Source organism: Patulibacter defluvii (assembly GCF_034096925.1).
GTDB lineage: Bacteria > Actinomycetota > Thermoleophilia > Solirubrobacterales > Solirubrobacteraceae > Patulibacter > Patulibacter defluvii.
On sequence record NZ_JAWZSQ010000011.1, the window covers coordinates 1 to 113,748 of the forward strand.

101 protein-coding genes, 2 tRNA genes and 3 pseudogenes (1 of these 106 only partly in view) are annotated in these 113,748 nt (G+C 73.6%); 68 read left to right on the top strand and 38 right to left on the bottom strand.

The features are described 5' to 3' along the window. The 12 genes and pseudogenes from SH587_RS12690 to SH587_RS12745 form a co-directional block, all read left to right on the top strand. Positions 1-190: pseudogene (locus SH587_RS12690) on the top strand (hypothetical protein); the annotation flags it as partial. After that, positions 190-393 (top strand): type II toxin-antitoxin system HicA family toxin, encoded by a 204-nt coding sequence (locus SH587_RS12695; RefSeq protein ID WP_320670992.1) that lies wholly within the window; start codon positions 190-192, stop codon positions 391-393. The pseudogene SH587_RS12690 and the gene SH587_RS12695, both read left to right, overlap by 1 nt. Further along, positions 390-677: a type II toxin-antitoxin system HicB family antitoxin gene (locus tag SH587_RS12700; RefSeq protein ID WP_320670993.1), complete on the top strand. Its 288-nt coding sequence runs from the start codon at positions 390-392 to the stop codon at positions 675-677. Before SH587_RS12695 ends, SH587_RS12700 begins: the two co-directional genes overlap by 4 nt. Positions 678-752: 75 nt before the next feature. Further along, a complete protein-coding gene (locus SH587_RS12705) occupies positions 753-2,267 on the top strand; it encodes a class I tRNA ligase family protein (protein WP_320670994.1) in 1,515 nt (504 codons plus the stop codon). A 41-nt stretch (positions 2,268-2,308) separates the two neighbouring features. Then, on the top strand, positions 2,309-3,064 hold the full coding sequence (locus SH587_RS12710) for a TatD family hydrolase (RefSeq protein WP_320670995.1): 756 nt from the start codon (positions 2,309-2,311) through the stop codon (positions 3,062-3,064). Positions 3,065-3,099: 35 nt separating this feature from the next. Further along, positions 3,100-3,957 carry a 16S rRNA (adenine(1518)-N(6)/adenine(1519)-N(6))-dimethyltransferase RsmA gene (gene rsmA, locus SH587_RS12715; protein WP_320670996.1) on the top strand — a complete coding sequence of 286 codons (858 nt, stop codon included), beginning with the start codon at positions 3,100-3,102 and terminating at the stop codon, positions 3,955-3,957. Beyond that, on the top strand, positions 3,954-4,901 hold the full coding sequence (locus SH587_RS12720) for a 4-(cytidine 5'-diphospho)-2-C-methyl-D-erythritol kinase (RefSeq protein ID WP_320670997.1): 948 nt from the start codon (positions 3,954-3,956) through the stop codon (positions 4,899-4,901). The genes rsmA and SH587_RS12720 overlap by 4 nt, the downstream gene beginning before the upstream one ends. Continuing rightward, on the top strand, positions 4,898-6,472 hold the full coding sequence (locus tag SH587_RS12725; protein ID WP_320670998.1) for a DedA family protein: 1,575 nt from the start codon (positions 4,898-4,900) through the stop codon (positions 6,470-6,472). The genes SH587_RS12720 and SH587_RS12725 overlap by 4 nt, the downstream gene beginning before the upstream one ends. After that, positions 6,469-6,684 carry a hypothetical protein gene (locus tag SH587_RS12730; protein ID WP_320670999.1) on the top strand — a complete coding sequence of 72 codons (216 nt, stop codon included), beginning with the start codon at positions 6,469-6,471 and terminating at the stop codon, positions 6,682-6,684. The genes SH587_RS12725 and SH587_RS12730 overlap by 4 nt, the downstream gene beginning before the upstream one ends. Before the next feature lie 57 nt (positions 6,685-6,741). Further along, positions 6,742-8,001, top strand: coding sequence for a PucR family transcriptional regulator (locus tag SH587_RS12735; RefSeq protein WP_320671000.1), 1,260 nt, complete (start codon positions 6,742-6,744; stop codon positions 7,999-8,001). 43 nt (positions 8,002-8,044) lie between these two features. Then, positions 8,045-8,836, top strand: coding sequence for an MTAP family purine nucleoside phosphorylase (locus tag SH587_RS12740; RefSeq protein ID WP_320671001.1), 792 nt, complete (start codon positions 8,045-8,047; stop codon positions 8,834-8,836). A 75-nt stretch (positions 8,837-8,911) separates the two neighbouring features. Further along, positions 8,912-10,363 (top strand): hypothetical protein, encoded by a 1,452-nt coding sequence (locus tag SH587_RS12745; protein WP_320671002.1) that lies wholly within the window; start codon positions 8,912-8,914, stop codon positions 10,361-10,363. 1 nt (position 10,364) lies between these two features. On the opposite strand, the gene SH587_RS12750 is transcribed toward SH587_RS12745, so the two are convergent. Further along, a tRNA-Gln gene (locus tag SH587_RS12750) sits at positions 10,365-10,437 on the bottom strand. A gap of 134 nt (positions 10,438-10,571) precedes the next feature. On the opposite strand from SH587_RS12750, the gene SH587_RS12755 reads away from it, so the two are divergent. From SH587_RS12755 to SH587_RS12775, 5 genes are all read left to right on the top strand, one after another. After that, positions 10,572-11,468, top strand: a complete 897-nt coding sequence (locus tag SH587_RS12755; RefSeq protein ID WP_320671003.1) for a hypothetical protein — start codon at positions 10,572-10,574, stop codon at positions 11,466-11,468. A 31-nt stretch (positions 11,469-11,499) separates the two neighbouring features. Further along, entirely contained in the window at positions 11,500-12,918 is a 1,419-nt protein-coding gene (gene glmU / locus SH587_RS12760) for a bifunctional UDP-N-acetylglucosamine diphosphorylase/glucosamine-1-phosphate N-acetyltransferase GlmU (protein WP_320671004.1), read from the top strand. A gap of 195 nt (positions 12,919-13,113) precedes the next feature. After that, complete coding sequence (locus SH587_RS12765; RefSeq protein WP_375341765.1) at positions 13,114-14,094, top strand: ribose-phosphate diphosphokinase; 981 nt, start codon at positions 13,114-13,116, stop codon at positions 14,092-14,094. A gap of 11 nt (positions 14,095-14,105) precedes the next feature. Then, the gene (locus SH587_RS12770; RefSeq protein ID WP_320671006.1) at positions 14,106-14,420 is read left to right on the top strand and encodes a rhodanese-like domain-containing protein; all 315 of its coding nucleotides are present in this window, start codon (positions 14,106-14,108) and stop codon (positions 14,418-14,420) included. A gap of 156 nt (positions 14,421-14,576) precedes the next feature. After that, positions 14,577-15,659, top strand: a complete 1,083-nt coding sequence (locus SH587_RS12775; protein ID WP_320671007.1) for a cellulase family glycosylhydrolase — start codon at positions 14,577-14,579, stop codon at positions 15,657-15,659. A 47-nt stretch (positions 15,660-15,706) separates the two neighbouring features. On the opposite strand, the gene SH587_RS12780 is transcribed toward SH587_RS12775, so the two are convergent. Then, positions 15,707-15,991 (bottom strand): DUF4235 domain-containing protein, encoded by a 285-nt coding sequence (locus tag SH587_RS12780; protein WP_320671008.1) that lies wholly within the window; start codon positions 15,989-15,991, stop codon positions 15,707-15,709. A gap of 85 nt (positions 15,992-16,076) precedes the next feature. On the opposite strand from SH587_RS12780, the gene SH587_RS12785 reads away from it, so the two are divergent. From SH587_RS12785 to pth, 3 genes are read left to right on the top strand one after another with little or no spacing between them, the layout of a single operon-like run. Then, positions 16,077-18,131, top strand: coding sequence for a glycoside hydrolase family 2 protein (locus tag SH587_RS12785; protein ID WP_320671009.1), 2,055 nt, complete (start codon positions 16,077-16,079; stop codon positions 18,129-18,131). Between the two features lie 25 nt (positions 18,132-18,156). Further along, positions 18,157-18,819, top strand: coding sequence for a 50S ribosomal protein L25 (locus tag SH587_RS12790; protein ID WP_320671010.1), 663 nt, complete (start codon positions 18,157-18,159; stop codon positions 18,817-18,819). A 42-nt stretch (positions 18,820-18,861) separates the two neighbouring features. Continuing rightward, complete coding sequence (gene pth, locus SH587_RS12795) at positions 18,862-19,440, top strand: aminoacyl-tRNA hydrolase (RefSeq protein WP_320671011.1); 579 nt, start codon at positions 18,862-18,864, stop codon at positions 19,438-19,440. 17 nt (positions 19,441-19,457) lie between these two features. Here pth and SH587_RS12800 read toward each other — a convergent pair whose 3' ends face one another. Further along, complete coding sequence (locus SH587_RS12800) at positions 19,458-20,294, bottom strand: alpha/beta fold hydrolase (protein ID WP_320671012.1); 837 nt, start codon at positions 20,292-20,294, stop codon at positions 19,458-19,460. A 231-nt stretch (positions 20,295-20,525) separates the two neighbouring features. Here SH587_RS12800 and SH587_RS12805 point away from each other — a divergent pair, with 231 nt between their 5' ends. Further along, on the top strand, positions 20,526-22,226 hold the full coding sequence (locus SH587_RS12805; RefSeq protein ID WP_320671013.1) for an alpha/beta hydrolase: 1,701 nt from the start codon (positions 20,526-20,528) through the stop codon (positions 22,224-22,226). A 54-nt stretch (positions 22,227-22,280) separates the two neighbouring features. Here the strand turns inward: SH587_RS12805 and SH587_RS12810 are convergent, their stop codons facing one another. The 4 genes from SH587_RS12810 to SH587_RS12825 form a co-directional block, all read right to left on the bottom strand. Next, positions 22,281-22,493 (bottom strand): hypothetical protein, encoded by a 213-nt coding sequence (locus tag SH587_RS12810; protein ID WP_320671014.1) that lies wholly within the window; start codon positions 22,491-22,493, stop codon positions 22,281-22,283. Further along, entirely contained in the window at positions 22,490-22,951 is a 462-nt protein-coding gene (locus SH587_RS12815) for a hypothetical protein (protein WP_320671015.1), read from the bottom strand. The genes SH587_RS12810 and SH587_RS12815 overlap by 4 nt, the downstream gene beginning before the upstream one ends. Positions 22,952-23,060: 109 nt before the next feature. Beyond that, positions 23,061-24,602 carry an IMP dehydrogenase gene (gene guaB / locus SH587_RS12820; RefSeq protein ID WP_320671016.1) on the bottom strand — a complete coding sequence of 514 codons (1,542 nt, stop codon included), beginning with the start codon at positions 24,600-24,602 and terminating at the stop codon, positions 23,061-23,063. A gap of 150 nt (positions 24,603-24,752) precedes the next feature. Further along, positions 24,753-27,392, bottom strand: a complete 2,640-nt coding sequence (locus SH587_RS12825; RefSeq protein ID WP_320671017.1) for a helix-turn-helix transcriptional regulator — start codon at positions 27,390-27,392, stop codon at positions 24,753-24,755. Between the two features lie 183 nt (positions 27,393-27,575). On the opposite strand from SH587_RS12825, the gene mfd reads away from it, so the two are divergent. The 3 genes from mfd to mazG all read left to right on the top strand — a co-directional run bounded on the left by mfd (position 27,576) and on the right by mazG (position 33,169). Continuing rightward, positions 27,576-30,995 carry a transcription-repair coupling factor gene (mfd, locus tag SH587_RS12830; RefSeq protein WP_320671018.1) on the top strand — a complete coding sequence of 1,140 codons (3,420 nt, stop codon included), beginning with the start codon at positions 27,576-27,578 and terminating at the stop codon, positions 30,993-30,995. 110 nt (positions 30,996-31,105) lie between these two features. Then, a complete protein-coding gene (locus SH587_RS12835) occupies positions 31,106-32,302 on the top strand; it encodes a peptidyl-prolyl cis-trans isomerase (RefSeq protein WP_320671019.1) in 1,197 nt (398 codons plus the stop codon). 60 nt (positions 32,303-32,362) lie between these two features. Beyond that, positions 32,363-33,169, top strand: a complete 807-nt coding sequence (gene mazG, locus SH587_RS12840; protein WP_320671020.1) for a nucleoside triphosphate pyrophosphohydrolase — start codon at positions 32,363-32,365, stop codon at positions 33,167-33,169. Positions 33,170-33,209: 40 nt separating this feature from the next. Here mazG and SH587_RS12845 read toward each other — a convergent pair whose 3' ends face one another. Next, on the bottom strand, positions 33,210-33,581 hold the full coding sequence (locus tag SH587_RS12845) for a peptidoglycan-binding domain-containing protein (RefSeq protein WP_320671021.1): 372 nt from the start codon (positions 33,579-33,581) through the stop codon (positions 33,210-33,212). 153 nt (positions 33,582-33,734) lie between these two features. Here SH587_RS12845 and eno point away from each other — a divergent pair, with 153 nt between their 5' ends. The 4 genes from eno (at position 33,735) to SH587_RS12865 (ending at position 36,856) form a co-directional block, all read left to right on the top strand. After that, the gene (eno, locus tag SH587_RS12850) at positions 33,735-35,021 is read left to right on the top strand and encodes a phosphopyruvate hydratase (protein ID WP_320671022.1); all 1,287 of its coding nucleotides are present in this window, start codon (positions 33,735-33,737) and stop codon (positions 35,019-35,021) included. 70 nt (positions 35,022-35,091) lie between these two features. Continuing rightward, positions 35,092-35,844, top strand: coding sequence for a DUF1707 SHOCT-like domain-containing protein (locus SH587_RS12855; protein WP_320671023.1), 753 nt, complete (start codon positions 35,092-35,094; stop codon positions 35,842-35,844). A gap of 135 nt (positions 35,845-35,979) precedes the next feature. After that, positions 35,980-36,366: a septum formation initiator family protein gene (locus SH587_RS12860; protein WP_320671024.1), complete on the top strand. Its 387-nt coding sequence runs from the start codon at positions 35,980-35,982 to the stop codon at positions 36,364-36,366. Positions 36,367-36,526: 160 nt separating this feature from the next. Continuing rightward, positions 36,527-36,856, top strand: coding sequence for a hypothetical protein (locus tag SH587_RS12865; protein WP_320671025.1), 330 nt, complete (start codon positions 36,527-36,529; stop codon positions 36,854-36,856). 108 nt (positions 36,857-36,964) lie between these two features. Here SH587_RS12865 and SH587_RS12870 read toward each other — a convergent pair whose 3' ends face one another. From SH587_RS12870 to SH587_RS24655, 3 genes and pseudogenes are all read right to left on the bottom strand, one after another. Then, entirely contained in the window at positions 36,965-37,555 is a 591-nt protein-coding gene (locus SH587_RS12870; RefSeq protein ID WP_320671026.1) for a hypothetical protein, read from the bottom strand. 185 nt (positions 37,556-37,740) lie between these two features. Further along, positions 37,741-37,995, bottom strand: a complete 255-nt coding sequence (locus tag SH587_RS12875) for a hypothetical protein (RefSeq protein ID WP_320671027.1) — start codon at positions 37,993-37,995, stop codon at positions 37,741-37,743. Between the two features lie 178 nt (positions 37,996-38,173). Continuing rightward, a pseudogene (locus tag SH587_RS24655) lies at positions 38,174-38,776 on the bottom strand (thermonuclease family protein); the annotation flags it as partial. Between the two features lie 321 nt (positions 38,777-39,097). Between SH587_RS24655 and SH587_RS12880 the strand changes: the two are divergent. The 6 genes from SH587_RS12880 (at position 39,098) to SH587_RS12905 (ending at position 43,636) form a co-directional block, all read left to right on the top strand. Then, the gene (locus tag SH587_RS12880; protein WP_320671028.1) at positions 39,098-40,180 is read left to right on the top strand and encodes a class I fructose-bisphosphate aldolase; all 1,083 of its coding nucleotides are present in this window, start codon (positions 39,098-39,100) and stop codon (positions 40,178-40,180) included. Positions 40,181-40,304: 124 nt separating this feature from the next. Further along, positions 40,305-41,204: a rhomboid family intramembrane serine protease gene (locus tag SH587_RS12885; protein ID WP_320671029.1), complete on the top strand. Its 900-nt coding sequence runs from the start codon at positions 40,305-40,307 to the stop codon at positions 41,202-41,204. A 311-nt stretch (positions 41,205-41,515) separates the two neighbouring features. Next, positions 41,516-41,881 (top strand): hypothetical protein, encoded by a 366-nt coding sequence (locus tag SH587_RS12890; RefSeq protein WP_320671030.1) that lies wholly within the window; start codon positions 41,516-41,518, stop codon positions 41,879-41,881. Then, complete coding sequence (locus SH587_RS12895) at positions 41,878-42,555, top strand: metal-dependent hydrolase (protein WP_320671031.1); 678 nt, start codon at positions 41,878-41,880, stop codon at positions 42,553-42,555. Before SH587_RS12890 ends, SH587_RS12895 begins: the two co-directional genes overlap by 4 nt. A 9-nt stretch (positions 42,556-42,564) precedes the next feature. Next, positions 42,565-42,846, top strand: a complete 282-nt coding sequence (locus SH587_RS12900) for an Lrp/AsnC ligand binding domain-containing protein (protein WP_320671032.1) — start codon at positions 42,565-42,567, stop codon at positions 42,844-42,846. A 67-nt stretch (positions 42,847-42,913) separates the two neighbouring features. Next, on the top strand, positions 42,914-43,636 hold the full coding sequence (locus SH587_RS12905) for a hypothetical protein (protein ID WP_320671033.1): 723 nt from the start codon (positions 42,914-42,916) through the stop codon (positions 43,634-43,636). Positions 43,637-43,669: 33 nt separating this feature from the next. Here the strand turns inward: SH587_RS12905 and SH587_RS12910 are convergent, their stop codons facing one another. Beyond that, positions 43,670-45,280: an RNA polymerase sigma factor gene (locus tag SH587_RS12910; protein ID WP_320671034.1), complete on the bottom strand. Its 1,611-nt coding sequence runs from the start codon at positions 45,278-45,280 to the stop codon at positions 43,670-43,672. A 141-nt stretch (positions 45,281-45,421) separates the two neighbouring features. Here SH587_RS12910 and SH587_RS12915 point away from each other — a divergent pair, with 141 nt between their 5' ends. Then, positions 45,422-45,700, top strand: a complete 279-nt coding sequence (locus tag SH587_RS12915; RefSeq protein WP_320671035.1) for a DUF167 domain-containing protein — start codon at positions 45,422-45,424, stop codon at positions 45,698-45,700. Positions 45,701-45,709: 9 nt separating this feature from the next. Here the strand turns inward: SH587_RS12915 and SH587_RS12920 are convergent, their stop codons facing one another. Then, the gene (locus SH587_RS12920) at positions 45,710-46,375 is read right to left on the bottom strand and encodes an SRPBCC domain-containing protein (protein ID WP_320671036.1); all 666 of its coding nucleotides are present in this window, start codon (positions 46,373-46,375) and stop codon (positions 45,710-45,712) included. Positions 46,376-46,377: 2 nt separating this feature from the next. Continuing rightward, positions 46,378-46,755, bottom strand: a complete 378-nt coding sequence (locus tag SH587_RS12925) for an ArsR/SmtB family transcription factor (protein ID WP_320671037.1) — start codon at positions 46,753-46,755, stop codon at positions 46,378-46,380. A 110-nt stretch (positions 46,756-46,865) separates the two neighbouring features. Between SH587_RS12925 and SH587_RS12930 the strand changes: the two genes are divergently transcribed. Together SH587_RS12930 and SH587_RS12935 are read left to right on the top strand one after the other, a co-directional pair. Then, positions 46,866-48,455, top strand: coding sequence for an adenylate/guanylate cyclase domain-containing protein (locus SH587_RS12930; protein WP_320671038.1), 1,590 nt, complete (start codon positions 46,866-46,868; stop codon positions 48,453-48,455). A gap of 47 nt (positions 48,456-48,502) precedes the next feature. Beyond that, positions 48,503-50,203, top strand: a complete 1,701-nt coding sequence (locus tag SH587_RS12935) for an acetolactate synthase (RefSeq protein ID WP_320671039.1) — start codon at positions 48,503-48,505, stop codon at positions 50,201-50,203. Between the two features lie 23 nt (positions 50,204-50,226). Here SH587_RS12935 and SH587_RS12940 read toward each other — a convergent pair whose 3' ends face one another. Beyond that, complete coding sequence (locus tag SH587_RS12940; protein WP_320671040.1) at positions 50,227-51,153, bottom strand: Ppx/GppA phosphatase family protein; 927 nt, start codon at positions 51,151-51,153, stop codon at positions 50,227-50,229. Between the two features lie 203 nt (positions 51,154-51,356). Here SH587_RS12940 and SH587_RS12945 point away from each other — a divergent pair, with 203 nt between their 5' ends. The 3 genes from SH587_RS12945 (at position 51,357) to SH587_RS12955 (ending at position 52,845) form a co-directional block, all read left to right on the top strand. Next, a complete protein-coding gene (locus tag SH587_RS12945; RefSeq protein ID WP_320671041.1) occupies positions 51,357-52,094 on the top strand; it encodes a TetR/AcrR family transcriptional regulator in 738 nt (245 codons plus the stop codon). A gap of 64 nt (positions 52,095-52,158) precedes the next feature. Beyond that, positions 52,159-52,232 (top strand) — tRNA-Met (locus tag SH587_RS12950). Positions 52,233-52,485: 253 nt separating this feature from the next. Further along, complete coding sequence (locus SH587_RS12955) at positions 52,486-52,845, top strand: hypothetical protein (protein ID WP_320671042.1); 360 nt, start codon at positions 52,486-52,488, stop codon at positions 52,843-52,845. A gap of 186 nt (positions 52,846-53,031) precedes the next feature. Here the strand turns inward: SH587_RS12955 and SH587_RS24660 are convergent. Beyond that, positions 53,032-53,883: pseudogene (locus SH587_RS24660) on the bottom strand (recombinase family protein); the annotation flags it as partial. Between the two features lie 244 nt (positions 53,884-54,127). Continuing rightward, on the bottom strand, positions 54,128-55,342 hold the full coding sequence (locus SH587_RS12965) for a DUF3631 domain-containing protein (protein ID WP_320671044.1): 1,215 nt from the start codon (positions 55,340-55,342) through the stop codon (positions 54,128-54,130). Between the two features lie 219 nt (positions 55,343-55,561). On the opposite strand from SH587_RS12965, the gene SH587_RS12970 reads away from it, so the two are divergent. Further along, positions 55,562-56,707 (top strand): hypothetical protein, encoded by a 1,146-nt coding sequence (locus tag SH587_RS12970; protein WP_320671045.1) that lies wholly within the window; start codon positions 55,562-55,564, stop codon positions 56,705-56,707. Between the two features lie 322 nt (positions 56,708-57,029). On the opposite strand, the gene SH587_RS12975 is transcribed toward SH587_RS12970, so the two are convergent. Together SH587_RS12975 and SH587_RS12980 are read right to left on the bottom strand one after the other, a co-directional pair. Then, complete coding sequence (locus SH587_RS12975; protein ID WP_320671046.1) at positions 57,030-57,464, bottom strand: hypothetical protein; 435 nt, start codon at positions 57,462-57,464, stop codon at positions 57,030-57,032. Further along, the gene (locus tag SH587_RS12980) at positions 57,461-57,742 is read right to left on the bottom strand and encodes a helix-turn-helix domain-containing protein (RefSeq protein WP_320671047.1); all 282 of its coding nucleotides are present in this window, start codon (positions 57,740-57,742) and stop codon (positions 57,461-57,463) included. Before SH587_RS12980 ends, SH587_RS12975 begins: the two co-directional genes overlap by 4 nt. Before the next feature lie 52 nt (positions 57,743-57,794). Here SH587_RS12980 and SH587_RS12985 point away from each other — a divergent pair, with 52 nt between their 5' ends. From SH587_RS12985 to SH587_RS12995, 3 genes are all read left to right on the top strand, one after another. Next, positions 57,795-58,613, top strand: coding sequence for a DUF429 domain-containing protein (locus SH587_RS12985; protein WP_320671048.1), 819 nt, complete (start codon positions 57,795-57,797; stop codon positions 58,611-58,613). Between the two features lie 104 nt (positions 58,614-58,717). Continuing rightward, positions 58,718-61,582 carry a hypothetical protein gene (locus SH587_RS12990; protein ID WP_320671049.1) on the top strand — a complete coding sequence of 955 codons (2,865 nt, stop codon included), beginning with the start codon at positions 58,718-58,720 and terminating at the stop codon, positions 61,580-61,582. Between the two features lie 35 nt (positions 61,583-61,617). After that, positions 61,618-62,097 carry a hypothetical protein gene (locus SH587_RS12995; RefSeq protein ID WP_320671050.1) on the top strand — a complete coding sequence of 160 codons (480 nt, stop codon included), beginning with the start codon at positions 61,618-61,620 and terminating at the stop codon, positions 62,095-62,097. 405 nt (positions 62,098-62,502) lie between these two features. On the opposite strand, the gene SH587_RS13000 is transcribed toward SH587_RS12995, so the two are convergent. After that, positions 62,503-62,976 (bottom strand): hypothetical protein, encoded by a 474-nt coding sequence (locus SH587_RS13000; protein ID WP_320671051.1) that lies wholly within the window; start codon positions 62,974-62,976, stop codon positions 62,503-62,505. Positions 62,977-63,580: 604 nt separating this feature from the next. Between SH587_RS13000 and SH587_RS13005 the strand changes: the two genes are divergently transcribed. Next, on the top strand, positions 63,581-63,868 hold the full coding sequence (locus tag SH587_RS13005) for a hypothetical protein (protein ID WP_320671052.1): 288 nt from the start codon (positions 63,581-63,583) through the stop codon (positions 63,866-63,868). Between the two features lie 289 nt (positions 63,869-64,157). On the opposite strand, the gene SH587_RS13010 is transcribed toward SH587_RS13005, so the two are convergent. Beyond that, on the bottom strand, positions 64,158-64,514 hold the full coding sequence (locus SH587_RS13010; RefSeq protein ID WP_320671116.1) for a hypothetical protein: 357 nt from the start codon (positions 64,512-64,514) through the stop codon (positions 64,158-64,160). Between SH587_RS13010 and SH587_RS13015 the strand changes: the two genes are divergently transcribed. Continuing rightward, positions 64,420-65,016 (top strand): P27 family phage terminase small subunit, encoded by a 597-nt coding sequence (locus SH587_RS13015; RefSeq protein WP_320671115.1) that lies wholly within the window; start codon positions 64,420-64,422, stop codon positions 65,014-65,016. The genes SH587_RS13010 and SH587_RS13015 overlap by 95 nt on opposite strands. Here SH587_RS13015 and SH587_RS13020 read toward each other — a convergent pair. Next, complete coding sequence (locus SH587_RS13020) at positions 65,013-65,864, bottom strand: hypothetical protein (RefSeq protein WP_320671053.1); 852 nt, start codon at positions 65,862-65,864, stop codon at positions 65,013-65,015. The genes SH587_RS13015 and SH587_RS13020 overlap by 4 nt on opposite strands. A 66-nt stretch (positions 65,865-65,930) precedes the next feature. Between SH587_RS13020 and SH587_RS13025 the strand changes: the two genes are divergently transcribed. Then, positions 65,931-66,404 (top strand): hypothetical protein, encoded by a 474-nt coding sequence (locus SH587_RS13025; protein ID WP_320671054.1) that lies wholly within the window; start codon positions 65,931-65,933, stop codon positions 66,402-66,404. 129 nt (positions 66,405-66,533) lie between these two features. On the opposite strand, the gene SH587_RS13030 is transcribed toward SH587_RS13025, so the two are convergent. The 4 genes from SH587_RS13030 to SH587_RS13045 are packed head-to-tail and all read right to left on the bottom strand — an operon-like array spanning position 66,534 to position 71,753. Further along, a complete protein-coding gene (locus tag SH587_RS13030) occupies positions 66,534-67,541 on the bottom strand; it encodes a ComEC/Rec2 family competence protein (RefSeq protein WP_320671055.1) in 1,008 nt (335 codons plus the stop codon). A gap of 13 nt (positions 67,542-67,554) precedes the next feature. Next, complete coding sequence (locus SH587_RS13035) at positions 67,555-68,268, bottom strand: hypothetical protein (protein ID WP_320671056.1); 714 nt, start codon at positions 68,266-68,268, stop codon at positions 67,555-67,557. Further along, complete coding sequence (locus SH587_RS13040; protein WP_320671057.1) at positions 68,265-70,421, bottom strand: ATP-binding protein; 2,157 nt, start codon at positions 70,419-70,421, stop codon at positions 68,265-68,267. Before SH587_RS13040 ends, SH587_RS13035 begins: the two co-directional genes overlap by 4 nt. 9 nt (positions 70,422-70,430) lie before the next feature. Continuing rightward, the gene (locus tag SH587_RS13045; protein WP_320671058.1) at positions 70,431-71,753 is read right to left on the bottom strand and encodes a DNA methyltransferase family protein; all 1,323 of its coding nucleotides are present in this window, start codon (positions 71,751-71,753) and stop codon (positions 70,431-70,433) included. A gap of 514 nt (positions 71,754-72,267) precedes the next feature. On the opposite strand from SH587_RS13045, the gene SH587_RS13050 reads away from it, so the two are divergent. Both SH587_RS13050 and SH587_RS13055 read left to right on the top strand, forming a co-directional pair. Beyond that, positions 72,268-72,924 carry a TetR/AcrR family transcriptional regulator gene (locus SH587_RS13050; RefSeq protein WP_320671059.1) on the top strand — a complete coding sequence of 219 codons (657 nt, stop codon included), beginning with the start codon at positions 72,268-72,270 and terminating at the stop codon, positions 72,922-72,924. 5 nt (positions 72,925-72,929) lie between these two features. Further along, positions 72,930-73,331, top strand: a complete 402-nt coding sequence (locus SH587_RS13055) for a RidA family protein (RefSeq protein ID WP_320671060.1) — start codon at positions 72,930-72,932, stop codon at positions 73,329-73,331. Here SH587_RS13055 and SH587_RS13060 read toward each other — a convergent pair. Continuing rightward, positions 73,328-74,182: an alpha/beta fold hydrolase gene (locus SH587_RS13060; RefSeq protein WP_320671061.1), complete on the bottom strand. Its 855-nt coding sequence runs from the start codon at positions 74,180-74,182 to the stop codon at positions 73,328-73,330. The two genes, SH587_RS13055 and SH587_RS13060, sit on opposite strands and share 4 nt — an antisense overlap. Further along, entirely contained in the window at positions 74,179-74,799 is a 621-nt protein-coding gene (locus SH587_RS13065; protein ID WP_320671062.1) for a dihydrofolate reductase family protein, read from the bottom strand. The genes SH587_RS13060 and SH587_RS13065 overlap by 4 nt, the downstream gene beginning before the upstream one ends. A 113-nt stretch (positions 74,800-74,912) precedes the next feature. Between SH587_RS13065 and SH587_RS13070 the strand changes: the two genes are divergently transcribed. After that, entirely contained in the window at positions 74,913-76,292 is a 1,380-nt protein-coding gene (locus tag SH587_RS13070) for a hypothetical protein (protein ID WP_320671063.1), read from the top strand. An 11-nt stretch (positions 76,293-76,303) separates the two neighbouring features. On the opposite strand, the gene SH587_RS13075 is transcribed toward SH587_RS13070, so the two are convergent. Beyond that, positions 76,304-76,696: a hypothetical protein gene (locus tag SH587_RS13075; RefSeq protein WP_320671064.1), complete on the bottom strand. Its 393-nt coding sequence runs from the start codon at positions 76,694-76,696 to the stop codon at positions 76,304-76,306. A gap of 149 nt (positions 76,697-76,845) precedes the next feature. On the opposite strand from SH587_RS13075, the gene SH587_RS13080 reads away from it, so the two are divergent. Then, entirely contained in the window at positions 76,846-77,676 is an 831-nt protein-coding gene (locus tag SH587_RS13080) for a cupin domain-containing protein (RefSeq protein WP_320671065.1), read from the top strand. Positions 77,677-77,758: 82 nt separating this feature from the next. On the opposite strand, the gene SH587_RS13085 is transcribed toward SH587_RS13080, so the two are convergent. The 3 genes from SH587_RS13085 to SH587_RS13095 are packed head-to-tail and all read right to left on the bottom strand — an operon-like array spanning position 77,759 to position 79,995. Continuing rightward, the gene (locus tag SH587_RS13085) at positions 77,759-78,316 is read right to left on the bottom strand and encodes a GNAT family N-acetyltransferase (RefSeq protein ID WP_320671066.1); all 558 of its coding nucleotides are present in this window, start codon (positions 78,314-78,316) and stop codon (positions 77,759-77,761) included. Then, complete coding sequence (locus SH587_RS13090; RefSeq protein ID WP_320671067.1) at positions 78,309-78,590, bottom strand: type II toxin-antitoxin system TacA family antitoxin; 282 nt, start codon at positions 78,588-78,590, stop codon at positions 78,309-78,311. The genes SH587_RS13085 and SH587_RS13090 overlap by 8 nt, the downstream gene beginning before the upstream one ends. Positions 78,591-78,642: 52 nt before the next feature. After that, a complete protein-coding gene (locus tag SH587_RS13095; RefSeq protein ID WP_320671068.1) occupies positions 78,643-79,995 on the bottom strand; it encodes a calcium-binding protein in 1,353 nt (450 codons plus the stop codon). Between the two features lie 192 nt (positions 79,996-80,187). Between SH587_RS13095 and SH587_RS13100 the strand changes: the two genes are divergently transcribed. Both SH587_RS13100 and SH587_RS13105 read left to right on the top strand, forming a co-directional pair. Continuing rightward, positions 80,188-81,189, top strand: a complete 1,002-nt coding sequence (locus tag SH587_RS13100; RefSeq protein WP_320671069.1) for an ATP-binding cassette domain-containing protein — start codon at positions 80,188-80,190, stop codon at positions 81,187-81,189. After that, positions 81,186-82,049, top strand: a complete 864-nt coding sequence (locus SH587_RS13105) for an ABC transporter permease (protein WP_320671070.1) — start codon at positions 81,186-81,188, stop codon at positions 82,047-82,049. Before SH587_RS13100 ends, SH587_RS13105 begins: the two co-directional genes overlap by 4 nt. An 87-nt stretch (positions 82,050-82,136) precedes the next feature. On the opposite strand, the gene SH587_RS13110 is transcribed toward SH587_RS13105, so the two are convergent. Then, positions 82,137-85,298 (bottom strand): ATP-binding protein, encoded by a 3,162-nt coding sequence (locus SH587_RS13110; RefSeq protein WP_320671071.1) that lies wholly within the window; start codon positions 85,296-85,298, stop codon positions 82,137-82,139. Between the two features lie 198 nt (positions 85,299-85,496). On the opposite strand from SH587_RS13110, the gene SH587_RS13115 reads away from it, so the two are divergent. From SH587_RS13115 to SH587_RS13125, 3 genes are all read left to right on the top strand, one after another. Next, positions 85,497-87,863 (top strand): penicillin acylase family protein, encoded by a 2,367-nt coding sequence (locus SH587_RS13115; RefSeq protein WP_320671072.1) that lies wholly within the window; start codon positions 85,497-85,499, stop codon positions 87,861-87,863. Positions 87,864-88,062: 199 nt separating this feature from the next. Further along, positions 88,063-88,587 (top strand): hypothetical protein, encoded by a 525-nt coding sequence (locus SH587_RS13120; RefSeq protein ID WP_320671073.1) that lies wholly within the window; start codon positions 88,063-88,065, stop codon positions 88,585-88,587. A gap of 150 nt (positions 88,588-88,737) precedes the next feature. Continuing rightward, on the top strand, positions 88,738-89,826 hold the full coding sequence (locus SH587_RS13125) for an SDR family oxidoreductase (protein ID WP_320671074.1): 1,089 nt from the start codon (positions 88,738-88,740) through the stop codon (positions 89,824-89,826). Positions 89,827-89,875: 49 nt separating this feature from the next. Here the strand turns inward: SH587_RS13125 and SH587_RS13130 are convergent, their stop codons facing one another. Further along, entirely contained in the window at positions 89,876-90,775 is a 900-nt protein-coding gene (locus tag SH587_RS13130; protein WP_320671075.1) for a LysR family transcriptional regulator, read from the bottom strand. 104 nt (positions 90,776-90,879) lie between these two features. Between SH587_RS13130 and SH587_RS13135 the strand changes: the two genes are divergently transcribed. From SH587_RS13135 to SH587_RS13170, 8 genes are read left to right on the top strand one after another with little or no spacing between them, the layout of a single operon-like run. Beyond that, positions 90,880-91,383, top strand: a complete 504-nt coding sequence (locus tag SH587_RS13135; RefSeq protein WP_320671076.1) for a VOC family protein — start codon at positions 90,880-90,882, stop codon at positions 91,381-91,383. After that, positions 91,380-92,918, top strand: a complete 1,539-nt coding sequence (locus SH587_RS13140; protein WP_320671077.1) for a sugar ABC transporter ATP-binding protein — start codon at positions 91,380-91,382, stop codon at positions 92,916-92,918. The genes SH587_RS13135 and SH587_RS13140 overlap by 4 nt, the downstream gene beginning before the upstream one ends. Next, the gene (locus tag SH587_RS13145) at positions 92,918-94,069 is read left to right on the top strand and encodes an ABC transporter permease (protein WP_320671078.1); all 1,152 of its coding nucleotides are present in this window, start codon (positions 92,918-92,920) and stop codon (positions 94,067-94,069) included. Before SH587_RS13140 ends, SH587_RS13145 begins: the two co-directional genes overlap by 1 nt. Before the next feature lie 23 nt (positions 94,070-94,092). Further along, positions 94,093-95,238 carry a sugar ABC transporter substrate-binding protein gene (locus SH587_RS13150; RefSeq protein ID WP_320671079.1) on the top strand — a complete coding sequence of 382 codons (1,146 nt, stop codon included), beginning with the start codon at positions 94,093-94,095 and terminating at the stop codon, positions 95,236-95,238. Between the two features lie 10 nt (positions 95,239-95,248). Next, positions 95,249-96,037: an SDR family NAD(P)-dependent oxidoreductase gene (locus SH587_RS13155; RefSeq protein ID WP_320671080.1), complete on the top strand. Its 789-nt coding sequence runs from the start codon at positions 95,249-95,251 to the stop codon at positions 96,035-96,037. Further along, positions 96,037-97,083: a zinc-dependent alcohol dehydrogenase gene (locus SH587_RS13160; protein ID WP_320671081.1), complete on the top strand. Its 1,047-nt coding sequence runs from the start codon at positions 96,037-96,039 to the stop codon at positions 97,081-97,083. The genes SH587_RS13155 and SH587_RS13160 overlap by 1 nt, the downstream gene beginning before the upstream one ends. Before the next feature lie 37 nt (positions 97,084-97,120). Then, complete coding sequence (locus SH587_RS13165) at positions 97,121-97,903, top strand: SDR family NAD(P)-dependent oxidoreductase (protein ID WP_320671082.1); 783 nt, start codon at positions 97,121-97,123, stop codon at positions 97,901-97,903. Continuing rightward, a complete protein-coding gene (locus SH587_RS13170) occupies positions 97,900-98,682 on the top strand; it encodes an SDR family NAD(P)-dependent oxidoreductase (RefSeq protein WP_320671083.1) in 783 nt (260 codons plus the stop codon). Before SH587_RS13165 ends, SH587_RS13170 begins: the two co-directional genes overlap by 4 nt. Before the next feature lie 105 nt (positions 98,683-98,787). On the opposite strand, the gene SH587_RS13175 is transcribed toward SH587_RS13170, so the two are convergent. Continuing rightward, positions 98,788-102,669, bottom strand: a complete 3,882-nt coding sequence (locus tag SH587_RS13175; protein ID WP_320671084.1) for a hypothetical protein — start codon at positions 102,667-102,669, stop codon at positions 98,788-98,790. 255 nt (positions 102,670-102,924) lie between these two features. Here SH587_RS13175 and SH587_RS13180 point away from each other — a divergent pair, with 255 nt between their 5' ends. Next, positions 102,925-105,558 carry a penicillin acylase family protein gene (locus SH587_RS13180; protein ID WP_320671085.1) on the top strand — a complete coding sequence of 878 codons (2,634 nt, stop codon included), beginning with the start codon at positions 102,925-102,927 and terminating at the stop codon, positions 105,556-105,558. A gap of 61 nt (positions 105,559-105,619) precedes the next feature. Here the strand turns inward: SH587_RS13180 and SH587_RS13185 are convergent, their stop codons facing one another. Genes SH587_RS13185 through SH587_RS13195 form a run of 3 tightly spaced genes read right to left on the bottom strand, consistent with a single transcriptional unit; the run spans position 105,620 to position 110,057 of the window. After that, entirely contained in the window at positions 105,620-107,143 is a 1,524-nt protein-coding gene (locus tag SH587_RS13185; RefSeq protein ID WP_320671086.1) for a purine-cytosine permease family protein, read from the bottom strand. Between the two features lie 31 nt (positions 107,144-107,174). Continuing rightward, the gene (locus SH587_RS13190; RefSeq protein ID WP_320671087.1) at positions 107,175-108,602 is read right to left on the bottom strand and encodes an NAD(P)/FAD-dependent oxidoreductase; all 1,428 of its coding nucleotides are present in this window, start codon (positions 108,600-108,602) and stop codon (positions 107,175-107,177) included. Positions 108,603-108,605: 3 nt separating this feature from the next. Next, positions 108,606-110,057 carry an aldehyde dehydrogenase family protein gene (locus SH587_RS13195; protein ID WP_320671088.1) on the bottom strand — a complete coding sequence of 484 codons (1,452 nt, stop codon included), beginning with the start codon at positions 110,055-110,057 and terminating at the stop codon, positions 108,606-108,608. A 178-nt stretch (positions 110,058-110,235) separates the two neighbouring features. On the opposite strand from SH587_RS13195, the gene SH587_RS13200 reads away from it, so the two are divergent. The 3 genes in view from SH587_RS13200 to SH587_RS13210 are tightly spaced (at most 55 nt apart) and all read left to right on the top strand, a layout consistent with a single transcriptional unit that may run on beyond the window. Continuing rightward, positions 110,236-111,744, top strand: a complete 1,509-nt coding sequence (locus SH587_RS13200) for a PucR family transcriptional regulator (RefSeq protein WP_320671089.1) — start codon at positions 110,236-110,238, stop codon at positions 111,742-111,744. A gap of 55 nt (positions 111,745-111,799) precedes the next feature. Next, complete coding sequence (locus SH587_RS13205) at positions 111,800-113,578, top strand: DEAD/DEAH box helicase (protein WP_320671090.1); 1,779 nt, start codon at positions 111,800-111,802, stop codon at positions 113,576-113,578. A 47-nt stretch (positions 113,579-113,625) separates the two neighbouring features. Continuing rightward, positions 113,626-113,748: the 5' end (the start) of a lipoate--protein ligase family protein gene (locus SH587_RS13210; RefSeq protein ID WP_320671091.1), read on the top strand. Its footprint extends 609 nt past the window's final position; 123 of the gene's 732 nt are visible here — the first part of the coding sequence; its start codon is at positions 113,626-113,628; the stop codon falls past the right edge of the window.

Here is a 113,748-nt window from a genome sequence, read left to right on the forward strand (position 1 = left end):
GCTGCCGCGGCCGGCGCCCGCGCTGCGGACGCCGCCGGCGGTGCCCGTCGCCGATCCCGCGGGCACGCCGGCCGCGGGCTGGATCGGTCTCGCGGTGCTGGCGCTGGGGCTGCCGTCGGGACTGGCGGTGGGCCGCCGCGGCCGCGGGCGTCGGGCCGGGGCGATGGCCCGCGCCGGGGGTGCGCGCTGATGGCCAAGAAATACCGTGACGTGCGGCGAATCCTGCGCCAGAATGGCTGGACGATGGTGCGCGTGACCGGCTCGCACGAGCGCTGGCGCGGGCCCGACGGCCGTTCGACGTCGGTCCCCGCCGGCGGCCACGGCAATCAGGACATGACTCCCGGCACGCTGAGCGCGATCCGCCGCGACACCGGGATCGAGGAGCTGCGATGAGCATGATCGAGACGACGCCGAAGACCACCGTGGGGACCGTGCCGGTGCTCGTGCTGCTGCACCAGGCCGACGACGGCGGCTGGTGGGCCTACTCGCCGCACGTGCCGGGCGTCTTCGCCCACGGCGGATCGGTCGAGGCGGCGGTCGAGGACTGGCACTCGGCGGTCCGGTTCACCCGCGAGGAGCCGGGCGAGCTGCGGATCGTCGACGTCGACGTGATCGACGACGCCCACGACGCCGTCGCCTTCACCCGGATCCCGGCGATCGGGCCCGACGGGCGCTAGCGGCGGGCGGGGCCGATCGCCGGTCGCGAGCCGGCCGCGGGCCCCGCGGCCGCCGCCGGTAGCCTTGCTCCAGGCATGGGCTACGAGATCACGACGCCGATCTTCTACGTGAACGCGGCGCCGCACCTGGGGCACGCGTACTCGACGATCGTCGCCGACGTGCTGGCCCGCCACCACCGGCAGCGGGGAGAGGACGTCTTCTTCCTGACCGGCACCGACGAGCACGGCGAGCCGGTGGCCAACGTGGCCGCCGACCGGGGCATCACGCCGCAGCAGCTGGTCGACGAGAACGCGCCCAAGTTCCAGGCGATGGGCGGCCCGCTGGAGGCGTCGAACGACTTCTTCATCCGCACGTCGGACGAGCGCCACAAGGCCGCGGTGCAGGAGTTCCTGACCCTGGTCAAGGACAACGGCTACGTCTACGAAGGCGACTACGAGGGCTGGTACTGCCCCAAGTGCGCGGACTTCAAGACCGAGTCCGAGATCGCCGAGGGCAACACCTGCCCGATCCACGGGATCCCGCTCACGCGCGAGAAGGAGCGCAACTGGTTCTTCCGGCTCTCCGCCTTCCAGCAGCAGCTCGAGCAGCTCTACGCCGACCGGCCCGACTGGGTGGTGCCCGCCGTCCGCCGCAACGAGGCGCTGGCCTTCATCAAGAACGGGCTCCAGGACGTCTCGCTCAGCCGCAACGCGATCAGCTGGGGCGTGACCGTCCCCTGGGACCCGGAGCACGTCTTCTACGTCTGGTGGGACGCGCTCCTCAACTACTACACCGCGCTCCGCTTCGGCCGCCCCGGCCAGGACCTGACCGCCACCCACTGGCCGCCGGTCCACGTGATCGGCAAGGACATCCTCAAGTTCCACACGATCTACTGGCCGGCGCTGCTGATGGCGGCCGGGGTCGAGCTGCCCGAAAGGGTCCTGGTCGGCGGCTTCCTGCTCGTCGACGGGGCGAAGATGAGCAAGTCGCGCGGCAACGTGCTCGACCCGTTCGAGGCGGTCGAGACCTTCGGCGCCGACGCGGTCCGCTTCTACCTGCTGCGCGAGGTCACCTTCGGCAACGACGGGTCGGTCTCGCTCGACGGCCTCCGCGCTCGCTACGAGAGCGAGCTGGCCAACGACTTCGGCAACCTCGCCTCGCGCAGCCTGGCGATGGTCCGCCGCTACCGCGACGGCCAGGTGCCCGACGTCGCCGTCGACGCCGAGATCGAGACCGAGTTCGAGGGCCTGCCGGCCGAGGTCGCGCGGCTGCTCGACGAGGGCCAGATCAGCCAGGCGCTCGACGCGGTCTGGCAGCGGGTCCGGCGGCTCAACCGCTACGTCGAGGAGCGGGCTCCGTGGACGCTCGCCAAGGCGGAGAAGGACGGCGCCGAGCCGGCCGCGCTCGACGCCGTGCTGCGGACGCTGGTCGAGGGCGTGCGCTCGACCGCGGTGCTGCTGCACCCGTGGCTGCCGGCCTCGACCGAGAAGCTGCTGGCCGCGATCGGCTGCCCCGACCTCGACTGGTCGGGCGCGGCGCTCGGCGCCGGCCAGGCGCGGAGCGTCGGCGAGCTGGAGCCGCTCTTCCCGAAGGACGTCGGCGGGGCCTGATCCCGCCGACCCGAGCCCGCCCCGCCCCGTCGCCGCCGTCGATGATCGACAGCCACACCCACCTCTCCTCGTGCGCGCCGGACGACGCCGAGCTGGTCGCCGCCGCCCGCGAGGCCGGCGTCCAGCGGCTGCTGACCGTCGGCATGGACGGCGAGACCGGCCGCCTGGCGCTGGCCGCCAGCGAGCGCTTCCCCGAGGTCTTCGCGGCGATCGGCCGCCACCCGAACGCCGCCAGCGGCTACGACGCCGCCGCCGGCGAGGAGCTGCGGGCGCTGGCCGCCCACCCGCGCTGCCGGGCGATCGGCGAGACCGGCCTCGACTACTACCGCGACAGCACCCCGCCCGACGACCAGCGGGCCGCCTTCCGCGACCAGATCGAGATCGCCCGCGAGCTGGCCAAGCCGCTGGTGATCCATACCCGCGCGGCCGACGACGAGACGATCGCCACGCTCCGCGACCACGCTGGCGGCGTGACCGTGATCCTGCACTGCTTCTCGATGCCCGACCGGCTCCACGAGTGCCTCGAGCAGGGCTGGTACATCAGCTTCGCGGGCAACGTCACCTACCCCCGCAACGGCGACCTGGCGCTGGCCGCGGCGACCGTCCCCGACGACCGGATCCTGGTCGAGACCGACGCGCCCTACCTGACCCCGCAGGTCCGGCGCAAGGAGCGCAACCAGCCCGCCTACGTGGTCGAGACCGCGCGCTTCGTCGCCGCCCAGCGCGACCAGAGCTACGAGCAGCTGGACGCGGCGGTCAGCGCCAATGCCGCGCGGCTGTTCGGGTGGGGTCCGTGAGCGAGGAGGGGCCGACGCAGCCGAGCCTGCGTCGGATGCGCGCCCACGGCGTCCGCCCCAAGCGCGACCTCGGCCAGAACTTCCTGGTCGACGACAACATCCTCGGCGTGATCGCGCGGCTGGCCGAGCTGCGCGAGGACGACGTCGCGCTCGAGGTCGGCGGCGGCCTCGGCGTCCTCAGCGAGCACCTGGCGCCGCGGGTCGCGGCGCTGCACGTGGTCGAGCTCGACCGCAGCCTGGAGCAGCCGCTGCGCGAGGCGCTGGCCCCCTGGAGCGACGGCGACCGGGCCCAGCTGCACCTCGGCGACGCGATGCGGATCGACCTGACCACGCTGCGCCCGCCGCCGACGGTCTGCGTCTCGAACCTGCCCTACTCGGTCGCCGCCGGCGTGATCCTGCGGACCGTCGTCGAGCTGCCGTCGGTCGACCGCTGGGTGGCGATGGTCCAGAAGGAGGTCGGCCGGCGGTTCGCCGCCGGGCCCGGCACCGCCGCCTACGGGGTCCCCTCGGCGCTCGCCCAGTTGAGCTGCGACGTGCGCGTGCTGCGCGGCGTTTCCCGTACGGTGTTCGCTCCCGTGCCGAACGTCGACAGCGTCCTGGTGGGTCTGCGGCGGGTCCGGCCGCCCGCGCCGGCATCCGTCCGGACGCTGATCGGCGCGGCCTTCGCCCACCGCCGGAAGGCGCTGGCGCGGTCGGTCGCGCTGGCCGGCGGCGGCAACGCCCGCCGCGACCACCTGCGCACGGCGCTGGAGCGGATCGGCCTGCCGGTCGACGTCCGCGCCGAGCGGCTGGCCGCGACCGAGTTCGTCGACCTGGCCGCCGCGCTGGCCGCCGAGGAGCAGGACGCCGCCGCCGCGGCCGAGATCGCCGCCTGGCGGGAGGCGTCGGCGTGACCGGCGAGCCGCCCGCGATCGCCACCGCGGCCCCGGCGAAGGTCAACGCGACGCTCGTCGTCGGGCCGGTCCGGGACGAGGACGGCCGCCACGAGCTGGTGACGGTGATGCAGTCGCTGACGCTCGCCGACCAGGTGGTGCTGCGCCCGCGCCGCGACGGCGACGACCCGCCGCCGGCGGGCGCGGTCGACGCGATCCGCTGCCCCGGCGTCGAGGGCGACAACCTCGCCCTGCGGGCCCTGACTCGCTTCCGCGCCGCGACCGGCTGGGACGGGCCGCCGCAGACGGTCGAGATCGTCAAGCGGATCCCGGTCGCCGCTGGGATGGCCGGCGGATCGGCCGACGCCGGCGCCGTCCTGCGGCTGGCCGCCCACCGCAGCGGCCTCGGCGACCCGGCGCTGCTCCAGCAGCTGGCCGCCGGGCTCGGCTCCGACGTGCCGCACCAGCTGCAGCCCGGGCTGGCGATCGGCCACGGCGCCGGCGAGCGGGTCGTCCGCTGCGCCGGGGTGCTGCCGGGCGCGGTGGTGGTGGTGCGGGCCGACGCCCAGCTCGCGACCCCCGCCGTCTACCGCCGCCACGACGAGCTGGACGCCGGCGGCGGTCAGCGCAGCTCGCTGGCGCTGGCCGGCTGGCTGGAGCGGATCACCCGCGCGCTGGCCGGCCCGGCGCCGCCCTCGCTGCCCGACGCTCTCTGCGTCAACGACCTCGAGCCGGCCGCCGTCGACCTCTGCCCGCTGGTCGGGGCCAACGTCGAGCGGCTGCGCACGGCCGGCGCCCAGCGGGCGATGGTCTGCGGCTCGGGCCCGACCACGATCGGCTGGTTCGACGACGCCGAGCGGGCCCGCGCCGCGGCGCTGCGGCTGCGCGAGGAGGGCGCCGACGCGCTCGTCGCCACCCCGACCGGCGGCGCCGCCGTCAGCTCGATCATCGAGGTCCCCGCGTGACCGACGCCGTCCTGCCGCTGGCCAAGATCCACCCGATGTGGGCGGCGCTGGCCGTGCTCGCCCCGATCGTCCTGTTGCTCGTCCGCCGCCGCCGGCCGCTGCCCCGCTGGGCGCTGCCGGCGACGGTCGTCGCGGTCGTCGTCGGCGCGGTCCTCGGCAGCGGCGTGGTCGAGCTGCCGACGCTCGAGGACCTGCCGCTGCAGGAGATCGTCGAGGACATCGGCGACGCGGTCGGGGCCTGGGCCTACCTGATCGTCGGCGTCCTCGCCTTCCTCGAGACCGGCGCCTTCGTCGGCCTGCTCGCGCCGGGCGAGACCTTCGTGATCCTCGCCGGCGTGCTGGCGGGGGAGGGGACCCTCGGCTACGTCGAGCTGCTGACCGTGGTCTGGATCTGCGCCTTCTCCGGCGACATGGCCAGCTTCTTCCTCGGCCGCAAGCTCGGCCGCTCGTTCCTGGAGCAGCACGGTCCGCGCTTCAAGATCACCGCCGACCGGCTCTCCCAGGTCGAGGGCTTCTTCGACAAGCACGGCGGCAAGGCGGTGGTGATCGGCCGCTTCCTCGGCTTCGTGCGGGCGGTGGCGCCGTTCGTGCTCGGCTCCAGCGGGGTCGCGGCGCGCCGCTTCGTGCCCTACTCGGTGATCGGCAGCGGCCTCTGGTCGGCGCTCTTCGTGACCCTCGGCTACGTCTTCTGGCAGAGCCTCGACCAGCTGCTGAAGTGGGCCAAGCAGGGCGCTTTCGTCTTCGGCACGATCGTCACCGTCGTGGTGGCGGCGTTCGTGATCGCCCACTGGCTGCAGGAGCCGGAGAACCGCGAGCGCGCCCGCCAGTGGCTGCACGACGCGGGCCAGACCCGCGCCGGCCGGATGGCGCGCGCCGCCTGGCGGCCCTTCGACGGCCCGGCACGGTTCGTCTGGGCCCGGATCACCCCCGGCGACCTGGGGCTGGAGGTGACGACGCTGCTGGCGATCGTCGCCGTCGGCGCCTTCGCCTTCTTCGGGCTCCACGACGTGCTCGAGGGACGGCCGACGACCCGCGGCGACGACCAGCTGCTGCGCTGGCTCGACGACGTCCGGATCGGGGTCGCGGAGGACATCGCCCGCGTCGGGCTGGTGCTCGGCGAGCCGTGGGTGGTCGGCGGGCTGACGCTGCTGGCCGCGCTCTTCCTCGCCTGGAAGCGGCGGCTGTGGGTGGCCGTGACGCTGATGCTGGCGGTCGGGCTGGGGCTGCTGGTGACGGCGCTGGTCCGCGACGGCGAGCACCGTGCGCAGCCGCCCGGCGCGCTCGAGGTGCTCGACGGATCGAGCTTCCCCTCGGCGGTCGCCGCCGGCGCCGTCGGCTGGGTGGCGGTCGCCGTGGCGCTGGCCCCGGTGCTGCGGCGGGTGCCGGGCCGGATCGGCCTGACCGGGCTCGCCGCGATCCTGGCGGTGGCGATCAGCTGCGCCCCGCTGGTGCTGCGCGCGGCCTACCTGTCCGACGTCTTCGCGGGGGCCGGGTTGGCGGCCGCGGTGATGGCGCTGGTCGGCCTCGTGGGGCTGTTCGTCGCCCACCTGCGTCAGAATCCCGTCCGATGAGCCACGAGTTCGTCACCTACCTGGTGCTGGTCGTCGGCGGCCTGGTCGCGCTCGCCGCGGTCGTGTCGCTGGTGCTCGTGCCCGTGGCGCGGATCTACTCCAGCTGGTGGGAGCGGACGGCGGCGCTGGTGCTGGCGGCGTTCGTGGTCGCGGTCTTCGCCACCGGCGGCGTCTACGTCGGCCTGGCGTTCGTCGACAAGTACCTGAGCTGATCCGGTCATCACCGTGACGGCCGGGCGTCAGGTCTCCCTGCCGGTACGATTCGCGGCGTGAACCCGCCGCCCGAGCCGCTGCCCGAGTCTCCGGTGGCCAGCGACGCGGGCCCGCTGGGCGCGATCGCCGAGGCCGTCGAGGCCGGGGCCGGTCTGCCGGCGCTGACCCGGGCGTCGGCGCGCGCGCTCGACGCGGGGATCGTCGTCGCCGACCGCGGCGGGGCCGTGCTGGCGGTCGCGGCCCGCTCGCGCGACGAGGAGCGGCGGCTGCTGGCGGGCCGCGGCGAGCTGCCGTCGCTGCCGCTGACCGTCGCCGGCGAGCCGACCGGCAGCGTCGTGCTCCAGCACCGCGGCGATCCCGATCCGGGCGTCGTCGCGCTGGTGCTGACGGTGATCGGGCTCGAGGTCGAGCGCGTCCGCGCCCCGGCCCGCGCCAGCCAGGAGGAGGCGTCGGCCTTCTGCAGCGAGCTGCTGAACGGCGAGCTGACCGAGGTCGACGCGATCGTCGCCCGCGGGACCGAGCTGGGCCTCGACCTGGCCGACGCGACCGGCGCGGTGGTGGTCCGCGTCCACCCGCACGTCTCCGGCGACGAGGGCTGGCGGGCCCGCGCGCTGGCCGCCGTCGAGCGCGGGGCGCGCGCGGTCGGCCCGTCGGCGCTGGTCGGGGCGGTCGAGCGTGGCGGGTCGGCCTGCGAGATCGCCGCGCTGGTGCCGACCGCGGCCGAGGACGCGATCGTCCGCGCCGCCGGCGCCGTCTTCACCGAGCTGGACGGGGTGCTGCCGGGCCACGCGGTCTCGGTCGGCCACGGCCGCCCGACCTCCGGTCCCGGTGACCTGCCGCGGGCGCTGCAGGAGGCGCTGCTGGCCTGCAACGTCGGCGAGGGCGACCCCGACGCGACCGTGCTCGGCTTCGAGCAGACCGGGGCCTACCGGCTGCTGCTGTCGGCGATGAGCGAGAACCCCGACGAGCTGCGGCGGTTCTACGCCGAGACGATCGAGCCGCTGGCCGCCTACGACGCCCAGTACGAGACCGACCTGGTCGGGACGGTGACCGCCTACCTCGACGCCGACGGGTCGGTGGCCGCGGCCGCCCAGCGGCTCTTCACCCACCGCCACACCGTCCGCTACCGGCTGGAGCGGGTCCGCGAGCTGTGCGGGCTCGACGTGACCTCGAGCGACGGCCGCGAGCGGCTGAGCCTGGGGCTGAAGGCGATGCGCGTGCTCGGCCTCGGGCAGCACGACGGCCCGCCGCTGGGCGAGCGCGAGTCGCGCTCGCGGCGCGGGACCGGGGGCGGTCGTCGCCCGCCGCGTCCGTGAGCGGCCCCCGGCGACGGTCGCGGCCGAAGTAGCATCGCCCGCCATGCGGATCGCCGTCATCACCGGCTCGGGGACCTACGCGCTGCCGGGGCTGGCCGACGGCGAGCGGCGGACGGTCGCGACCGCCCACGGCGCGGTCCCGGTGACCGTCGGCCGCCAGGGCGAGCACGAGGTCGTCCACCTGGCCCGCCACCGCGACGGCCACGAGCTGGTCAGCCACCAGGTGACCCACCGCGCCAACGTCCACGCGCTCCGCGAGCTGGGGGTCGAGGCGGTGCTGGCGGTGACCGTCTGCGGCGCCTGCGACTCGGACGCGACGCTCGGCGGGCTGGTGGTCTTCGACGACCTCCACTTCCTGGCCAACCGGCTGCCCGACGGCAGCCCCTGCACGCTCCACGACCAGCCCGGCGCGCCCGGCCGCGGCCACTGGGTGTTCGAGGGGCCGTTCAGCCCGGCGCTGCGGCGGGCGCTGCTCGACGCGGCGGCCGAGGCCGGTCTGGCGGCGACCGACGGCGGCGTCTACGGCCACGTCGACGGCCCGCGCTTCAACACCCGCGCCGAGATCCGCTCGCTGGTCGCGGCCGGCGTGACCGCGGTCAGCCAGACCGCCGGGCCGGAGACGGTCCTCTGCGGCGAGGCCGGGATCCCCTACGCGCTGCTCGGCTTCCAGACCGACTACGCCAACGGCGTCCGCGACGAGGCGACCCCGGTGGCGACGCTGGTCGAGCTGATCGCCCGCAGCACCAGCAGCTTCGCGGCCGTGCTGGGGGCCGCGATCCCACGCGTCGCGGCGGCCCCGCCAGGCCCGGTCGGCACCAGCCTGACCTGGGACTGACGCCACGGCGGGGCGCTTCCGACTTGCGGTAGCGTCGCCCTCATGGAGAGGCAGGGGCGAGGCGGCCGGGCGGCCGTGGGACTGCTCGCGGCGCTGATCGCCGGGCTGGTGGGCGCGGCGCCGGCGGCCGCGGCGGACGGCCCGGCGGGCGGCGAGCGCTGCGGCGCGCCGCTCAGCGCCCGCGGCGAGCCGGCGGTGGCCTTCGTCGTCCTCGACGGCAACCACAGCGAGGAGCCGGAGACGGGCGCGGTCCACCCGCTGCCGGTGACGCGGCCGGAGCGCGGCGTGCCGGTGGTCGGCAACTACTGCCCGGTCGGGCCGGACGGTCGCGCGCGCCGGTTCCCGCCCGGGATGCAGGCCGGCCTGCGACGGCTGACGATCGACGACAGCCGCGTCTGCCGGGTCGACGGCGGGCTCCGCAGCGACGCCTGCATGCTGGCGCGGCTGGCCGACGCCGGGGCGGTGGTGCTGCCCTTCAGCTACGCCGGCGCGACGCTCGACGCCGGGCCGCGCGGGGCGGTCTTCCGCTTCACCGGCTACCGCAACCGCGACTCGATCCAGGATCCGGCGGTCTCGGTCGCGCGGCTGGAGGCGATGGTGGCGTCGATCGAGCGGACCTGGCCGGCGACGGCGATCGTGGTCGGCGCCCACAGCCTCGGCGGGACGATCGCCGAGGGGATGTGGGAGCAGCGGGCGGCGGCCGGCCGGCTCGGCAACCTGTTCCGGGTCTACACCTGGGACTCGCCGATCAACGGGATCCAGAACTGCGTGCTCGGCGGCGCGCTGCTCGGCGATCTGCTGGGGGAGACGATCGGCTCCAGCCGCGCCGTCGCCAGCGAGTGGTGCCGCCGCTGGGCCGATCGCGACGCCCGCAACGCGCGGATCATCGAGCTCAGCCGCGACGGCTCGTTCGTGGCCGCCGGGGTGCCGAACGACGCCACCTACGCCAACACCCCGCTGAGCGGCGGCGGCGAGCTGCGGACCCAGCTGGTCTACCGCTGCCCCGACGACGGCTCGCGGGCCGACTCGCCCTGCATCGCCTCGCCGCCGAGCCTGGTCGGCCGGGCCCCGCTCTGCGACGCGGCCGGCCCCGGCGTCTTCGGCGTCAGCGGCCACGACCTGGTCCGGGTCTGCCCGATGATCGTCCGCCACCAGCTGGCGACGGTGCGGGCGGCGACCGACGACCGGGTCGCGGTGGTGACCGGCTGCGGCGGCCCCCCGCGGCCGCGGACCCGGCCCGACGAGCTGGCCCTCGACTGCCGACCCGACGGCGCGATCGTCCGCGAGCTGCGCTGGACGAGCTGGGGCTTCCGCGGGGCGGTGGCGACCGGCCGGCTCGACTGCCGCCGGGCGGCCCGCAGCCGCTGCGCCTTCCGCCACCCGCGGCGGGTGCGGCTGGCGCTGTCGACGCCGACGCCCTGCCGCGCGACCCGCCGCTTCCAGTTCGCGGTCGCCGAGGTGCCGCGGGTGCGGACCGCCCGCCGCCACCGGACGACCCTGCGGACGGCGCTGGGCTGCGCGCGTTGAGCTGAGGAGCGAGGACTCGAACCCCGGTTTGCGGGACCAAAACCCGCCGACTTAGCCTGTTAGTCGACTCCTCAGGGCCATCGGGGATTCAAGCAGTCCGCGCCCCGGGGACGCCGGCTGGTGAATGGGCTCCCACCGTCGGGGGATGGTGCGCGACGACCGCGGGGTGGAGGATGCCGCGGTCGGTCGTCGTCCTCGAGGAGTCCCCGTGTCACCCACCCGCACCACCGTCGTCCTGCTCGCCGCCGGCCTCGCGCTGCCCGCGACCGCCGGCGCGGCGCCGAAGTCGATCACCCGCACCGTCACCAGCGGGGCGGTCGCCGCCACCGCCACCAGCGTCGGCGGCAGCTTCGACGGCAGCGGCGCCGGCGTCCAGCTGAAGATCGCCCGCAACGGCGCCACGCTCTTCGACGGCGTCCCCGCCGGCCGCGGCTGCGTCTACGAGGGCAAGAGCAGCTGCACCCTGCTCGGCTGGGAGGAGGACAGCTCCGCGGTCGTCGTCCGCGACCTCGACGGCGACGCCGAGCCCGAGGTGGTCGTCGACCAGTACACAGGCGGCGCCCACTGCTGCGTGGTGACGACGGTCCTGAGCCTGAAGCCCGACGCCAGCGGCTACCGGCAGTCGCCGAAGGAGTTCCGCGACGAGGGCTACCGGCTGGTCCAGCGGCCGAACCCGGACGGCGGCGCCGCGGTCCCCGTCTTCGCCAGCGGCGACATCCGCTTCATCGACCTCTACACCTCGCACGCCGCCTCGTCGGCCCCGGTCCAGCTCTGGCGCTGGACCGGCCAGGCGGGCTGGATCGACGTCACCGACAGCTACCCGGCCGACGTCCGCGCCGACCAGAAGCGCCAGCGCAAGCTGCTCGACCGGATCGTCCGCGGCCGCGAGTACGAGTCCCGCGGCGTCGCCGCCGCCTGGGCCGCCGACGGCTACCGGCTGGGTCAGCGCCGCAGCGTCCGGCGGACCCTCGACCGAATGGCCGCCCGCGGCCAGCTCGCCGCCTCGTTCTCCCAGCAGCGGAGCGCCGCCGTCCGCCGCAGCCAGAGCCGCGCGTTCGTCCGCGGCCTCGACCACCGGTTGACTCGCTGGGGCTACAAGCGGTAGCCCCAGCACGGCGGTGGCATACCCTGCGCCCGTGAGCGCGAACCCCGCCCCGACCGTGATCGTCCTCGCCGCCGGCCGCGGCACCCGGATGCGGTCGGCGACGCCGAAGGTCCTGCACCCCGTCTGCGGCGTCCCGCTGATCGGCTGGGTGCTGGCCTCGGCCGCCGGCGTCGGGGCCGAGCGGATCGTCGTCGTCGACCAGCCCCAGCGCCCGCTCGACGGCCACCTGCCCGCGGGCGTCGAGACCGTCGTCCAGGACGTCGCCGAGCACGGCGACGGCACCGGCGGCGCCGTCACCGCGGCGCTCGCCCACGTCGCCCGCGACCGGCCGGTGGTCGTCCTCACCGGCGACGCTCCGCTGGTCACCGCCGACGTCGTCCAGGCCCTGCTCGAGACCCACGCCGCCGAGGGCAACGCGGCCACGATCCTCTCGGCCGAGCTCGACGACCCCGGCCAGCTGGGACGGGTCGTCCGCGACGCCGACGGCGCCGTCGCCAAGGTGGTCGAGACGAAGGCGGAGGGCGACGCCACCCCCGAGCAGCGGCTGATCCGCGAGGTCAACGCCGGCGTCTACTGCTTCGACGGCGGCCGGCTGGCCGACGCCCTGCCGCGGGTCGGCAGCGAGAACGCCCAGAACGAGCGCTACCTGCCCGACGTGCTCGGCCTGCTGCGGGCCGACGGCGACCGGATCGGCGCCCACGTCGCCGCCAGCCCCGAGGTCGTGCTCGGCGTCAACGACCGCTACGAGCTGGACGTCGTCCGCCGGATCGCCCAGGCCCGGATCCACGAGCGGCACCTGCGGGCCGGGGTGACGATCGTCAACCCGGCCTCGACCGTGATCGAGCGCGACGTCACGATCGCCCCCGACGCGACGATCGAGCCCGGCTGCGTGCTGCGCGGGCGGACCACGATCGGGGCCGGCGCGACCGTCGGCCCGCACACGACGGCGATCGACGCGACCCTCGGCGAGGGGACGACCGCGATCCACAGCCACCTGCTCGGGGCCGAGGCCGAGGCCGGCGTCTCGATCGGGCCGTTCGCCTACCTGCGGCCGGGCACCGTGCTGCGGAAGGGCGCCAAGGCCGGCACCTTCGTCGAGATCAAGAACAGCGACATCGGCCCCGGCTCGAAGGTCCCGCACCTCTCCTACATCGGCGACGCCGACGTCGGCGCCGGCAGCAACCTCGGCGCGGCCACCATCACCGCCAACTACGACGGCCACCACAAGCACCGGACGACCGTCGGCGACCGGGTGCGGGTCAGCGTCGACACCACGCTGGTGGCCCCGGTGACGGTCGGCGACGACGCCTACACCGGCGCCGGCAGCGTGATCACGAAGGACGTCCCGCCCGGCGCGCTGGGGATCGCCCGCGAGCGCCAGCGCAACCTCGAGGGCTACGCCGAGCAGGCCGCCGCCCGCGCCCGCGAGCAGGGCGACCGTCCGGCGTAAGGCCCCGGCCCGCTCGGACGTCGGTCCAGTGGCCGGGCGTCGCCCGTCCGCATTCGATCGTCCGCTCCGGTTACCCTCCCGGTTGCGGCGGCCACCACGGTGCGTCCGGCCGAGCCCTCGTCCATATCTCGCAATCCTGGACCCCGACCCGTGAGCGCGATCCTGCCGTCCGCCGACACCGCGACCAGCCTGCCGCTGGGCTACGACAAGCGGCTGATGCTGTTCAGCGGCCGAGCCAACCCCGCCCTGGCCGACGCGATCGGCCAGCGCCTGGGGGTCGGTCCCGGCCCGGTGACCCTCAAGACCTTCTCCAACGGCGAGGTCTACTGCCGCTTCGACGAGTCGATCCGCGGCGCCGACGTCTTCCTCGTCCAGCCGACCTGCGGCAACCCGACCACCGGCATCAGCGCCAACGACGCGCTGATGGAGCTGCTGGTGATGATCGACGCCGCCGTCGGGGCCAGCGCCCACCGCGTGATCGCCGTCACCCCCTGGTACGGCTACTCGCGGCAGGACAAGAAGAGCGCCCCGCGCGAGCCGATCTCCGCCCGGCTGGTGGCGCGGATGCTCGAGTCGGCCGGCGCCGACCGGGTCCTGACGATGGACCTCCACGCCGGTCAGGTCCAGGGCTTCTTCCAGATCCCCGTCGACCACATGACGGCGATGATGATGCTCACGCAGTACTTCCTCGACCTCAACCTCGACGACGAGCTGGTCGTGGTCGCGCCGGACGCCGGCCGCGTGAAGCTGAACAAGAAGTTCGCCAACCGGATGGGCGCCGACCTGGCGATCCTCGACAAGGAGCGGCCGCAGCAGCAGGTCGCCGAGATCGGCCACGTGATCGGCGACGTCGCCGGCAAGACGGCGATCATCGTCGACGACATGATCGACACCGCCGGCACCCTGCGGGCCGCCGGCGAGGTCGTGAAGGCGGCCGGCGCCTCGCGGGTCTACGCCGCCGCGACCCACGCCGTCTTCAGCGGCCGCGCGTTCGAGAACCTGGCCGCGGCGCCGTTCGAGCAGATCGTCGTCACCGACACGATCCCGCTCCGCGAGGGCGCGCCGGACAACGTCCACGTCGTCTCCTGCGCCAACCTGCTCACCGACTCGATCCGCCGGATCTTCACCGACGACTCGGTGAGCGAGGTCTTCGAGGGCGAGAACCAGCTCTTCTGAGGTCCGCGCCCGTGTCCACCACCGCCGTCCAGCTGCTGTCGGAACGGCTGGGCCTCAGCGACGAGGAGGTCCTGGCGGTGCTGGACGCCGATCCGCTGGCCGTGATCGGCGGCGAGCTGGAGCACAAGCCGCAGCTGCGGCTGCTGCTGGCCCTGACCGAGGAGCCGGCCGAGCAGGTCGGGGTGCCGACGCTGCGCCGCTGGCTGCGGACCGCCGGCCCCGACGGGCGCCCGATCGACCTGCTGACCGCCCGCCGCTTCGGCGCCTTCGAGGACGCGCTGGCGACGCTCCAGGCCCGTGGCCTGGTGATCCGGCGCGCCGACTGACGGGACCCTGCCATCATGGCGGCGTCACGACGCTGCGCGCGGTCGGCCCGGTCGGCCGGCTCCGGTCCGGCGTCCGGCGCGGTCCGTCCCAGGAACGGCCCGCTGGGTCGGCCGACTGCTCGCGCTCCGAAGTCCCGAACCGGAGGTTCCCCACCGATGACGTCCCCCACCACGAAGAGGCTCTCGGCCGGTGCGCTGCTGGCCGCCACCCTGCTCGCCGTCCCCGCGGCCGCCGACGCGGCGCCGCTCAAGGGTCTGCAGGACGACCCGATGGTCCTGTCCGACAACCCCGCGCTGCGGCAGGCGTTCTGGAACGACGCCAAGGCGGCGAAGGTCCGCACCGTCCGCGTGCTGGCCAAGTGGGACGGCAGCTCGACCGCCGTCGACGCGGCCCAGCTGGAGCGCCTGCGGCGGGCCGCCACCGAGGGCCGCGGCGTCGGCGCCAAGCTGCTGGTCGGCTCCTACGTCACCCTCGGCCGCGGCAAGAAGTCGGGCTACAAGGTGCCGGCGAAGACCCAGACCGCCTACGTCAGCTTCATGCAGTCGGTGGCCAAGGGCCTGGCCGACATCCCCGTCTCGGGCTACCTGAGCTTCAACGAGCCGAACTACAAGACGGCCTGGCCGACCGGCAGCAGCAACGCCCGCGCCTGGGTCGCGCTCAGCAACCGGGTCTACAAGGCGATCAAGCGCGTCGACCGCGACGGCAAGGTGCTCGTCGGCGAGCCGTCGCCGAACGTCCGCTCGTCGTTCGGCTCGGTCAACCCGGGCTCGTTCTTCCGCACGGCGCTCTGCCTGAAGAGCAACTACAAGCCGTCGTCGAACTCGAAGTCGTGCCGCACGAAGCTGCTCGGCGACGGCTTCACGATCCACACCTACGACTTCTCGCGCTCGCCGACCAAGGCGGTGGCGAACAAGGACCAGTGGGTGCACGGCAACCTGAAGACGACCGTCGACCAGATCAAGAAGCTGGCGCGCTCGGGCCGGCTGTCGAGCACGGCCGCGCGCAACATCCACATCTCGGAGTTCGCCTACCGCACGGAGGGCAAGTTCAAGACCTCCGACTCGCGCGCGGCGAGCTACCTGAAGGCGGCCTGGAAGACGGCCAAGAAGTACAAGATCAAGTCGTTCGTCTGGTACCAGCTGCGCGATCCCGCGGGCACCAGCGACTGGAAGTCCGGGCTGCAGACCTCCGACGGCGGGCTGCGCAAGACCTGGACGGCGTTCCGCGGCCTCAAGTAGGACCGCGGTCCCGGGGGCGGCGCCCGCGCGGCGCCGCCCGCTCGCCGCTACGCCTCGTCGGCCTGGTCGGCCCGCCGCTGACCGGGCCAGCGACCGAAGAGGTGCTCGAAGACGTGCATCCCGTAGCGGCCGACGGCGGCGCTGACGCCGGCGAAGACGCCGGCCTGGAGCGCGGTCGCGGCGACCGCGCGCGGACCGGAGTCCTCGCGGACCTTCGGATCGGGCGGCGGGTCGCCGTCGAGCGCCTGCCAGAGGCGATCGAAGAGGCCACCGGCCAGGCGCGACGCGATCACGCCGAGGAGCAGTGCGAACGGCTTGAAGAGCAGGCCCATCGCCCGCCAGCGTATCCGTCCCGGCGGCGGGCGCCCAGCGGGGAGCTGCCGCGCCGACCGCCGGCGGCCTGATAGAGAACGCGCGGTGCGCTCACGCCTGCTCGCGGCCCTGCTCCCCGTCCTGCTTTCGCTGGTGGCGCTGCCCTCGGCGGCCGGCGCCGCCGACCGGCCACGCGGATCGGCGGCGACGGCGCCGAGCAGCCAGCTGCGGGTCTTCGCCGGCCAGGACGACCGCTGGACCGTCGGCGGCCGCTGGCTGTTCCGCCGCGACCCGGGCGACGTCGGCCTGGCCCAGCACTGGGAGCGGCCCGGCAGCGCCGACGGCTGGACGGCGGGCACCGTCCCCAGCGTCTGGACCGCGCGCGACGACAGCAACGCCTCGCAGGTCGGCGGGGTCGCCTGGTACCGGCGCGAGCTGCGGCTGCCGCGGATCGCCTCGACCCGTGCGGGCGGCCGCTGGATCCTGCGCTTCGAGCGGACCTCGGTCGGCGCCACGGTCTGGGTCGGGGGACGGCTGGCCGGCCGCCACCGCGGCGCCTACGAGCCGTTCGAGGTCGACGTCCCCGAGCGTGCGATCCGCCGCGACGGGACCGTCACGGTGGTGGTCCGGACCGACAGCCGCCGGACGCCCTCCGACTTCCCGCCCGGCACGACCCTGAAGGACGGCACCGCCGGCGGCGGCTGGTGGAACGACGGCGGGATCCCGCGCGAGGTGGTGCTCCGCTACGTCGACCAGGTCGACCTGCGGGTCCAGGCCACGCCCGACCTGGCCTGCGCCAGCTGCTCCGGCACGGTCGAGGTGCGGGCCGCGCTGCGCAACGTCTCGCGGGTCACGCGGACCGTCGACGTGACCGCCCGGATCGCCGGCCGCGAGACGCCGATCGGGCGGATCAAGCTGCGCAAGGGCGGCCGCGGCGCGCTCCGCGCCACGGTCCGGGTGCCGAAGCCGATCGTCTGGTCGCCGACCCGCCCGCACCTGTACCGGATCGACGTCGACGCGACCCTCCGCGGGCGTCGCGGCAAGCCGCGGGTCGGCGACCGCCTGGCCCACTGGCGGGCCCGGACCGGGATCCGTTCGGTGCGGGTCAAGGGCGGCCGGTTGGAGCTGAACTTCCGGCCCGTCAACCTGCGCGGGGTCGGGCTGCACGAGGAGGACGCCAGCCGCAGCTCGGCGCTGACCGATCGCGGCCAGGACCTGCTGCTGGCCCAGGCTCGGGCGCTCGGCGGGTTGGTGATCCGCGGCCACTACCCGCTGCACCCGCGGATGCTGGAGGAGGCCGACCGGCTGGGGCTGCTGGTCTGGACCGAGATCCCCGTCTACCAGGTGCGGGCGAGCGAGCTCAAGAAGCGGGCGGTGCGGCTGGCCGCGCTCGACCTGCTGCGGACGACGATCGAGACCAACGCCCACCACCCGTCGGTCTTCACCTGGTCGATCGGCAACGAGTTGACGACCAACCCCGGCCCCTCGATCGTCCGCTACATCAAGACCGCCCGCGACGTCCGCGACGAGCTGGACCGGACCCGGCCGCTCGCCTACGCCCGCCAGGCCGGGGTCTCGCGCGGCTGCGTCGGCGCGTACGGGCGGCTCGACCTGCTGGGGCTGAACGACTACTTCGGCTGGTACGGCGGCCCGACCGACGCGCTCGCCGACCCGGCCAACCTCGGCCCGTTCCTCGACATGCTCCGCGCCTGCAACCCGAACGAGGCGTGGATGATCACCGAGACCGGCGCCGAGGCCAATCGCGACGGTCCGCTGGAGGAGCACGGCACCTACGCCTTCCAGAGCGCCTTCGCGGCCTACCACTTCGCCGTCTACCGCTCGCGACCGTGGCTCTCGGGGGCGATCTGGTGGGGACTGCGCGAGTTCCGGGTGCGGCCGAACTGGGCCGGCGGCAACCCGAAGCCGACGCCGCCGTGGCACGGCAAGGGCCTGCTCGGCAAGTTCGGCGACCGCAAGCCGGCCTGGCAGCTGCTGCACGACGAGTTCGCCGCGGTCGACCAGCTGGCCCCGGCGCCGACCGGTCCGGTGGCGATCCCGCCCTCGCCGCCCGGCGGCATCGCGCCGCCCGGGCCGGGGGAGGAGGGCGACGTGCCGACCGACCCGGCGGCCGACCCCGACCCGCCCGGCCCCACGGGCTGATCTTCGCTACCATCTCTCGCCGCTCATGGCAACGAACTCCTCTTCGCTCGCAGTCGAGTCCCGCGAGCCCCAGCACTCGCGCGACGCCCGTCGTACGCGCCGTGCCGGCCGCGTTCCCGGCGTGATCTACGGTGGCGATCAGGAGCCGCAGTCGATCGTCGTCGACGCGCGCTCGCTGCGCCACACGCTGGCCGCCGCCGGCGCCGTGATCGACCTCTCGATCGACGGCGGGTCGAGCCAGCCGGTCGTGCTGAAGGAGGCCCAGCGCCACCCGGTGCGGGGCGAGATCCTGCACGTCGACCTGCTCCGGGTCGACCTCAAGCAGGCGATCCAGCAGCCGGTCCCGCTCGAGCTGACCGACGTCGACGACGCGGTCGGCGTCCGCGAGGGCGGCGTCGTCGAGCACCTCGTCCGCGAGGTCACCGTCGAGGCGCTGCCGAACGAGATCCCCGAGTCGATCTCGCTCTCGATCCTCGAGCTGGGCATCGGCCACAACCTGACGCTGGCCGACGCGGACGTCCCGCAGGGCGTGACGCTGATCGACGACGCCGAGACGGTCGCCGTCAGCATCAGCGCGCCGCGCGTGATCGCCGCCGCCGGTGACGAGGGCGAGGACGGCGAGGCCGCGGGTGAGGAGTCCCCGGCCGAGGCCGGCGGCGACGCCGCCGACGAGTCCGCCGGCGAGTAGTCGCCGGCGCGACGCTCCGCTCTTCCGACGGCACCGCTCGCGATGGCCCTGCGCGGTGTCACGCCCGCCGACTGGCTGGTCGTCGGGCTCGGCAACCCCGGCGTGCGCTACGAGCGCACGCCGCACAACGTCGGCTTCCTGGTCGCCCGCGAGCTGGCCGACCGCTGGAGCCTGGGCCGCGCCCGGTCGCGCTTCCGCGGCCAGCTGCACGAGGGCCGCGCCGGCGTCGGCGGCCCGCGGGTGGCGGTGCTGCTGCCCCAGACCTTCATGAACGAGTCCGGCGAGTCGGCCGGTCCCGCCCGCGGCCAGCTGAAGGTGCCGCTGGAGCGGGTGCTCGTGCTCCACGACGAGATCGACCTGCCGTTCGGCGAGATCCGCACCCGCCTCGGCGGCGGGCTGGCGGGCCACAACGGCCTCAAGTCGCTCAAGCGCAGCCTCGGCGACCCCGGCTTCGCGCGGGTCCGGATCGGCGTCGGACGGCCCGCCTCGACCGACCCGGAGATCGTCTCCGCCCACGTCCTCGGCGCCTGGCGGCAGTCGGCCGACGAGGTCGGTGCGCTGGTCGACGACGCCGCCCGCGCGGCCGAGGCGATCATCCTCGGCGAGCGCGACCTGGCCTGAGCGCGGATCCCGGCGGGTCAGCCGGGGTGGGCGGCCAGGTGCTCCAGCAGCAGGCCGTTGAGCTGCTCCGGCGCCTGCTCGGGCACCCAGTGGGTGATCCCGTCGAGCACCGCCAGCCGGTAGGGGCCGGTCACCTGCTCGGCCACCGCCTCGGCGGCCGCCCGCCCGAAGGCCAGGTCCTCGCTGCCCCAGACGAACAGCGTCGGCGTGGTGACGGGGCCGGAGGGCCCGCCGAGCGGCAGCGCCCGGTACCAGCGCAGCGCGGCCTCCATCGCCCCCGGCGCGGCCAGCCGCGCGACGTGGGCGTCGGCCTGGTCGTGGGGGACCACGCCCTGGAACATCGCCCGCTGGCGGCGGCCGTCGTGCTCGCGCAGCAGCGCCGCGGCGTCGTCGCGGGCCATGAAGGCCATGTAGCCCAGCCGCTCGCGCTGGCCGGGGTCGCGCTCGACGGCCAGCGCCCAGACGTCGGGGTGGGGGACGGAGATCGCCGTCAGCGTCCGCAGCCGGTCGGGAGCGGTGATCGCCACGTCCCAGGCGGCGACCGCGCCCCAGTCGTGGCCGACCAGGTCGGCCCGCTCCCAGCCGAGCGCGTCGAGCACCGCGACCACGTCGGCCGCCACCACCGGCCGCGCGTACTGCTCGACCGGGTCCGGCCGCAAGCCCGGCGAGTAGCCGCGCTGGTCGACGGCGACGGCGCGGTAGCCGAACGCGGCCAGCGCCTCGAGCTGCCGGTCCCACTCGCGCGAGCACTGCGGGAAGCCGTGCAGCAGCAGCACGCGGCGGCCGTCGGCAGGCCCGGCGGCGAGCGCGTCGAGGGTCCCGGCGGGGGTGGCGATCGTCAGCGGCTCGGCCATCCCCGCCATCCTCGCGGGTCGCCCGGACCGGCGCCGCAGCCAGCCCCGGCGGGCGGCCGCGCAATCGCTCCCACGGCGGGGCGCGCCGCTGGTACGTTCGCCTTACCAAGGGCCGTCGCGTGGCGGTCCTGCCCCCAGTCCCATCCCGGTGGCTCCGTCGCCGCCGCTGCGCCCGCCGCTCGCCGGAGGACGCCGTGCGGCCGCGTCCGCCTCGATCAGGAGATCCCCCAGATGTCCCCTTCCCGTCGCGGGCGACCGCGATCGTTCGCGCCCGTCCGCCGGGCGCTGCTGCTGCTGGCCGCCGTCCTGCTGCTGGCACCGGCCGCGGCCGACGCCCGTCCCGGACGCCCCGGTCCGCCCGAGCTGCAGGTGCCGCAGCGCTACCTGACCCAGTCGATCGGCTGGGTCGCCTGTTCCAGCGCCGTCCCCGACCTGCGCTGCGCGCGGGTCACCGTGCCCCGCGACTGGGCCCGTCCCGACGGCGGGTCCGACATCCAGATCGCGATCTCGCTGCTGCCGACCACCGGCGCCGGCGCCAAGCGCGGGATGGTCACCTTCAACCCCGGCGGCCCCGGCGCGGCCGGGCTCGGGATGCCGATCGGCACCGGCCTCGTCCACCCCGAGCTGCGCGACCGCTACGACCTGGTCGGCTTCGACCCGCGCGGGATGGGGTCGTCGCGGCCGACCGTCGCCTGCCAGACCGAGGACGAGTACCGGGCCTTCTTCGGCCTCGACGGCCGCGACCGCTCGCCGGCGAACATCGCCCGCACGCTGCGGCTCTCGGACGAGACGGCGGCCAACTGCGCGGCCCGGACCGGCGCCCTCCAGCCCTACGTCACCACCTGGCAGACGGTCCGCGACATGGAGTTCATGCGCCAGCTGCTCGACGAGCCGCGGATGAGCTACATCGGCTACTCGGCCGGGACCTGGCTCGGCGCCCACTACGTGCAGACGTTCCCGCAGCACGCCGACCGCTTCGTGCTCGACTCGAACGTCGACTTCACCCGTCCGTGGTCGGAGAACGGCAACCTCCAGCCGCTCGGCTTCGAGCGCCGCTTCCGCGAGGACTTCCTGCCCTGGGTGGCCCGCTACGACGACCGCTACCACCTCGGCACCAGCGCCGAGGCCGCCCGCCAGCGCTACGAGGCTCGCCGCCGCGCGCTCCAGCAGGCGCCGCTCGAGATCGCCGGCGTGACGATCGGTCCGGCCGACTACGACAACGGGATCGTCGGGGTGATGTACAGCAAGAGCGGGTTCCCGATCCTGGCCCAGGCGCTGGCCGCGATCGAGCATCCGGACGACCTGACCGCCGACGACGAGGCGGCCGTGCAGGCGGTCTTCGGGGCGTTCTTCGACGCCACCCTCTACGCCGGCTACTTCACGATCACCTGCGGCGACACGCCGTGGTCGCGCGACCCGTCCGACCTGGTGCGGCTGTCTGAGCGGCTCGGCCGCCGCTACCCGCTGCTCGGCTACACCTGGGCGGCCAACCCGTGCCCGTTCTGGCGCCAGCCCTACGGGCGGATGCAGCGGCTCGACGGCCGCGGCGTCCCGCCGACGCTGATGGTCAACTCGACCCACGACCCGGCGACGCCGTACGAGGGCGCGGTCGCCGCCCACCGGCGGTTCCGCGGCTCGCGGTTCGTGACCGTCGCCGACGAGGGCGACCACGGGATCTACGGCGACAACCCGTGCGTCGACGCGATCGCGCTGCGGTTCCTGCTCGACGGGACGCTGCCGCGGCGCGACGTGGTCTGCCCGGGCCAGCCGCTGCCCGACCCGGAGCCGGAGGCGGTCGCCCCGCAGGCGAAGCGGGCGCCGGAGTCGGTGGCCGCCGTCGCCGAGCGGCTGCGTGAGCGGACCGAGTCGCCGACCGCCCGCGAGGACCGGCTGGGTCGCGAGGTCGGGCGTCAGCTCGACGCGACCCGCTGACGGGGGAGGGGCCGGCCGCGGCGCGCGTCCGCGGCCGGCCCCGGTGCCCGCCGGTCAGCGGCGGCGCGCCGCCCGCCGCTTGACGACCAGGGCGGCGATCGCGATCGCGGTCAGGTAGGCGATCGGCCGCCAGGGACGGACCTCCAGCTGGCCGTCGCCGGTCAGCAGCACATAGGCGACCGCCGCCAGCCCGAGCAGGGCGAGCACGAAGCCGACGTAGTACCCGCCGTAGCCGCCGCCGATCCGGCGCTGACGGTGGATCGTCATGCCGCCACCGCCGCCCGCGCCGCCGCGACGACCCGCTCGCCGAGCCGGCCGTCGGGCAGCTGGATCTGGACGTGCTCGCCCTCGGCCGGCGCGTCGATCGTCAGCTTGATCCCGTGGAAGACCGGCTCGGTCGCCAGCGCGATCTCGGACAGCCGCCAGACGGCCAGCTCCTTGACCGCCTTCGGGGCCTTCACGTTCCAGTTCATCTTCGGCATCGCCAGCACGTGCAGCGTCTCGTCGGTGACCGCGACCAGGAAGATCTGCGGCAGCCCGGCGGCGCGGCGCTTGCCGCGGTAGGCCTGGACCATCCCGGCGGCGCCGCTCAGCTGGCCGAGCGCCAGCGACGACCAGCCCATCGTCCGCGTGCCCTGCGCGCAGGCGGTCACCGGCCGGCCCAGGAAGTCGGCCGCGGCCCGGTCCCAGCGCTCGGCCCAGGTCTGCTCGTCGCCCATGATCATCGTGCTCGTCCCCTTCGGATGGTCGCCTCGTTCGAGGGGACAACGACGAGCGGGGCCGCGACTTACGCGTCCCCGTGAATCAGTCTCGGGCGGCCCGGCCGCCCGCGGCTCAGCGCGGGCGGGTGGTGTAGTTCGGCGCCTCGACCGTCATCTGGATGTCGTGGGCGTGGCTCTCCTTCAGCCCCGCCGTGGTGATCCGGACGAACTGGCCGTGCTGCTGGAGGTCGGCGACCGTCGCCGACCCGGTGTAGCCCATCGAGGCCCGCAGGCCGCCGATCAGCTGGTGGGCGACGGCCTGCAGCGGCCCGCGGTAGGGCACCTGGCCCTCGACGCCCTCCGGCACCAGCTTGTCGTCGCCGGAGACGGTGTCCTGGAAGTAGCGGTCCTTCGAGAACGACTGGCGGCCCTGCATCGCGCCGAGCGAGCCCATCCCGCGGTAGCTCTTGAACTGCTTGCCGTTGATGAAGACCAGCTCGCCGGGCGACTCCTCGCAACCGGCCAGCAGCGAGCCGAGCATCACCGACGAGGCGCCGGCGGCCAGCGCCTTGGCGATGTCGCCGGAGAACTGGAGGCCGCCGTCGCCGATCACCGGGACGCCGGCCGGGCGGGCCGCCTTGGCCGCCTCGAAGATCGCCGAGACCTGGGGTACGCCGACGCCGGCGACGATCCGGGTGGTGCAGATCGAGCCCGGCCCGACGCCGACCTTGACCGCGTCGGCCCCGGCGTCGATCAGCGCCTGGGCGCCGCCCTGGGTGGCGACGTTGCCGCCGATCACGTCGACCGAGGTCTCGCGCTTGACCCGGGCGACCGTGTCGAGCACGCCGCGCTGGTGGCCGTGGGCGGTGTCGACGATCAGCACGTCGACCCCGGCGTCGACCAGCGCGTGGGCCCGCTCGCGGCTGTCGGCGCCGACCCCGACCGCGGCCCCGACCAGCAGCCGGCCCGCGGCGTCCTTCGAGGCGTCGGGGTACTTCTCGGTCTTGGTGAAGTCCTTGAGCGTGATCAGGCCGGCCAGCCGCCCGTCGCCGTCGACCAGCGGCAGCTTCTCGATCTTGTGCTCGCGCAGGATCCGCATCGCCTCGTCGGGCGAGATCCCCGGCGCGGCGGTCACCAGCGGCATCGGGGTCATCACCGACCGCAGCGGCGCGTCGTGGTCGGACTCGAAGCGGATGTCGCGGTTGGTGACGATCCCGAGCAGCCGGCCGTCCTCGTCGCAGACCGGCAGGCCGCCGATCCCGTAGCGGCCCATCACGGCGTCGGCGTCGTGGATCGTGGCGTCCGGGCCGATCGTGACCGGGTGCCGGATCATCCCGGCCTCCGAGCGCTTGACCGTGTCGACCTGGGCCGCCTGCTCCTCGATCGACTGGTTGCGGTGGAGGATCCCGATCCCGCCCTGGCGGGCCATCGCGACCGCCATCCGCGCCTCGGTGACCGTGTCCATCGCCGCCGACAGCAGCGGCACCTTCAGCTGGATGTTGCGCGTCAGCCAGGTGCCGGTGCCGACCTCGTTCGGCAGCACCTCCGACGGTCCCGGCAGCAGCAGGACGTCGTCGTAGGTCAGCCCCTCGAGCACGAACTTGTCGCTGGCCGCGAGCGCGTCGACGGCGGGAGCGGTGGCCGGGGCGGCGGTGGGGTTGGTCACGTTCGGCATGGCGGCAGGGTGGGTCGGCGACGGGCGAGCCGGCCGTCCACCCTCCGGAGCGCGAGCCAGAAGGGTGACGTCCGTCGATAGACGGTATCGCGCGCGGGGGCGGAGCTTGGGTGACACGGCTCCGGAGTCCCGCTGATCGGCGGATCCGGGCTAGCGCTCGTCGCCGAGGGCGCCGGCCCGGCGGGCGGCCAGCTCGGTCCGCGAGCGGACGCCGAGCTTGCGGTACGCCATCCGCAGGTGGTGCTCGACCGTCCGTGGCGAGAGGAACAGCTCGGCCGCGACCTCGCGGTTGGTGCGGCCGGCGGCGACCAGGTCGCAGACGGCCCGCTCGCGCGCGGTCAGCTCGTCGTCGCCGGCCGCCGGACCGTCGCCGGTGGCGGCCAGCTCGGCGGCGGCACGGGCGGCCCAGCTGGCGGCGCCGATCGAGCGGAAGCCCTCGTGCGCCTCGCGCAGCACCTCGCGGGCCTGGGCCCGCCGGCGGCTCCGCCGCAGCCGCTCGCCGAGCGCCAGCCGGGTGCGGGCGGCCTCGAACGGCATCGCCGGGTCGGCGTGGGCGGCCAGCGCCTCGGCCAGCCGCTCGCCGATCTGCTGCTCGGGACCGAGCAGCCCGCGGCCGCGGGCGACCGCCGCCCGCGCCCAGGCGCCGCCGGTGCGGGCCCCGTCGACCTCGAGCGCGGCCAGCACCGTCGCCGCCTCCTGCGGGCGGCCGCTGCGGACCAGCGCCTCGAGCAGGTCGGCGGGGGTGAAGAAGAACGCCGGGTCGCGGCTGCCGAGCCGGTCGGCGTGGGCGAGCGAGCGGCGCAGGTGCTCGACCGCCCCGGCGGCGTCGCCCTGGCCGAGCCGCAGGTGCCCGAGCGCCTGCTCCGCGCAGGCCAGCGAGACGGCCAGGTCGTAGGCCTCGCCGAGCACCAGCAGCCGACCGGCCGCGCGCCGGCACAGCTCCTCGTCGCCGCGGTGGCTGGCCGTCATCGCGACCGCGCCGAGCGCCAGCGTCAGGGCGAAGGTCCCGAGCCCGGCGTCGGCGATCTCCAGCGCCTCGTCGGCCAGGTCGCGGGCCTCGTCGAGCCGGCCGAGCCGGATGCAGAGCGTCGCCAGCACGGCCAGCGGCGGCGCCAGCGGGGTCGCCGCGCCGCTCGCCCGTCCGGCCTCGACCAGCCGCGTCAGCAGCGCCCAGGCGGCGTCGTGGTCGCCGAGCCAGAGCCGTCCGAGGCCGGCGATCGTCACCACCTCGTGGCCGGGCGCGGTCGCGTCCCAGGCCCGCAGGCCGGCGTCGTAGCGGTCGAGCAGCGCACGGCCGCGGGCGTGCTCCCCGAGCGACACCAGCACCTCGGCGCCGAGCACCGCCGGGATCGCGTCCATCCCCGGCGGGGCCAGCCGCTGGGCCCGCTGCGCGATCTCGCCCAGCCGCGCCAGCGGTCCCGGGCCCATCAGCGCGATGCAGGCCTGGGTCAGCAGCGCCGAGGCCCGCGCCGGGTCGGCCGGCTCGATCGCGTCGGCCTCGGCCTCGAGCAGCGCGACCGCCGCCGCCGGCCGGCCGGTCTGGGCGATCGCGATCCCGCGCAGCAGCTGGAGGTCGGCGCGGGCCAGCGGATCGGCCGCTCCCGGCAGCAGGTCGTCGAGCAGCGCGTGGGCGCGACCGGGGCGGCCGGAGAGGATCGCCGTCGCCGCCGCCCCCAGCGACCGCGCGCGGGCCTGCTCGGGATCGGGGGTCATCCGCGCCGCCCGCTCCAGCACCGCCGCGGCCGTGCCGGGGGCGCCCTGGGCGCGGGCCTGCTCGGCCAGCTCGACCAGCCGCGCGGCCAGCTGCTCGTCGGGCCCGGGGGCGGCGAGCGCCAGCTGCCACGAGCGCTCCGGCTCGTCGACGGCGGCGGCGATCGCGCGGTGCGCGGCGCGCCGCTCCGAGGGCGCGGCCGCGTGGTAGATGGCTGATCGGACCAGCGGATGGACGAACCGGACCCCGCCGTCGAGCCGCACCAGGTCGGCGTCCTCGGCCGGCTCCAGCGCGTCGACCACCAGCGCGGCGGGGGCGCCGGCGGCGGCCCGCAGCAGCGCCGCGCGGGTCGCGTGCGGCAGCGCCGCCACCCGCGCCGCGTAGGCCGCCCGCAGCTGGTCGCCGACCGGCAGCGGGTCGGGCAGCAGCCGGCGGCCGGCCCGTTGACTGGGGGAGAGCGAGCGCGGCGCCTCGACCAGCGCCAGCGCGTTGCCGCCGACCGCGTCGACCAGCGCCTCGGCGACCGCCGGCGCCAGGCCGCCATCGCGGGCCAGCGCCAGCGCGCTCTCGCGCGGGAGGTCGCCGAGCGCGAGCGTCTCCGCCGCCGGCCACGGGTCGGGCGCCTCGCCGCGCTGCGACCAGACCGCGATCACCGCGATCCGCAGCCGCGACGCGCGCCGGGCCAGGAACGCGACCGCCGCCCGCGACGACGGGTCGAGCCACTGGAGGTCGTCGACCAGCAGCACCAGCGGGGCGGCCGCGGCGATCCGGGCGGCGACCTCGCGCAGCAGGATCACCGGATCGGCGCCGTCGGCCGGGGCGATCCCGCCCAGCGGCTGCAGCAGCTCGTCGAGCCCGGCCAGCGGCAGCTCGGCCTCCGACTCGACCCCGGTCGCCCGCAGCACGGGCAGGTCGTCGGGGACCGCGGCGGCCAGCAGCGCGCTCTTGCCGACTCCCGGTGGGCCCTCGATCCGCAGCGCCGCGCCGGAGCCCGTGCGGACGGCGTCGACCGCCGCTCGGGCACGAGCGATCTCGGCGGACCGGCCGATCAACGGCCGGCGGGGGGCGTCCGCACGCATCTGCCCGCGGGACCCTACCGGCGCCGCCGCGCGCAATCGCGGCGAGGGCCCCCCGCGACGGGCCGCCGGAGCCGAGGCCGTACACTCGATCGGCTGTCCGCCGGACGCCGCCCGACCGCCCGTCCGCCACCGCGACGCGCCGTCCCCGCGCGCCGCCCGCCCACCTCCTCACGCCTCGCCTGCATGTCCTCCCTGCGCCCGCTGCTCCGCCACCTCGCCGACGAGCCGACCGGCGCCCGGATCGCCCGTCAGGGCGGCCGCGCGTTCGTCTCGACCGCGCTGCGGCCGTACGCGATCGCGGCCGCGCTCGACGGGGTCGACGGGGCGATCGGCCTCGGCCGGCCGGCGCTGGTGGTGGCCGGCGACGACAAGCAGGCGCGCGAGCTGGCCCGCGACCTGCGCGCCTGGCTGCACCCGCGGCCGGTCCGCTTCTACCCCTCGCGCGGCGTCGCCTACGAGTCGCACCTGGCCCCGCCGCCGCACCTGGTCGGCCAGCGGGTCGCCGCGCTCGACGCCCTACTCGCTCACGAGGACGGCAGCGCCACCGACGAGCCGCCGGTGGTCGTCGCCTCGGCGGTCGCGCTCTCGGAGACCGTCCCCGACCCGGCCCTGCGGCCGCACGGCTTCTCGCTCGCGGTCGGCGACCTGCTCGACCTCGACGAGTGCGCCCGCGACCTCCTCAGCGCCGGCTACGAGCGGGTCGACCAGGTCGCCGACCGCGGCCAGTTCGCGATCCGCGGCGGGATCCTCGACGTCTTCCCCGGGACCGAGGACAACCCGGTCCGGATCGACCTCTTCGACGTCGAGGTCGAGTCGATCCGGGCCTTCTCCGTCTTCACCCAGCGCTCGCTCGACGAGCTGCGCGAGGTCTTCGTGGCGCCCGCCGCCGAGCTGGCCGCGGAGCACCGCGAGTCGGCCGAGATCGCCTCGCTGCTGGCCGAGCGCGACGACGACCAGCGGGTCGACGTCGCCGAGCTGTTGCCGGTCGACCGCTTCGGCCCGTTCCTGGGTCTGGTCCCGGACGACGCCGTCGTGGTGCTGGCCGCCGACGAGGAGCTGGAGCCCGCCCTCCGCGACCAGTGGGAGGATGTCTGCGCCGCCTTCCACGACCAGGACGCCGGCCACCTCTACGTCAAGCCGGACGACGTCCTCGAGGAGCTGGAGCGGCGGGCCGAGCTGCGGATCAACAGCCTGCTCCAGGACCAGGAGCTGCAGCTTCACGCGCAGTCGGGCGACCTCTCGGCGCGCAACCTGACCGCGGCCGAGACCGAGCTCGAGAAGCTGCTCCGCTCCGGCTACCGGACCGTCGTCACCTGGCGCCGGCAGGGCGACGGCGACCGCGCCGCCTACAACCTCAGCCGCGTCCGCGCCCAGTGGGTCGGGGAGGGCACCGGTGCCGCCTCGGACGGCTTCGACGCCAGCCGCGCCGGCTTCGTCGTCGCCGACCTCCGCCACGGCTTCATCGCCCCCGGCCTGCAGCTGGCGGTGCTGCCCGACCACCGGCTGCTGCGGCGGCGCAAGAGCGAGTCCGAGGACGAGCAGCGGCGCCGGACCGGCCGCCGCGGCGCCCTGCGCAGCTTCGCCGACCTCCGGACCGGCGACTTCGTCGTCCACGAGGACCACGGGATCGCCCGCTTCGACGGCTTCGACACCAAGACCGTCGCCGGCGTCACCCGCGACTACCTGAAGCTCCAGTACGCGGGCGAGGACAAGGTCTTCGTCCCCGTCGACCAGCTGGCGAAGATCACCCGCTACGTCTCGGGCGGGACCACGCCGACGCTCTCGAAGCTCGGCGGCAAGGGCTGGGAGGCGATCAAGACCCGCGCCCGCAAGGCCGCCCACGAGATGGCCGGCGAGCTGCTCAACCTCTACGCCGAGCGCCGCCGGCGGCGCGGCCACTCGTTCCCGGCCGACGGCGAGCTGGTCGAGGAGTTCGAGGCCAAGTTCCCCTACAAGGAGACGGCCGACCAGCTCGACGCGATCGACGCGGTCAAGGCCGACATGGAGTCGGAGCGGCCGATGGACCGGCTGATCTGCGGCGACGTCGGCTTCGGCAAGACCGAGGTCGCGCTGCGGGCGGCGGTCAAGTCGGCCGCCGACGGCAAGCAGGTGCTGATCCTGGCCCCGACGACGATCCTCGCCCAGCAGCACTACGGCACCTTCGCCGAGCGGCTGCGCGACCTGCCGATCACCGTCGACCACGTCTCGCGCTTCCGGGCCGCGGCCGAGCAGCGCGAGGTCGTCGCCGCCTTCAACGCCGGCCAGGTCGACGTCCTGATCGGCACCCACCGGATCCTCGGCCGCGACGTCCGCGGCAAGGACCTGGGCCTGATCGTCGTCGACGAGGAGCAGCGGTTCGGCGTCAAGCAGAAGGAGCTGCTGCGGCAGCTGAAGCTGAAGGTCGACGTGATCGCGATGTCGGCCACGCCGATCCCGCGCACGCTCCAGATGTCGCTGGCCGGGCTCCGCGACATCTCCACGATCGAGACCCCGCCCGAGGGCCGGCGGCCGGTCAAGACCTACGTCGGCGAGTACGACGACCAGCTGGTCCGCCAGTCGCTGCTGCGCGAGAAGGCCCGCGGCGGCCAGTCGTTCTTCCTCCACAACCGGGTCGAGACGATCGACGAGACGGCGGCGCGGCTGCGCGGGCTCTGCCCCGACCTCGACTTCGAGGTCGCCCACGGGCAGATGACCGACCAGCAGCTGGAGGACCACATGATGCGGTTCCTCCGCGGCGAGGCCGACGTGCTGGTCTCGACCTCGATCATCGAGTCGGGGATCGACATCCCGCAGGCCAACACGCTGATCGTCGACCGCAGCGACCTCTTCGGCCTCAGCCAGCTCTACCAGATCCGCGGCCGCGTCGGCCGTGGCAAGGAGCGCGGCTACGCCTACCTGCTCTACCCCTCGGCGGCGGCGCTGACCGAGGACGCGATGCACCGGCTGACGGCGCTCGCCGACCACACCGAGCTCGGCTCCGGCTTCCAGATCGCGATGCGCGACCTGGAGCTGCGCGGGGCCGGCAACCTGCTCGGCGACGAGCAGTCGGGCCACGTCGCGGCGCTCGGCTTCGAGCTCTACCTGTCGATGCTGGAGGAGGCCGTGGCCGAGCGCGAGGGCGGCGGGGACGACGAGGGCGACCGCGAGCCGGTCCGGCTCGACGCCCAGGTCACCGCCTACGTGCCGGCCGACTACGTCCCCTACGAGCAGGCGAAGGTCGAGCTGCACCGGCGGATCGCCGGCGCCCGCGACGTCGCCGAGCTGGAGGAGCTGCGGAGCGAGCTGGAGGACCGCTTCGGCGCCCCGCCCGAGCCGCTCCAGAACCTCGTGGAGCTGCAGCGGGCCCGGATCCGCTTCGGCGAGGCCGGCTGCCGCGTGGTCTCGCTGCGCGGCACCAAGCTGACCGCGAGTCCGGTCGAGCTGGACGCCGACGGCGTCGCCCGCCTGCAGGAGGAGTGGGGCGGCCGCGGCGGGCTCCGCTACGAGGGCGGTCGCTCGCAGGTGACGGTGGTCGTTCCGCGCGACGGCTTCCAGCGGCTGGAGACGGTCGTCGCCGCCGCCGAGGCGGTCCGCGCGGCGGCGCTCAGCACCGCCCCGGCCTAGTCTCGGGGGCGACCGCGCCAATCGTCAGTGCTGGTCGGCGGGCGCGCATGTGTCTGGTGTCCTACCGACCGTAAAGACGCCCCTTATCCGCGCCCGCTAGGCTGCCGCGGATGCTGCGCCACACCCGAACCACCTTGGCCGCCTGCGCCGTCGGGATCCCGGTCGCTGTCGTCCTCGCCGGGTGCGGCGGCGGACTGTCGGCCGATGCCGTCGCGAAGATCGACGGCAAGGAGATCACGAAAGCTCAGTACGACAAGAGCTTCAAGTACGCGACCTACAAGGCGAACACCGCCCAGGTCCTCGCGGGCAAGAACCCGAAGATGATCGTGCCGGACGCGCCGAACTTCACCAACTGCATCAAGCAGTTGAAGGCGCAGACGCCGAAGCCGCCGAAGGGGCAGCCGGCGCCGACCGACGCGCAGTTCAAGGCGAACTGCAAGAACGGCTACGACCAGATCAAGCAGATGGCGATCTTCGATCCGCTCCTGAGCGAGGTGCTCCGCAAGGAGGCCGAGGAGAACGACGTCAAGATCTCCCAGGCCGAGCTGGACAAGGGCTGGGCGAACTACCTGGCCCAGCCGACCGCGATCGGCGGCAAGCAGAACCTGGCCAAGTTCACCAAGCTGACCGGCCTCGGTGAGGACGTCCTGCGGCAGGACCAGCGCAACCAGCTGATCCTCCAGAAGCTGCAGACGAAGATCACCAAGGAGAACGGCAAGGTCACGGACAAGGACGTCCAGGACTACTACAACAAGAACAAGGCCCAGTTCACGCAGCCGGAGACCCGCGGCCTGCACGTGGTCCTGACCAAGACCGAGGCGAAGGCGAAGGCCGCGAAGGCCGAGCTGGAGAAGGGCGCCGCGTTCGCGAAGGTCGCCAAGAAGTACTCGGTCGACCAGGTCACCCGCAACGCCGGCGGCAAGCTCTCGGGCGTCGCCAAGGGCCAGCAGGAGCGCGGCCTGGAGAACGCCGCCTTCGGGGCCAAGAAGGACGAGCTGGTCGGCCCGGTCAAGACCGAGTCCGGCTGGTACGTGGTCCGCGTCGACAACATCACGCCGGCCAAGACCACGCCCTTCGACAAGGTCAAGGACATGCTGAAGCAGCAGGTCACGGCCCAGAAGCAGCAGACCGCCTTCACCGACTGGCAGAAGAAGGTCATCAAGGACTGGCAGAAGAAGACGGAGTGCCGCAAGGGCTACGACGCCCAGTTCTGCAAGGGCTACAAGGAGCCGAAGCCGCAGACGCCCGCCGGTGGCGGCGCGGGCGGGGCCGGCGCGCCGCAGCAGGCGCCCCCGACCGGCGGCTGATCGACCGCTCCACCGCGCGGCCGGTCAGCACCGGCCGCGCGGGCAGGTACCGTCCGGGGCGTGTCCCGTGACGAGATTCCCCAGGCCCTCGGCGCCCTCGACGACCTCACCCGTCGGCTCCGCGTCGAGTGCCCCTGGGACCGCGAGCAGGACGAGCGCACGATCGTCCCGCACACGCTGGAGGAGGCCTACGAGCTGGCCGACGCGGCCCACCAGGGCGACGACGGCAAGCTGCTCGACGAGCTCGGCGACGTGCTCTTCCAGGTCCACTTCCTCTCGCTGCTGCTCGAGGAGCGCGGCGCCGGCGACCTCGCGCAGGTGGCCGAGCACTGCCGCCAGAAGCTGATCAGCCGCCACCCGCACGTCTTCGGCGACGTCGAGGTCGCCGACGCGGCCGAGGTGCTGCGCAACTGGGACGCGATCAAGCAGGACGAGCCCGGCCGCGAGCGCGGGATCTTCGGCGAGGTCCCCGACAACCTGCCGTCGCTGCTGTTCGCCCGCAAGGTCCAGCGGCGGGCGGCGTCGAGCGGCTTCGACCCGGCCGACACCGACGAGGCGCTGGACGCCGCCCGGGCCCAGCTCGACGCGCTCGACGGCGCGCTGCGCCACGGCGGCCGGCCGGAGGCGTTCGCCGCGATCGGCGACGCGCTGTTCGCGCTGGTCAACGTCGCGCGCAAGGTCAAGGCCGATCCCGAGATCGCGCTCCGCTCCTCCAGCGCCCGCTTCCGCGAGCGGGTCCTGACCGCCGAGCGGCTGGCCGGCGAGGAGGGCCACCGCTGGGCGGAGCTGGAGGAGGACGACCGGCTGGCATACTACGCGCGGGCGGTGCTGGCCGAGCAGCAGGGCGGGTCGGCGGGGGCGGGCTGAGGCGGGGTCGCGGGGGTCGCGGCCGGCCCGCCGGCGGGCTTCAGGCGGCCAGCCGCAGCGGCGGGGCGGCGGCCGGGCGGCCGGCGGTCCGCGTCAGCAGCAGGTCGACCGTGCGAGCCCCGGCGACGCCGTCGTCGGGCAGCTCGTTGATCCGCTGGAAGGCGGCGACGGCGGCGGCCGTCGGGCGGTCCCAGCGGCCGCTGACGGCGGCCGGGTCGAGCAGGCCGACGGCGACCAGCATCCGCTGGACGTCGACCGCCTGACCCACCGGGACGACGTCGCTCGCCTCGTCGGCCGCCCAGAGGACGGCGGCGGCCCGCCGAAGGCCGGCAGCGAGGCCACGGTCGCGACGGGGGAGATCGCGGTCGGGCTGGGGGAGGAGCTGCAGGGGGCGGGCGGTCAGGGCGGTCATCGTCTCGGTGGGTCGGGGCGGTGGAACCATCCTGGCGCGGCGGACGGGCGCCGACCATGGGGGATTCCCCCGGACCGACCCCCGGGGTGGCCCGGGGTGCCCCGGGTGGCGGCACCGCGTCCGGCGCCGGTCTGCGGCAGACTTCCGGGCTCTATGAGCCAGATCGAGAGCGTCCACGGTCGTCAGATCCTCGACAGCCGGGGCAACCCGACCGTCGAGGTCGAGGTGACGCTGGCGTCGGGAGCCAGCGGCCGCGCGGCGGTGCCGTCGGGCGCCTCGACCGGCGAGTTCGAGGCGACCGAGCTGCGCGACGGCGGCGACGCCTACCTCGGCAAGGGCGTCACCCAGGCGGTCGCCAACGTCAACGGCGAGATCGCCGCCGCGGCCACGGGCCGCGACGCGGGCGACCAGGCCGGGCTCGACCAGGCGCTGATCGACCTCGACGGCACGCCGAACAAGTCGCGGCTGGGCGCGAACGCGATCCTCGGCGTCTCGCTGGCCGTGGCGCGCGCCGCGGCGGCCGACGCCGGCCAGCCGCTCTGGAAGTTCCTCACCGTCGAGGGCGTCGAGGGCGCGGGCACCACGCTGCCGGTGCCGATGATGAACGTCCTCAACGGCGGCGCCCACGCCGACAACTCCGTCGACTTCCAGGAGTTCATGGTCGTCCCGGTCGGGGCGAAGAGCTTCAGCGAGGGCCTGCGGACCGGCGCCGAGGTCTTCCACAACCTCAAGAAGCTGCTCCACGACCGCGGCCTGGCCACCGCCGTCGGCGACGAGGGCGGCTTCGCGCCGAACCTCTCCTCGAACGAGGAGGCGCTGCAGGTGCTGGTCGACGGGATCGAGAAGGCCGGCTACCGGCCCGGCGACGACGTCGCGATCGCGCTCGACCCGGCGACCTCGGAGATCTTCGAGGACGGGTCGTACGTCCTCGAGCACGAGAACCGCAGCCTCAGCGCCGCCGAGCTGGCCGACTACTGGGCCGACAAGGCGGGCAAGTACCCGATCCTGTCGATCGAGGACGGCATGAACGAGGAGGACTGGGACGGCTGGAAGCTGCTGACCGACCGGATCGGCACCACCGTCCAGCTGGTCGGCGACGACCTCTTCGTCACCAACCCGGCCCGCCTGACCCGCGGGATCGAGGCCGGCGTCGGCAACTCGATCCTGATCAAGGTCAACCAGATCGGGACCCTGTCGGAGACCTTCGAGGCGATCCGGATCGCCCGCGAGGCCGGCTACACCGCCGTCATGTCGCACCGCTCGGGCGAGACCGAGGACACGACGATCGCCGACCTCGCCGTCGCCACCGGCTGCGGGCAGATCAAGACCGGCGCCCCGTCGCGCTCGGACCGGGTGGCGAAGTACAACCAGCTGCTCCGGATCGAGGAGGCGCTCGGCGCCGCCGCGGTCTACCCGGGCCGCAGCGTCTTCCGCTCCTAGCCTCGGCGGGAGTGGCGGCCTCCGCCGTTCGGCGGAGGCCATGGCGGGGATCCGCCGGTAGCCTGGCGGCATGACCGACGAGGCGCGTGCGGCGGGGTCCGACGACGAGCGGCTGCCCGCCGTCGCCGCGGGCCTGGCCGCGGACGCGAGCGGCGCGACCGCCGGTGGACCACCGGCGCTGCGGGCCTCCGATCGCGAGCGCGAGCGCGCGGCCGAGCTGCTGCGGCACGCGATGGGCGAGGGCCGGCTGACGGTCGACGAGCTCGACGAGCGGTTGACGTCGACCTTCGGTGCCCGCACGCGCGACGAGCTGGAGCGGCTGCTGGCCGACGTGCTGGTGCCGGCCGACGGTCCGCATCCGCTCGACGTCGCGCCCAGCACCCGCAGCCCGCTGCCCGTCCGTCCGGGTGCCCAGGACGAGCACGTGCGGATCTGGGCGGTGATGGGCGGCAGCGAGCGCTCGGGCCGCTGGCGGGTGCCGCGGCGGGTCAGCGTGGTCAACGTGATGGGCGGCAGCTCGCTCGACCTCAGCCAGGCCGAGCTGGCGGGCCACGTGGTCGAGATCACGGTCGTCTCGTTGATGGGCGGCACCGACGTCCGGATCCCGGAGGGCGTCAACGTCGAGGTCTCCGAGACCTCGGTGATGGGCGGCAACGACGTCCACCAGGCGGCGGCGCCGGCGCCGCCCGAGGCGCCGGTGGTGCGCCTGCGGCTGATCTCGATCATGGGCGGCAACAGCGTCCTGCGGGGGCCGAAGAAGCGCCGCCGTTGGGGGCGTGCGGTCGACCGCGGCGACGACGAGCCGCGACGGCTCGAGCCCTGAGGTCGTGCCCCGGAACGCCCGTGGGGAACGGGTGTTCGGGGGTTCTGCAACGGATCTTGCGCCCCGTCCGGCGGGATCGCTGCAAGCCACCGTGCGGCGCGAGGAGCCGGTCCCGGCGAGGCGAATGCCCGGGGCGTGAGCAGCGCCACGACCACCGCCCCCCGCCGCCGGCCGCCCGCCGGTCGCGGTCCGTCGCGATCCGCGTCCGGCCGCCGGCCGAGCGCCGCCCGCGGCGCCGGGGTCGAGCTGGCGTGGCCCCGCATCCGACGGATCGCCCTGGTCCTCGTCCTGATCCTGCTGGCGTCCAGCTACGTGCGGCCGGTGATCGACTGGTTCGGCGCCCGCGACGACGCCGCCCAGCAGCAGCAGCGGCTGACGCAGCTGACCCAGACCGAGCAGCGGCTGAAGGCGGAGAAGGCGCGGTTGACCACCGAGCGCGGCCTGGCCGCCGCCGCCCGCCAGCTGGGCATGGTGCGCGAGGGCGAGCGGGTCTACGTCGTGAGCGGGCTGCCGAAGGACTGACGCAGCCGCGCCGCCGGCCCTCGGGGCCGGCCGAGCGCGCGCCGTGTCGACGCCGGAGGGGCGGGATCGGGTCGATCGGGAGGGTCGACGCGATGGCGCACGTCCGGTTCCGGTCGGGGCTAGCGGGCCGCGGGAGGCGGCCCGCTAGCCTCAACCGCAGATGCGGGTGATGCTGGCGATCGATCAGTGGCGGGCGGGCGAGCGCTACCTCGCCGACCTCGACGGCCCGGCGGCGCGCCGGGCGACCGTGGTCACCGAGGCGCTCTACGACGAGCTGCGCCGGCGGCTGGGCGGGGCCTTCACCGTCGGCGAGCTGGTCGCCCTCTACGAGTCCGGCACCGGCTGGGCGCTCGACCTGGCGGCCCGGATCGCGCCCGAGGACCCGGACGCCTGGGACGCCCGCCTGCTCGACGCCGCCTTCCACCACTACCTGAGCCAGGCCCAGGACTGGGGCGGCGGCCGCCTGATCGCGCGCGACGAGCAGCGCTGAGCGGGCGGGGCCTTGAACGAGCGAGGGCGCCCGGTGGGCGCCCTGCGAACGGTGGGGTCGGCGCTCGGCCGCCCCGAGAGCTGCCGGCGCGGGGCGCCGGCGGCGGGACTACTCCTCGTCGCCGCCGTCCGCCTCGCCGGCGCGGCGGATGATGATCTGGTCGGCCTCGACGACGACCTCGACCGGACGGTGACCGGCCCAGTGCTCGGCGTAGACGCCGGCGTCGGCGACGGCCGGGTCGAGCCACAGGCCGTAGCCCTCCTCGCCGTGGTCGAACGTGCCCTCGAAGGTGGTGGTCGAGGCGTCACCGCGGCGGCGACGGCGGCCCCCACGGCGGCGGCGCTTCGGCTTGTCGCCGTCCTCGTCGTCGGCCTCGTCCTCGCCGGCGGCGGCACGGGCGGCGGCCTTCTCGGCCTCCTCGGCGGCCTTGCGCTCCTCCTCGGCCTTGCGCTCGGCCTCGGCGGCCTCCAGCTCGGCGGCGATCTGGGCGTCGTCCTCGGCCCGCAGGTCGACCTCCTCCGGCGCGACGACGGCCAGCGGATCGTCGGGCGCGGCCGCGGTCAGCTCGTTCTCCTCCTTGAAGGCGGCGATCTGCTGCCCGGTGACCTCCAGCTGGTGGGCGATCCAGGCGTCCGTGCGGCCCTGGCGCACCCACGTGCGGATCTGGTTCAGGTGAGGTCGAAGCGATCGGCGAGCCATGGTACGCAGGTCAATCTAGCGTCGATCCGCCCTGCGACGCGGTCCGGCCCCGTCGGGCCGCCCGCGGTCGGGCGCACGGCGCGCGTGCCTGGGAGCGCCGTCGCGCCATCCGCATCGCGGTCGGCGAGCGACCGTCGGGGCGCCTGTACTCGCGCGCGAGGTGCCGAGCCCGGCGGCGCCGGCGATCAGTCGAAGACGAGACTGAGGACGCGGAACATGACCAGGGTGACCAGCACCGCGGTCAGGATCAGGACCGTGACCAGCGCCAGGTAGCGCAGCGTCCGCCGCCGCTTGACCGCGTCGAACCGCCGCTCCGCCTCGCGCCGCTGGGCGGCGCGCAGCGTCTTCTCGCGCTGCTGCTGGGCGAGCTCCGTCTCCCGCGCGAGGCGGCGCTCCAGCTCGTCGAGCGACCTGCGGGAACGTGGTCGGGGCGCATTCACCGCCCGCAGCGTAGACGATCGCCGGGCCGTCGCCCGGGGCCGGCGGGCGCCGGGAGGCCGGCCGCAGCGGGGCCGCGACGGAGCCCGAGCGCCGCGCCGGAGGCGGCGCGAGGCGGACCCGACGGCGGCCCGCGCGCCGTTCGCCGGGGCCGCCGCGGCAGGCGCCCCAGAGCCCGCGCCGCTGTCGCCGCGCCCGCCGCTCCAGCGCTCGCAGCCGGTCGGCGGTCGCGCCGTTCGGCGGGATCGTCAGCACGGTCGCGTAGCCCTCGGCCACCAGCCGCTCGCTGACCGTCCGCCGGTCGCCGAGCGGTCGGACCGCGGCCAGCAGCCGGCCGTAGCGGTCGACGCGCTCGCGGTCGAACCGCAGCCGCACCCGGCGACCGAGCGTCCAGCGGCGGTTGGCCCGCGCCGCCGCGGGGCCGTAGCAGCCGACGGGCCGCCGCGGATCGACCGACTCGGGCGCGTCGACCCCCAGGTAGCGGACGGTCGCCCGCCCCGGCCGTCCGGGAGCACGACCACCGACCGCGACCCGGACCGTGTCGCCGTCGAGCACCTCGACCACCCGCACCCGGGCCGGGCCGCGGGCCAGCGCCGTCGCGACGGCGCTGGCGTCGGCGGCGAGGGCCGAGCGAGGCCCGGGACGCGGGGCGCGCTGGCGGGTCGTCGCGAACCAGCCGCCGACGATCGCGGCGAGCAGGGCCAGCGGCAGCAGCGGCGGCGGGGGTCGCAGCGGGCGCCGGCGCGACCACGATCCCCGGCGGGAACCAGCGTCAGCGACCACGCGGGAGGGGCGGGGGAGCGGGCGGACCGGGCATGGCTGCGGTCTATCGGCTCAGAGGCGGCTCCAGACCATCCGGCGCTGAATTGGCGCACTTCCGCGCAGGATTGGCACAGGAGGGCCGCGTCTCGACACGCTCGCTCCTAGTACCATGCGGCGCCTCCGGCACGGCCTGCCGCCCGCCGTGCCGTCGGTTCGTGGTCCATCCGCGGGCCGGCGGGTTCGTCCCGTGGGGGGCGGCGGAGGGGTCACGGACGCCGAGTGGCGATCGGGCCCGCATCACCGGGAAGCCCCGGATCGCAACACCGAATCCGAAGGAACGACATGGCTGTCCAGACCGCATCGTCCATCGACCGCGTGACCGAGCTGCTCGGTGACGAGGCCGAGTCCCTCCTGGGGCACCGGTCCACCACGGTCGACGCCTCCACGCTGCACCTGCCCGGCCCCGACTTCGTCGACCGGATCTACTCCCAGACCGACCGCAGCAACCAGGTCCTGCGCAACCTCCAGGGCCTCTTCGACCACGGTCGCCTGGGCGGCACGGGCTACGTCTCGATCCTGCCGGTCGACCAGGGCATCGAGCACTCGGCGGGCGCCAGCTTCGCGCCCAACCCGCGCTACTTCGACCCCGAGAACATCGTCGAGCTGGCGCACGAGGGCGGTTGCAACGCCGTCGCCTCGACCCTCGGCGTGCTCGGCGCGGTCAGCCGCAAGTGGGCCCACAAGATCCCCTTCATCGTCAAGATCAACCACAACGAGCTGCTGCGGCTGCCGAACCAGTTCGACCAGGTCGAGTTCTCGTCGGTCCAGCGCGCCTGGGAGCTGGGCGCCACCGGCGTCGGCGCGACGATCTACTTCGGCAGCGAGCAGTCGACCCGCCAGCTGGTCGAGATCGCGCGCGCGTTCGAGGAGGCCCACCGCCTCGGCATGTACACCGTCCTCTGGTGCTACCTGCGCAACTCGGGCTTCAAGAAGGACGGGGTCGACTACCACGTCGCCGCCGACCTGACCGCGCAGGCCAACCACCTGGGCGTCACGATCGAGGCCGACATCATCAAGCAGAAGCTGCCGGAGAACAACGGCGGCTACCCGGCGATGGGCTCGGGCTTCGGCAAGACCCACAAGCTGGTCTACGACGAGCTGACCACCGATCACCCGATCGACCTGACCCGCTACCAGGTCCTCAACTGCTACTCCGGCCGCGCGGGCCTGATCAACTCCGGCGGCGCGTCGTCGGGGGCCAGCGACCTGGCCGAGGCGGTCAAGACCGCGGTCATCAACAAGCGCGCGGGCGGCACCGGCCTGATCTCCGGTCGCAAGGCCTTCCAGCGCCCGGTCGAGGAGGGCATCGCGCTCCTCAACGCGATCCAGGACGTCTACCTGGATCCGCAGATCACGATCGCCTGAGCCGCTGGCGACGGGCGTTCGGCAAGGCCCCGGGGGCCGCGCCGGAGCGCCCGCCGGGGCCTGTCGCGGACGTTCGACGGCAACCGGCCACGCACTCCGCTCCCGCCGTCCTACAATCGAAGTGATGGCGGGTGCGGCAGAGCTCTTCACGGTGTGCCGCAGCTGCGGGCAGCAGGTCTCGAGCTTCGTGACCGAGTGCCCGTACTGCGGCACCCGCCTGCGCCGTCGCGCACCGCGGCTGGAGCGCAAGGACGGCGATCTCGAGGCGCTGCTGCAGGATCCCGCCGCCGACGAGCCGGCGATGCCGGCCGATCCGGACGACGAGGTCGTCGTCCCGCTCCGCAAGCTCCGCCGCCGCGGCCGGACGAAGCCGCCGAAGCCACCCAAGGCCGGCAAGCCGCCGAAGGCCAGGCGCGGGTCGCGGCTGCGGCGCGAGCCACGGCGCCGGACCAGCGCCTACGACGGGATCGGCGAGCGCCGCCCGTGGGTGACGCTGGCGCTGGTGCTCGTCTCGCTGATCGGGATCCCGGTCGCCCAAGTGGTCGAGCGTCCCGACCTGCTGCTGTTCGGCGGCCTGGCCGGCGACATGCAGCCGTGGCGCTACGCGGTCGCCCCCTTCGTCTACGCCAGCGCCTGGCACGCGCTGGCGATCGTCGGCACGCTCGGCGTCTTCGGCTGGCTGTGGGAGCGCCGGGCCGGGCTGGTCGGCAGCCTGGTCGTGCTGCTGACCTTCGTCGTCGCCGGTGCGGGTGGCCTGGCGCTGGCCGCCCAGGCCGACGGGGCGGCGTTCTACTGCGGTGCCGGCGGGGCGGCGACGGCCCTGGCGACCGCCTGGATCGTCGCCGAGCTGCGGGCCCGTCAGCGGCGCGAGTCGGTCGACGGCGACCTGCTCGGCGCCGCCACGATGCTGGTCGTGGCCCTCGCCGTCTCGGCCGTCGCGGTCGCCGGCGCCCCGCTGGCGGCGGTGCTCGGCGTCGTGGTCGGCCTGCCGCTCGGGCTGGCGCTCTCCGCCGCCGGGAAGTAGCCGGTCGCCGGACCACCCGCGGGCGGCGGCGGTCGCCGGGTGGGGTCGGCGGTCCGCGGGTGCGGCGCGGCATCGGGTTCCTCGGCGCGGGGGCGGTCCCCGGCACGGGGACGTTCGGGCGCGCGGCGGTGGGCAACGTCACATGCCGAGGCGGTCGGGCGTGCCGTGCAACGTTCCCCACCGCCCGTGACGGTCGACGTCACGCGGCGCTCGCGTCGCGCCCCGGCATGTGACGTTCACCCCGGGCCGCCCGGCCCCGCCCTACCCACCACCAACCCGCCCGAACCCGCCGACGGCCTATGCTCAACCTGGTGCCCGACGCTCCCTACACCGCCGACGAGGTCGACGCCGCCGTCCGCGCCATCAGCGACCCGCAGCGGCTGCGGCGGGCCGAGCAGATCGTGACCCACGCCGTCCCCGGACTGCAGCGGATCATCGACGGTGCGCTGCAGGACGGCGGCTGGTTCAGCCAGGGCCACGAGCAGCAGGTCGACTCCGCCGCCAACGAGCCCGACCCGCAGCAGCGGAGCGCCCGCCTGCACGCGCTGCTGGCCGACGAGTCGCGGCTGGCGATGCTGGTCGGCGTGACCGTCGGCTTCGAGCTGGCCAGCGAGCTGGAGCGCCAGCGCACCACCCCGTCCCCCGACGCCCCGTCTCCGGAGGAGCCCCGCCCATGACCAAGCTCACCTTCCTCGGCCAGTCCGCCGTGCTGCTCGAGGCCGACGGTCGGTCGGTCCTCGTCGATCCGTTCCTGACCGGCAACCCGAAGGCCGTGACCGCCGCCGACGACCTGTCGCCGGACGTGATCCTGCTGACCCACGGGCACGGCGACCACTACGGCGACACCGTGCCGATCGCCAAGCGGACCGGCGCGAGGGTGGTGGCGATCGTCGAGATCGCCAACGAGCTGGCGGAGGAGGGGCTGGACGTCGCCGACCCTAACCTGGGCGGCACCGTCGCCTTCGAGGGCGGCTGGGTGCGCCTGGTCCCCGCCTGGCACACGAACACCACGCCGAAGGGCACGGTCGCGATCCCGGCCGGCCTGGTGATCCACTTCGGCGGCAAGACGATCTACCACCTGGGCGACACCGCGCTCTTCAGCGACCTGGCCCTGCCCGGCAAGCGCGACCGGCTGGACGCGGCGCTGATCCCGATCGGCGGCCACTACACGATGGACCGCCACGACGGCGTCGAGGCCGCGCGGCTGGTCGGCGCGCCGGTCGTGGTGCCGGTCCACTACGACACCTTCCCGCCGATCGAGACCGACGCCGGGGCCTTCAAGCAGGACGTCGAGAACGCCGGGATCGCCCGCGTCGAGGTCCTGGCCCCGGGCGCCTCGATCGAGATCTAGGGGGACGAGATGGCTGCCGCGACCGCGATCGTGCTGATCCAGACCAGCCGCAGCGCGCTGGGCGACTTCGGCGAGCGGCTGGCCGAGGTCGACGGCGTCGGCGAGGCCTACTCGGTGACCGGCGACTGGGACTACGTGGCGATCGTCCGCGTGCCCCAGCACGACCGGCTGGCCGAGGTGGTGACCGGCCGGATCTCCCAGCTCGACGGGATCGAGCGGACCCAGACGATGGTCGCGTTCGAGGCCTTCAGCCGCCACGACCTCGACGCGCTCTTCGACATCGGCGCCTGAGCGCCGACCGGCGCCCGGCCCGCGTCGGTGAGGCCGGCGCGGGCGGACGGTCGGTACCCTCGCCTGCGTGCCGATCGCCCGCCCCGAGTACGGCCCGTCCCTGGTCGACGTCGTCGCCCCGCGCGCCCGCCGGATCCCGCGCCGGGTCTGGATCGCGGTGGCCGTCGCCGTGCTGGTGCTGGCCGCGGCGATCACCGCCTTCCTGCTCGGCCGCGCCCGGCCCGAGACCCAGGTGGTGATCCGCGGGCCGCTGACCTTCAACACCCGCTTCGACGACCGCACCCGTCGCGAGGCGGCCGGGCCGGGCGAGCTGCTGCGGCTGCACGTCGCGCCCGTCTGGCAGACCGGTCCCGACGGCAAGCGGATCCCGAAGCGCGGCGAGGAGACGCTGGTCTTCCGCGACGGCGGGGCCGCCCCGCCGCGACCGGAGCCGGCCGGCGCCCCGATCGCGCAGCTGAGCGTCCGGATGGTGCCGATCGTGCGCCAGATCCGGGCCGAGTTCGCGGCGATCCCCGGCTCCGACTTCCAGCTCCGCGGCGAGGGCCGGGTGAAGATCGGCAAGGACAACGCCGGCTGGCTGGTCCGCTACCAGTTCCGCCGCGACGGACGGATCTGGTACGGCGTGCGGCTGCTGCTGCTGCCCGACGTCGAGGGCACCCGCGACCGCGTGCTCGACATGTCGCTGCGGACCCAGAGCTCGCCGGTGGTGCCGAACATCCGCCTGGCCGGCTCGAACGGCCCGATGCGGACGCCCTTCTACGGCGTCGCGTTCGGGACCGAGGCGCCCTAGCCGGAGCCGGAGCCCGGCGGCGCGTCCGCGGGCTCAGCGCGCCCGGCGGGCGGCGGCGATCCGGAAGCCGGCGACCCCGCGGCCGATCCGCAGCGTTGCGCGCGGTCGCGCCTTGGCGACGCCACGGGGACGGGCCTGCAGCTGCGGCGCGGCCAGCTGGCCGCCGGCGCCCGGGGTCGGCGTCGGAGCGGGGGCGGCCGGCGTCGTCGACTCGGGCGTGCCGCTGGTGCCGGTCCCGGTCGGCGCCGTGGTGGTGCCGCCGGGCGTGGGCGTCGTGGTGCCCGGCTTCTTCGGCGTCGTCGGCACCTTCGGCAGCGTCACGGTCTGCTCGCCGCTGTCGATCGGCGGCACGGTCGTGGTCGGCGCGGTCGTCGGGCCGGTGGTGGTGCCGGTCGTCGGCGGCGGCACCGCGGTCGTCGCGGTGGCGGTGGTCGGCGGGACGGTCGTGGTGGTGGTCGCCGTCGACGTCGTGGTCGAGGTCGTCGTGCGGGTCGAGGCGCGCGCGGCCTCGGTGGTGGCCGCGGCGACCGAGGCGAGCGTGCGGTCGGGCTCGGCCGGCGTCGCCTTCGGGGGCGTCGCGGGGGCCGCGGCCGGCACGTGGACGGTCGGCACCGGCACCGGCGCAGGGGCGGCGGCGCGGACCGGCGCCTCCAGCTCGATCGCGGTCGCGCGGCTGAGGCTGCGGGCGTGGTCGACCTCGACCGCGCCGGCGGTCACGAGCGCGGCGGCGGCGAGGCCGGCGGCGGTCTTCGTCGCCAGCGCCGAGACGCCGGTGGTGACCAGGCCGCCGGTGACCGAGCTGGCCGCGGCGCCGCCGACCGCCGCGCCGCTCGAGGCACCGGCGCCGGCGGTGACGTGGGCCAGCAGCTTCTTGGCCAGCACCAGCGGCCCGATCGGGAAGATCGCCTGCAGCGCGCGGTTGTTCGCCTTCAGGTGGGTCTGGAACGCGGCGCAGCGCTCGCACTCCTTCAGGTGCCGGCGGACCGGCGGGCTGATCCGGCGCAGCGACTCGGCGACCTCGCCCAGCTCGTCCCGGACCTCCTCGCAGGTCAGGTTGCGGGCCTCCGAGGCCTCGGCGAGCGCGACGCGGGCCCGCACCAGCAGCGACTTGACGCTGGGCACCGTGGTGTCCATCGCCTCGGCGATCTGGTCGTAGGAGAGGGCGTCGATCTCGCGCAGCAGCAGGGCGGTCCGCTGGGTCTCCGGCAGCGCGCGGACGTCGCCGAGCAGCTCGCGGAACTCCTCGCGGCGGTGGGCGGTGTCGGCAGCCGACGTGCCGTTGTCCGCGATCCGGTCGTCCATCGTGTCGACGCCGACCGGCTGGATCTTGCGCAGGTGGTTGAGGCAGCGGTTGCGCGCGATCCGGTAGAGCCAGGGACGGACGTTGATCGACCGGTCGTCGCCGATGATCGCGTTGAAGGCGTTGGCGAAGACCTCCTGGAGCACGTCCTCGGCGTCCTCGCGGCTGCCGAGCATGTGGCGGCAGAAGGCGAGCAGCCGCGACTGGTACCGCTGGACCAGGACCTCGTAGGCGGCCTGGTTGCCGCGCCGGGTCAGCGCGACGAGCCGCTCGTCGCCCTGCAGGCGCAGCAGGGTCGAGGGGCCGCGCAGGGCGGGGGCGGTATCGAGCGCAGAGACTTCCACGGGGATCCTGGGTCCGCGGGGTCGAAACACGCCACCCCGGCGAAGGTTGCGGTCGGCGCGGGCGATCGGGCGATCGTCCCCGGGGCCGGCCACGCGCGCCACCGAGTTGGCTGCGAACCGTCTCCTCTACGGTACCGGCTCGTGAGCGAGCGGACGACGATCCCGGTGCGGCTGCAACCCCGCGGCGGCCGCGACGCGCTCGTCGGCTGGCGCGGCGAGCGGCTGCTGGTGCGGGTCTCGGCGCCGCCGGTCGACGGCCGCGCGAACGTCGCCCTCTGCCGGCTGCTGGCCCGCGAGCTGGGGGTCGCGCGGGGACGGATCGAGCTGGTCCAGGGCCAGCTCTCGCGCGACAAGCTGGTGGCCGTCGACGGGCTCGACGCGGCGGCGGTCGCGGCCAAGCTGCCGCCGCGCGAGCCCTGACGGGGCGGGCTAGCCGTTCGGGTCGCGGCCGGTGAAGAAGCCGTACGCGGCGTCGGCGGCGCGGCCGGCGGCCTCGGGATCGCCGCCGCCGGCGACGTGGGCCGCGGCCCAGCGATCGGCCGCCCCGCGGGTGAAGCGGGCGCCCTCGTCGGAGGCGATCCAGGCGGCGCCCTCCTCGGGCGGGATCGAGACGTCCTGGGTGCCCAGGTGCAGCGCCAGGCCCAGCAGCCCGTGGTCCCAGCCGATCCCGGTCGCGCCGGGGCCGTACTGCTGCCACCAGCCGGCGGGCACGTCGGCGACGCGGGCGGCGTGCTCCAGCTCGACCCGCGTGCGGTCGTCGGCGATCGCCGTCAGCCGCACGGTCAGCCAGGTGACGCCGGGGCCGTACTCCCAGGTCACGCGGTAGCTGGCGCGGCCGTCGCGCGGGGGATCGCAGGCCAGCACCTCGCCGCCGGCGTTGCCCTGCAGCTGGTAGCGGCCGCCGAGGCGCAGGTCGCCCGAGACCGGCAGGAACCAGCGGGCGATCCGCTCGCCGGTGGTGACCGCCTCCCAGACGTCGTCGATCGGGGAGGGGTACTCCTGGCCGATCGTCTGGATGTGCGTCGGCTCGCCGTCGACCTCCTCGGTCCGGACCGCGCGCGCGACCGCGCCCAACTGCCCCTCGACGTCCAGCATGGCTACTCCTGTTCCTCGGGTTCCCGGTTCGCGGCCGGCTCGCCCTCGGCGGCCAGCCGGCGTGCACGGCGCCCGCGCGCCAGCTCGGTGTCGAGCGCGGCCAGCGGCCCGATCCAGAAGCGGTCGAAGGCGCTCAGCCACTCGCGGGCCTCGTGGACCCCGCGGGCGTCGACGGCGTAGAGCCGCCGCGTGCCCTCGGGGCGGACGGTCGCGAAGCCGTGCTCGCGCAGCACCCGCAGGTGCTGCGAGACGGCCGGCTGGCTGATGCCGAACTCGCGGCGGATCGCGTCGGCGACCTGGCCGGCGGCCTGCTCCCCATCGGCGAGCAGCTCGAGGATCCGGCGGCGAACCGGGTCTCCGAGGACGTCGAACGCGTGCACGGCGACGATATTTGCGCAGCGACTTATATAAGTCAAGACGAAATTTGATCCGAGCTGGACGGTCGAACGGGAGTTCGATCGTGCGCCGCCGTTCTTGGGACAATCCCTCCGTGCCCCGGCGCCCGCTGCACGAGCTCTACCGTCGTCTCGGCGCCCGCTATCCGTACGTCGCGGTGCTGCTGGTGGTGGCGCAGGCGCACGTCGTGGTGCTCTGCGGCCTGCTGGTCCTGGCCCGCTACGTCAGCCTCTCGCTGGGGGAGTGGCTGGCGATCTTCGCCGTCGCCCAGGGCCTGACCCTGATCGAGAACCTCGTCGTCCTGCGGGCCGCGCGGCCGGCCCTGGCCGACGCCGCCCGCTGGCACGGCCGCGATCCCGAGGACGGCGTCGCCGAGGCGATCACCGCCTGGCGGGCCCTCACCGGGCTGCCGCTGCGGATGGTCGCCGCCGGGGCCGCGGTCCGGACCCTGATCTGGGCGACGCTGACGATCGTCGCGATCTGCCTGATCGCCGGCCTGGCCGTCTTCCCCAGCGGCTTCGCGCTCGGGCTGGCGGCGACGGTGGTGATCAGCGCCGGCATCCTCGTCCGCTTCCTGGAGCTGGAGCTGGTGCTGCGGCCGGTGGTCGAGGCGATCGCGCCGGTGCTGCCGGACAACTCCTACCTGGACGCGACCCTCTCGCTGCGCTGGCGGCTGCTGGTCGGGGTGCCGCTGATCACGGTGGTGACCGGCGGGATCGTGGCCGGCTTCAGCAACGGCGACACCGGCCTCTCCGGCTTCGGCCTCGGCGTGGCGGTCGCGCTGACCGTCAGCGCCACGATCGCCCTCGGCCTCTCGGCGCTGCTGGCCCGCAGCTTCATCGCCCCGCTGCGGGCGCTCCAGCAGACCACCGAGCGGGTCGCCGGCGGTGACCTCGGGACCCGCGCGCCGGTCCTCGGCGGCGACGAGATCGGTCGCCTGGCGCGCTCCTTCAACGTCGCGCTGGAGGGCCTGCGCGAGCGCGACCGGCTGCACGAGGCGCTCGACGCCTACGTCGATCCGGTGGTCGCCGAGCGGCTGCTGGACGAGGGCCCGCGGCTGGAGGGCGAGCTGCGCGAGGTGACCGTCGCCTTCATCGACATCCGCGGCTTCACCGCCTTCGCCGAGTCGGCCAACGCGCACGAGGTCTTCGCGCTGCTGAACGAGTTCTACGAGGTGGTGGTGCCGGTGCTGGAGCGCTACGGCGGCAGCGCCAACGCCTTCCAGGGCGACGGGCTGCTGGCCGTCTTCGGCGCCCCAGTCGCCCTCACCGACCACGCCGACGCGGCGGTCACGGCGACGATCGAGGTCGCCCGCGCGGTCCGCCAGCGGTTCGGGCGCCGGCTCCAGGTCGGGATCGGGGTCAACAGCGGGACGGTCGTCGCCGGCACGATCGGCGGCGGCAACCGGGTGACCTTCACCGTCATCGGCGACGCGGTCAACACCGCCCACCGGGTCGAGGCGATCACCCGCCAGACCGGCGACGTCGTGCTCTTCACCGAGGAGACCCGCCGCCGCCTGCGTCGCGACCACGGGACGATCTCCGGCCGGCCGCCGGCGCCGGTCAAGGGCAAGCGGACGCCGGTCCGGCTCCACGCCCCGCTGCTGGCCGGCCGCGCCGAGGAGCCGACCGGCGAGCTGGAGCGGCGGCTGGGCGAGCTGGCTCACGACCGGGACCAGGCCTGAGGGCCGCCGGTGGCTCCGGGTCCGCCCCCGCGGATAGGGTCGGGCGCATGACGAACGACGCGACCGCCGGCGCCGAGCCGGAGCGCTTCCACGGCGGCCGGCTGATCGCGCGACGACTGCGGGCGAGCGGGATCGACACCCTCTTCACGCTCTCCGGCGGGCACCTGTTCTCGCTCTACGACGGCTGCCGCAGCGAGGGCATCCGGCTGGTCGACACCCGCCACGAGCAGACCGCGGCGTTCGCCGCCGAGGGCTGGTCGAAGGTCACCCGCACGCCGGGCGTGGCGGCGCTGACCGCCGGCCCCGGCGTCACCAACGGGATGAGCGCCCTCGGCTCGGCGCAGGAGAACCAGTCGCCGCTGGTGGTGCTGGGCGGACGCGCGCCGGCGCTGCGGTGGGGGATGGGCTCGCTGCAGGAGATGGACCACGTGCCGTTCGTGCGGCCGCTGACCCGCTTCGCGGCCACCGCCGAGGCCCCGGGCGAGATCCCCGGGCTGGTCGACGATGCGCTGCGGGCGGCCTGCGGGGCGCCGTCGGGGGCGGCCTTCGTCGACTTCCCGCTCGACCACGTCTTCACCGAGGCCGACGACCCGGGCACGCCCGGCGCACTGGCCGACGGCCCCTACGGCGGCGCAGGGGCGCCGGCGGTCGGGCCGGCCCCGGACGGCTCCGCCCTCGACCGGGCGGTGGCGCTGCTGCGCGACGCCGAGCGGCCGGTGATCATGGCCGGGACCAACGTCTGGTGGGGCCACGGCGAGGTCGCGCTGCTGCGGCTGGCCGAGGCGCTGCGGACGCCGGTCTTCATGAACGGGATGGCCCGCGGGGTGGTCGCGGCCGACCACGAGCTGGCGTTCGCGCGCACGCGCGGGCAGGCGCTCGGCCAGGCCGACGTGGCGGTGGTGGTGGGGGTGCCGATGGACTTCCGGCTCGGCTTCGGCGACGCCTTCGGGCCCGAGACGGAGCTGATCGTCGTCGACCGGATCGAGCCCGAGCGCGACCATCCGCGGCCGGTGGCGGCGGCGCTCTACGGCGGCCTGCCGGAGATCCTCGGCGCGCTGGCCGCGGCCGGCGACGCGCCGCCGGCGGCGACGGTCGCGACCGCCCGTGGGGCGTGGCTGCGCGACCTGCGGGCGGCCGAGACGGAGAAGCGGGAGCGGGAGCGGGCCGAGCTGGCCGACGATCGGGCGCCGCTGCACCCGATGCGGCTCTACGGCGAGCTGGCCCAGATGCTCGACCGCGACGCGATCGTGGTGATCGACGGCGGCGACTTCGGCAGCTACGCCGGGCGCGTGATCGACAGCTACGTGCCGGGGGCGTGGCTCGACCCCGGGCCGTTCGGCTGCCTCGGCTCGGGGCCGGGCTACGCGCTGGCGGCGAAGCTGGCCCACCCCGACCGGCAGGTGGTGCTGCTGCAGGGCGACGGCGCGTTCGGCTTCAGCGGGATGGAGTACGACACGCTGGCGCGGCACGGGGTGCCGGTGGTGTCGGTGATGGGCAACAACGGCATCTGGGCGCTGGAGAAGCACCCGATGGAGTTCCTCTACGGCTACTCGGTGGTGGCGGACCTGCGACCGGGCACGCGCTACGACCAGGTGGTGCAGGCGCTGGGCGGGCACGGCGAGCTGGTCGAGCGGCCGGACGACCTGCGGCCGGCGCTCGAGCGGGCGCTGGCGTCGGGGCTGCCGTCGCTGGTCAACGTCCTGACCGATCCGGCGGTCGCCTACCCGCGCAAGTCGAACCTGGCCTGAGGGACGGGCGGAGGCCGGCCGGCTCAGAGCTGGCCGGTGGCGGCGGCGATCACCGCGCCGCGCAGGATGTCGTGCTCGGAGACCTCGCAGGCGACGGCGTCGAACTGCCGCAGGGCGTTGGAGAGCAGCACACAGCCGGCGACGATGGTCGGGGCGCGGTCGGGCTGGAGGCCGGGGACGCGGCGCCGCTCGGGCTCGTCCATCTGGGCCAGCCGGGCCAGCAGCGACTCGATCTCGGCCAGCGTCAGCCGGTAGCCATGGACGCGGTCGGCGTCGTAGGGGTCGAGCTCCTGGGCGATCGCGGCGCACGACGTGGCGGTGCCGGCGACGGCGATGATCGCGTCGACCCCGCGGCGGACCTCCTCGGGCACGGCGGCGGCGAAGATCGCGCGGACGTCCTCGGCCATCGCGGTCAGCTCGTCGTGGCGGGGCGGGTCGTGGTCGACGTGGCGCTCGGTCTGGCGGACGACGCCGGCCTGGGTCGAGACGCGGAACTCGACCTCCTGGCCGCGGCCGATCACGAACTCGGTGCTGCCGCCGCCGACGTCGACCACGGCGATCCGGTCGTTGCTCGGGGCGCGGCCGCTGGTGGCGCCGAGGAAGGTCAGGGCCGCCTCCTGCTCGCCGGGGATGGTGCGGGCGTCGATCCCGAACTCGTCGCGGACGCGGGCGGTGAAGGCGGCGCCGTCCTCGGCGTCGCGGACGGCGCTGGTGAGGACGCCGACGACCCGCTCGACCCGGTGCTCGTCGAGCAGCCGGCGGACGACGGCCAGCTCGTCGGTGACGCGGGTGACGGCGGTCGGGTTCAGGCGGCCGTCGCGGTCGACGCCCTGGCCGAGGCGGGTGACGGTGCTGCGCCGTTCGAGCTCGGTCAGGCGGCCCTCGTCGTCGAGGTCGGCGATCAGGAGGCGGGTCGAGTTGGAACCCAGGTCGACGGCGGCCAGGCGCATGGCGGCAGGCTATCCGTCCCACCGCCGGGCGCCGGGACGGAAAGGCCGGGCGAGCGAGCACCCCGCCGATCCGGGGTGATGTGACGAGAGCCCGTCGGAGACGGCCGGTACTGGCGGTAGGGTAGTCAGCGAAACGTTCCACCCCGACGGGGTTTGCGGCCACTTCCGCCGACTGGGTCGCCCCGTCTCCTGCCCCCACGCTGATGCCCAAATCGACGCGCTCCGCCCTGCCCCAGACCGCCAAGTCCGCCCGCAAGGCGGTGGCCAAAGCCGGGAAGGCGGCGACCCGCGCGGCGGCGAACGCCCGCGGCGGGACGCGCCCGCGGGCGGCGCACCTGGGGCCCGAGCGGCGCCGGCCGATGATCCTGGACGCGGCCTTCGAGGTCTTCCTCGAGCGCGGGTACGAGGGCGCGTCGATGGAGTCGATCGCGCGCCGGGCCGGCGTGTCGAAGCCGGTGGTCTACAGCAGCTTCCCGGGCAAGGAGGCGCTGTTCGGCGAGCTGCTGCGGCGCGAGGAGGAGCGGATCCTCGACGCGATCGGCGCGGCCCTGCCGGAGCGGCTGGAGACGGGGGACATCGAGCCCCTGATCTCGGATGCCCTGACCGCGTTCCTCCAGGCCGTGGTCGATTCGCCGGCCGCCTTCCAGGTGATCTTCCTCGGGGCAGGCGGGACCGACGCCGCGATCAACCGCCGCGTCCAGCGCGGTCGCGAGAAGCAGATCGAGACCATCGGCGCGCTCGCCCAGGCCTGGCTCGCCAACCAGGGCGTCGAGGACGCCGAGCGCCAGGGCCGGCTGCTGGGCTACGTCGTCGTCGGCCTGGGGGAGAGCGCCGCCCGCGCCCTCCTCGCCGAGCCCGACACCTGGACCCCCCGCCAGCTCGGCGACCAGATGGCCCACCTCGTCATGCGCGGCCGCGGCGGCATCGGCGTCGCGGTCTGAGACCCCCGCGGCGCGTGACGCCCACGTGAACGCGCTGCTATAGTCCCTCGCCGCAACACACCGACGCGGGGTGGAGCAGTCAGGTAGCTCGTCGGGCTCATAACCCGAAGGTCGCAGGTTCGAATCCTGCCCCCGCTATGTCACTACTGGTGACGATCAGGCCCTCCTCACGGAGGGTCTTCTCGTTCTCCAGGGCGGCCGCGACCTGGTCGCTGATGGTCGCGGAGATCTCGATCCGGCCGTTGGGCTTGTCGACGAGAACCTGGATGTCGAAGGCGTCGAGCGTCTGGCGCTGGATCTCGGGTGTGGCGTCGCGGTAGGCCTGGGTCAGGTCGGGCACGCGGCGCAGGCGCTCGGCCAGGACGTCCTCCCGCTCGTCGACGTCCTGCGGGTGCAGGTCGGCGAGCGTGGCTTGGGCGGTCTCGCGGTCCGCTCGCAACTCGGCGATGCGCTCGGCGACGAGCTCCGGTTCGACACCGGCTTCGAGGGCCTGGACCTGGGCCTTCATCCGGCGGTCGAGGTCGGCGATCTGGTCGCGGAGGCGCTTGGCGGCGCGCTGGCCCTCCGTTCGGCGCCCGCGCCGTTCGGCCGCGAGCTGCTTCTCCAGGCGGTCCAGACGCAGCGGTCCGAAGACTCGTTGCGCGAGGAAGCGCTCCACGAGATCGAGCACATGGTCCTCGCGCAGGTAGATCCACTTGGCGCCACCGTGGACCTCGGCGGCGGCGGTCTCGCCGTAGTCGGTCCCGTATGAGCAGGCGTAGTACGTGTGTCCCTTGCGGCGTTTGCCGTGCATGGACAGGGGCTGGTGGCCGGCGTTGCAGCGGATGATGCCCGCGAGCAGGTACTTGCGCTTGGTTGCCTCGCGCGGCCCCCGCTTGCGGCTGGCCAGGCGGTCCTGGGCAGCGGTGAAGGTCTCCGGGTCGACGAGCGGCAGGTGGGTGTGCTCGGTAATGGTCCACTCCTCACGGGCACGCTGACGCGCGCCGCCGCCGAACTGGCGGGCCGACGCGAAGTCCAGGCGGTTCCAGACGGTCGCCCCGGTGTAGGTGGGGTTGGCCAGCATCGAGCGGATCGTCGAGGCGGCCCAGTGGTTGCGGAGGTTGCGCGCGCTGTCGACGTGGCGAGGGGAGGGCGGGCCTCCCGGCTGGTTGAGAAGGTCGGCGATCGCCTTGAGCGACTTGCCGCGACGGGCGTAGAGGTCGAAGATCTCGGCGACCACCGCTGCCTGCTCCGGATCGGGCTCCAACGTGACGCGATGCTTCTCCCGGTCCCCCAGGTGGCCCGCGGGCAGGCCCTCGAGCACTCGGCGGTAGCCGTAGGGGGCTCGACCCCCCACGCGGTAGCCCTGCTCGCTCGCCTCGCGCATCCCGCGCTTGGTCTCGCGCGCGAGCTTGACCCGCTCGAACTCGTCCCACAGCTGCTGCATGCCCACGAACAGCGAGCCCTCCGGGGTCGTGGGGTCGCCCGCGCCGGTCGCGTAGTGGATCTCGACGCCGCATTGCCGCAGCTCCCGCTCATAGAGCGCGGCGACGAGCCGGTCGCGCGCCAGCCGCGAGGTCGCGTAGACGACGACCGCGTCGAACCGGCGACCGTCGCGATCACGGGCCTCGTGCGTGAGGGCGCCCCAGCCGGGGCGGTCCTGCTTGGCGCCGGATTCCTGATCGGTGAACTCGCAGGTGACGGCGCCGCCGAGATCCTCGGCCTTGCGCCGGCAAGCCTTGAGCTGGCTGGGGAACGAGAGCGTGGGATCCTGCTTGTCGGTGGTCGACAGGCGACCGTAGAAGGCCATGCGGAGATCGCTCACCTGATGCCCCCGTTCCCCGACGTGCGACCGCCGCGCCCGTCGTGCGGACGGCTAACCGGGCCCTGGTCAGGGGAGTTCGCGACGGACGGCGAGGCCGGCCGCCCCGCCGCCCAGGCGGGGCGGTCGGGGGCGGGCGAGGGAGGAGCTTCATGAATCTTGTTAACCATTGTCGGAATTCGAGGAAATCAGGCGGGGGGAGCGGGCGCAAGGACCCGAGTCCCGGCGCGCGCTACAGCCACCGGCTGCCCTCGGGCCGGGAATCTTCGGCACCGGGATCGGACGCGGCACCGAGAACATCCGGGTCGAGGGGCTCGTCTCCGAACTCGCCGTAGACCGGTTCCTCGTCCTCGAGGTCGAGCTTGTCGGAGTACCGCTCCCACACCGGCACGAGGTCCGCGTAGCGATACCCCTTCTTGGTCTGCTCGTTGTGGCGCCCGACGCGGATCGTCACCGGGCGGACGCGGAACGGGCGCAACAGGCCGGCCAGGTCCCGCGCGGTCAGGCCGGGCGTGGTGCGGCGGTGGCCCCAGACACGCCACGGCGAGTCGTCGAGGTCCTTGAGCGCCGTCAGGATCTGGTCGGTGGTGAGGTTCCGGCCGCCCGGCTCGAGGAACACCCGGCGGAGGTCGCGCAGAAGCGTGAGGCGAATCGTCTCGTCGGACGTGTCCTCCGCCTCGGGCGCGAGGGCCTCGAACGCCTGCCGTGCGGCGGTCGCCCACTCCGGCCCCAGCATGCGGGCGATCGTCAGCAGCGGCTGCCACACCTGCAGGTACCGCATGTCGCTGTGGGTGACGCTCGTGACCGTCGCGCTGGCGAGAACGTCCCGGTGCTCGTCGGCCCATTCGGCGATAGACGCCCGCAGTTCGACGGAGGTCTTGGTGGACGCCTCGTCCCCGTACGGCACCAGACCCTCGCTCCCGTGGGCGCGCTCCAGGCGAATCTCGATCGTGCGGCTGAGGGTCGACGCCTTCAGCTTCGCCGGCAGGTCGATGCCCGCGATGAGCTTCGCCCCGAAGACGTCGAACGCCGTCGGCTTGTGCGCGTCCCCCACGCAGCGATTGATCACGGACGCCGGACCGCGAGCGTACCCGGCGTTGAGGACCGCGCCGAGGTCGCGCGAGATCCCCGGGTGGGCGAGCATCGTGTCGACCTCGTCGAGCAGCACCGTGCGGCCGGCGACGCTGCGGTAGAGCGCGGCCACCGAGGTGTGCGACGTCGCCCACGGATTCGCGGTCAGGTTGGTGAGGATGTTCATCAGCGTCGACTTCCCGCACCCGTGGACCGGGCTCGTGACGAGCAGGTACGGCGTGGTCGTGGCGACGTCGATCAGGTGGGTGTGGAGGGTCCACAGGGTCGTCGCCGTCACCTCGTGCGCGGTCGGCGTGCGCACGTGGCGCGTGATGTGGTCGCGGATCGCGTCCGCGACGTTCGGCTGGCTGTTCATCGTGCTTCCTTCCCCCGGTCGTTCCCGGGGTCGTTGGAGTGCGTCAGCAGACGCAGCAGCACCTGGAACTGCGCGCGGCGACGTCGCTGGCACGTCTGCTGAGCGAGTCGCACGGTCACCTCCCAGTCGGTCTGCGGCGTCTGCGGCACGGCTCGAGCTTCCGGCGCGGCGTACGCTCAGGCGGGAACGTGAGGTGGAATCAGCGATAACCTCACGGCGGTGCTGCCAGTCGAGCAGGTCGCGGAACTCCGGCGCGAGGCCCAGGCCTTCTTGGATGACGTCTCGAGCAAGCAGGAGTTCTCCCGGCGTTGCGAGGAGGAGCGCGACCGCATGGTGAGAGCCCGGTGGGACGAGCTTCGGCATTGGGAGGCGGTGCCGGCAGGCGCCTTCTCGGGCGACGACGGCGATCGGGCCAACGCGTTCAGGGACGCGGTCGATGCCTACCTCGCGGGGCTGGGGCGGTTCGCGTCTGCGGCGCTCCTCGGGGTCTCGTGGGGACCGCGGGCCATTCACGAGGCCCTGCTCGACGCGAACCCTGGCGCCAGGCTGGAACTCCCGGACGAGGCAGGGCTCGACCCTGTCTGTCACCTCGAGCGGCCCCTTCCGGCGTTGCCCGCGGGCCCGGTGCCGGCGTCCGTCCTGATCGAGATCGAGAGTCGGGCTCGAGAGGCGCTTCGCAACGTCGGGCCGTCGGCACCGTTCTGGCATGAGCATGGCCAGTGGCTGTTCGACTGGGAGCGATGGGCTGATTCCTGGGGTCTCGACGACCGCGCGATTCGTCGAGGCCAGGACGCGTTCGAGGACTTCGCCCTGCGCCACGTTCCGCCCGGCGGGCCCCCGATGGAGAGATTGCGATCGTCGCGGGCCTGCTCCTGGGAAGGCGCCCGGCGTGCAGTGGAGCGAAAGCTCTGTCGCGAGGGGGATCCGCTAACGCCCAGGGACCGGGCTCGGGCCCGGGAGGCTCGTCGGCTGCTGATCGCGGCGGTACGGGGAGGGCACGGCAGCTACCGCCTCGTGGATTCGGACGGACGGGTCGCGCTGCCGTCGGACGCTCCCGCATCCGGTAGTGGCGACGGGGCCTCGCCCGGGAAGTACATCGGAATGCCCACCGATCCGGCGAGCTTCCCGGCCGCGATGCGCGCCAGCCTCCCGGTCAAGATCGTCGCGATCCGGCCGACGGACCCGTACGAGGACGGGCGCTTCGTCGCAACCCTCAAGGACATCTACCAGTCGGCCTTCCCCGCCGCGCGCCAACGCGGCTTCGCAACTCCTCAGCGCCCCACACCGACCCAGGAGGAGGCTGAGGAAACGCTGCGAAGCCTCAGGCGGCGGTACGGGCGTCGCTCGTCAACCGGCGCGGCGTGACCCGCACAGTGTGCCGTGTGACGGCTGTGACGGCTGGTCCTGAGGGGGCGGGCGGCAGGCAGTCGTGGGTGCTTCGGAGGCGGGGCGGCGCGGCGCTGTCTGCGTCCTTGCCCGAGCGTCAGCCGGAAGGACGAGGCCCGGGCATTGTCGTGGCGGTTGCGGCCTGCACCCACTCCGGCGGAGGCGCTGGAGTGCTGGGCGGCGAGAAGCGGCAACGGTCGCGGTTGGACGGTCCAACGACGCACGGCGCGCTGACCGCCGCGTCTCCGACCGTACGCATCACGGCCGTCACAGCCGTCACAGCGCCACGTCGGCGAGGCGTTCAGTCTTGTTTCGTCCCCAGGGCGACCGAGACGGCCTCGAGGGCTTCATCGGAGACCTGGGGGTTCGACGACAGGTAGGCGGTCAGGCGGTCGCGTGCGATCTGAACCAGCGTTGTGCTGAACAGACCGTGGTAGGGCTTGTTCTGGTTGACGACCAGGATCTCGAGGAAGAGGTCGGGCCGGCCGGCCGCTTCGAGTCGGTCGAATCCGGTGGTCCTTCGATTGATGATCTGGCTGACAGATTTGATGATCAGGCCAGCCGCATGATCGCGCTCGACCTTCTGCCTGAATCGGGCAGCGACGTAGGGGCGCTCCTTCCCGTCGTCACCCGGAATCCGAACTTCGTCCTTGATCCGCTCGTAGAGCGCGCAGGCGTCGTCGTAGAGGTCCTTCTTCGCCGCAGTGACTTCGGGCTTTTCGCGAGAGCGGGTCATACCGAATCATCCCGCGCGTCGAGGACGCCTACGAGATCAGCGAGAGACGTCTCCAGCGCCTCGGCGATCGCCACCGCCCGGACGATCGACGGCGCGTGCCAGCCAGCCTCGATCTCGCCGAGGTAACGAGGATCCATCGTGCCCCGACCGTTGCGGCCGGTCGTCGGGATGCGGCCCGCGACGTCCTCCAGTGTCTCGCCACGGGCCGTTCGCGCGTGGCGGATGGCCCGGCCGAAGGCTGCGGCGATCGGGTCAGGCGCGACCGGGCGACGGGGCACGACAGGGGAGGGGCGAGGAGGACAAGACCGGTCACGATCGAATCCCGCTCCCGTGATCGCCACGGAACATGTTCCTTGTCGAGTTGTCGGGATCGACCTGGCCGGGGTCCGGTCAAGGACGACGGGATGGGCCGAAGCCAGCGTCGAGGCGGACGGGCGGGCCGTGGTCGTCGACCTAGGGCTGCTGCCCCGCTCACCGAGCCCGCTGCTCGGCGAGAAGCAACTGCGGATGCGGCTGGCCCATCTCGCGGCCGGCGACATAGTCGTGATCGACGCGCCGCTCACGCTGCCACCCGCCCTCCGTGACCGCGGCCGCGAGCTTGACCAGCCGGACGGATCCGCGTGGGTCCGGCGCATGTGGGCCGAGGGCTGGCATCCGGTCACCGCCCGTGAGTGCGAGTTCGCGTTGGCCGCGTCCGGAGGCCCGCGGCCGGGGGCCACGATGCGGCTCGGCATGATCGCGGCGCGAGCGATCGTCCTCGCGCGCGAACTGCGGGCCCGGGGGGTAGTCGTCCTCGAGACCTATCCGCGCGCGGTCCGCCACTGGATGCGGGAGCACACGGATGCGACGGGGTGGGGCGGGGGCTACGCCGGACTTGCGGGCGCCCTGCGCGAAAGCGGGCTCCTTGTCGTCGGGGAGAGATTCGACCTCGACGATGCAGCGCCCGATGCGCTGGACGCGCTGCTTTGCGTCATAGTCGGCGCGGCGTACCTGCGGGGAAGCACCGTGCCCCCGCCGGTCGACCTGGACGAGATCCACGACGGTTGGATCCGCGTCCCAACCGCCGGAGGCCTCGACCCATGGAAGGCAGTCTCCGCTATCCGTCCAGGTGCCGTTGAGGGCGGGATGAGATCTGCCGACGTGTGTTGACAGGGGCCAGCCGCCGGCCTACCGTGGCCGGGCCGCACGCTGTTGCGTCCGGAGTCCCACCGTGACTCGCCGAGTCGCGGTCTGTCAACCAGGGTCTGAGGTGTGTGGTGCGTCGAACACGAGCGGTCGGTCTTTCGCTTGCGCTGAGCGCGCTCTCGGTCGGCGCGGTCGGGGGCATGGCCGTCGCCTCGGACGGTTCTGAGCCCGGGAGGCCGTCATTGGAGATCACGCCTTCGATGCGGGATCACCTTTCGGCGGGACTCGCGTGGCTCGCGCAGGGTGCCGAGCGGCCAGACGCGCCGGAGAAGTCGACGAGCGCTGAGATTCGCGAGTCGCACGAGGTCAACGACGGCGAGATCAGCGCGGCGAGGGCGCACTCGCTCGCGGCCGAGGCGGCGCCGGCACTGGCGGGCGGGGATCCGATCGTGCCGCCGGCCGATCAGATCGTGCGGGCACTCGGCCCGACCGCGCTGCAACTCGAGGGCAAGGACGGCAAGCCGGGCGGCGCGGTCATCGCGGACATCCCGCTGGCGGTTCCCGCTCCGGATTCCGAGGACGGGGGAGACTGGCAGCCTGCGGACCTGCGGTTCAAGGCCCAGGGCTCGCGGCTGGTCGTCAAGAGCGCGCTGGTGCCGACATCGGTGCCCGAGGCGGCTGGCGGGACGTTCCGGGTCGGTGACCTTGGGGTCAAGCTCGCTCCAGCCGGGAGCGACAGCACCGCGACGTCCTACTCGACGGACGTCGTGTACCCCAACATCGACGGCGACACGGACTTGATCACCCGCAGCGTTGGGTCCGGCATCCGCTACGGGTGGTTGCTGCGTGGCAGCGGCGCCAGTCAGGTTCAGCGGGCCAAGCTCGACCTCCCCAGCGGCGCGAGCGCGAAGCTCGGCGAGGACGGATCGGTGCGGATCCTCGGCGCCGATGGCGAGGTGCTCGGTGATGTCTCGCCGGCGGCCGCCACCGACGCCGATGGCATCAGCGTTCCGATCGAGACGACGCTCGATGGCGACACGATCAGTTACCGCCTGATGACCGATCTGGCCAAGGTCAAGGCTCCGGTGATCATCGATCCCCAGATGGAGTCGAAGTGGAGCACGGGCGACACGAACACCGACTCCTGGGCCTGGGCGAGGTCCTCCAGCGCCGTCCCGTTCACGATGACGATGCCCGTGACGGACCCCGACCTCAACAAGCGCGGCTTGAGGGTCGACGGCACGGCCGGGACGGCGGGCTACGCCGCCAATGCGTGGGGTGGGTGGACGCGGTGGGCGCCGGGTGATCAGAACGTCGGGACGACCAATCCGCTCAACAACACCCAGAAGGTCTCTCCGGAGCACGGCTTCTACTGGAAGGCCGAGTTCGGGGGGCTGAACTACAACGTCGAGGTCGCCAACGCGTTCGCTGCGCAGGACCCGAACGTCAACATCGGGATGCTCAGCTCCAACGACGTCAACCATCCCACCCCGCAGCGCTCGAACCTGATGAACGCCTCGGGCGGCTGGAACGCGCCGATGGGCAACAACCTGCGGCTCATTCCCAGCGGCACGACGGGCGCGACCTATCGCGTCTACGTCGGCACCAACCCGGACGCGCCGCCGGCGACCGGGAAGCCCGATTCGGTGTTCTCGGCCACGCTCTACGACTTCGGCTACTACGGCACGGGTGCCCGCCCGGCGAGCCATCTGCGGATCGGCTGGACCAAGCTGTTCGCTGCCGACAACGTCGCACCGACCGTCGACTCCGTCACGCCGAACACCATCGGCACGACCGGCTGGATGGGCCTGACCTCCACGATCACCACGACCGCGACCGACCGCGGCACCGGGATCGAGAAGCTCGAGATCTACGACCAAGCCAACACGACGCTGTACTCCCCCGGCGTCGCTCCTACCTGTCCGCTCACCGGCCAGACCCTCTGCCCCTTCACCTTCAACGGTCCCGTCGGCGTCGCCCCAGTGCCCGAGGGCATCGGCAACTACACCATGCGTGTCACGGACGCCGGCGGTCGGATTGGTACGAAGCCGCTCGCGCTGAAGATCGACAAGACCGCGCCCGAGATGACGCTGTCGGGCGCGCTCTTCAGTCAACGCGACACCCCGCTTTCCCAGGGCGAGGTGCGAGACCTGACCGTCATGGCAGCTGACGGCGTCGATGGTGGAGCGGCAGATCAACGCCGGTCCGGAGTGCAGCGAATTGACGTCTACGTCAACGAAGTTCTGGCCTCGACCACCGAGCAAACGCAGACCGGAGACAGCAAGCCGCTAACGACCACTTGGACACCACCGGCCAATACCTTCCGGGCCGGGGGCTACATCGTTCGAGTCGTGGCGACGGACGCGGTCGGGCACGAGAAGGAAGCGCAGTTCCTGGTCAAGAAGTCCTGCGAGGACGTCTCCACGGGTCCCGACGACGCGCCAGAGTACTACGAAGATGCTGAAACGGAGCGGGGTCTTGTCTGCGGTCCGGACGCCGAGGAGACGAACCCCGCCGATGAACAGGATGAGTACGACCTCTCCCCGGAGTCAGGGCTTCTGAACGAGAGCGCTGCTGAGCCCGATCCGTCGTCCCCTGATGACGGCGGCCTTCTTCGGGCGGGGCCTGTCTACGACATGCCCTTTATTCAGTATGTCGACTATCCCCACATCTCGAAGAACGGGACTGACGTGTCGGCGCATGCGTGGTGGAAGGCGCTCGACAACCGGCTGCTGGGCGATACGGGATACACGAGAGCCTGGCTCTACCAGTGGAGCGGTACTCACTGGGTGTTTCTCGACACCGATGCTCGGTGGCTTCGAGAGAAGCGGTTCGAACGGGTGAGGGTCAACGTTCGGCATCGATGTGTCAAACACGGATCGCGTAAGTACTTGTACCGAGCGGTTGCGGATGTCGACATCATCGGTAAACCGGATACGGCGAAGAAGTCGGTCACGATGAACTGGGTCGGCTGTACGGCCATCGGGGCGTAAGATCCGTCCGTATCTCGCCTGAAAGTCCTGTGGACGTGGCCCGGGAAGACGACGCAACTAGCCGGCTGATCGGCGACGTTCGCGCCTTGGAGGAGCGCGCACGTGCGACCAGCAACGTGATCGAACGGGCCCGTCTGCTGGCCGAGTCCATCGATGTGGCGGATGAGATCGCGCGACGCTTTCGGGACTTCGCGCGCCAGTCTCTGAGATCGCAGTCGAAAGGCGGCCAGACCGGTGTCGCGTTCCAACTCGATGGGTGCAGGCCCGTCGCCTCGCTCGGCCGCAGTCAGGCGGGAGGAGATCCCGGGAACTGGCTACTCACGCTGGCCGACGGGCTGGTCGTCTCGATCGCCCCGCAGCAAGCCTCTGCTGATGCCGCGGTCGAGGCCGCGAGCGCCTTCCTGATCGACCGGCTAGTAGGAGACTGGGCGCGAGAGGCTCTCGGACCCGTCGACTCGCGACTCTGGACCGATGAGATAGAGGATCTCATCGCTCGACGCGCTTGGGAGGATTAACGAGACCCCGCAGGATCGCCGGAGCGTCCGATCAGGAGGAGTGGACAGATGCCTGTGGTTCAGGTGTTCCTGCCGAGTGGAGGGGCGCAGTTGGGGCACGAATATCGCGGACGCCTGCTCATCGGATCAGCGGCAAGTAGACGTACGGGAAGCCGGAGACAGGCCAACATCTCGCGTGAGCCGCGGGGCCGGCGTGCGAGACCCCGTTAGCTGACGGCAGGGCTCATCCGCAAGTAGCGATTAGCCCGATGGCGCGCCAGGTTAGAAGAGCCGCGCCAACGTGGCGGGTGGGCGGCGCAGCAGCGGACACGGCGGCTCCGCTCGTCGCCAGGATCGCTACGCCACTCCACTCGAGCAAAGGCGATCGCCGGGACCGCGGCCAGCGCGACACCGTAGGGGTGCGTCTCAGCCCGCGCCGTTGCCCAGGTCGTCGATCTTCCACTCGCCTGCGACCTTCTTCAGGGTGGGCTGGGCGGTGTTATCGCCCGGAAGCGAGAGCGTGGCGGTGTCCCCGTCGATCTTCACGGAGCCGTCCTTACGGACCTGATCGGCGATCTCGTTGGAGAGCGGCAACTCGTTGCCGGCGGCCAGGCTTGTCTTGTAGAAGGCGGTGACCGCGCTCTGGCAGTCGGTCGGGGGCTCCTCGAGTTCGTCTGTCGCGGGAGTTGTCGTCGCGATCAGTGCTTGGCGACCGGCTTCGGTCATGTTGCGGCAGGCGCCTGGCCCGTCGCCGCTGACGATCGAAGCCAGGTAGTCCGCCGCGACGTCCTTGATCGCGTCCTCGTCGGACTGACCGCCGCAGGCGGAAGCGCCGAACGCGAGTGAGAGCCCGGCGCAGAGCAGGGCAGTCCGTGGGGTGCTGCTGAATCGGAGACCCATCCGATCCTCCTTTGAGGTTGACCAACCCGAAAGGAAAGCAGGAACATGTTCCTTATTGCAAGTCTTGGCATGAGAGTGCCGGACGTGCGTTCGCTGAAGCTTCGTGGTCGGCGCCTCGCCCCTGACGCCTGGTGGATGGGGACGCGGTCTGGCAGAAGGCAAGGAACAGGCGTCGAGACGCTCACGCGAGCGGCTGAGGAAGGGCACACGAAGGCCTGCAAGGAGTTCTCGCGACGCTAAGCGGCCTTCGGGAGCGCTGCGACGAGCGGGCCGCCGCTCTGCTCACGGAGATCTCGCGGGATGAGTACACGGCGGTCCTCGACCTGCCGCTGGTCGAACTCGGTCGAGGCGACCAGGAGAGGTGGTCCGACGGACCCGGGGGTCTCGATCCAGCGTTGGGGTCGAAGCGCTCGTGACTACCGATAACGACCATCGAGGTGGCGGTTGAATCGACGAGAAGCGCCACGGCTGAGTTCGCTGGCCGCTGGCCGAGGTGGGGGAGTCGCGATAACTTGCCGGCGTGCCCACGCCCGACCACGTTGCGGACCGAGCCGAGCGTCAGGCCCGCGCCGCCCTTCGGGCGCGGGCGCGCATACGGACGACGATGACCTACACCGAGATCGCTCGCGAGATCAAGGCGGTCCCGGATCTCGAAGCCAAGGACGAGCGGCTCGATGAGATCCTGACCCGGGTCGCCAGGAGCGAGTACAAGCAACGTCGGGGATTGGTGAGCGTGATCGTCGTCCGTGCTGACTCCGGCCAGCCAGGCGAGGGCTTCTTCAGGTTGGCGCGCGAGTTCTATCCGGACGTCGGGCTCTCCGACTACCAGATCTTCGAGATCGAGAAGCGGCGGGTGTACGACGCGGCGCGGACGCACGGAGACGACGAGTAGCGCCGCCTCATCAGCCCCCGTGGACTGGTAGCGCCGCATGAACGCGTCGCTGGGCACGAGTTCGACGGGGCAGAACTCGCTCTGCCAGCCGCTCGCCCTGACCATCGACTGCTTGGGCGGTTGTAGTTGACAGCGCATCGGCGCCGATGGGCTCGGCGCCGCGAAACGGCTCTGCATAGAGAGGCTGCCGATCCAGGTGGCGCGGAGCGGGCGATGCGCAACTGCTTCCGCCGGGCCTACAAAGGCACCGGCCCGCGGCCGTCGGTGCTCGCAACGACCCTCCCGCTTCTTAGCGGGCTGAGATCTTCGTGAAGCGCCCGCGCCATTCGAGCGCGAGTGCGCTCATCGGCTTGCCGGCCAAGGTCGGCTCGGAAAGCTCGAATAGGCAGTCCTTGAGCACGTCGCGGAAGGGTGGCTCCGGCTCAACGTCGTCGCGCACCTCAAGCGCGTCGGCCCATGACTGGAGGTCTTCGTCGCCGATGCGTCCGTCGGCCCAGCGGGCGAGCACGTCTTGAACGATGTCGACGGTCAACCGGACGAGCGGTTCGGAGATGTCGAACGGGAGAGCCGCCAGAACATCGTTGAACGGAAGGAGGTGGCGGGCATGGCTCGTCCAGGACGCAAACCGGAGCCGATCGAGGCGCATCGCCGCGACGGCACACGACCAAGCGCGCAGGGACGAACCCCGTCACCGATGCTGGTCGGCGGACGCGAGCGACCCGACCGACCGGCCTCGACAAGGACTCCCGGCCATCTGGGACATCGTCGTCGCAGACCTCGAGGACGGCGACGTGCTCGACAAGGCCGAATGGCCAGCGATCGAGGTCTTCGCCGTCGAGGTCGCCCGGCTGCGGCAGGCCCGCCGCGTGATCGCGCGGGAGGGCATGTTCTCCGAAGGTCAGATGGGCGCGACGATCGTCCACCCCGCCCGCACCATCGAAGAGCGCGCCGGCAAGGCTGTGGCTTCGCTCGCCGACGCGCTCGGCCTCGGCCCCAGCGGCCGGGCGCGACTCGGCCTCACCCGCAGCGGCCAGACCGGCGGCCGAGGGCGCACTCTCAACGGCGACGCCGCCCGCCGCGGCGTCCCCGACTCCCCACGACGGCTCCGGGCCGTGGCCGCAAGCGAGCCACGGACTGAGCGGCACTAGGCCGCGGGCGTCACGTGACCACTGACGAAGAAGTCCACCAGCGTGATCGCGAGGTGCAGGGCGGCGTCGGCTTCCTGCACCGTGTGGTCCGTGCGGGCGTCCTCGGCCGTTCCAAACCGCTGGTCCGTGCCATGACGCATATGGCCGGTCCAAAGCGCTTCGGTCATCGCTAGTACGAGATCCGCCGAGACCGGTGATGTGAAGGTCCACTTCGACGGCTTGTTGCGGATGTCTACGCGCATCGTTCCGAGCGTCGCCACCCCGTTCTTCGGCGAGATGATCGGATGCATAGCCGCTTCAACCGCCTTGACCGCCTTGTCGTAGCTTCCACTCGGATCGGGATCCCGCCGGACAAGCGCGTTCCAGCTCGCGGTCAAGAACGCGCCTGGTTTGCTCGGCTCCTCGGTCAGCCGTTCGACCGCTCGCTGGGCCTCCTCCAGGTCGCGCCGCACGAGCCAGAACCCGACGCGCTCGCCGCTGTCGTCGCGGCGCTCAGCGACCTGCCAGACCGATCCCGCGTGCTCAAGCATCCACGCAAGCTGCTCCGGGGTTGGATGGTGTATCCGCGCATAGCGTGGTTCGCGGCGGGCGTGGAGCGCATAGTCGAGCAGATCCAGCGCCAGGCTTTCGTCTGTTTCGAACCATTGATGGAGATGGCCCGCAGACCGCTCTCGCCCGAAGTCCAGGCGAGCAGCTGCCTCAAACGAATCAATGAACCCGTCGTCCCGCAGGTAGGGGCCGATCCACCGCTGGGCTGCGGTCTTCATCCAGGGCGGAATGCCCTCGTGCAATGAATCGAACTTGGTGTTGGCCTTCCCGCGCGAAGAGAGCGGCCGATAGGAGGACACCCCAACATCCTGGCCGAGTCCTCGGACGCACAGGCACCGGGTGGCCAGCGCGACCGGGAGGTATCGGTGCTCGCGATCTACGACCGCGTCGCCTTGGTCGCGGAGTTCACCGACGCCCACCGGGCCGGCGATCCCGACTGGATGGCCGAGGTGCTGGGCGAGTTGTTCGCCGCACCGGGCTTCGCCACCGACGGCCCGAGGATCGCGGCGTGGCTGGCCGTCAATGTCGTACAGACCAAGGGTCGCTTCGCGCGGGTCCCGCTGGTCATCGAGCGTCAGCGGTATCGGCTCATGCGGCTAGAGCAGCCTTGCGCTTGGTTGGGGAGAGCGAGGCGACCTGGCGGACGCGGTCACCATTTTGAACGAAGCGGGCCCCCGCTACTCGCCGAAAGGTGTCACGAAGGCCCTCCTGATGGAGGGCCTTCGTCGTTCTCCAAGGCCATCGCGATCTGGTCTCTGCTGGTGGCGGAGATCTCGATTCGTGCGGCGGCCTTGTCGACGAGACGCCGCCGAGCAGCGCGACCGCCCCGGCAGCTGTGATCTGTGTTCACTGCGCCTCATCGCCGAGACGTCGCATCGCGGCAGCGTCCCGATCTGCAGCGCAGCAGCCGGTGGCTTGTGGCGGTACTGGTGAGCTGGGGTGTCTTCGTCGTTCGCGCCCGCGGTGCCCTACGCCGAGGGGGCCACGGCCTGGGCCATGCAGTGGTTGCCGTCGACGTGCTCCAAGACGAACGCCAGGTGCTCTGAGCCACGCGCGATCAAGGCGTCGCTGCCGTCTAGGCGGACACGAAGCGTCCCGCAGCAACTCGCTCCTGTGGCCTTGCCAGCGTGAGACAGAGCGTCTTCGAGGTGGGCGGTGATCTTTGTCGGCGCCGGCGCGCAGTTCTTCGACAGCTGCGTGCACAAAACCCGCACCGCCGGCTTGACGCGTGCTGCGCGGACGCCACGGATCACCTCGGGGCGAGGGTTCTGGTGAACGTCGCGTCCGTGGGAGAAGACGACGACCTCGGGGGCCACGGCGGTGGTGAGCGTCGTGGCGAACTTCTCCTCGTTGTTGGAGCCCGACAGGCCACCGTGGTGGGGGTAGACCAACACGGTTGCCTGCAGGGTGCCCGAGTCGGCCAGGCTGAGCAGATTGGTGTGATTGACGTCGGCACACAGCAGCACCGATCGGCCGCTGGGGTGGGAGATGCGGACCACGCCGGCCATCGCGTGGGGATGCACTGTCCCCACGCCCGACGCCTTGGTCGCGCCGACGCCGCCGAAGGCGGTGGCGCTGCCGGGCCACAGCACCTCCACGGCCAGGTTGGGCAACGAGAACTGCGCCGGCGCCAGGGTGGCGTTGAGGGTCAGCAGCTCGGTGGAGTTGCGTTCGTAGGAGTCCTGGAAGCCGACGCGCAGATCCTTCTCGAACTTGGTGGTGGGGTTGCGGGTGGGATCGGCGTTCAGAAACAGCTTGCCGACGTGCAGGTTGGGGTCCGACAGCAGCGACGGGAGCTCTGAGGTGTGGTCGTGGTGCTGGTGGGAGATGACAATGTCCAGCCGATCGACGCCCTCGGCGGCCAGGGTGTCAGCGACCTGGCCCTGGGAGCCGGTATCGATGACCAGCGCGCGGCCGTCGTCGACGATTACTGCGGCGCTGCCGTGCCCGACGTCGAGGATCAGAGCGTCTGCCATCGGGGTGCGCCCGTTAGCTGGTGGTCCTGAAGAACGACGCGGTGCTCTGCGGCTCGGGCTCGACGTCGCGCAGGAACACCTTGTCGGCGCGTGGCTCGCCGGTGTTGCACCAGCCAAAGAACGTCTTTCCCTCCGCGTCTGCGGGGCGATCGTGCCAGCGCTCGGCTAGCACGTCGGCCGGCCAGATGATCGGCTGGCCACCGGGCCAGCCGGAGATCAGAATCTCCAGCAGCGCCTCGCCGCCGCTGCGGTGGAGCTCAAGCACGGTGATGGGCGTTCGGCGTGCACGGCGATGAGCGGGCGGCGTGCGCCCGAGAACCTCATCGACGGAATCCTGCATCGCTCCGAGCAGCCGCGCGGCACCCAAGCCGCCTTCATCGTCGCGGTGCAGAAAGCCCGGGATGCGGTCCAGGTTGCGCCTGATGGCGTGCTTCTCCTCCGGCTGGACTCCGGTGAACAGCACCGACGGGAAGTCCTGGGAGAACAGCTCGGCGACTAGGTCGGCGCCGGAGAAGTCGACCTGCAGCCCGTCGCGCAGGCGGTGGTCGCACAGCGCCACGCCGCTGACGGCCTTGATTTCGGCGATGGTCTCATCAAGCCCGGGAGTGCTTGGAAGGATCAGGTGAGTCTCAAAGCCTCTGCGGCCCAGGCGCCTACAGATTGCCTCGCCGGACTGGCGGTCGTCCTCCACGACGGCGACCTGTCGGGGGATGTCGACGACGCTCACGAGGCCAGCGGGATCCGGATGGTGAAGTGGGCGCCGCCGAGCTGACCGTTGGCCAGTGCCGCAACATCGCCGCCGAGTTGCGAGGCGGAATCGCGCACGATCGTCAAGCCGAGGCCGGTGCCTTCGGTCGTCGTCGTCGTGCCTGGGTGCCAGATCTCGTTGGTGTCGTACTCGACGATCCCGTGCCCGCTGTCGGCGACCTCCAGCACCAGCTGCGAGCCATCGACGCTGTCGCGGACGAGGATCGTGCGTGCCTTCTCTGACTGATCATCCAGCGCGTGGACGGCGTTGATGATCAGGTTGGCGAGGATCGCGTCGAAGAGCGCGACCGGGCCTCGGAGCTTGGCGTCGCCGGAGTGGTGCTCGGTCTGGATCTGCACGTTGTGACGCTCGAACAGCACGCCAAAGACGTCCAGCGCGTCGACGATCACCCGCTCGGGAGAGAAGACCTGCATCTTGCGCTTGGGCTCGGCCAAGAGCACACGAGGCAGGCGCGCGTAGCCACGCAGGCGGCGAGCAAGCTCGGCGATCTTGGCGACCGGATCGCGGATCTCCTCGAAGCCCTCACCGAGGTCCTCCTCGCCGATCTCGGTCACGTCCTGGGCCAAGTCCATGATCGTCAGCGCGGGGTTGAACGTCTCGTGGGCGATCTGCGCGGACGTTGTGCCGATCGTCGCCAGGGTGCGGTAAAGCAGCAGGTCCTGGCGCAGCGCCTCGGCGTCCTCGGCGGCAGCCTTCTTGAACGTCTCGACCACCTTCAGTGCGTTGCGCTGCTCCCTCGGCGGCAAGTCCTCGACCAGCTCGTCCATGAGCGTGTCGAGCTTCTTCTCAGCGACCTTGCGCCGCTGCGGGCCTTGCTTGCGATCGCGAGCACGCTGCTCGTGGGCGATATCGTTGCGACGGTTGCCTACCCACTCCAGGACGTCGCGCCCGAAGGTGCGCAGCTCCGTGAATAGCTCGTCCTCGATGAAGCCTGCGCGGTCGGTCTTCTGGGTCAGAAGGCTCTGGGGATCCTCGACGATGACTCGTCCCACGGCTGTGCTGCTGGTCGGCCGCATCTCGGGGCTCCGGGCCCGCAGCAAGTTCATGTCAAGCCAGTCAAACCCGGCGTCGCCGTACGGAGCTACACGCAGTCCTCGGTGGTAGACGTACACGCCGCCAAACGTGTCAAGCCACGCCCGCAACCCGTCCAGGGTCGCGGCGGTGCCCGCACCGTGCAGGCCCTCGGCCGAGCGTAGGAACGCAAACAGCTCAAACCGTGCCGGAACCGTTTCGTAGACGTGGTCGGAGGTCTTCTCGGAGTCGTAGGCGGCCCCCACGATCTGGTCGTGCTCGGCCCACTCGTCCAGGCCGAGGAAGCCGTCGACGAGGTGTAGCCGGGCTTTGCCGTGCTTATCGATCTCTGCGGTTACCTGGTAGCGGCTGTAGTCGAAGTAGGAGCCGGCGACGAGGTTCTCGAGGTCGGGGAACTCCGGACAGACGAGCTCGACTTTGAAGGAGTCATCGGCGTCGAACGGGTCGGCCAGCAGCAGCAGGGCGCGGGCAAGGCGCTTGACCTCCGGGCGTGTCCAGCCGCGCCGCAGCTCACGGATCACGATCTCGGTACCGGGCTCGGTCGGGGCGACGCCGCTGGTGGTGACCTCGACCGGGACGTCCTCGACGACTTGGGCGCTGTCGAAGCTGGCCCAGTCGAGTGAGACAACGTGCTCACGTCGGCTGCGGCTGCCACGGGCCGGCCGCGGCCAGGTGCGCAGCTCGGCCGACGTGCCAAGGCGCAACGCGGCCAGACGGCCAAGGCCCTTCTGGCCGACTTGCAGGCGCCCGCCGCGGGTGCGGCGGGTCGGCTCCTTGCCCGAGCGGCCGAGGACCAGCCAGCCGTCCTTGACAGCGCCGCGGTCTAGGCCTTCGCCCCAGTCGCGGATGCGGATCTCCCCGCCGGGGGCGGTGATGTCGTGCAGCTCGACGACGCAGCGGCCGGCATCGGCGTCGTAGGCGTTGCGCACCAGCTCCAACACGCCCTGATCGGGATTCGGGTTGAGCTCCTCGCCTAGACGGGCGAGGATCTGCGGCGCGAAGCGCAGCCGCTCGATGTCGCGTTGCGTGTCGCTCGCCCGGACCTCGTCGGCCGCCACTCGCTTCGGGCGGGTGGCCATAGAGACAGTCTACGTCGCGTTGGCGGCCGTTTGCGCGGCCTTGGGGGCAGGGGTGTCGCGGAGCGCAGCGACAGTCAGGTGCCGGCAACGGATCCGCTGGTCAAGCCAGGCGGTGATGTGCTCCTCAGCCAGGCCCACGGCCAGGGTCTCGCAGGCTTTCATGCCGCCGGCGTCGGGAGCAATCACGATCAGGTGGTTTTCCACGGCCACGGGCCGGTTGCCGCCGATGACGACGGCCCGCAGCCGCGGTGCGGTCGTGGATGGCCGCGAGGTGCGGCGCACCACGACAAACGGCGGCTGGAACAGCCGCTTGGCGAAGCGCCGGTTGCGCGTCGGGATAAATACACCGTCCTGGGGTAGCTCGCGGGTGGTGATGTACGGTGCCCACTGGCCGAGGTGAGGGTCACGTCGGTCGACGACCGGGCCGACGCTGATGCTGGCCACCTCGCCCAGCGTGACGCCGGCGGCCGGCGCCTCGGCCGGCCACCTGCCCGGTGCAACTTGGCGCTGGGCACGAAGCAGGAACACGTCAACATCGGTTAGCGCGTCGAACTGGCCGTGGGACTGCACGTGCTGCACGTCGGCCAGCTGTCCAACTGCTTGGCGAAAGCGGGCGTAGCGGCTGCCTGAGCGCAGGACATCGGGCAACACGGCGATCAGCTGGGCGCCGGCCGGCAAGCGCCGCAGCACCGCCGCGGTCCAGAGGGCGGCGTCGGTCACCACGCCCTCGGCGAAGGTCGTGCCGTCGGGGGCAGGCACCTTGCCGTAAGGCGGGTTGAGCAGCACCGTGCCCGCAGTGGCCGTGGCCTCGTCTTGGCGCCCGTCGCCGACGCGGATGTTCACCAATGTCTGGGCCAGGTCCAGCCCATCGCCGTCGGGCCGTGCGCCGCGCAGCATCGCAAGCAACGCCAAGCGCTGGTGGGCGACCTCGATAAACTCGGGGACCAAGTCCCGTCCGGACAGCCGAGTGTTCCAGATGCTCAGCGTGTCACACAGGCTCGGCGTGACCGGCAACTTCCACGCTGCGGCCAGCAGGAGATCGCCGCACCCACAAGCGGGATCGTGTGCAGGCCCACGTGGTTGCCAGTCGCCGGCGAGGGCCACCGCGGTCGCGGCGAGCTTGTCGCCGGTGAAGAAGGCGCCCATGCGCCGCAGTTCGTCCAGGTCAACGCTGGCGCGCAGTTCGCGGCCGGCGCGGCCGTCGAGGTGTTCGCGGGCGAGGTCGACGAACGAGAGCGGCAGCCCGCCGGCGCGGATCGCCGAATCATTGAAGGCCGAGAGATCGCGCACGTAGCCCCGAAACGCGCTCGCGCTGACAGAGGCGCTCTTCACGGCGCCGCTTTCGACGCCACCGGCGCCGCACCTTGAAGCTGCAACACGCTGTGCGTCACTCGCAGACGCTGCGGCCGAGGAGCTGGGGGATGCAGCAGAGCACAACGAATGAATCGTCGCGCCCAGACCGGACATCGCGCCGGCGCCGCGCTCGGGTTCGTTCGCCGGGTCTGGGCGACAGCTGATCGAGCAGGCGCTTGAGCTCAAGCAGCATCACCCGCTTGACGATCTTGCCAGGGTCGCCGCCTTCGGCGTCGATCAGCCATCGGCGCGGCGGATCGCTGTCCTGTCCGGGCGAGACTTTCGGGATCGGGCCCCGAGCGACGGTGCTCAGCGACCGAACGAGGCTCCCCGACCGAACCGCGCTGAGGAGATTCGGCTGGGGCGACCGTTTGCCACCGTGTCGTGTGCGCCGGCCGGAGGGGAGCGGCGTCCGAGCGGCGGTCCGCTGAGCCGCGATGGAGACTCTGCTGCATCTCGTCATTGCCCTACCGTATGGTGATACGGTACGCTAATGAGCGAAGGTCCGCCCCACCGCACTCGCCGCGCCGGCGGGGCCCGGCGCGCCCTGGTCCTGGACCGGGTCGTCGACGTGCTGGCCGACCGTGGCTACGCGGGCACGCGGTTCGTGGACGTCTCGGAGGCGTCGGAGGTGGCGGTCAGCACGCTGCAGGGCTACTTCGGCTCGCGCGAGGACATGCTGATCGAGGCGATGGGGCGGGCGACGTCGGTCGCGGTGGCCGACATGGAGGAGTTCGTCGCGCGGTTCGACGATCCGTGGCAGCAGCTGGTCGCGATGGTCGACCGGGGTCTGACCACCGGCATGCCCACCTGGCGGCTGCTGATGGAGTTCTGGACCGCCGCCGCCCACGACGAGGAGCTGCGGGAGCACGCCGCAACCCTGGCCGAGCAGTACCGGGCGCCGTTCCTCGACGCCGTCCGGCGGGGCACCGAGAGCGGGGCCTTCGAGCCGCGCTTCGACCCCGTCGCGATCGTCGAGGTCACCGTGGCCAACATCGTCGGGCTGCTCTACCCCGTCGTCCTCGGCCAGCTGGTCCCGCAGGACACCGACTTCCGCGACGTCGTCCTCGGCCAGCTGGCCTTCGCGCTCACGACCAACGCCGAGGGCGCTGCGGACCACCCGTCGGCGCCCGCCCGACAGGAGAGGTAGCCCGCATGCCGCACACGATCGTCAACCCCGAGGGACTCCACGACCCGGTCCCCTTCGGCTACAGCCACAGCGCCGTGATCCCGGCCGGCAGCGAGCTGGTGCTGGTCTCGGGTCAGTACGGCTCGGACGAGCACGGGGCCGTCGTCTCGCCCGACTTCGGCGAGCAGGTCCGGCAGGCGTTCCGCAACGTCGGCGTCGCCCTCGCCGCCCACGGGCTCGACCTGCGCCACGTCGTCCAGCTGCGGACCTACGTGGTGAACCCCGACTTCGAGAAGCTCGGGACGATCGGGCGGGTCGTGGGGGAGGGCTGCGGCGACGTGCCGCCGACGCAGACCGTGATCGGGGTCGCCGGTCTGGCCACGCCCGAGATCCTGTTCGAGGTCGAAGCGGTCGCCGCCCGCCGCTAGCCCTCCAGCATCGCCGCCGACACCTGACCGACGGCGGCCTCGGGGATCGCGGTCGCCGCCTGCTCCAGCACCAGCAGCCGCGCGTCGGGGATCTCGCGCGCGAGCGCCTCGCCGTTGCCGACCGGGAAGAACGGGTCGCGGCGGCCGTGGACCACGAGCGTCGGGATCGCGACCTGCGGCAGACGCTCGCGCCAGCGCGGCCGGCAGTTCAGCCGCGCGAAGACCATCGCCTGCTGGTTCGCCGCCTGGATCGCCGGGGCGGTGCTCGGGGTCCGGTCCCAGATCCGCCCGGCGACGGTCCGGGCCGCCTCCGGATCGTCGCCCAGGATCTCGGCGCCGGCGGCCGCGTGGTCGGCGACGGCAGCCCGGTCGGCCCAGTCCGGCGGCGGCTGCGCGAACGCCCGCCGCATCGTCGGCTCGTCGTGGTCGGGCAGGTCGGCGTCGACCCGGCCCGGCGCCACCGGCCGCGTCCCGACGAGGGTCAGGGCCGAGAAAGCGTCGGGATGGTCGAGCGCGGCGACCTGGGCGACCATCCCGCCGACGCCGATGCCGGCCAGGTGCGCGGGCCGGTCGTCGAGCGCCCCCGCCAGCGCGGAGGCGTCGGCGGCGAGGTCGCGCAGCGTGTACCCCGGCTTCTCGGGATCGAGCGTCGTCGACGCGCCGCTGTCGCGCAGGTCGTAGCGGACCACCTGCCGCCCGCCGTCGGCCAGCGCCCGGCAGAGCGCGTCGGGCCACGAGAGCATCGTCGGGGCACCAACCAGCAGCACGAGCGGGTCGGCCGGATCGCCGAACCGCTCGATCCCCAGGGTCACGCCGCCGGCCTCGACGGTCTGCTCCCGCGGATCGCTCACGGGGCGTCGCGCTTCGACATGTCGCCGGTGGCGGGGACGCCCTCGACCAGCTCGTAGCGCAGCCGCACCGTCCCGCTGGGGGAGGTGACCGCCGGCTCGCGCAGCCGCAGGTTGGCCGGGATCGCGCCCTCGGCGAAGACCCGCTTGCCGGTCCCCAGGGTCAGCGGGTGGACCCACAGGTTCAGGTGGTCGAACAGCCGCTCGGCGAGCAGGGTCTGGACCAGGTCGAGGCTGCCGATCACGTGGATGTCCTCGTGGCGATCGCGGATCTCGCGCACCGCCTGCGCCAGGTCGGGGCCGAGCAGCGTCGAGCCCTCCCACGGCAGCTCGGGCGTCGAGCGCGACGCGACGTACTTCGGCACCGGGTTGAGCCGTCCCGCGATCTCGCCGCTCTGGTGCGGCCAGTAGCCGGCGAAGATGTCGTAGGTCTTGCGGCCGAGCAGCAGCGCGTCCAGGCTCGACATGCCGGCGCGGATCTGCTCGCCGACGACCTCGTCGATCAGCGGCGCCTGCCACCCGCCGAAGCGGAAGCCGCTCTCGGGGTCCTCGTCCGGCCCGCCCGGGGCCTGCGCGACGCCGTCGAGCGTCGTGAAGAGGTCGATCTGGATCCGTCCCATGGTGTTCTCCTCTGGTGGGGCTTCTGCCGCTCTGACCGTCGGGACGGGCGGAACTCATCGGCGCCCGTGGTTCCACCGATGCGGCCCGGCCCACCGCTGCCGATGATGATCCGATGCCCCCCGCCCGGTTCGTCCCGATCGCCCTCGCCGCCACGGCCCTGGCCGGCGCCGCCGCCAGCCCCGCGGCGGCGACCCAGGTCGCGTACGTCGACGGCGGCCAGGTGTGGGTGTCGACCCTCGACGGCGCCAAGAAGCGGTCGTTGTCCGGTCCCTCGCCCGACGAGAAGCAGTGGAGCGAGGTCGCCCAGGGCGACGACGGGTCGATCCTCGGCGTCCGGCGCGAGAGCGGGAAGATCGGCACGCTCAACGCCACCCGGCTGTGGGGGCCGGACGGGACGCTGCGGGGCGAGGGCTCGCTGACCGCCCCATCGGGCCGCACGAGCTACGCCTATCCCGTGACGCTCGACCTGACGCCGGACGCGAAGGTCGTCGTCTACGGCTACGCCAACTGGAGCGGCTTCGGCACCAGCACGACCTACGAGTTCGGGACCTACGTCGAGGGGTCGAGCGCCTGGTACGCGACGCCCTTCGACCTCGGCGCCGTCCGCGGAGGCACGCTCGTCGACCGCCGGATCGTCGGCTACAACGGTGCGACGGTGGTGACGCAGAACGCGGGCTCCGCGGTGCCGTACTCCAACGACTTCACGCCGTGGTTCGTCGGCGCCGGCGCCGGGGAGAACATCACCCGGGTCGACGTCGCGGCCAACGGCAAGCTGGCCGCCGTCGAGACCTATCCCTCCGGCTCCGGCTCGGGTGGGGACAAGGTCGCGATGGTGCCGTTCGCGAGCCTCGGCGCGCCGCCCCCGACCGACGGCTCGGACTGCTACCTGCCGACCCAGGGCGATCCGTCCTACGTCTCGATCTCGCAGGACGGCACCCGGATGGCCTGGCACGACGACCGCGGCGTCGTGGTGGCCGGCACCCCGGTCTGGTTCCCGTCGGCCGCCGTCTCCACCTGCAACCTCTCCTCGCCGCCGGTCGTGATCTCCGCCAGCGGCAAGATGCCGTCGCTCGGGCCCTCAACGGTCGCCACTCCGCCGACCGGACCCGGCCCCGGCGATCCGGGTCCCGGCGGACCGGGCCCCGGCAATCCGGGCGGCGACGCGCCGGGCGGGGGAGGCCCCGGGGGTTCTCCCGGTGGCGCAGCCCCGAAGGTGACGCTGGCCAAGACCGTCAGGGCCGCCGCACTGAAGGCCGGCCTCGCGCTGAAGGTGACCGTCGCGAACGCCGGGCCCGTCACCGCGACCGCGAAGGTCGGCCGCAAGACCGTCGCCAGCGGCAAGGCGACGGCCAAGCGCGCGGGCGCGATCAAGCTCACGCTGAAGGCGAGCAGGGCCTACCGCACGCGGCTCCGGTCGCTCCGCCGCAAGACGCTGGCGATCACGGTCAAGGCCGGAGGCCGGGCGACGGTGGTCAAGCGCAAGCTGCGCTGAGCGACCGGGAACTAGGCCGGCGCGAACCGGACCCGCTCGACCGGCGGGCAGCGCAAGATCGGCTCCTCGAAGCCGTACAGCTCGAGCAGCGACAGCCGGCCGCCGTCGAGGAAGACGAGCACGCCACCGACCGGCTCGTCGGCGTCGTCGACGATGGTCACGTCGAGGCCGATCGGGCTCTGGAGGGCGACCGGCCGGACCTCCGGCGAGACCGCCAGGTCGACCGTCGCGCAGCCGCACCCGCAGCGCCCGGTCACCGCCGCGTGCCGGACCTGCGCCCGCAGGCCGTCGCGGACCACCGGAGGCAGCCGGTCGGCGATCGCGTCGAGCAGGGCGGCCTCGTCGCGATCGAGCGGTCGCCGGTCGTGGGCGCGCGCCGCCGGGTCCTCGCCGGGCTCGGTCACGGGGAGCAGCCTACGCCGACCGGACCGGACCGGACCGGGCCGGAACCGGACCGGCACCCACGTCGGCACGGTTACGGCACTGTCATCGCCGCCGCCCGCTGCGACAGTCCCGCGCGTTCGAAACCACGAACTCGCTGGAGGAACGCGGGATGCGCAAGTGGCAGCTGGTGACGTTGGCGGTCGGGGTGGCCGTCGTGGGAGCACCGACCGGGGCATCGGCGGTCGAGCTGGAGCCCGGCCGGATGGTGATCTACGAGGCGGGGCGGTCGGTGCCGCAGTCGCAGCTCGTCGACCTGGGCGATCCCGGGGCCCTCGGCGGCGAGGTGCTGTCGGGCAACCCGCGGATCGCGGCCCGGGTCGATCACCAGCGCGACGGGGTGACCGCCGGGGTCTTCCAGGCCACCCGCGGCCGGATCCGGATCCACTTCCCCTTCACCGAGCACGCGACGATCACCTCGGGCACGGTCACGCTGACCGACGCCGGCGGGCAGCGGCGCACGCTCCGGCCCGGCGACAGCTACCTGATCCGCCAGGGCAGCACGATCCTCTGGGAGGTCCGGGGCGCCCGGGTCCAGAAGACGTTCTTCAACCGGGTCGAGGCCACCGACCGGCCCGGGCCGATGCGGATCTACGACGCCCACGACGAGGTCCCGCAGTCCGACCTGACCGACCTCGGCGATCCGGGCGGGCTGGGCGGCGTCGTGCTCTCCGGCAACCCGCGGATCGCCGCTCGGGTCGACGACGTCAACGGCCCCTTCACCGCCGGCATCTTCCAGGCCACCCGCGGCGACGTGCAGATCGGCTTCCCCTTCACCGAGCACGCGACGATCCTCAGCCGTTCCGTCACGCTGACCGATCAGACCGGCACGCGCCGGCGACTGGGCGTCGGCGACTCGTACCTGATCCGCCGCAGCTCCTCGATCCTGTGGCAGGTCTCGCGGCCGCTCGTGCAGAAGTCGTTCTTCAACGTAGTGGAGTAGCACCCGGCAACCGTGGAGGGCTCCGGCCGCTGATACGAGCGGCCGGAGCAGCGCACGACGAGTCTCGGGCCGCCCCGGCTCATCAGGGGCCGCTGGGTACGCCTGGAGGTCCGGACGAGGCCCCGAGCCGGTCGAGCGTGGGGTGCACGTCCTGGGTCAGCAGGTACAGCTCGGGTTCGGAGAGGTTCTGGCGGTCGAACGGCTGGAAGCCCAGCCGCTCCCACCACGAGCGCACGTCCTCGTGCAGCGCGCTGACGACGACCGCGCGGCATGCCGCCTTCGCGTTCAGTTCGACCGCGGTCGCCAGCACGTGGGCGACGAGCGCCGTTCCGATGCCTTGGCCAGAGCAGCGGTGATCGACGGCCAGGCGACCGAGCAGCAGCGCCGGGACCGGATCCGGTGCGCGCGTCGCGACCGGGCGCGGGGCGGAGCTGCGATCGATCGCCGTCATCGCCAGGCTGGCGAACGCGACCACCCGGCCGGTCGGCCTGGCGATCACCCACGTCGCCGCGGTGTTGCCGCGACGATTCTGGCCTGCGTAGCGCCGGAGCCAGTCGTCGAGCGCCGGCTCGCCGGAGTCGAAGTCGCTGCGGTCGTGGTGGGCCGGATCGAGCAGCGCGGGTCGACGGAGCTCAGTCAACCCAGCGGAATCGTCGCGGCCGTCCCAGCGCCGTAGCCAACCGCTCGTTGACCTCGGCCGGCCGCGCCAGCGCCTCTTCGAACGCCTCAGCGGCGTGCGCCGGAAGGGCCACGAACCTGGAGTCGACGAGAACCTCCTCGGCCTGCCGCCAGGCTGCCTGGAGGACGAAGGCGGACAGGCTCAGGTGGCTGGCCGCCGCCGCGCGCTCGAGCACGCGCTTGTCGTGGGCATCGACGCGGATCTGCAGCCGTTCGTCCCTGGTGGTGGGGGGCATGTACTGACTATGGCAGTACATCAAGCGCTGGGCAAGGGCGGCCGGCCCTCCCTCACCGCCGCCCGCGCGACAGCACCAGCGTCGCCGTCCGGCCCTTGACCGTCGCCTTGACGACCCGGCCGCGCGCGATCTTGCGGCTGCGGACGCGGGCTCGCGCCACCGTCACCCGGCAGCCGCCCTTGGCCGCCCGCGAGCGTGCCGCCCGCAGGGTCAGGCCGGCCACGCGGCCCGGGCGGCAGCGGGCGGCGGGGGCCGCGGCCCGCTCGACCTGCTCGCAGTTGGCCACCACGTCGATCGGGTCGACGATGGCCCGGTCGCTGCCGACGCCGCAGTCGATCACGTCCCGCTCGCCGTCGCGGGCGTAGATCGTGTCGTTGCCGAAGGGCACCACGGTGCAGTTGCTCAGGTAGCTGCACCGCTGCGAGGTCTCGTCGCCGTAGATCGTGTCGCGGCCCGGCCCGCCCGTGAGGGTGTCGTGGCCGTACCCGCCCTCGATCCGGTCGTCACCCGCGCCGCCGTCGATCGTCTCGGTCCCGTCGTTGCCGGTCAGGGTGTCGTTGCCGCCCCGGCCCTCGACTCGCGACGTCCCGTACCCCGGCAGGTCGATGGCGTCGTCGCTCTCGCCCAGGACGTAGGTGCCGGGCGGCGAGCAGCAGTCGAAGCGCTCGATCGAGATCACGTCGTCGGCCTCGCCCGGACGGCCGTCGTTGGCGACGCCGTCGAGGGTGATCGAGATCGCGAAGGCCGGATCGGTGGTGTTCGCGTGCCAGTCGAGGGCGCTGTCGTAGCCCGGTCCGCCGTCGACCACGTCGTTGCCCACGACGCCGACGTTGGTGTCCGGGTGCAGCTGGTCGTCGCCCTCGCCGCCCCGCAGGACGTCGTCGCCGCCGCGCCCGTCCAGCCGATCGTTGCCCGGCCCCCCGAGCAGGACGTCGGCGAAGCGGAACCCGTCGAGCGCGTCGTTGCCCTCGCCGCCGTCGAGCAGCACGTGGTTGTCGACGTCCTCGTTGGCCGCGAGCGCGTCGTCGCCGGCCCCGCCCTGGACCTCGATCGGGATCGCCGGCAGCGTCTCGCGCAGCGTGTTGCGGTCGTTGCCGTCGCCGAGCACCAGCCGCAGCCGCGCCGGCACCGGGCACGCCACCAGCGTCTCGTCCTCGGGATCGGGACGCACGCAGCCCGCCCCCGGCTCCAGCCGGTCGCCGCTGTCGCTGATCAGCAGCGTGCCGGGATCGCGCGCGCCCTCGACGTGGACCCAGTTGGTCGCGCCCGGCGCGGCCGTGTAGACGAGCGCGTCGCCGTCGTGGGAGAAGCCGGCGGCGCCCGCCGGTCCAGCGGCGGCCAGGACGGCGACGGTCGTGAGCGCGCCGATCAGGACGCGCCGTGGGCGGTGGGAGGCGGTGGTCATCGCGTCGGCAGCTTGCTCGCGGCCCGCCCGCCGCGCATCGGGGAGCCACCCCGGTATTGCCCCTATCGACTAGCCGTCACGGGCTAGGCGAAACCGTCCCGACCGGTCGCGAAACCGTGGCGCAGCCGTGCTGAAACCGCGTCGACCTAGCGTGCTCTCCATCACCCGTCCCCTGCCGCGAAGGAGCACCACATGACCGCGACACCCGCTGTCGACGCCACCGGCCTGGTCAAGTCGTTCGGCGACTTCCGGGCCGTCGACGGGATCGACCTCGAGGTCCGCCAGGGCGAGATCTTCGGCGTCCTCGGTCCCAACGGCGCCGGCAAGACCACGACCCTCAAGATGCTCGCCACGCTGCTGTCGATCGACGCCGGCCAGGCCGCGATCTTCGGCGTCGACGTCGCCCGCGAGCCGCACCGGATCCGCCAGCTGCTCGGCGTCACCGGCCAGTACGCCTCCGTCGACGAGAACCTGACCGCGAACGAGAACCTGTGGCTGTTCGGCCGCCTCCAGGGCCTGCGCTCGGCCGCCGCCAAGGCGACCGCGACCCGGCTGCTGGGCGAGTTCGGCCTGGAGGAGGCAGCCGACAAGCCGATCTCCCAGTTCTCCGGCGGCATGCGCCGGCGGCTCGACCTGGCCGCCAGCCTGATCACCCGCCCGCCGCTGATCTTCCTCGACGAGCCGACCACCGGCCTCGATCCCCGCACCCGCGGCCAGATGTGGGACACGATCCGGGCGCTCGTCGCCGACGGCTGCACGGTCCTGCTCACCACCCAGTACCTGGACGAGGCCGACCAGCTGGCCGACCGGATCGCGGTGATCGACCGCGGCCGCAAGGTCGCCGAGGGCACCCCGGACGAGCTGAAGGCCTCGGTCGGCAACTCGACCCTCCAGCTCCAGCTGGCCCCCGGCGCCGACCAGGAGCTGGCCCGCGACGTCGTCCGCCGGGTGCTCGGCGAGGAGCCGGTCCTGACCCCCGAGTCCGGCCGCCTGAACGTCGCCCTCGACGTCGCCGACCGCGCCGCCGACGTGCTGATCGGCCTCCGCCAGTCGGCGGTCGAGATCGCCTCGGTCAGCGTCGCGAAGCCGACCCTCGACGAGGTCTTCCTGGCCATCACCGGCCACGACGCCGGCGACCAGGACGGCAGCCCCGACGCCACCCACGACGAGCCCGCCCTGGAGGTGGCCCGATGACCACGACCCTCGACACGCCGGCGCCGACCGCGCCCGTGACCACCCCGACCCCGACCGTCGACCCGGCGGCCGCCGTCGCCCGCGCCCGCTCGCGCAACAGCCTCGCCGAGACCGTCAGCCAGACGCTCTCGATGGCCTGGCGGGCGCTGAAGAAGATGCGCCGCAACCCGGAGCAGTTCTTCGACGTCACGATCCAGCCGCTGCTCTTCACCGCGATGTTCGCCTATGTCTTCGGCGGCGCGATCTCCGGCGACGTCCAGAGCTACCTGCCGCTGATGATCCCCGGGATCGTCGCCCAGACCGTCCTCACCACCTGCATGGCCACCGGCGTGCAGCTGCGCGAGGACATGGACAAGGGGGTCTTCGACCGCTTCAAGTCGCTGCCGATCGCGCGGATCGCCCCGCTCGCCGGCCCGATGGTCGCCGACCTGGTCCGCTACCTGATCGCCGCCGGCCTGACCTTCGCGACCGGGATGGTGATGGGCTACAGCCCCGACGGCGGCGTGCTCGGCGTGCTCGGCGCGGTGCTGCTGGCGATCTTCACCGGCTGGGCGATCGCCTGGATCTTCACCTTCATCGGGACCCTCGCTCGCAGCGCGCAGAGCGTTCAGGGGATGTCGATGCTGATCCTCTTCCCGCTGACGTTCCTCTCCAACGCCTTCGTCCCGGTCGACACCCTGCCGGGCTGGCTGGAGACCTTCGTCAACGTCAACCCGGTCTCGCACCTGGTCTCGGCCACCCGCGACCTGGCCAACCACGCGACGATCAGCGGCGAGGTCGGCTGGACGCTGCTGGCCGGCGCGGTCGTGATCGCGATCTTCGCGCCGCTTTCGGTCCGCTCCTACAAGCGCCACCTCTAGGCGCGCGTAGGCCGGCGCATCTCGGGCCGGTCGGTGCTCGGCAGTACTGCGTACGGCTCTCGCGCCGCCCGACCCGACCTGCTTGGCCTACGCGCGCCTAACAGCCACGAGGCGTACCGCCAGCTCGCGCGCCTCGTCGAGCACCGCCACCGCCCGTCGCTCGCCGAGCGCCGCCTGGGCCGTCGCCAGCGCGCCGGGGGCGACCGCCTCGGCACGCGCCGCCGCCGGCTCCCAGGCCAGCGTCGGGATCGTGCGGTTGTAGGCGAACCGGTCGGCCAGCACCAGCAGCAGGACCGCGTCCTCCGGCGACAGCCCGCCGCGGTGCAGGCCCCACGACCCGAGGCCGAAGAGCAGCGTGCCGGAGGCCGGGTAGTCGAGGAACGTGTCGCCCGGATCGACCACCGCCCGGCAGCGCGCGAGGGCGTGGTCGAACAGCTCGCGGCCGGCGGCCTGCTCGTCGGCGGTGGTGGCGAAGCGGGCGAAGGCGGTCAGCGCGGTCGCCTCGCCGAACAGCACCCACGGCTCGAGCCCGGTCGGCTCGATCCCCGGCATCCGCAGCTCGCGCAGCTCGGCCATCACCCGCTGGTACCGCCGCAGCCCGTCGCCGTGGTCGCCGCGGGCGAGGGCCAGCTCGGCCCACCCGACGTCGACCACCATCGCGCCGCCGAAGATCGTCTCGATCCCGGAGATCCGCACGCTCAGCTCGCGCTCGGCGTCGTCGAGCCGGCCGTCGAGGATCGCGCCCAGCGCCAGCAGCGCCCGCAGCTGGGCGCGATCGTCGCGGGCGCCCAGCCGCTCCAGCACCGGCAACGCGGCGCGGGCGTGGCGCATCGCCGTCGTCTGGTCGCCGAGCTGCATCCACAGCTGCGCCAGCTGGGTCCGCAGGATCGCCCCCGCCCACGGCCCGTCGTCGGGCAGCAGCAGGCCCAGCGCCCGCTCGCCGGCCTCGCAGGCACGGTCCGGCTCGCCGGCGTTCTCGCGGATGTGGATCGACCACTGGAGCGCGGCCAGCGCGGTGTGGCGGTCCGGGTCGTGCTCCAGCCCGTCGAGCCGCAGCGGGAAGCGGCCGCCGTCCTCGGGGTCGTAGGCCAGCATCACCCGCGCGGCGCCGGCCAGCCGCGGGTCGTCGGTCGCCTCCGGCCCCAGCCGCGCCAGCAGCTCGCGGACCGGCCCGGCGTGCTCGTCGCTGGTCACCATCGCGTTGCCGAGCGTGACCGTCGCCGCCGCGAGGGCGATCTCGCGCAGCTCCGCCGGCGGCTCCCAGCCGTCGAGCGCCTGCGCCACGGCCTGGATCAGGACCACCGGCCGCTCGTGCTCGCCGCGGATCGCCCAGAAGCCGCCGAGCGTCGCCATCAGCCGCGCGACCGCGGCCGGGTCGCCGTCGGCCAGCGCGCTGCGCAGCTCGTCGGCGAGGTTGCTCTCCTCGGCGTCGAGCGCGTCGATCGCCGCGAACTGCTGGCGGCCGAAGAGCAGCCGGCCGTGGCGGGTGGCGTAGTCGATCGCCCAGGCCCGCTGGGCGGCGGCCGCGGCTTCGCGCTCGCCGGCCGCGTCGAGCCGCATCCGGCCGAACTCGCGGACGGTCTCCAGCATCCGGTAGCGGACCGGGCCAGCCGCCTCGTGGACGCTCAGCAGCGACTGGTCGACCAGGCCCTGGATCGCCTCGAACGCCCCGTCGCCGAGGACCGCGTCGGCCGTCTCGAGCGTGAAGCCGTCGTGGAACAGCGCCAGCCATCGCAGCGCCCGCCGCTCGTCGTCGCCGAGCAGGTTCCACGACCAGTCGATCACCGCCAGCAGCGTCTGGTGGCGGTCGGGGGCGCTGCGGTCGCCGCCCCGCAGCAGCGCGAAGCGGTCCTCCAGCCGGCGGTCGATCTCGTCGACGGCCATCGCCCGCACCTTCGCCGCCGCCAGCTCGATCGCCAGCGGCAGCCCGTCGAGCCGCTCGACGATCCGGCGCACGACCGCCTCGTCCAGCCGCACGTCGGGCCGGGCCGCGACCGCCCGCTGCCGGAAGAGGTCGACCGCGTCGTCGGCGGCCAGCTCGCCGAGCGGGTAGACGCGCTCGGCCCCGATCGCCAGCCGCGCGCGGGTGGTGGTGACGACCCGCAGGTCGGCGGTGGTCGCGACCAGGAACGCCACCAGCTCGGCGACGGCCGCGACCAGGTGCTCGCAGTTGTCGAGGATCAGCAGGGTCGGCGCCCGCGCCAGCTGCTCGGCGATCCGGGCCCGGACGTCGGCCCGCTGCTCCGGCGTCAGCGTCCTCCGGCTGCTGACCGAGTCGCGGACGCCGAGCTGCGAGCCGACCTCACCGACCAGGTCCTCGGGCGTGGTGACGCCGACCAGCTCGACCACGTGAACGACCGGCTGCGAGGCCTGGCGCGCGAGCACGTGGGCGATCCGGGTCTTGCCGAGCCCGCCGGGACCGAGGATCGAGACCACCCGGGACGTGGCCAGCAGCGACCGCAGCCGCTCGACGTCGCGGTCGCGGCCGAGCAGCACGGTGGCGTCGAAGCGGACGCCGCTGCGGACCGGCCGGTCGCGCGCCAGCAGGTCGCGGTGGACCCGCTGGAGCGGCTCGCCCGGGTTCGCGCCCAGCCGCTCGCGGAGGTCGCGGCGGTAGCGCTCGTAGCGGTCGAGCGCGGCGCCGGGCCCGCGGACCTCGAGCTCGCTGCGCAGCAGGTCGGCCAGCAGCGGCTCGTCGTCGGGCGCGGCGGCGTGGGCCGCCTCCAGCACCGGCAGCGCGTCCTCGTGGGCGCCGGTCCGGCTGGAGGCGCGGGCCAGCAGCAGCCGCGCCCGCCCGGCGTCGGCGGCAGCCTCGCGCCGGAGGTCGGCCAGCGGTCCCGGCTCGTCCTCGGCGACCGCCGCCAGGCCGTCGGCCAGGGTCAGCGCCTCGCGGGCCCGCTCGGCGGCGGCCAGCGGGTCGTCGCCGATCGCGCGGGCGGCGGCGGCCACCAGCGCGGCCAGCCGGGCGCTGTCGACCTCGTCGGCGGACAGCCCCAGCCGGTAGCCGTCGCCGTCGCGCAGGACGGTCTCCGGCCCGCAGGCGGTGCGGGTGCGGGAGACGACCACCTGCAGGCCCTTGGTGGCGTTGGCCGGCTCCTCGTCGCCCCAGATCAGCTCGACCAGCCGCTCGCCGCGGACGGTCCGCCCGGCGCGGGCCGCCAGCGCCGCCAGCAGCGCCTGCGAGCGCTCGCCGACGACCGTCGCGCCGTCGCAGCGGACGCCGTCGAGGAGGGTCAGGCGGACGGGCACGCGGGTCAGTCTAGGCCCGGTGGCGGGCGGGGCGAACGTCGCACGCCGGCCGGCCGCCGCGGGCCGTGCGACGTTCGCCCTCGCGGGCGGTGGCGAGCGTGACACGGCGGCCGGGGCGGTGGCGGCACGTGACGTTCGCCACCGGGGAGCGGCGCCAGATCGTTCCCGCGACTCCCCGCCGACGACTAGGCTGGGGGAGTGCTGAGGGGGATGGTGGGGTTGGCGGCGACCGTCGCGGCGTGCGCGACGTTCGCGACGAGTGCCGACGCGCGGGTGGTCCGCGCGGAGGGGGTGCTGCCGCCGGGGCAGAGCGGCTACGTCTCGCTGACGGGGCTGCTGCAGGGCACCGGCTCGCCGCACCTCTACGACCAGCAGCCGCTGTTCGTCAACTGGCAGCGGAAGTCGATGCTGCTCGACCAGCCGAGCCTCGACGAGCAGCGGCCACGGCCGGGCGTCGTGATCCGGCGCGACCGCTACGGCGTGCCGTCGGTGACCGGGGCGACCGAGCTCGACGCCTGGTGGGGCGTCGGCTACGCGGTCGCCCAGGACCGGCTCTTCCAGCTCGAGGCGTTCCGCCACGCGACCAAGGGCCGGCTGGCCGAGCTGACCGGCAAGGACGCGCTCGAGGACGACCTGGTCTCGCGCCGCGACTACTACACGGCCGACGAGCGGCGGGCGATGCTGGAGCGGCTGCCGGCCGCCTCGCGGGCCCGCGCCGAGGCCTACCGCGACGGCGTCAACCGCTGGATCCAGCACGTCAACCTGGACCTGGCCGATCCGGTCGGCGTCCTCGACCTGCCCGCCGAGTACGTCGCGACGCTGACCCAGGTCGAGCCGTGGACGCTCGACGACAGCATCGCGATCGGGATCTTCCTCGGCCGCACGATCCCCAGCGGCGACGGCTCGGAGCTGCGCAACCTGCGGCTGCTCCAGCAGCGCGGCAAGCAGGCGCTGGAGGCGCTGGTGCCGCTGCACCAGCGCGGTCAGCTGTCGACGATCCCGCGCGAGGAGGGCCGCTTCCCACAGGGCGCCGAGCTGACGCCGGCCCAGGAGCGGGAGGCGCTCGACCGCTCGGCCGAGCTGGCCACGACGCTGCCGGCGGCCTCGCGCGCGGCGGCCGGCGCGGCGACGGCGAAGAACGACCTGGAGGCCGGGCGAATCGGCCGCGTCGGCGGCTCGTCGATGTTCACCGTCCGCAAGCCGGGCGGCGGGGCGCTGCTCTTCAACGGCCCGCAGCTGGGCTTCTCGGCTCCCGAGCTGTTCGTCGAGCTCGAGGTCCACGCGCCGGGGCTCGACCTGCGCGGGGTGACCGCGCCCGGCCTGCCGATCATCGGCACCGGCCACAACGGCAACGTCGCCTGGGGGATCACCAGCGGCCTCAGCGACGAGGACGACCTCTACGCCGAGAAGCTCGTCCCCGGCCAGCCGGAGAAGTACTGGTACAAGGGCCAGATCCGGACGATGGACTGCCGCGACGAGACCTTCACCTACAAGGAGGGCGTCAGCGCGCTGCTCGACGGCCGGGTGCCGGAGTTCGGCACCAAGAAGGAGCGGATCTGCCGCACCGTCCACGGTCCGGTCCAGGAGCGGCAGGGCAACGTCGCCTACGCGCGCCGCTACGCGATCTGGGGCCGCGAGACCGAGACGCTGCCGGCGATGGAGCAGGTCAACCGCGCCCGCGACATCCACGAGGTCGACCAGGCGACCCGCTCGCTGACCTGGAACGAGAACCTGATGGCCGCCGATTCGAAGGGCAACATCGGCTACTGGCACCCGGGCCTCTTCCAGCAGCGGCCGGCCGGCTACGACCAGCGGCTGCCGCTGCCGGGCACCGGCGAGGCCGAGTGGCCGGGCCTGGTCGACCGCGCGACGCTGCCGCGGGTCATCAACCCCAAGCAGGGCTGGCTGGCGAACTGGAACAACGTCCCGTCGCAGGGCTGGACGACCGGCGACAGCGTCGCCGACGAGCGGCTGACCGGCCGCTTCCACCGCGTCGGCTGGCTGATGTGGCTGGTCCGGTCGCTGGCCAAGGACCCGACCTGGGAGGGCGCCGAGCGGGCGATCCGCCAGGAGGGCAGCGTGGCCCAGCAGCGGCCGCTGGCGGGACGCCGGCTGCGGCTGGCCGCCGACGGCGCGAGCGGCAAGGCGGCCAAGGTGCTGGCCGTGATCCGGGCCTGGGACGGCGACTACACCCGCACCGACGCGGCCAAGACGGTCGATCCCGGCGTGGCCGCCTGGGACGCCTTCAAGCAGCAGGCCGCGAAGCAGGCGACCGCGGCGATCGGCGGCTTCGCGGGCTTCGCCGAGCGACCCTCGAACACCCACCAGTTCGACGCCACCAACGCCCAGGGCTACGCGCTGCGGACGCTCGACGCCGACGGCTACCGGCGCGCCGCGGCCGCCGCCCACGACGTGCTCGTGGCCCGCTTCGGCAGCGACGACCCGGCCCGCTGGCGCGAGCCGCGGCGCGAGATCGCCGTCCCCGCCCAGGGCGCGATGCAGGCCCCGCGGCAGCCGTTCTTCGACCGCGGGACCTGGGAGCAGCTGATCGAGCTGGAGCCGTAGGGGCGGGGCCGGCTGGAGGGGCCAACGTCGCACGGCCACCCGCCCGTCGCTGGCGTGGAACGTTCGCCGTCGCCTGCGGTGGTCAACGTCGCACGGTGGGGGAGCGGGGCCGGGCGTGTGACGTTCGCCCCCCCCGGCGTGCGGGTCGCTTGCATCGTCGCCTCGCATGGCCGGCGGCACCAGCGGGTAGCGTCCCGTCATGGACTACGACCCGCCCACGCGCCGCCTGCCGCAGGAGCCGCGGGCGCCGCTTCCGCCGACGCCGCCCCGCGGTCCGGGGACCGACGAGGAGCCGCCCGCGGTGCTGGCCGAGCGGATCCGCTCGCTGCGGACGATCGTGACGATCCTGGCCGTGGTCGCCGTCGCGGCGCTGGCGATCGCCTTCTGGGCCCTGCTCGACGGCGGCGGCGACGGGTCGAGCGGGAGCGGGGGCGGGAGCACCAGCGGTCTCCGCCAGCGGGTCGAGGACCTGCAGCAGCGGGTCGACGGCCGCGCCACCGACGGCGACGTGAAGAAGGTCCGCGACGACCTGGCCGAGCTGCGCAAGCAGGTCGAGGACGCGGCCTCCTCCTCGTCCTCGGGCACCACCACGGCGACCACGCCGGACAGCGGCAACAGCGAGCAGGCGCAGCAGATCTCCGACCTCCAGAGCTCGCTCGACGGCCTGACCCAGCGGGTCGACCAGCTGGAGAGCCAGGCCTCCAGCGGCGCCACGACGCCCTAGCTGCGGCCCACCGCGACGTTCCGGTCGCTCAGCGACCGGAACGTCGCAGGCGGCGGGGGCGGCGCGCGGCGGGGGCGCCATCGCCGGGGCCTATGCCCGTATCCGCGACCGGTCTTGGTCGCGTGGGCCCGCGGCTGCGAGGGTCCCGGCATGGGAGAGGAGCGCAGCGGCGCGGCGGCCGAGGACGCCCGCGCCGGCACCGTGCTGGTGGCGGGAGCGGGCGGCGTGATCGGCGGCTACGCCGCGGCCGAGTACGCCCGCCGCGACGGCTGGCGCGTGCGGGCGGCCAGCCGGCGGCCACCGGTCGGACCGGCGCAGGCGGTCGACCACCTGGCCGTCGACCTGCTCGACGCCGACGCCGCCCAGGCCGGCCTGCGCGGCGCGGCCGACACCACCCACCTGGTCTTCGCCGCCTACGCCGAGCGGCTGGATCCCCACGAGCAGGTGACCGTCAACCTGGCGCTGCTGCGCAACGCCCTCGACGGGCTGCGGTGCGCCGGGGCGACCCTGCGGCACGTGACCCTGTACCAGGGGATGAAGGCCTACGGCGCCCACCTGGGGCCGTTCGAGACGCCGACCGACGAGCGCCATCCGCGGCTGCTGGGGCCGAACTTCTACTACGACCAGGAGGACCTGCTGCGGGAGCGGGCGGCCGAGGACGGCTGGGCCTGGACGATCCTGCGGCCCGAGGGCGTGATCGGCTACACGGTTGGGACGCCGATGAACCTGCTGATGGCGCTGGTCGCCTACGCGGCGATCTGCCAGGAGACGGGGGTGCCGCTGCGGTTCCCCGGCACGGCGCGCGCCTACGACGCGCTCTACCAGGTCAGCGACGCCGAGCTGCTGGCCCGGGCGACGGTCTGGAGCGGCGCCACCGCGGCGGCCCACGGCGAGATCTTCAACCTGACCAACGGCGACGTCTTCCGCTGGCGGCAGCTGTGGCCGCGGCTGGCCGAGGCGTTCGGGCTGCCGGTCGCCGAGCCCCAGCCGCTCGACCTGCCGACCCACATGCGCGGCCACGGCGAGGCGTGGCGCGACCGGGTCCGGCGGCGGGGCCTGCGGGAGACGCCCTGGGAGCAGGTGGTGGACTGGCGCTTCGGGCAGTTCATCCTCGGCTCGGAGCACGACAACATCTCCAACACCACCAAGATCCGCCGGGCGGGATTCACTGAGTGCTACGACACCCTCGACCGCCTGAGTGAATGGTTCGGGAGGATGTTGGACGAGCGGGTGGTCTGACCACTGATGGTGAGGCAGTATTTTCGGTAGGTGCGGGACGCCCCCGCGCCTACGGTGCGATCAGGGCGCCGTCGGGCACCGGCGGCCAGGTGCTCTCCAGCAGCGACGCCACGTAGGTGGCCGCCAGCGGCGAGAGGGTCTCGCGGGTGTAGGCGGCGAGCGTCCGGCCGAAGGCCGGCTGGAGCGGCCGGGCGAGGTCGGCCAGCTCGTGCGGCACGCTGCCGATCGGCACCATCGCGGGACCCAGCCCGGCCGCCGCCAGCCGCGCCGCCGCGTCGACCTGCGAGGTCCGCACCGCGGGGGCGGCGATGTAGCCGGCGTGGGCGAACGCGAACGCGATCAGCTCCGAGAGGCCGTGCTCGCTGGCGTAGAGCACCCAGTCGCGGTCGGCCAGCGCCGCCAGCGACACGCGCGGACGGACCAGCTCGGGGTCGCCCTCGGGCAGCACGACGACGAACTCCTCCCAGCCGAGCTCGTGGACCTGCCCGTCCCAGCGCTGGGGCCGGGGGCCGATCGCGACGTCGGCGACCCCGCTCAGGAAGCGCTCCTCCAGCTCGGCGCGGTGGGGGAACTCGTGGAGCCGGATCGTGACCCCCGGGTGGGCCTGGCGCCAGCGGCTGATCGGGCTCGGCAGCAGCGTGCCGGCCATCGAGCGGACGGTCGCGATCTCCAGCTGGCCGGTCGGCTGGCGCAGCTCGCCGCGGACCACCTCGCGCGCCGTCTCCGCCGCCAGCAGCACCGAGCGGGCCTGCGGCTCGAAGACCCTGCCCAGCGGCGTCAGCCGCGTCGAGCGCGGAAGCCGCTCCAGCAGCGCGCCGCCGAGCTCCTGCTCGAGCGCGCGGATCTGCTGCGAGACCGATGGCTGGGCCACGCGGACGCGTTCGGCGGCACGGCTGATCGACCCCTCGTCGACCACCGCGACGAAGTACTCCAACTGACGCAACGTCACAGAAACCACCTCTCCATAGGCCCCGCCTTCACCCCAACAGGATAGCGGTCTTGCGTGCCCTTCATCACACGGAATACGTTGCGGACGTTCCAAGGAGAATGACTGTGCGCGCTACCCGACTCAACCACGTTTCCATCCACGCCGACGACCTCGACGAATCGGTTCGGTTCTACAGCGAGGTGTTGGGTCTGGAGAAGATCCCGACCTACACGTTCGCCTTCCCGGTCCAGTACTTCCGGCTCGGCGACCAGCAGCTGCACATCTTCCAGCGGCCGACGCCGGCGCCGCAGTTCCACCACATCGCGGTCGACGTCGACGACTTCGAGCAGGCGTTCGAGCGGGCCCGCGAGCTGCGGATCCACGACGACAGCGCGTTCTTCTCCGACGTCTACGAGCTGCCCGACGGCGCGGTCCAGATGTACCTGCGCGACCCGGCGGGCAACCTGGTCGAGGTCAACTGGCCGGACGTCGCGACGCTCGACCACAGCCGGCTGCCGACCTTCCGCCGGCTGGCCGACACGGTCGAGCAGACGGCGGACGGCCTGCGGTCGAGCCTCTACCTGCAGCTGCGGGAGCGGGCCTCGGCGCCCGGGAGCGACGGACGATGAGCCCGGCCACCGCCCCCGCCGACCCGGCCGGCGCGGCGACGACCGCGGCCGCGCCGATCGTCGCGCTGCGCGGGATCGCGAAGACCTACGGCGCGATCCGCGCGCTGCGCGGGGTCGACCTCGAGATCCGGCCCGGCGAGGTCCACGCGCTGCTGGGCGAGAACGGCGCCGGCAAGAGCACGCTGGTCAAGTGCCTGGCCGGGGCGGTGATCGCCGACGAGGGCGAGTTCCTCGTCGACGGCGCCCCGGTGACGATCGGCGGGCCGTCGGACGCGCTCGACGTCGGCGTCCGGGTCGTCTACCAGGAGCTGGCGCTCTTCCCGACCCTGAGCGTGGCCGAGAACGTGGTCGGCCGCGAGCTCCACGACCGCCGCCGCGTCGACTGGCGCGCGCTGCGGGCCGCGGCCCGGGACCACCTCGCCGCGGTCGAACTCGACGTCGACGTCGACGCGCGGGTCGAGCAGCTGTCGGTCGGCAGCCAGCAGATGGTGGAGGTGGCGCGCGCGCTCGGCTCGGGCGGGCGGGTGATCGTGCTCGACGAGCCGACCTCGGCGCTCGGGCAGGAGGAGATCGAGCAGCTCTTCCGCAGCATCCGGCGGCTGGCCGACCAGGGCGTCTCGTTCCTGCTGGTGACGCACTTCCTGGAGGACGTGATCGCGCACGCCGACCGCGCCACGGTCATCCGCGACGGCCAGCGGGTCGCCACCGTCGACGTCGCGCGCACGACCAAGGACGAGCTGGTCGGCCACGTCGTCGGCGACGCCGGCCGCGCGCTGCGGGCGGGGCTCGCCGGCCAGGAGCTGCGGCTGCCGCCGCGCCCGGACGGCGAGGTGCTCGTGCGGGCGAGCGACGTCCGTCGCCCGCCGGCGGTCCGCGAGATGTCGCTCGACGTCCGCGCGGGGGAGGTCGTCGGCATCTACGGCGACCTGGCGTCCGGCCACGCCGCCTTCGCCGAGATGCTGTTCGGCCTGGCCGCGCCCGAGGAGGGCGAGCTCGAGGTCCTCGGCCACGCCGCCGACGGCAGCGGCACGCGGCGGGCCCGCGAGCGCGGGGTCGGCTTCGTGCCGGGCGACCGCCGCGCCGCGCTCGCCCTCGAGCAGCCGATCTTCAAGAACATGACGCTCGCGACCCTGCCGCGGCGCGGGCCGCTGCTGCGCGAGGGCGCGGAGCGGCGAACGGCCGCCGGGCTGATCGAGCGCCTGCGGGTGGCCAACGGCACCCCCGACCTGCCCGCCGGAGCGCTCTCCGGCGGCAACCAGCAGAAGGTCGTCCTGGCCCGCTGGATGATCGACCCGCCGCGGCTGATGGTGCTCGTCGAGCCGACCCGCGGGATGGACGTCGGCGCCAAGGCCGAGGTCGTCGACATCGTGCGCTCGCTGGCCGCCGACGGCCGCGCCGCGGTCGTCGTCTCCAGCGAGCCGGAGATCGTCCTCGACTGCGCGACGCGGGTCCTCGTCGCCAAGCGCGGACGGATCGTCGCGGCCTTCAGCGACCGCACCCTGACCAAAGACCAGCTGATGCGAGAGGCGTTCTGATGAGTACCGCTGCTGTCCGCACCCCGACCGCCGGCCGCCGGCCGCGGACCGACCTCCGACGGCGCGCGCTCGAGCACGCGCCGATCCTGGGGCCGGCCGGGGCGCTGGTGCTGATGTTCGTGCTGTTCGCGATCCTCGCGCCAGGCTCGTTCGTCTCCAGCGACAACCTCTTCAACCTGCTGGCCCAGATGGCGGTCCTGGCGGTGCTCGCGACCGGGGTCACCTACGTCCTGCTGCTGGGCGAGATCGACCTCGGCTTCGCGAACATCGCGATCCTCTCGGGCATCGCCGCGACGCTGTTCTTCGGCGGCAAGGAGGTCGAGATCCCGTTCGTCGGCGAGCTCTACATGGGCTCCGGCACCGGCGACCAGATCGCGGGGATCGCGACCGTGCTGGTGATCGCCGCCGCGCTCGGCTGGGTCAGCGGCGCGCTGACGGCCCGGCTCGGGGTGCCGAGCTTCGTCGGCAGCCTCGGGATCCTGCTGCTCGCCCAGGGCTGGGCGTTCTACTGGTCGCAGGGCGAGAACCAGTACACCGTGCCGTCGCTGGCCAAGTCGATCGGCTCCGGCTACGTCGGCCCGGTGCCGCGGGTAGCGATCTCGGCCGCGGTGATCCTGCTGCTGGCGCACCTGGTGCTCAGCCGCACCCGCTTCGGCCGCTACGTCTACATGACCGGCGCCAACCGCGACGCCGCCGAGCTGTCGGGCATCCCGACCAAGCGGATCGTGATGATGGTCTTCGCGCTGGCGGGGCTGCTGGCCGGGATCGCCGGGCTGATGAACGTCGGCCGGCTCGGGTCGGCCCAGCCGGACGCCGGCACCGAGCTGCTGCTGCCGGCGATCGCCGCCGTCGTGCTCGGCGGGACCTCGCTCTTCGGCGGCCGCGGCGGGATCGGCTACACGGTGATCGGCCTGCTGCTCTACGGCGTGATCGACAACGGGCTCGACCAGCTCGACATCGATCCCTACGCCAAGCCGTTCGTGCGCGGCCTGCTGTTCCTGACGGCGATCGCGCTCAACGTGCTGATGCTGCGGATCGCCCGCCGCGCCCAGGCCCAGTCGCTGCTGGAGGGCAGTGCCGAGCCGCCCGCCCCGCCGGAGCCCGGCGCGAGCACCGCGACCACCGAACGCCAGCCGTCGGCCACCCGCTGACGTCGACCACGAGGAGAGAAGCGATGACGACCCAGCACCCGGGCGCGCCGGACGACCACGACGCCGAGCAGCGGCGCGCGGTCCAGCGCGAGTACGAGGGCTACAGCGCCGAGGTCCAGGCGCACTACGCGAAGAAGGGCCTGAGCCGCCGCGACGCGATCCGTCGCGGCGGGATCGGGGCGGTCGCGCTCGGCGTGCTCGCGCCGGCGCTGGCCGGCTGCGGCCTGAAGACCTCCCCGGAGGAGGCGTCGGGAGCGGTCAGCGGATCGGTCTACGGCAAGGCGCTGAAGGGCCTCGGCACCAACGGCGGCCTCGGCGTCATGTGGTACGCCCAGGGCAAGCAGACGATCGAGCAGTGGGCCAAGCTCCTGAACGTCGACCTGACCTGGGTCGACGGCGAGCTCGATCCGACCAAGCAGCGGGCCAAGCTCGACAACGCCGCGATCAAGTCGTGGGACATCGCGATGGTCACCGCCACCCAGGCCGGCACGGTCCTCGAGCCGCTGCGCAAGATCGTCGGCAAGGGCACCGACGTCGTCCAGATGACGTCGAACACCGGCAAGCCGGGGGAGGACTGGGGCTACCTGACCTTCACCGAGCAGAGCTCGTTCGACATGGGCTACCAGGTGACGAAGGAGCTCTGCACGAAGGCGGGCGGCAAGGGGACGATCATCGAGACCCGCGGTCCCGCGCCGGGCACCGACCAGCAGGACCGCCACAAGGGCTTCCTGGCGGCGCTGAAGGAGTTCCCCGGGATGAAGCTGCTGACCACCGACTTCGCCAACTGGGACTCCGGCACGGCCCAGAAGCAGTGGGACTCGTACCTGACGAAGTACCCCGAGATCACCGTCGGCTACTGCCAGAACGACGACATGGCGCTGGCCGCGCTGCAGGCGCTGAAGTCGGCGCGGCGGACCGGCAAGACGCTGATCGGCGGCACCGACGGGATGCCGCCGGCGATCAAGCTCGTCAAGTCGGGCCAGCTCGCGGCGACGTTCCGCCACGACTCCTGCCGCGTCCACGGCTACGCGATCGTGATCGCGGCGATGCACAAGCGCGGGCTGATCCCCGACCCGCCGAGGAAGATCGTCGTCGACGGGCCGCTCGTGACCAAGGACAACGCCGACAGCCTCCTGACCCTCCAGCAGGCCCCGGTCCTGCTGGCCTAGGAGGACGACGATGGAGCTGCACCTGGAGGGCCGCGTCGCGGTCGTGACCGGGGCGGGAGCGGGCATCGGCCTGGCCACCGCCCGCCTCCTGCGGGAGGCCGGCGCGCGGGTCGTGGCCGTCGCCCGCGACCCGTCGGCGGCCGCCGAGCTGGGGCCGGAGGTCATGCCGCTGGCGGTCGACCTGGCCGAGGCGGACGGTCCCGGGCGGGCGATCGCCGCCGCCGTCGAGCGCTGGGGCGCGATCGACGTGCTGGTCAACAACGTCGGCCAGTTTCCCTACCGCGAGGGCGGGTTCCTGAGCGTCGGCGACGACGACTGGCGGGCGCTCTTGCGGGTCAACCTGCTCTCGATGATCCGCGCCTGCCGGGCGGCGCTGCCGGCGATGGTCGCGGCCGGCCGCGGGTCGATCGTCAACGTCGCGTCCGACGTCGGGCGGGCGCCCGCCCCGTTCCTCGTCGACTACGCGGTCACGAAGGCCGCGATGCTGCGGCTGTCGAAGGCGATCGCGACCGAGTTCGGCCCTGCCGGCGTGCGCTCGAACTGCGTCTCGCCCGGGCCGACGCGGACCGCCGGCTGGGAGCGGCCCGGCGGCTTCACCGACGCCCTCGCCGACGAGTACGGGCTCGACCGCGACGCGGCGGTCGCCCACTTCGCGGTCGAGGTCCGGCAGACGCCGCTGGGCCGGCTCGGGCGACCGGACGAGGTGGCCGCGGTGATCGCCTACCTGGCGTCCGACGGCGCCGCGCACGTGACCGGGGCCGACCACCGGGTCGACGGCGGACTGGTGGCGGCGGCGTGATGCGCGCCGTCCAGGTCACCGGGCTCGGCACGGCCGAGCTGCGCGAGGTGCCCGAGCCCCGCCCCGAGCCGGGCGAGGTCGTGATCCGGCCGACCACGGTCGGGATCTGCGGCACCGACGTCCACGTCCTCCACCACGGGGCGCTGATCGACCCCGACGAGCTGCCGCTGACGCTCGGCCACGAGTTCGTCGGCGAGATCGCCGAGGTCGCGGGGCCGCCCCAGCGCTCCGCCTACCCGGCGCTCGGCCGGCTGCTGGCGCCCGGCGCGCGGGTCACCGTCGAGCCGCTGGTGCCCTGCGGCAGCTGCCTGGCCTGCCGCCGCGGCCAGCCGAACCGCTGCGGGCGGATGTCGCACCTGGGCATCTGGCGCGACGGCGCGATGGCGGACGCGGTCGTCGCGCCCGCCAGCCGCGTGGTCCCGGTGCCCGACGCCCTCGACGACACCCAGGCGGCGCTGATCGAGCTCTACGCCTGCGCCGTGAACTTCGTCGACCAGGGGCGGGTGGGCGCCGGCGACCACGTCGCGATCGTCGGCGCGGGACCGGTCGGCGTGGCGACGGCCCAGGTCGCGCTCGCCGCCGGGGCCGCCACGGTCACCGTGGCCGAGCCGCAGGCCAGCCGCCGCCGCTTCACGGCCGCGATCGGGCTCGGCGACCCCGTGGCCGACGCGGCGGCGGCGCGGGCGGCGCTCGACGAGCTGACCGGCGGCCAGGGCGCGGCGGTCGTCTTCGAGTGCGTCGGCGCGGGACCCGCGATCGACGACGCCCTGAGCCTGGCCGCGGTCGGCGGGCGCGTCGTCGCCGCCGGCATCCCGACCGGCGCGGTGACCCTCGACTGGAACACCGTGGTGACCCGCGAGCTGGAGGTCGTCGGCGCCTTCGCGTCGAGCTGGGCGTTCGCCCGCACGATCGACCTGATGGTCGGCGGGCGGCTGGACGCGGCCGCGCTGGTGACGGCGCGGGTCCCGCTCGACGACGCGGTCCACGCCCTCCACGACACGGCGCGCGACCCGCGCCACTGCAAGGTCCACCTGCAGGTGGCCTGACCTTCCCCCCAACGAGCACGAGACGAGGAACGACGAGATGCAACTGAACCTGAACGACAAGGTGGCCGTGGTGACCGGCGGCGGCTCGGGCATCGGCCTGGCCACCGTCCGGCTGCTGGCCGAGGAGGGCGCCCGCGTGGTGGCCGCCGACCTGGACCCGTCGGCCGCGACCGCGATCGACGGGGTGGTCGGCGTGGCCGGCGACCTGGCGAGCGCGACCGGTCCGGTGGCGGCGGTCGACGCCGCGATCGAGCGTTGGGGCCGGATCGACGTGCTGGTCAACAACGTCGGCGTCTTCCCCTACCGCGAGAGCTTCCTGAGCGTCAGCGACGAGGACTGGCGGTCGCTGCTGGACGTGAACTTCTTCTCGATGGTGCGGGCGTCGCGGGCCGCGCTGCCGCACATGATCGCCCAGGGCTCGGGCGCGATCGTCTCGACCGCCTCCGACGTCGCCCGCGCCCCCGATCCGTTCTTCGTCGACTACGGCGTCGCCAAGGCCGGCGTGTTGATGCTGTCGAAGGCGATCTCGATCGAATTCGGCCCGCGCGGCGTGCGCTCCAACTGCGTCTCGCCCGGCCCGACCCTGACGCCGGCCTGGGAGAAGCCCGGCGGGTTCGCCGAGTCGCTGGCCGAGGAGTTCGGCCTCAGCAAGGAGGAGGCGATCGACCACTTCGCCAAGGAGGTCCGCAAGATGCCGCTCGGCCGGCTGGGCCGCCCGGAGGACGTGGCCAACGCGATCGTCTTCCTGGCCTCGGACGCCGCGTCGCACGTGACCGGCGCCGATTACCAGGTCGACGGCGGGATCGTGGACGCGGCATGAGCGGCGATCCGATCGCGCCCGACCGCGGGGTGGCCGGGATGAACGTCCTGGTCACCGGCGCCGCCGGCGGCATCGGCCGCGCCGTCGCCGAGCAGCTGGTCGCCTCCGGCGCGCGGGTGGCGCTGGCCGATCGCGACGCCGACGCGGTCGCGGCGGCCGCGGCGTCGCTGGGCGACCGCGCGCTGGCCGTGCCGGTCGATGTCGCCGAGGAGGCCGACGTCGAGGCCGGGATCGCCCGCACGCGCACGGCCCTGGGATCGATCGACGGCCTGGTCAATGCCGCCGCCACGATCACCGTCGCACCGGTCGCGGAGACCGCGCTGGAGGACTGGCGGCGGACGCTGGAGGTCAACCTGACGGGGACCTTCCTGACCTGCAAGCACGCGGTTCGCGCGTTCCTCGAGCAGGGCGGGGGCGGGGCGATCGTGAACTTCGCCTCGATCTCCGCCACGGTCGGCCTGGCCGGGCAGGCCGCCTACTGCGCGTCGAAGGGCGGCGTCCTGCAGCTGACCCGCCAGATCGCGGCCGACTACTCGTCGCGGGGGATCCGCTGCAACGCCGTCAGCCCCGGCTCGGTCGAGACGCCGATGCTGACGAGCTACCTGGACGGCCTGCCGGACCCGGCCGCCGCCCGCGCCGCGATCGTGGCGGCGCACCCGATCGGACGGCTGGCGGCGCCGGACGAGCTCGCCGAGGCGGTGCTCTTCCTGCTCTCGCCGCGGGCCTCGTTCGTCGCCGGCAGCAACGTCTGCGTCGACGGCGGCTACGTCGCCGTCTGACCCGCCCCGGAACGAGGCGAGCCCCGGGACCAGGCGGTCCCGGGGCTCGCGTGCCGCGCGGGGACGGCGGCGGGCGCGTGGCCCGTCGCCGCCGCCGTCAGCGACCTAGGGGGCGTTGGTCGAGCAGACCGGGAGCAGCTGACCGCCCAGGAAGTTCAACAGGTTGATGTTGAGCCCCAGGATCTTCATGGTCAGCGCCGCGGTCTTCTGGCAGTCGAGCGAGCCGGCCGACGCGGTGTCGAGCTGCAGGCCCAGGCTCTTGGTGCCCTTCAGCCAGACGATCCGGTTGGTCGCCGTCGCCGGCTTCGCGTCCGAGCCGAGCTTGAACGACTCGACCATCGGCGGGTACTTGATCTCGTTCATCACGAACTGCTGTCCGCGCGAGTCGAAGAACATGTACATCCGCGGGAGGGTGTTGCCGAGGTACGAGAACGTCGGGCCCTGGCCCAGGTCCATCCCGAGGTTGCGGAACCGCAGGTTGGTGACCGAGACCGTCTGCCCACCCATCGGGAGCTTCGCGTTCAGCGTGGTCAGGCCGCTGGCCTGGGTCCCGCTGTCCTCGAAGTTCATCGACGTCTGGGCCGCGTAGGGCCGGTTGTCCCCGCCACCCGTGCCGCCGCTGAGGACGTTCGGGTTGGGCCGCCGGCAACGCGCACCGGAGTCGACGCAGACGTCCAGCTTGCGCGGGATGTTGTCGAGCGTCAGGTCCAGCTCCGGGATGTCACCCAGGTTCAGGGCCTTCAGCTTGATCTGCGTCAGGTTGGCCGCGTTCTCGAACTTCAGCTTCGTCGGCGTGTCGTCACCGATCTCGGTGCCGATCGTCGTCGAGGCCGAGGTCTTGCTGATCCGGCCGGTGATGGTCGACGGCGTCGTCGAGCCCTCCTGGGCCATGGTCGCGTCGAGGACGATCGGCTTCGTCTTCGTCGCGTCCTGGTCGAGGTGGATCGCGATCGGGTCGAGGGTGATGCTGAGGCCCTTGAGGGCGGTCAGCCGCACCGCGACGCCCATGCCACCGCTCGTGCTGTAGCCGAACAGGTCGTCGACCGCCGGATCCGGGTTGCCGTCCGGCTGCAGGCCGGTGGCCGGCAGCGGACGCCCGGCGGCCAGCCGCAGCTCGCCGATCGCCTGATCGTCGGCCGTGGTCAGCTTCGCCAGCGGCGTGCCCGGGGTGCAGTCCTGCTTCGGCAGGGCCAGCGTGAACCCGGTCGGGACGTCGTGGATCGCGGCCTCGATGTTGTCCGAGCCCTCGAGCAGCGGAACGCCGGTGGCCTTGATCCGGATGTCGTTGACGCGCGAGCTCGCCTCGTAGGTGAGCTTCGTGTCCTCGTCGGAGCCCTCGGCGGGCGAGGTCAGCCCCAGCTCGAACGTGGTCGGCAGGTCCAGGACCTCGGCCTCGACGTGGATCGGCTGCGGCCCGCCACCGGGCTCGCCGCCGGGATCACCGCCGCCGCCGGGGTCGCCGCCACCGCCGGGATCACCGCCGCCACCGGGCCCACCGCCGCCCGGCTCCTCCGGGGTGCACTGGGTCGGGTTGCCACCCGGATCGCCGCTGCCGGGATCGCCGGAGCCGGGGTCACCGGAGCCGGGGTCACCGGAGCCGGGATCGCCGCTGCCCGGATCGCCCGAGCCCGGGTCGTCCTCGCTCGGCGGCAGGGTCACGTCGACGCGGAACGGCTTCGAGACGCCGGTGGTCGCCTTGAGGCTGACCGGCGAGGTGCTGACCTCGATCGCCCGCAGCTGGAACACCCGCGCGGCCAGCCGGAACTTGCCGTTGGTGGTGTCGAGGAACGCGCCGGCGTCGTCGGGACCGCCGGGGACCTGCGGGAACTCGGAGGTCGCGTCGGCGGCCTCGAGCTCGATCCGCTCGACGTTGACCCCGTCGGCGACGAGGCCGAGCTTCGAGCCCTCCTCGCCGTCGCTGGGCGTGCGGATCGCGATCGAGCCGTTGCCGTCGATCTGCTGCAGCTTGACGTGGAGCTTGTCGGCCCCGTCGAGCAGCGGCACGCCGGTGGCGTGGACGTCGATCTGGTCGATCGGCGCGTTCGCCTCGTAGAGCAGCTTCTGGCCGTCGGCGTCCTCGGCCAGACCGATCTTGAGGTGGGTCGGCAGCTCGTCGATGGTCGCCTTGGCGACGATCGGCGGAGCGGCGTCATCGCTGCCCGGCAGCGTCGCGTCGACGCGGAACGGGCCCTCCGTGCCGGTGTCGAGGGTCAGGGCCATCGGCGACGGGTTGATCGTGATCGCCCGCAGCTGGTAGATCCGCGCGGCCAGGCGGAACTTGCCGCCGGTCGCGTCGACGAACGCCCCGGCGGCGCCACCCGGCACCTGGGGGAAGTCGCCGCCGGCCTCGGCCGCCTCGACCTCGATCCGGTCGACGTTGACGCCGTTGGCCACCAGGCCGACGGTGCCGTCCTCGTCCGAGCGCAGGCCGATGTCGCCGTTGCCGTCGATGCCCTGGAGCTTGACGTGGAGCTTGTCCGCGCCGTCCACGACCGAGATGCCCGCGACCTCGGCGTCGATCAGGCTGATCGGCGCGCTGGCCTCGTAGGTGAGCTTCGAGTTCGCGCCGTCCTCGACCAGGCCCAGCTTGAGCGCAGTCGGGAGGTCCTGGATCGTCGCCTTCGCGGTCAGCGGCGCGGCACCGTCGCCGCTGCCGTCGACGGCCGCGTCGATCCGGAACGTCTGCGCCTGATCGGTCTGGACGTCGAGCGCGATCGGCGACGGGTTGACGGCGATCGACTTCAGCTTGAAGACGCGCGCGGCCAGGCGGAACTTGCCGCCGGTCGTGTCGAGGAACGCCCCGCCGTCGGTGTCGGCGCCCGGCACCTGCGGGAAGCCGCTGTCACCGTCGGTGGCGCGGACGTCGATCTGGTCGATCACGCCGTCGGCGGTCAGGCCGAGGCGCTGGCTGCCGCTGCTGGGCGCGTCCATCGACACGCCGCCGGCGACCGGCATCCCGAGCAGGTCGACCCGCAGCTTGCGGGCGCCGCCGATCAGGTCCTTGGTCGAGCTGACGTCGGCCGTCAGGCGCTCGATCGAGGTGCCGTTGCCGTTGTAGGTGATCTTGCCGCCCGCGGCGTCGACCGCGAGGTCGAGCTTGGCCGGCAGCACGCGCAGCGCGACGTCGGCGTTGAGGTCGGGCGACGCGACCGAGGCGGTCAGGAGGCCGCCCGGGTTGTCGGTCGTCGCGGTCAGCGCGGCCGACTCGCCGAGGTTGGCGGTGAAGGTCGCGTTGTGCGGCGACTTGCGGAAGTCGAGCCGGATCGCCGTCTCGTCGACCCGGTCGGTCGGCGAGCCGTCGAAGATGTCGGCCACGACCGCGACGCGCTGGCCGGGGTCGTTCTGCTGGATGCTGGCCCGGAGGGCGCCGTTCGACTTCGTGATCGTGTCGAGCGGCGTCGAGATCGTGAACTTGCGCGGCGCCTTGTCGTCGCGCGCGTCGTAGCCGACCGCGATCCGACGACCGCCGAGGACGGTGCCCCCGGTGTTGCCGAGCACGGCCTCGACCTGGACCGGCAGCGTCGACTTCTCGTTCTGGGCCCGCTCGACCACCAGGCCGACCGTGTTCGGGCCGGTCAGGGTGACGGTGCCGATCAGGTCGGCCTCGCCGTCGTGGTCGACGTTCAGCGTCGTCGGCACGCCGAGCGCGGTCCGGTGGATCCGCTCGATCTCGTTGCCGTTCTCGTCGCGGAACTTCGTGACGAACTGGTAGTCGATGACGCCGGCGTTGCAGACGAGCGTCTTGAGCCCGCCGGTGACGGGCGTCAGCAGGCCGCTGACCGGGTTCTCGCCGGTCAGGCGGATCAGCGCGTCGACGCCGTGGACGGGGGCGCAGAGGGTGCCCTGGAGCACCTCACCGAGCCCGTTCTTGCCCTCGAGCAGGCCGAGCAGCGGCGTGATCGGGTCGAATTTCGGTGGCTTCGCCTGCGCGGCTGGAGCCGTCGCGGCGGTCGTGACGATCGCGCAGGCGACCGCCGTAGAGATCACGCGCGCACTTCTGCGGCGCGGCACTCCGAGTCCCATCTATCCCCCTGGATGTGTGTCCCAAAACACCGGGAGCGCTCGAAACCGGCACTGGCTCGGCGCTCCCGCGGTGGACAGACTACCCATGGATGCAACGTTTTTGGCGTTGATGTTCGGTGAACGGCAAACGGAGGCGCCGAGAGACATCGTGGCGTACGCTGTCCCAAGTGCCCGCGCCCGGCCCTATCGCGAACAGCGTTGTTCGCCTAAGCTGCGGGGGTGACCCGGAGAGCGCTGACGTCGACCCTCGCCCTGCTCGCCCTGGCCCTCGCGCCGGCCGCCGCCGGGGCCGCCCCGGCGCGACCAGCGGCCACGCCCCGCTACGACGTCACCGTCACCCGCACCGCCTACGGGATCCCGCACATCAAGGCCCGCGACTACGCGTCGCTCGGCTACGGCTACGCGCAGGCGCTGGCCGAGGACGCCGTCTGCACCGTCGCCGAGGCCTACGTGACCTCGAACGGCGAGCGCTCGCGCTGGTTCGGCCCCGACAAGGGCTACGCGATCCGCGGCAACGGCTCGACCGCCAACAACCTCAACAGCGACTTCTTCTACCAGCGGATCCGCGACCGCAAGACCGTCGAGCGGCTGGCCGCCCAGGCCCCGCCGCTGGGCCCGAAGCCGGAGATCAAGCAGGCGCTCGAGGGCTACGTCGACGGCTGGAACGCGTGGCTGAAGCGGGTCGGCGGCACGAAGGGGATCCCCGACCGGACCTGCCGCGGCGAGGGCTGGGTCCGGCCGATCACGATCGGCGACGTCTACCGGCGCTTCTACTCGCTCTCGATCCTCGCCTCGAGCGGGGTCGCGATCGACGGGATCGCCGGCGCCCAGCCGCTGCTGACCGGTCCGGTCGACGTGGTCGAGCGGGCGAAGTCGATCCCCGCCGGCGAGCTCGACCGGCGGCTCGGGGGCCTCGGCTCGAACGCCTACGCGATCGGCCGCAGCGGCTCGCGCGACGGCCACGGGCTGCTCTACGGCAACCCGCACTTCCCGTGGCAGGGGCCGGAGCGCTTCTACCAGGCGCACCTGACCGTGCCCGGCAAGGTCGACGTCACCGGCGGCTCGCTGATGGGCGTGCCGATCGTGCTGATCGGGACCACCAAGGGGATGGCCTGGAGCCACACCGTCTCGACCGCGCGCCGCTTCGTGCCCTACCAGCTGACGATGCTGGGGCCGACCACCTACGTGGAGGACGGCCAGCTGAAGCAGCTGAAGGGCGAGCGGGTGACCGTCCAGGTGCGCGGCGCCGGCGGCCGGCTGGAGTCGCGCAGCCGCACGCTCTGGTCGTCCGAGCACGGGCCGATCTTCACCTCGCTGCTCGGGCTGCCGCTGTTCCCGTGGACGCCGGTCACCGCCTTCGCGCTCTACGACGGCAACGGCGAGAACTTCGGCCGGCTGATGAACCACTTCTTCTCGATGAACTTCGCGCAGTCGGTCCCCGAGGTCGACCGGATCCTGCGCAAGTACGAGGGGATCCCGTGGGTCAACACGATCGCGGCCGACACGGCCGGCAACGCCTACTACGCCGACATCGGCTCGATCCCGAACATCGACCGCGCGAAGTACGACCAGTGCGAGCAGGTGCTCGGCCACGTCACCGACCTGCTCCAGCGGCTGCCGGTGCTCGACGGCGCCCGCCGCGCCTGCCTGCCCGGCAACGACCCCGACGCGATCGCCCCGGGGATCCTCGGCCCGAGCAAGATGCCGAGCCTGCGGCGCGACGACCACGTGTCGAACATGAACGACTCGTACTGGCTGACCAACCCGGCCCAGCCGCTCGAGGGCTTCAGCAAGATCATCGGCGACGAGCGGACCCCGCGCTCGCTGCGGACCCGGATCGGGCTCAAGCAGCTGCAGCAGCGGATCGACGGCAGCGACGGCCTGCCCGGCAAGGGCTTCGACCTCCAGAACCTGATGCGGGTGGGGATGGGCAACCGGGTCTACAGCGCCGAGATCTGGCGCGACACGCTGGTCGCCGGCTGCGGCAGCGAGGCCTGCCGGGTCCTGCGCGCGTGGAACATGCGCAACGACCTCGACGCGAAGGGCGCGGTGCTCTGGCAGCGGTTCGTCACGCGGCTGACCGGGGCGCTGCCGATCGCGCTGCCGGCCGGGCTGCTGGGGCCGTTCGCGACCGCCTTCGACCACCGCGACGCGGTCAACACCCCGGGCGGCCTGAACATGCTCAACCCGATGGTGGCCGGGTCGCTGCAGCAGGCGATCTCCGACCTCCAGGGGGCGGGGCTGCCGCTCGACGCGACCCTCCGCCAGGGCCAGTCGGTGACCCGCCGCGGCGAGCGGATCCCGATCCAGGGCGGGCCCCACGCGAGCGGCGTCTTCAACGTCGTGACGCCGGTCTGGGACCCGAAGAAGGGCTACACCGAGGTCGTCCACGGCTCGTCGTTCATCCAGGCCGTGCACCTGAAGCCGGGCTGCCCCGACGTGCGGACGCTGCTGACCTACGGCGAGTCGACCAACCCCGGGTCGGTCCACTCCAGCGACCAGACGAAGCTGTTCAGCCGCAAGCAGTGGGTGAAGGCGCCGTTCTGCCCCGCCGACCTCGAGGCCGACCCGACCGACGACCGCGTGCGGACCGTCGACCTGCGGCCGGCCCAGCCGCTGCTGGTGACCCTGCGCGAGGCCCGCGGCAGCGCCCGTCCGCGGCTGACCGTGACCAACACCGCCGGCGCCTCCGGCCGGGTGGCGATCCGGATCCGCCGTGGCAAGCGGGTGGTCCGCCGGATCGCGCGCCGCGGCGCCGTGGTGGCCGTCTCGCCGCGCGTCAAGCGGGGCGACTACGCGATCGCCGTCACCGTCGGCGGGCAGACGATCCAGCTGGGCGGGCGCCAGCGCTGAGAACCGCGGCGAGGGGAGGGCGCCGGCCGGCGGGGTCGACCCGGCCGGCGCCCCGTCGCCGTCAGGCGCCGGCCACCTGCAGCGGCGGCTCGCCGGCCGTCGTGCCGGGAGCGACCGGGCGCGGCGCCGCCGCAGCGGGCGGACCGTCGAGGTCGGCGTCGGCCGCGGCCACGATCCGGGCCTCGCCGGCGACGTCGAGCGAGCGGCAGAAGAGCGCGTAGAGCCCCGCCGCCACCGGCAGCCCGACGAAGATCGCCAGGTCGACCCCGTCGATCGCCTTCGCCATCGGGCCCTCGAAGAACTCCAGGTGCATGAACGGCACCATCGCCGCGAACGCGATCGCGTAGGCCAGGCAGCCGCGCCAGTTCCAGCGGCCGTAGATCCCGGCCGGGTTGAAGATCTCGCGGACCGAGTAGCGGCCGCGGCGGACCAGGAAGTAGTCGGTCAGGTTGATCGCCGTCCACGGCCCCATCAGGTACCCGAGGACCGCCAGCACGGTGACGAAGGTCGTCGCCAGGAAGTCGGCCGGCAGCGCCAGCGCCAGGCCGGTCGCGCTGACGAACAGCAGCCCGATCGTCGCCACCCGCAGCCGCACCGTCGAGACGATCGGCCGCAGGCTGTCGAGGGCGCTGATCAGGGTCAGCGAGCCCCCGTAGAGCGACATCCCCATCAGGCCGACGGTGCCGGCGGCGGCCAGCAGCAGCATGATCGCGCCGAGCCCCTGGAAGACCAGGTCGGACGCCTCCTGGACCCCGGCCACGACGCCGAGCTTGGGGAAGATCGCCGCCGCGATCGCGCCCACGACCTCCATCCAGAGCACCCCCGCGACCAGCCCGACGAAGGTCACCGAGATGATCTTGCGGTGGCTGGTCTCGGCCGGCATGTAGCGCGAGTAGTCCGAGACGTAGAAGGCCCACGAGAGCTGGTAGCCGAGCGCCGCCGCGAAGACGGTCAGGAACGGCACGAAGCTGAAGCTGGCGGTGGTGAACTGGCCGCCGGCGGTCGGCAGGTGGCCGCCGACGACGATCCCGACGGTGAAGATCGCCAGGAACACCACCAGCACCACGCTGATCAGGCGCTGGGCGACGTGCAGCCAGTCGTGGCCGACGATCGCCAGCACCACCGAGAGCACCGCCATCGCGATCAGCCAGAAGGCCGACGAGCCGCCGAGCAGGTTGGCCAGCGTGTCGCCGAGGATGTCGAAGCCGGAGACCGCGTAGCCCCAGTAGACGAGCACCGCCGTCGCCCAGATGAAGAGCGCGCCGTAGCGGCCGAACTGGGGCCGCGACTGGACCATCTGCGGCAGCCCCAGGTGCGGGCCCTGGCTGGCGTGGGCGGCGACCAGCACCGAGGCCACGACCGTGCCGAGGGTCAGCGCCACGATCGTCCACAGCAGGCCGAGCCCGAGGGTGATCCCGATCGCGCCGGTGGCGAGGGTCAGCAGGCAGGCCGAGGAGGCGAACCAGACCGTCGCCTGGTCGCCGAGCCGGCCGTGGCGCTCGTCCAGCGGCACGTAGTCGATCGAGCGGGCCTCGATCCGGGGCCGCGCGGCGGTCGTCGCCGGGCGGGAGGGTGCTTGGGTCATGGGGCGCTCCGGGGTAGGTGGTCGGTGGGCATCAGTGCTTGTCCTCGAGGCCGGCCGGGGCCAGCCGCGCCAGCCGCACGTCGAGCCCGCGCGGGCGGCGACCGGCGGCCTCGGCCCGCTCCTTGCGGACCACCGCCTGGCGCACCAGGCGACCGCTGACGTAGCGGACCGGGTCGGGCGGGAAGCGGTCGTGGCGGTGGTCGACCAGCGGGCTGGTCGTCCACTGGTCGCGGATCCCGAGCGCCAGCCGGGCCAGGATCTGGCCGCCGAGCAGGCTCGGGCCGACGCCGTTGCCGCTCCAGCCGACGCCGACCAGGAGGTGGTCGCGGCCGTCGAGCCGGCCGATCCGCGGGATGCTCGTCGGCGTGCGGTCGATCGGGCCGCCCCAGTCGCGGGCGATCGGGACGCCGGCCAGCTGCGGGTAGGTCCGGTGCAGCTCGGCGGTGACGAGCGCGGTGTGGGCGGGGTTGCGGTCGAGCCGGTCGCCGACCGTCGTGCCCAGCCGCAGCCCGGCGGTGCCCTTGCCGAAGACCAGCCGCCCGTCGCGGGTCGTCCGGTAGTAGTTGACCATCATCTGCGAGTCGGTGACGCTCTCGCCGCCGGTCCAGCCGAGCTCGGCCAGCCGGTCGGGGATCGGCGCGGTCGCGACGATGTCGCTGGTGACCGTCACGAAGCTGCGCCGCAGCTCGGGGATCGCCTGGGCCCAGGCGTTGGTGGCGATCACCAGCCGCTGAGCGTCGACGTGGCCGTGGTCGGTCGTGACCCGCAGCGGTCGCTCGCGGGTGAAGCCGGTGACCGCGGTGCGCTCGTGGATCCGCACGCCCCGCTCCAGCGCCACCCGCCGCAGCCCGCGGGCCAGCTTCGCCGGCTGGACGGTCACCGCCGCCGGCTCGAGCACGCCGGCCAGGTGCAGCGACGAGCCGGTGCGGGCGGCGACCTCGGCCGCCGACAGCCGCACGAACGGCTCGGCCCCGACGCTCGCGCACTGGCGCATCACGGCCTCCCAGGCGCCGACGTGGGCGGGGGCGGTGGCCGTCCACAGCATCCCGCCGGGGGTCACCTCGGCGTCGATCCCGTGGGCCTCGCAGAACGCGCCCAGCTCGCCGACCGCCGCCTCGGACGCCCGCGCCAGCCGCAGCGCCTCCTCCGGTCCGCAGATCCGGATCAGGCTCGACAGCTTCGGCCACCACGAGAGCGCCATCCCGCCGTTGCGGCCCGACGCGCCGCCGCCGCAGACGTCGCGCTCCAGCACCACGACGTCGCAGGCCGGATCCAGCTCCTTCAGCCGCAGCGCGGTCCAGAGCCCGACGAAGCCGCCGCCGGCGATCACCACGTCGGCCGTGGTCGCGCCGGTCAGCGGCGGCGCGTCGGGGGCGTCGCCGAGCGCCTGCTGGAGCCACAGCGAGCGGTGGCGGCCGTCGCGGGCGACGGCCGGGCGGGTGGGGGAGGAGACCGCCATCGCTCAGCCGCGGCCGACGTTGAAGACCAGCGTCTTCGGCTCGGTGACGGTGTCGAGCATCTGGATCCCGCCCAGCTCGCGGCCGATCCCGCTCTGCTTGGCGCCGCCGAAGGGCGCCATCTGGTCCCAGTAGTTGGTGGTCTCGTTGATCAGGACCGTGCCGTGGTCGAGCGCGTCGCAGATCGCCCAGGCGGTGTCGAGGTCGGCGGTGAAGGCGGCCGCGTTGAGCGCGTAGGGCGAGTCGTTGGCGATCGCGATCGCCTCCTCGAGGGTCTCGAAGGGGATCACCGGGGCGACCGGGCCGAACGTCTCCTCGCGGGCGATCTCCATCTCCGGCGTGACGTCGCGAAGCACGGTCGGCGGGTAGAAGAGGCCGCCCGGCGCCTCCGGCTGGATCACCGTCGCGCCGGCCCGGCGGGCGTCCTCGACGTGGCGGCGGACCTTGGCCAGCGTCGCGTCGTCGACCAGCGGGCCCATGTCGGTGGCCTCCTCGGCGGGGTCGCCCATCCGCAGCTCGGCGGCCTTCGCGGCCAGCCGCTCGACGAACTCGTCGTAGCGGTCGCGGTGGACCAGGATCCGCTCGGCGGCCGTGCAGACCTGGCCGGCCATGTAGAAGCAGCCCATCGTCGCGGCCTCGACGGCGGCGTCGAGGTCGGCGTCGGCGAAGACGATCTGGGGGCCGTTGCCGCCCAGCTCCAGCAGCGTCCGCTTCAGCTCGGCGGCGCGGGCGATCCGCTTGCCGACGTCGGTCGAGCCGGTGAACTGGATCCCGGCCACGTCGGGGTGCTCGACCAGCGCGGCGCCGACGTCGCCGGCCCCGGGCACGAAGCTGAGGACGCCGGCCGGCAGCCCCGCCTCGAGCAGCACGTCGACGACCATCGCGCAGCAGAGCGGGGCCTTCTCGCTCGGCTTCCAGACCACCGCGTTGCCGGCGATGATCCCGTAGAGGACGGGGATCATCGGGATGTCGACCGGGAAGTTGTACGGCCCGATCACGCCGATCACGCCGAGCGGGCGGCGGGTGGTCATGATCCGCTTGCGGTTGGTCGGCTCCTCGGTCGAGGGCCGGGTGGTGCCGTGGTGGCGGAGCGCGTCCTGGGCGGCGCGGCGGAAGTGCGGGGTCGCGTACTGGACCATCTCCTCGCGGGCCTCGCGGATCGTCTTGCCCATCTCGGCGGTGATCAGCTGGGCGATCGCCTCGTTGCGCTCCTCGGCGATCGTCATCGCCCGCTCGAACAGCTCGACCCGCTCGACCAGCGAGGTCCGCGCCCAGGCCTTCTGGGCGGCGACCGCGGCGGCGACCGCGCGGTCGACGTCGGCGGCGTCGCAGCGGGTGGTGGTGCCGACCAGCCGGCCGTCGTAGGGCGAGCGGACCTCCATCGTGCCCGCCGCGCCGTCGGTCCAGCGGCCGTCGATCAGGGCCTGCCGCTCGAGGGTCGCCGTCGTGGTGCTCATCGCTGTCGTGCCTTCGGGTCGCTCGTCCGTGTGATCGGCCGCACAGAGTGGGCCGCGGCGACCATGGTGGGGGACGGGCGGGGCACGGGCAACGGCCGCCGGAGACGAACTGCGACGGGGTCGTCGTACGATCGTATGATCGGCGTGGACGCTCCAGGCGCCAGTCAGGACCTGCCCGATGCCCATCACCGTCCGCGAGCTGATCGCCATCCCATACCTCCGTACGCGGGTGATCGCCGGCGCGGGCGGACTCGACCGGGCGGTCGCCTGGGCCCACAGCGTCGAGATCCACGAGCCGTGGGAGTGGCTCGAGCCGGGCGACCTGGTGATGACCGTCGGGCTCGGGATCCCGGCCCCGCCCGAGGCGCAGGTCCGCTACGTCCGCGAGCTGGCGCGGATCGGGGCCAGCGGGGTCGCGATCGGCGAGCACATGCAGGCGCCGGAGCTGTCGCCGGCGATGCGCGATGCGGCCGAGGAGGCCGAGCTGCCGCTGCTGATGACCGCCTTCGAGGTGCCGTTCGTCCAGATGAGCCGGGCGGTCGCCAGCGCCAACGCCGACGCCGAGCACCTGCGGCTGGTGCGGGCGGCGCGGATCTACGACCGGGTCCGCGAGGCGGTCGTCCACAAGCCGGGACGGGCGCTGATCGACGCGCTCGCCGACGAGGTCGGCGCGGCGCTTTGGGTCTGCGCCCCCGAGGATCCGACCCTGGCCCCGCTGACCGGCGCGCCGCAGCTGCCGGCGCCGCTGGCCGCGGCCTTCCTGGGCCTGACCGAGGGCCGCCGCGACGAGCTGCCGGGCGTCCTCCGCGGGAGCCTGGAGGACGGCGCGACGATGCTGGTGATCCCGGTCCCGACCGCCCGCTCGGCCTCGCTGGTGGTCGTCTCGCGGCAGCGCGAGCCGCCCTCCTACGCGCTGCTCCAGCACGTGGCGACCGCCGTCGCGCTGGAGCTGGAGCGGTCGTGGGCGCGGCGCGAGGAGGCCCGGCGGCTGGGCAGCGAGGCGCTGGCGCAGCTGATCGAGCGGCGGCTCGACGGCGACGAGGCCCGCCGCCAGCTGGAGCGCCAGGGGCTGACGGTGCCGCTGCGGGTCGGGCTGCTGGAGCGCGACGGCGGGATGGGCGAGAGCGGCTGGCTGCACCACGCGCTGGCCGACCGCCGGATCCCGAACATGCTGCTGCGCCGCGAGGGCCGGGTCCACTGCCTGCTGCCGGCCGACGACGCCACCGTCGACCGCTTCGCGCCGGTGCTGCCGGCGGGGATGCGGATGGGGCTGAGCGATCCGGTCGCCGCCCTCCGCGAGATCCCGGCCGCGGTCACCCAGGCCCGCTGGGCGCTCGACGCGGCGGCCGACAGCGCCGGCGGGATCGCCCGCTACGGCGACCGTCGCTCCGAGTTCGGGCCGCGCTCGGTCGAGGAGGCGCAGCTGGCCGTCGACCGCGTGCTCGGGCCGCTGCTGGACTACCGCGAGGGCGACCTGGTGCGGACGCTCGAGGTCTTCCTGCGCCACAACCGCTCGTGGCTGCGCGCGTCGGAGGAGCTGTTCGTCCACAAGCAGACGCTGGTCCACCGGATCCGCCGGATCGAGCAGCTGACCGGCCGCCGGCTGAGCGAGACCGCCGACGTCAGCGAGCTGTGGCTGGCGGTCGAGGCCTGGCGGCGACTGCCCCCGCCCGCACGGACCGCCTAGGCAGGCGGCGCGCGCCGCGCGCGGCCGGCCGTCAGCATGGAGGGTGAGGAATCCCTTGAGCGACGACGCACCGAACCCCAATCCGACCGCCACGACCTTCGCCGACCTGGCGCTCGACCCGCGGCTGCTGACCGCGCTGACGGCGCTCGGCTACGAGGAGCCCACGCCGATCCAGCGCGAGGCGATCGGCCCGCTGATGGAGGGCCGCGACCTGCTCGGCCAGGCGGCCACCGGCACCGGCAAGACCGCGGCCTTCGCGCTGCCGCTGCTGCAGCGCTTCGCCAGCCACACCCGCACCGGCAAGCCGTTCGCGCTGGTGCTGACGCCGACCCGCGAGCTGGCGATGCAGGTCTCCGAGGCGATCCACAAGTACGGCAGCGAGCTGGGCACGCGGGTCCTGCCCGTCTACGGCGGCACCCCGATCGTGCGCCAGCTGCGGACGCTGGAGCGCGGGGTCGACGTCGTCGTCGCCACCCCGGGCCGGGCGGTCGACCTGCTGAACCGGCGGGCGCTCGACCTCTCCGACCTGCGGACGGTCGTCCTCGACGAGGCCGACGAGATGCTCGACATGGGCTTCGCCGAGGACCTCGACGCGCTGCTCGACGCGGTCCCGGAGCAGCGCCAGGCGGTGCTCTTCTCGGCCACGATGCCGCGGCGGATCGACCGGATGGCCCAGCGGCGGCTGCGCGACCCGATCCGGATCCAGCTCGAGGCCGGGGCCGACGGCGCGCCGGGCGCCGGCGAGGCGCCGCGGATCCGCCAGACCGCCTACGTGGTGCCGCGCGCCCACAAGCCGGCCGCGCTCGGCCGCGTGCTCGACGTCGAGCAGCCGAACGCGGCGATCGTCTTCTGCCGCACCCGGGCCGAGGTCGACGAGCTGACGGCGACGCTGAACGGCCGCGGCTACCGGGCCGAGGCGCTCCACGGCGGGATCGACCAGGAGGGCCGCAGCCGGGTGGTCGAGCGGCTGCGCGGCGGCACCACCGAGCTGGTCGTCGCCACCGACGTCGCCGCCCGCGGGCTCGACGTCGACATCCTCACCCACGTCGTCAACTACGACGTGCCCTCGGCGCCCGAGGCCTACGTCCACCGGATCGGCCGGGTCGGTCGCGCCGGCCGCGAGGGCGTGGCGATCACGCTCGCCCAGCCGCGCGAGCACCGGCTGGTGAAGGCGATCGAGCGGCTGACCGGCCAGAAGATCGCGATCGAGGTGGTGCCGACGGTCGCCGACCTGCGCGCGCGGCGGCTGGAGGCGACCCGCGAGCGGCTGCGCGAGAGCCTGCTGCGCGACGAGGACCGCTCCGGCGTCCGCGAGGTGGTCGAGGCGCTGGCCGAGGAGTTCGACCTGATCGACGTCGCGCTGGCCGCGATCAAGCTCGCCCACGACGGCGCGGGCGGGGTCGAGGCCGACGACGAGGAGATCCCCGACGCCGGCGGCGGCTGGCGGCGCGACGGCCGCGAGCGGCCCGGCCGCGGCGACCGCCGCGAGCGCGACGGCGGCGGGCGCTGGGAGGACCGGCGCGGCGGCGGCCGCGACGACCGCGGCCGCGACCGCCACGACGACCGTCGCGGGCCGCGGCCCGGTGGCGGTCCGGGGCTCCAGGGCCCGACCACGCGGCTCTTCGTCAGCGCGGGCCGGCGGGCTGGGATCCGGCCGAAGGACATCGTCGGCGCCTTCACCGGTGAGTCGTCGCTGACCGGCCGCGATATCGGCACGATCCAGATCCACGACCGCTTCTCGCTGGTCGAGGTGCCCGAGTCGCGGGCCGACGAGACGGTCCGGGCGCTCCAGGGGCTGACGATGAAGGGCCGCCGCACGCACGTGCGGCGCTAGGGCCGCACGCCCACGGGGCGCCGCGGCCGATGCGGGAGACTGGGCCGGTGCAGCTGCTGCGCGACGCCTTCCCCGACGATCCGCCGCGCGACATGGCGCTCTCCCACGCGCTGCTGCTGGAGGTGGCGCGCGGCGAGCGGCCGGACCTGCTGCGGATCTACCGGCCCGGC

Bases quoted from the DNA above. Each gene is read 5' to 3' on its own strand.
- SH587_RS12695 (WP_320670992.1), top strand. From the start codon at position 190: ATGGCCAAGAAATACCGTGACGTGCGGCGAATCCTGCGCCAGAATGGC.
- SH587_RS12700 (WP_320670993.1), top strand. From the start codon at position 390: ATGAGCATGATCGAGACGACGCCGAAGACCACCGTGGGGACCGTGCCG.
- SH587_RS12705 (WP_320670994.1), top strand. From the start codon at position 753: ATGGGCTACGAGATCACGACGCCGATCTTCTACGTGAACGCGGCGCCG.
- SH587_RS12710 (WP_320670995.1), top strand. From the start codon at position 2,309: ATGATCGACAGCCACACCCACCTCTCCTCGTGCGCGCCGGACGACGCC.
- rsmA (WP_320670996.1), top strand. From the start codon at position 3,100: ATGCGCGCCCACGGCGTCCGCCCCAAGCGCGACCTCGGCCAGAACTTC.
- SH587_RS12730 (WP_320670999.1), top strand. From the start codon at position 6,469: ATGAGCCACGAGTTCGTCACCTACCTGGTGCTGGTCGTCGGCGGCCTG.
- SH587_RS12740 (WP_320671001.1), top strand. From the start codon at position 8,045: ATGCGGATCGCCGTCATCACCGGCTCGGGGACCTACGCGCTGCCGGGG.
- SH587_RS12775 (WP_320671007.1), top strand. From the start codon at position 14,577: ATGACGTCCCCCACCACGAAGAGGCTCTCGGCCGGTGCGCTGCTGGCC.
- SH587_RS12780 (WP_320671008.1), bottom strand. From the start codon at position 15,991: ATGGGCCTGCTCTTCAAGCCGTTCGCACTGCTCCTCGGCGTGATCGCG.
- SH587_RS12790 (WP_320671010.1), top strand. From the start codon at position 18,157: ATGGCAACGAACTCCTCTTCGCTCGCAGTCGAGTCCCGCGAGCCCCAG.
- pth (WP_320671011.1), top strand. From the start codon at position 18,862: ATGGCCCTGCGCGGTGTCACGCCCGCCGACTGGCTGGTCGTCGGGCTC.
- SH587_RS12800 (WP_320671012.1), bottom strand. From the start codon at position 20,294: ATGGCCGAGCCGCTGACGATCGCCACCCCCGCCGGGACCCTCGACGCG.
- SH587_RS12805 (WP_320671013.1), top strand. From the start codon at position 20,526: ATGTCCCCTTCCCGTCGCGGGCGACCGCGATCGTTCGCGCCCGTCCGC.
- SH587_RS12810 (WP_320671014.1), bottom strand. From the start codon at position 22,493: ATGACGATCCACCGTCAGCGCCGGATCGGCGGCGGCTACGGCGGGTAC.
- SH587_RS12815 (WP_320671015.1), bottom strand. From the start codon at position 22,951: ATGATCATGGGCGACGAGCAGACCTGGGCCGAGCGCTGGGACCGGGCC.
- guaB (WP_320671016.1), bottom strand. From the start codon at position 24,602: ATGCCGAACGTGACCAACCCCACCGCCGCCCCGGCCACCGCTCCCGCC.
- SH587_RS12825 (WP_320671017.1), bottom strand. From the start codon at position 27,392: ATGCGTGCGGACGCCCCCCGCCGGCCGTTGATCGGCCGGTCCGCCGAG.
- mfd (WP_320671018.1), top strand. From the start codon at position 27,576: ATGTCCTCCCTGCGCCCGCTGCTCCGCCACCTCGCCGACGAGCCGACC.
- SH587_RS12835 (WP_320671019.1), top strand. From the start codon at position 31,106: ATGCTGCGCCACACCCGAACCACCTTGGCCGCCTGCGCCGTCGGGATC.
- SH587_RS12845 (WP_320671021.1), bottom strand. From the start codon at position 33,581: ATGACCGCCCTGACCGCCCGCCCCCTGCAGCTCCTCCCCCAGCCCGAC.
- eno (WP_320671022.1), top strand. From the start codon at position 33,735: ATGAGCCAGATCGAGAGCGTCCACGGTCGTCAGATCCTCGACAGCCGG.
- SH587_RS12855 (WP_320671023.1), top strand. From the start codon at position 35,092: ATGACCGACGAGGCGCGTGCGGCGGGGTCCGACGACGAGCGGCTGCCC.
- SH587_RS12865 (WP_320671025.1), top strand. From the start codon at position 36,527: ATGCGGGTGATGCTGGCGATCGATCAGTGGCGGGCGGGCGAGCGCTAC.
- SH587_RS12870 (WP_320671026.1), bottom strand. From the start codon at position 37,555: ATGGCTCGCCGATCGCTTCGACCTCACCTGAACCAGATCCGCACGTGG.
- SH587_RS12880 (WP_320671028.1), top strand. From the start codon at position 39,098: ATGGCTGTCCAGACCGCATCGTCCATCGACCGCGTGACCGAGCTGCTC.
- SH587_RS12885 (WP_320671029.1), top strand. From the start codon at position 40,305: ATGGCGGGTGCGGCAGAGCTCTTCACGGTGTGCCGCAGCTGCGGGCAG.
- SH587_RS12895 (WP_320671031.1), top strand. From the start codon at position 41,878: ATGACCAAGCTCACCTTCCTCGGCCAGTCCGCCGTGCTGCTCGAGGCC.
- SH587_RS12900 (WP_320671032.1), top strand. From the start codon at position 42,565: ATGGCTGCCGCGACCGCGATCGTGCTGATCCAGACCAGCCGCAGCGCG.
- SH587_RS12920 (WP_320671036.1), bottom strand. From the start codon at position 46,375: ATGCTGGACGTCGAGGGGCAGTTGGGCGCGGTCGCGCGCGCGGTCCGG.
- SH587_RS12935 (WP_320671039.1), top strand. From the start codon at position 48,503: ATGACGAACGACGCGACCGCCGGCGCCGAGCCGGAGCGCTTCCACGGC.
- SH587_RS12940 (WP_320671040.1), bottom strand. From the start codon at position 51,153: ATGCGCCTGGCCGCCGTCGACCTGGGTTCCAACTCGACCCGCCTCCTG.
- SH587_RS12945 (WP_320671041.1), top strand. From the start codon at position 51,357: ATGCCCAAATCGACGCGCTCCGCCCTGCCCCAGACCGCCAAGTCCGCC.
- SH587_RS12965 (WP_320671044.1), bottom strand. From the start codon at position 55,342: ATGAACAGCCAGCCGAACGTCGCGGACGCGATCCGCGACCACATCACG.
- SH587_RS12975 (WP_320671046.1), bottom strand. From the start codon at position 57,464: ATGACCCGCTCTCGCGAAAAGCCCGAAGTCACTGCGGCGAAGAAGGAC.
- SH587_RS13000 (WP_320671051.1), bottom strand. From the start codon at position 62,976: ATGGGTCTCCGATTCAGCAGCACCCCACGGACTGCCCTGCTCTGCGCC.
- SH587_RS13005 (WP_320671052.1), top strand. From the start codon at position 63,581: ATGACCTACACCGAGATCGCTCGCGAGATCAAGGCGGTCCCGGATCTC.
- SH587_RS13015 (WP_320671115.1), top strand. From the start codon at position 64,420: ATGTCGAACGGGAGAGCCGCCAGAACATCGTTGAACGGAAGGAGGTGG.
- SH587_RS13010 (WP_320671116.1), bottom strand. From the start codon at position 64,514: ATGCGCCTCGATCGGCTCCGGTTTGCGTCCTGGACGAGCCATGCCCGC.
- SH587_RS13030 (WP_320671055.1), bottom strand. From the start codon at position 67,541: ATGGCAGACGCTCTGATCCTCGACGTCGGGCACGGCAGCGCCGCAGTA.
- SH587_RS13040 (WP_320671057.1), bottom strand. From the start codon at position 70,421: ATGGCCACCCGCCCGAAGCGAGTGGCGGCCGACGAGGTCCGGGCGAGC.
- SH587_RS13050 (WP_320671059.1), top strand. From the start codon at position 72,268: ATGAGCGAAGGTCCGCCCCACCGCACTCGCCGCGCCGGCGGGGCCCGG.
- SH587_RS13055 (WP_320671060.1), top strand. From the start codon at position 72,930: ATGCCGCACACGATCGTCAACCCCGAGGGACTCCACGACCCGGTCCCC.
- SH587_RS13065 (WP_320671062.1), bottom strand. From the start codon at position 74,799: ATGGGACGGATCCAGATCGACCTCTTCACGACGCTCGACGGCGTCGCG.
- SH587_RS13070 (WP_320671063.1), top strand. From the start codon at position 74,913: ATGCCCCCCGCCCGGTTCGTCCCGATCGCCCTCGCCGCCACGGCCCTG.
- SH587_RS13080 (WP_320671065.1), top strand. From the start codon at position 76,846: ATGCGCAAGTGGCAGCTGGTGACGTTGGCGGTCGGGGTGGCCGTCGTG.
- SH587_RS13090 (WP_320671067.1), bottom strand. From the start codon at position 78,590: ATGCCCCCCACCACCAGGGACGAACGGCTGCAGATCCGCGTCGATGCC.
- SH587_RS13095 (WP_320671068.1), bottom strand. From the start codon at position 79,995: ATGACCACCGCCTCCCACCGCCCACGGCGCGTCCTGATCGGCGCGCTC.
- SH587_RS13100 (WP_320671069.1), top strand. From the start codon at position 80,188: ATGACCGCGACACCCGCTGTCGACGCCACCGGCCTGGTCAAGTCGTTC.
- SH587_RS13105 (WP_320671070.1), top strand. From the start codon at position 81,186: ATGACCACGACCCTCGACACGCCGGCGCCGACCGCGCCCGTGACCACC.
- SH587_RS13120 (WP_320671073.1), top strand. From the start codon at position 88,063: ATGGACTACGACCCGCCCACGCGCCGCCTGCCGCAGGAGCCGCGGGCG.
- SH587_RS13125 (WP_320671074.1), top strand. From the start codon at position 88,738: ATGGGAGAGGAGCGCAGCGGCGCGGCGGCCGAGGACGCCCGCGCCGGC.
- SH587_RS13140 (WP_320671077.1), top strand. From the start codon at position 91,380: ATGAGCCCGGCCACCGCCCCCGCCGACCCGGCCGGCGCGGCGACGACC.
- SH587_RS13145 (WP_320671078.1), top strand. From the start codon at position 92,918: ATGAGTACCGCTGCTGTCCGCACCCCGACCGCCGGCCGCCGGCCGCGG.
- SH587_RS13150 (WP_320671079.1), top strand. From the start codon at position 94,093: ATGACGACCCAGCACCCGGGCGCGCCGGACGACCACGACGCCGAGCAG.
- SH587_RS13155 (WP_320671080.1), top strand. From the start codon at position 95,249: ATGGAGCTGCACCTGGAGGGCCGCGTCGCGGTCGTGACCGGGGCGGGA.
- SH587_RS13160 (WP_320671081.1), top strand. From the start codon at position 96,037: ATGCGCGCCGTCCAGGTCACCGGGCTCGGCACGGCCGAGCTGCGCGAG.
- SH587_RS13165 (WP_320671082.1), top strand. From the start codon at position 97,121: ATGCAACTGAACCTGAACGACAAGGTGGCCGTGGTGACCGGCGGCGGC.
- SH587_RS13170 (WP_320671083.1), top strand. From the start codon at position 97,900: ATGAGCGGCGATCCGATCGCGCCCGACCGCGGGGTGGCCGGGATGAAC.
- SH587_RS13185 (WP_320671086.1), bottom strand. From the start codon at position 107,143: ATGACCCAAGCACCCTCCCGCCCGGCGACGACCGCCGCGCGGCCCCGG.
- SH587_RS13190 (WP_320671087.1), bottom strand. From the start codon at position 108,602: ATGGCGGTCTCCTCCCCCACCCGCCCGGCCGTCGCCCGCGACGGCCGC.
- SH587_RS13195 (WP_320671088.1), bottom strand. From the start codon at position 110,057: ATGAGCACCACGACGGCGACCCTCGAGCGGCAGGCCCTGATCGACGGC.
- SH587_RS13200 (WP_320671089.1), top strand. From the start codon at position 110,236: ATGCCCATCACCGTCCGCGAGCTGATCGCCATCCCATACCTCCGTACG.